The following is a 115,343-nucleotide window of genomic DNA, read 5'->3' as shown; positions in this document are numbered from 1 at the left end:
CCACCTCCACCGCGACCACCGGCGCGGACGGCAGGTTCCGCAACGTCAGGTCGTCGTGCCGCGCCACCAGGATGTCCGGTCGCAGCTCGGTGAACGGGTCCGGTCGCACCGCGAACGGCGCGGCGAGCACCCGGTACGGCGACGTGCACGCGATGTGCAGCTGCGAGGCCAGTTCGACCACCGCGCCCTGGTGCGGCCATCCCGGCACCGCGCTCGCCAGCAGCTCACCGTCGATCAGCTCGTAGCGCCTGCCGTCCTCGGGCAGTCCCTCCAGGTCGTGCACGCTGAACGGACGCCCCACTCCTGCCTCGATCCGCATCGTCGAATTCCCTTCGCTCTCGGTGCCGCAAAGATGGTTCTGCGATGAAGAGGCGCGAAGCGTTCGATCTGATACAGCCGTCACCGGAACGTGTGAGCATGAAAAAGTGGGCGGGAACCCCGGAGGGTCCCCGCCCACTCGCACCATTGCGATCTCGCACACCCCGCCACAGGGCCTCTGGTGCGTTCCGGATGAGCGCTCCCGCGACGAGCGCTCAACTCTGGTGCCGGGCCGAGGAGTCCGGATCAGACGCCTCGGCCCGGCCACCCGGGTCCGACACCGGGCGAGCTTTCGATCAGAACTGGGCGGTCTCGGTCGAGCCGGCCAGCGCGGTGGTGGACGAGTCCGGGTTCACCGCGGTGCTGATCAGGTCGAAGTAGCCGGTGCCCGCCTCGCGCTGGTGGCGCGTGGCGGTGTAGCCCTGCGCCTCCGCGGCGAACTCCCGCTCCTGCAGGTCCACGTACGAGGTCATGCCGTCGGCGGCGTAGCCCTTGGCCAGGTCGAACATGCTGTGGTTCAGCGCGTGGAACCCGGCCAGCGTGATGAACTGGAACTTGTAGCCCATGTGGCCGAGTTCGCGCTGGAACTTGGCGATGGTGCTGTCGTCCAGGTTCTTGCGCCAGTTGAACGACGGCGAGCAGTTGTAGGCCAGCATCTGGTCCGGGTACTTGGCCTTGATCGCCTCGGCGAACTGCTTGGCGACCTCCAGGTCCGGCTTCGAGGTCTCCATCCAGATCAGGTCCGCGTGCGGCGCGTAGGCCAGGCCGCGGCTGATGCAGGGCTCGATGCCGTTGCGGACCTTGAAGAAGCCCTCCGAGGTGCGCTCACCGGTCAGGAACGGCTCGTCGCGCTCGTCCACGTCGCTGGTCAGCAGCGTCGCGGCCTGCGCGTCGGTGCGGGCGATGACCAGCGAGGGGGTGCCGGCCACGTCCGCGGCCAGGCGCGCCGCGTTCAGCGTCTTGACGTGCTGGCTGGTGGGGATGAGCACCTTGCCGCCCAGGTGGCCGCACTTCTTCTCGGAGGCCAGCTGGTCCTCCCAGTGCACACCCGCGGCACCCGCGGAGATCATGCCCTTCATCAGCTCGTAGGCGTTGAGCACGCCGCCGAAACCGGCCTCGGCGTCGGCGACGATCGGCGCCAGCCAGTTCGTCGGCTCCGACTCGGTCTCCTCGGCCTCCGGGTCCAGCGCCTCGGACCAGCTGATCTGGTCGGCGCGCTTGAGGGCGTTGTTGATCCGGCGGACCACCTGCGGGACCGAGTTCGCCGGGTAGAGGCTCTGGTCCGGGTAGGTCTCACCGGCCAGGTTGGCGTCCGCGGCGACCTGCCAGCCGGACAGGTAGATGGCCTTGAGCCCGGCGCGGACCTGCTGGACCGCCTGGTTGCCGGTCAGCGCGCCCAGCGAGTTGATGTAGTCGTTGTCGTTGAGCAGGTTCCACAGCCGCTCGGAGCCGAGCCGGGCCAGGGTGTGCTCCTCCTGCACGGAACCGCGCAGGCGGACGACGTCCGCGGCGGTATGAGTGCGCTCGATGCCCTTCCAGCGGGGGTCGTTGTCCCACTCCCGCTGGAGTTCCTCGGCGGCCTTGATCGCCTGCTGGCGGGTTCCAGGCTGGAGGCTCATGGTCTTCCCCTTCCGGGACGGTTCGTGCCGTTGCTGCCCCTAGTGTTGGCCGACGACCCCGGTCCGATCGAGAAGAAAATCGTAGAAATTTCGGCTGTTTTTCTGCTAGCATCAAGCCATGCCCGACTTCGCCGCCGAAGAAGACCGTAATTTTTCTACCGACCAAGACCTCCTGGTCTTCGGTCAGCGGCTGCGGCACCTGCGCCGCGCTGCCGGTCTCACCCTCGTTGAGCTGGGCGAACGCGTGGGGCGCGCGCCCTCGCAGCTCTCCCTGCTGGAGAACGGACACCGCGAGCCGAAGCTGTCGCTGCTGCGCTCGCTGGCCGACGCGCTGGGCAGCTCGGTGGACGAGCTGCTGTCGAAAAAAGCGCCGAACCGGCGGGCGGAGCTGGAGATCGCCGTCGAGCAGGCGCAGCTCGACCCGACCTACCAGCGGCTGGACGTGCCGCCGCTGAAGGTGGGCAAGCGGGTGCCCACCGAGGCCCTCGAACACGTGCTGGCGCTCTACGACGAGCTGAAGCGGCGGGAGACCAAGCAGGTCGCCACTCCCGAGGAGGCCCGCAAGGCGAACGCCTCGCTGCGGCAGATGATGCGCGAGCACGGCAACTACTTCCCGGAGATCGAGAAGGCCGCGTCCGGAGTCCTGGACCGGGTCGGCTACCACGGCGGCGCGCTGTCCGAAGGGGTCATCCAGTCCATCGCCACGCACATGGGCTATGGCCTGCGGTTCGTCGCCGACCTGCCGCGCTCGGTCCGCTCCATCACGGACCTGCGGCACAACCGGATCTTCCTGCGGCGGGAATCACTGGGGATGCACAGTCCGCGCACGATCCTGCTGCAGACGCTCGGCCACCTCACCCTCGGGCACGAGCAGCCGCGGGACTTCGCCGACTTCCTGCGCCAGCGGGTGGAAGCGAACTACTTCGCGGCCGCGGTGCTGGTGCCGGAACGGGCCGCGGTCAGCTTCCTCCAGCAGGCCAAGGCGGACCGCGACCTGGCGGTGGAGGACCTGCGGGACGTGTTCTCGGTGTCCTACGAGATGGCCGCGCACCGGTTCACCAACCTTGCCACGCAGTACCTGGACCTGGTGTGCCACTTCGTGCGCAACGACGAGACGGGCATCATCTACAAGGCGTACGAGAACGACGGGCTGGTCTTCCCCACCGACCCGGCGGGCGCCATCGAAGGGCAGCGGATGTGCCGGCACTGGGCGGGCCGGATGGTGTTCGCCTCGCCGGACCGCTATTCGACCTACTACCAGTACACGGACAAACCAGGTGCCACGCACTGGTGCGTCGCGCACGTCGACCCGAACCGCGGGCGGGATTTCGCGATCACGCTGGGCGTGCCGTACACCGAGTCGCGCTGGTTCCGGGGGCGGGAGACGACGAACCACTCGAAGTCCGGCTGCCCGAACGGCGAATGCTGCCAGCGGCCACCGACCGAACTCGCCAACCGGTGGCAGGGCATGGTGTGGCCGTCCGCGCGGGCGCACTCGCACGTGCTCTCCGCGCTGCCGTCGGACACCTTCCCCGGCGTGGACGAAGCCGACGTGTACGCGTTCCTGGAATCGCACTAGCACTGCTACGGCGGTCAGCGGTCAGCAGTAGCCGCGGCGGGATCACGACCACGAGTTGCGGATCGAGACCGGTTGGCGCTACTGCATGGCACGGGTAGCGCTGCCTTACCGGGTTGGAGCGCGAGAACGGTTGGACGCTGAGTTCGCCGAGCCGATGGGCAGGCGATCAGAAGCACCATGCAGAACAGCGGTCGGACAGATCAGCCGGTCCCGGCTCGCCGGCGGTGACGAGCCGGGGCCGGTGGTCATTCATCGCCCCGCCGCTTGCTCAGCTCGGCGGGCACCACGCGGACGGGGAACGGCCGCTCCGCTTCGAATGCGTCCGAGCCCTTGACCTCGGCGATCTGCTGATAGTGGCCTTCATCGTCCAGCTCGTGCACTTCCACGCTGGGGATGGCCGGGTCGATGACCCAGTAGCACTCGACGCCCAGTTCCTCGTACAGCGCCTTCTTCGAGTTCCGGTCGTGCAGCGCGGTGCTGCGGGAAAGGACCTCGACCACCAGCGTCGGCGGCACCGGCAGGTGCGTCTCGGTGAAGTCCTCGTCAGGGGCGACCAGCACGTCCGGTTGCAGCTCACTGGTACTGGACGTCCGCAGCGCGAACGGTGCCGGGAGAACTGAGAATCCCTCCGGGCACTTTTCTTCGAGCAGCATCCCGAGCAGCAGAACGACCCTTTGGTGCCGGTACCCCGGCGCCGGGGTCACGAGCAAGCTCCCGTCGAGCAATTCGTACCGGCGACCGTCATCGGGCATCGTCTCCAAGTCGTCCACGGTGAGGGGGCGCTCTTCGACCTGCTCGAACACGTGCGGACCGGTCATGTCAGCCATAAGAGCCATCTTGCCCTCCTTTCTTGATCGACGACAGTGAAGCACACGGCATCGACAGTTCGTAATCACTCGACTACTCAGTGCGACTTCTTCGAGCGAGTCCGGAGGCGAGTTCGACGAAGCGGGCAGCAGCCGGCGCCAGCGGGCCGGGCCGCCAGAACAACCGGCCGCCGCGGACGACCTTCGGGCGCAGCGGCAGCACGGTCGCGCCCTCGCGGGCCGCCCCCGCGGCCATCGATTCGGGCAACAGCGTGGCGCCCGCTCCGGCCAGTACCAGCGGCACGATCATCGCCTGGTGCGCGGTCTCCACCGCCACCCGCGGACGCGCATCACGAGCGGCGACGACGTCTTCGATGACCGCGCGGGTCGCAGTGCCCGGCGGAGTCGCGACGAAATCCAACGCCGCAAGCTCCGAAAGCCCGATCCGCTTGCGATCGTGCCCACCGGGCGGCAGCACCGCGTAGACCTCCCGGCCCGGCAGCCGCAAGCCTTCCAGATCATCCGGGTCCGAAGTCGTGTCGACCATCCCCAGTTCGCACTCGCCCGCGCGGACGCTGCTGGTCACGGCCGCACCCAACTCAGGGTCGAGCACCCGGACATCGACCTTCGGGTGGTGGTGCAAGAACTCGCCGAGCAAACCGGCCAGCGGATCCACCGCCAGCGTCGTCTGCGCGACGATGTCCAGGCGTCCGGCGGTGAGGCCGAGCACCTGGCGCACCGAATCGCGCGCGGTGCTCAGATCGCGCACCACCTGACGTGCCGGTTCCAGCAGCGCCTCACCGGCTTGGGTCAGCCGAACGCCGTGCGGGAGGCGGTGGAACAGCTTGCCGCCCAACCGGTTCTCCAACTGCCCGATCGCGGCCGACAGCGACGGCTGGGCGATCCGCAACGCTCTGGCCGCGGCCGTGAAGCTGCCGTTCTCGGCCACGGCCAGGAAGTACTCCACCTCGCGGCGTTCCACACCGACCTCCCAGCACCGGCGACACGAGTCACCGTAACGACGACCGGTGCTCGCCCCGGGTCAGTCGTGCGCCGCCCGGAACCGTTCCCGGGCTTGCTCGTCGGCGACATCGCTGATCTGGTCGTCGGCCAGGTCGAAGCGGACCGACCGCAGCCGACCGGTGAAGGCGTTGTCCACCGGCGGGTAGTCGTCGACCACCGGGGAAGCCCGGTCCACCCCGACGTCGAAGGTCTCGTCGAAGGCGAAGTAGTACGGGATCGTCGCTCCCACCCGTCCTTCGGCGACGTTCACGTCGTCGACGCTGAGCACCGCCTTGCCGCCGTTGCCGACTCCGCCGCCGTCGTAGGTGAACTCGAGCCGCACGACGTGCTCGCCCGGCGCCAGCGGCTCGCCGGCGAGCTTGTAGAGATCGGTGCCGAAGTAGTTGTAGGCGTAGTGCGGCCGCCCTCCGTGCAGGTACAGGGACCAGCCGCCGAACCGGCCGCCCTGCGCCACCACGACGCCGTCCGCTCCCGCTTCGGGAATCTCCAGGTCGGCGGTGATGACGTGCGAGCGGTTCTTGACGTTCGGCGCGGTCTCCTCGGTGAGCCGCTTCGCCCCGGCGTGGAAGGTGATCGTGCGCCGGTCGCCGAGAAGGTCGAGCCGACCGGCCTCCTTCGGGTTCTCCCGTTCGGTCATCCGGTCGTCGAGCGGGAAGACGTTGTGCTTGGCCGCTTCCACGAGGAACAGCTGCTGCAGCTCGCGCAGCTTCTCGGGATGTTCGGCGGAGATGTCGTGCGCCTGGCTCCAGTCCACATTTGTGTCGTAGAGCTCCCAGCGGTCGTCGTCGAAGGACCGGCGAGTGCCGTCCTGCACCATCTCCCACGGGGTTCCGTGCCTGGTCACTGCCATCCAGCCGTCGCGGTAGATGCCGCGGTTGCCGACCATCTCGAAGTACTGCACGCGGTGCTGATCCGGCGCCTCGGCGTCGTTGAAGCTGTAGCACATGCTGGTGCCTTCGATCGGCTGCTGCGGCACGCCCTGCACCGAAGCCGGGTGCGGGATGCCCGCCGCTTCCAGCACCGTCGGCATGATGTCGATGACGTGGTGCCACTGGTTGCGGATACCGCCGCGCTCCTCGATGCCGCGCGGCCAGTGCACGATCATGCCATCCCGGGTGCCACCGAGGTGCGAGGCGACCTGCTTGGTCCACTGGTAGGGCGTGTTCATCGCCAACGCCCAGCCCACCGGGTAGTGCGCGTGCGTCGTCGCGTCACCCAGCGCGTCCCGGTTCGCGTTGATGAACTCGGCGCTGTCCGGGATGCCGGTGGCGAACCGGTGCTCGTTCAACGTGCCGCCGAGCCCGCCTTCCGCGGAAGCGCCGTTGTCGCCGAGGATGTAGACGAACATCGTGTTGTCCAGCTCGCCGATCTCGTCCAGCGCGTCGACGAGGCGGCCGACCTGATCGTCGGTGTGCTCGGCGAAGCCCGCGTACAGCTCCATCAGCGAAGCCGCGGCAGCGCGTTCCTCTTCGGACAGTTCATCCCAGTGCGGCACACCTTCGGCCCAAGGCGCGAGTTCCGTGTCCGGTGGGACGACGCCGAGTTCTTTCTGGCGCTGCAACGTGATTTCCCGCTGCCGGTCCCAGCCGTGGTCGAACGCGCCCCGGTACTTGTCCCGGTACTCCTGGGGCACGTGGTAAGGCGCGTGCGTCGCGCCGAACGGCAGGTACGCGAAGAACGGACTGTCCGGCTTGAGCGTGTTCTGCGTGCGCACCCAGTCGATCGCCTGGTCCACCAGATCCTCGGACAGGTGGTAGCCGTCCTCCGGGCGCTGCGTCGGTTCCACGGGGTTCGTGCCGTCGAACAGCACCGGGTACCAGTGGTTCATCTCAGCGCACAGGAAGCCGTAGAACTTCTCGAATCCCTCACCGGTGGGCCACCGGTCGAACGGCCCGGCGGCGCTGACGTCGCGTGCGGGCGTCTGGTGCCACTTGCCGAACGCGGCGGTGTTGTAGCCGTTTCCGTTGAGGACTTGGCCGATCGTAGCCGCGCTGCGCGGCCGGATGCCGGTGTAGCCCGGCGCCGCACTGGCCATCTCCGTGGTCACACCCATCCCCACGGAGTGGTGGTTGCGCCCGGTGAGCAGGGCCTGCCGGGTCGGCGAGCAGATCGCGGTGACGTGGAACTGCGAATACCGCAGCCCACCATCGGCCAACCGTTCCGCGGCGGGCATCCGGCAAGGACCGCCGAACGAACTGGACGCGCCGAAGCCCATGTCGTCGAGCAGCACCAGCACCACATTCGGTGCCCCCGCCGGAGCGTTCAGCGGCTGCACCGGGTTGAACGCCGGCTCCTGGTCGCGGGCATCGAGCGAAGTGGCGGAAGGTCTCGGCGCATCCGCTATCGGCAGGTGTTCCCGCGACGGTTCGGATGCGCTCATGCTCTACCTCCGGTCTGTTTCTCGACATGCCCCGACGAAGACGAAAACCCAAGCGGGGCAAGGATTTTCGCGCTCGACGCCGCGGCGAATGCTAGTCGCCGCAGCGCGCCGGGCAAGCGCTTCCACGCTCCGGGCGCGGCCGGACGGGAGGTCCGGCGCACAACCCGGCGGCGTCCGCGCTGGCGAGGCGGCGGCACCCGGACGGCCAGACCACTTCGCCATGCGCGCCATAGGCGACGGCTATGGAGTCACTTCTTCGACTTGGTCTTGTCGTCCTTGCCCGCGGACTCGTCAGTGGACAGCGCGGCGACGAACGCCTCCTGCGGGACTTCGACCCGGCCGATGGTCTTCATCCGCTTCTTGCCTTCCTTCTGCTTCTCCAGCAGCTTGCGCTTGCGGCTGATGTCGCCGCCGTAGCACTTGGCCAGCACGTCCTTGCGGATCGCGCGGATCGTCTCGCGGGCGATGATCCGCGAGCCGACCGCAGCCTGGATCGGCACCTCGAACTGCTGGCGCGGGATGAGCTCGCGCAGCTTCGTCGCCATCTTCGTGCCGTAGGAGTAGGCGAAGTCCTTGTGCACGATCGCGCTGAACGCGTCCACGGCCTCGCCCTGCAGCAGGATGTCCACCTTGACCAGGTCCGAGCTCTGCATCCCCGCCTCCTCGTAGTCCATCGAGGCGTAGCCGCGGGTGCGGGATTTGAGGTGGTCGAAGAAGTCGAAGACGATCTCGGCCAGCGGCAGCGTGTAGCGCAGCTCGACCCGGCTCTCGGACAGGTAGTCCATGCCGTCCATCCGGCCGCGCCTGCTCTGGCACAGGTCCATCACCGTGCCCACGAACTCGGACGGGGTGATCACGGTGCACTTGGCGATCGGCTCCTGCACCTGCCCGATCTTGGCCTCGGGCCAGTCGGAGGGGTTGGTGACCTCCTGCTGGGTGCCGTCCTCGAGCTGCACCTCGTAGACGACGTTCGGCGCGGTCGAGATCAGGTTCAGGCCGAACTCGCGCTCCAGCCGCAGCCGGGTGATCTCCAGGTGCAGCAGCCCGAGGAAACCGCAGCGGAAACCGAATCCGAGCGCACCGGAGGTTTCCGGCTCGTAGGTGAGCGCTGCGTCGTTGAGCTGGAGCTTGTCCAGCGCGTCCCGCAGCAGCGGGTAGTCCGAACCGTCGATCGGGTACAGGCCGGAGTACACCATCGGCAGCGGCTCCCGGTATCCGCTGAGCGGCTCCGGCGCGCCCTTGCGCTCGGTGGTGATCGTGTCGCCGACCTTGGACTGCCGGACGTCCTTCACCCCGGTGATCAGGTAGCCGACCTCGCCGACGCCCAGCCCTTCGGACGGCTTCGGCTCGGGCGAGATGACGCCGACCTCCAGCAGCTCGTGCGTGGCGCCGGTGGACATCATCCGGATCCGCTGCCGCGGGGTGATCTTGCCGTCGACCACCCGGATGTAGGTGACCACGCCGCGGTAGGTGTCGTAGATCGAGTCGAAGATCATCGCGCGCGGCGGCGAATCGTGCACGCCCACCGGGCCGGGAACCTGGCGCACCACCTCGTCGAGCACCGCACCGACGCCGTCCCCGGTCTTGGCCGAAACCCGCAGTACGTCGTCGGCTTCGCAGCCGATGATGTGCGCGAGCTCGGCGGCGTACTTGTCCGGTTCGGCCGCGGGCAGGTCGATCTTGTTCAGCACCGGGATGATCTGCAGGTCGTGCTCCATCGCCAGGTAGAGGTTCGCCAGCGTCTGCGCCTCGATGCCCTGCGCGGCGTCGACCAGCAGGATCGCGCCCTCGCAAGCCGCCAGCGAACGGCTCACCTCGTAGGTGAAGTCGACGTGCCCAGGTGTGTCGATCATGTGCAGCACGTGGTCAAGGCCGTCGACGTTCCACGGCATCCGCACGTTCTGCGCCTTGATCGTGATGCCGCGCTCGCGCTCGATCTCCATCCGGTCGAGGTACTGCGCCCGGTACGCGCGCTCGCCGAGCACCCCGGTCAGCTGCAGCATCCGGTCCGCCAGCGTCGACTTGCCGTGGTCGATGTGCGCGATGATGCAGAAATTCCGGATGCGCTCCGGGTCCGTGAAGGTGGTATCGGCGAAGCTGCTCACTCGGTGTTCCTCGGGATCTCGGGGGCGCGCGGTTTCACCGCACATCGTCCCACGCCACGACCGGTGGCCGATGCCCAACTCCGCGGAGGATGCCCGGGGGTTCAGGTGTCCCGCTGGTCGGCGCGGATCGGGTGGTCCTCGGGAACTTCGATCAGCGCGATCCGCATCCCGTCGGGGTCGGTGATCCACGCTTCCACCAAGCCCCAGGGCTGCCGGGCGGGTTCGGACACCACCGGCACCTCGAAGCGCGTGAGCCGCTCGTACTCGGCGCGCACGTCCCGCACCTGCAACCACAGGACTTGGTCCGGGCTCGGACCGCGCTCGCCCTGGCCGGACAGTTCCATGAAACCTTGGCCGAGGAAGAAGACGGTGCCACCGGGGAACTCCCGGGAGATCGCCAACCCGAGCACGTCCCGGTAGAAGCGCAGCGAACGCTCCGGGTCCAGCGGGCGCAGGATCATGCGGCTGTTCAGGATCTCCATGCGCACCGTTGTACCCCGTAGCGGCCGTCCGGGCCCTGAACGACATCGAGCCCCGCACCGGACGGTGCGGGGCTCGATGCGTTGATCAGCGGTCTCAGACGGCGCGCACGCCGCTGGCCTGCGGACCCTTCTGACCCTGGGTGATCTCGAAGGTCACGGTCTGGTTCTCCTCGAGGGTCCGGAAACCGGTGCCGTCGATCGCGGAGTAGTGCACGAACACGTCCGGGCCGCCACCGTCGGGGGAGATGAAGCCGTAGCCCTTCTCCGAGTTGAACCACTTCACGGTGCCCTGTGCCATCTCTGTCTCCTCACAGCGGATGAGTACCGGCGCCGCACTCTGCGACCACCGGGGCCTAGTCCAGACGGCGAACTCTCCAGCTTGCGCAGGGACTAGAGTCGCGCCCGCAACTTTCGCGAGCGTGTCGAACACGAACACAAAAATCGGCCGACTCATACAACCACACCGCCGCCCCGATCATTCCCGCGACCCGCCGGTGGTGTGGGTCTCATTTCACCGGCCGCCAGCAGGGCCGACCGCCCCGGGGAGCCACGGGCGGACTCGATGCGCCGAAGACCTAGCCGCAGCCGGGCGTGCGACACGGCGTTGCTAGCATGGACAGCCGTGCCGTGCGGCGTTCCGCCAGGGAGGAAGGCTGCGTTCGTCGGGTGCTCGAGCACCGGAGGAAGCAGCGCCGTACAAGTGCGGCACGACGAGTCCGAGCGAGGAAAGAGGCGCCAGCAGTGGCCAACATCAAGTCCGCGATGAAGCGGATCAGGACCAACGAGCAGAACCGGCTGCGGAACAAGTCGGTCAAGTCCGAGGTCAAGACCGCCATCCGCAAGTTCCGCGAGGCCGCTGCCGCCGGCGACAAGGACAAGGCCGTCGAGTTGCAGCGCGTCGCCGCGCGCACCCTGGACAAGGCCGCCAGCAAGGGGGTCATCCACGCCAACCAGGCGGCCAACAAGAAGTCCGCGATGGCCAAGCGCGCCAACGTGCTCTGAGCGGCCCAGCTCGCGCAGGCCGATCCGAGAACGGGGTCCGTTCCCAACGGGAGCGGACCCCGTTTTTCGTGTCTCAAGCCCGGGTGGAATGCAGGTCGACGAGCCTGCGCACTGCGCGCTCCAACGCGTAGTCGGCGTCCGCAGCCATCCCCTTGACCTCGCCGTTGAGCGCGGCGACGACTTGCAACGCATCGGCCACCGTCGTACTGCTCCAGCCCCGCGACTGCGCCTGCGCTTTCTTCACCTTCCATGCGGGCATACCGAGCTCACCGGCCAGCCGGAACGGATCCCCGCGACCGTAAGCGGCGACGCGTCCGATGGTGCGCACCGAATCGGCCAGCGCGTCCGCGATCAGCACGTGCGCCACACCGAGTTGCAGCGCCCAGCGCAGCGCCTCCAACGCACCCGCACGGTCGCCGGTGACCGACTTCTCCGCCACGACGAACCCGGTGACCTCGGCGCGGCCGCGGTGGTAGCGGCGCACGGCGTTCTCGTCGACCTTGCCGCCGGTGTCGGCCACCAACTGGGAAGCCGAGGACGACAGCTCGCGGAGGTCGAAGCCGACGGTCTCGATCAGCGCGCTGACTCCGGCGGCGTCGATGCGGCCGCCGGCGCGGCGCACCTCGTCCTTCACGAACGCCTCCCGCTGCGCGGGTTTGGTGATCTTCTGGCATTCGGTCACCCGGGCGTCGAGCTTGCGCAGCGCGCCGGGCAGTTCCTTGGCGTTCTTGCCGCGCCCGCCCCCGTTGTGCACGACGACGAGCACGACCCCTTCGGCGGGTTGCCGAGCGTGCGAAAGAACCGCTTCGGCGATCTCCTTGCCGGCGTCCTGCGCCGCCTCCAAGGCCACTACCCGGCTCTCCGCGAAAAGCGATGGGCTGAGCAGTTCATCCAGTTCTGGGGGGGTGAGTTCACTCACCTTGATCCGGCGCAGCTCGGTTTCCGGGTCGGCCGCCCGCGCCGCGCCCACCGTCTCGTGCAAAGCCCGCTCCACCAGCAGTTCTTCGTCACCGAGGATCAAGTGCAGCGGGTCGCGGACCACCGACGGAGAACTCATAGGGGCATCGTCGCATGACCGTCCGGCACTGCCGGGCGTTCCCGCTGCGCGGGCGCCCCTGGCCATGGTGCGGCGCCGTCCCGTAACGTTGCCGGTACAACCGAATAGCTCATCCAGAGGGGCAGAGGGAACGGCCCGTAGAAGCCCCGGCAACCATCTCGACCATTCGCGGCTCGCGCGAGGCAGTCGAAGAATTCGGTGCCAATTCCGACCCGCCCGCGGGATAGATGAGGAAAGGACCTCGCGATGACCGCTGCCGCCCAACACACGAACTCCACCGCCAAGACGGCCTACGACCTCGGTCCGGCCGTCGAATTGGTGTCCAAGGAAGAGGGACATCGCCAGCCGCTGGCCCCGGAATTCGTGTCGCTGGAGGACTTCTCGCCGCTGGAGGTCGCCTACGACTTCGGCCGCGTGCGCCGCGAGGACATCGAGGCAGGCCCCCGCTCCATCTGGCGCTACAAGCACCTGCTGCCGGTGCCGAGCAACGTCGAGGAGCACCCGAACACCGAACCCGGCTGTACCAGGCTGGTGCGTGCCGACAACCTCGCCAAGGCGCTCGGCGTCAAGCGGATCTGGGTCAAGGACGACACCGGCAACCCCACCCATTCTTTCAAGGACCGCGTGGTCGCGGTCGCGTTGGCCGCCGCCCGCGAGTTCGGCTTCCGGGTGCTGGCCTGCCCCTCCACCGGCAACCTCGCGAACGCGGTCGCCTCCGCGGCGGCCCGCGCGGGCTGGGACTCGGTGGTGTTGGTCCCGTCCACGCTGGAGCGCGCGAAGATCCTGATGAGCGCGGTCTACGACGGCTCGCTGCTCGCGGTCGACGGGAACTACGACGATGTGAACCGGCTGGCCACCGAGCTGGCCGGGGAGCACGAGGACTGGGCGTTCGTCAACGTCAACGTCCGCCCGTACTACTCCGAGGGTTCCAAGACGCTGGGCTTCGAGGTCGCCGAGCAGCTCGGCTGGCGGCTGCCGGAGCAGATCGTGGTGCCCATCGCCTCCGGCTCGCAGCTGACCAAGGTGGACAAGGGCTTCCGCGAGCTGCAGCACACCGGCCTTGTCGAGGAGAGCCCGTACAAGATCTTCGGCGCGCAGGCCGCCGGGTGCTCCCCGGTTTCCACCGCGTTCAAGAGCCAGCAGGACGTGGTGCAGCCGGTGCGCCCGGACACCATCGCCCGCTCGCTGGCGATCGGCGCCCCGGCCGACGGGCCGTACGTGCTCGACACGGTGCGCCGCACCGGCGGAGCCATCGAGGACGTCACCGACCAGGAGGTCGTCGACGGCATCCGGCTGCTGGCCCGGACCGAGGGCATCTTCGCCGAGACCGCGGGCGGGGTCACCGTCGCGACCGCGAAGAAGCTCATCGAGGCGGGCAAGATCGATCCGGACGAGGAGACGGTGCTGCTGATCACCGGCGACGGCCTCAAGACGCTCGACGCCGTGCAGGACCAGGTCGGCCCGAAGGCGACCGTCGCCCCGAACACCGACTCGGTGAACCAGGCGCTGGGTCTGTGACCGTCCGCCGCGGGCCGCGCGCGTGCGCGGCTCGCGGAGCGCAAGCCGCGGTGGTCCAGATGCTCGGCTCAGTTCTCCGGGCGGACCGGATCGCCGCGCTCGACCGCTCGCCTGCCCTGCTCGTCCTGCACGATCGCGACGTCGCCGGACTGGTCGGTGCGCAACACTCGGGTGCCCATTCGGGTCAGTTCGCCGAGCACCAGCGGGCTCGGATGTCCGTAGCTGTTGCCCGCGCCGACGCTGACCACAGCCAGCCGCGGTCTTACGGCCGCGAGGAAACGAGGCGTGGTGTAGCGCGAGCCGTGGTGCGGGACCTTGAGCACTTCGGCACGCAGGTTCGCCCTCGAATCCAGCAGTTCCCCCTGGCCGGGTAGTTCCACGTCGCCGGTGAGCAGGATCCGCCCGTGCGGCGTGGTCGCCTTGACCACGAGCGAAGCGTCGTTGGCGTCCTCGCTCGAGCGGGTTCGCGCCAGCTCGCCGCGAGGTCCGAGCACGTCGAGCACCAGGCCCGGCCACCGCACTCGTTGACCGGCGCTCAGCCGCATCACCGGTACGCGGTTGGCGCGGGCCGCCGCGGTCACCTCCCGGAAAGCCCAAGCGGGTTCTCGCAGCGATCCGACGGCGAGTGCGCCGACCGCTCGGCCGGACAGCACCGCGGGCGCTCCGCTGACGTGGTCCGCGTGCAGATGCGTCAGCAACAACAGTGGTATGCGGCGGATCTCCAGGCGTTGCAGGCAATCGCTCATCAGCACGGGGTCCGGCCCGGTGTCGATCACCACGGCCTCGTGCGGACGCCCGGTGGCCAGCACCAGGCCGTCGCCTTGCCCGACATCGCAGGCGACCACGGTCCAGCCGGGAACCGGCCACGGAGCGACCCGATGCCGTACCGGGATCACCACGACGACGAACAGCAGGACCACGGCTGCGAGCACCATCCGCGAAATCCGGCCGCGCAGAACCACCAGCAACATCAACGCCAGCACGGCCAGCAGCAGGCCGCCTCCAGCGCCGGAAGGCCAGTCGAACGACGCGCCCGGAACCGCGGCCGAATGGCGGGCGACGGCCAGCACCCACTCCAGCTCCGGCCCCGCCAGCCACACCAGAGCGCTCGCCAGCGTTCCGGAAACGGGCGCGAGCAGCGTCGCGCACACTCCCAGCACGGTGGCCGGCCCCACCACCGGACCGGCCAGCAGGTTCGCCAGCACTGCGACCACGCTGACCTCGCCGGAAACGGCTGCCACCAGTGGCGCCGTGAGCAGATGCGCCGCCGCCGGAATCGCCAGGGCCTCGGCGACACCCACCGGCAACCCACGTGAGTGCAGCGCGTCCGCCCACACCGGCGCGAGCACGATCAGCCCGGCCGTCGCGGCCACCGATAGCGCGAACCCCGCGGCCGTGGCCAGGCCCGGCGCCAGCAGCAACAGGCCGACGACGCTCGCCGAGAGGATCGGCAGCGCCGACCGTTCGCGGCCGAGGACGAGGGCGAGCAGCCCGATCGAGCCCATCACCGCTGCCCGGAGCACGCTCGGTTCCGGTCCAGCGAGCACCACGAAGCCGATCATCGCCAACGCCGCCCCCACGGCCGACACGGCAGGGCCTGCGCCGATCAGGCGCAGCACGAGCAACACCGCCCCGCAGACGATCGCGAGGTTCGAGCCGGAAACCGCGGTTAGGTGGGTGAGTCCGGCCGTGTTGAACTGCTCGACGACTTCCGGCGGGAGCTTGCCGGTGTCCCCGACCACGAGGCCCGGCAGCAGTCCGGCTGCGGCTGGGCCGAGCATCGTGCGTGAAGTCTCGCGCAGTCCCTCGCGCAGATCCTCCGCTGCACGCTGCCAGCTCGGCGCGGGCGATACGCCTTCGGGCGCTTCGTAGGTCGCAACGGCCGCGACGAGCAATTCCCCATTCCGCGGCGGCAGGACCTTGCCGTGCACGGTGACCTGCTGGCCGGCCGTCAGCGCGCCCCACTGCTCGGTAGGGGCCAGCAGCAGAACTTGCCCGCCCACCAGCGTCCGGCGGTCGTCGACCTCGACGGAGTCCAATCGCAGCCTGGCCACCGAGCGATCCTGCGCCCGGCGAGCACCGTAGGAGGCACCCTGCAACGGCCGCGGCGATTCCACCAATGTGCCACGCAGCTCCGCCTGCTCGGCCTGCCGTGCGGCCGAGCGCAACGGATGCGCGGCCACCGCGTGGGTCCGAACGGCGATCCCGGTGGCCGCGGCGCTGGAGATGATCAGCACGGCCAGCACGCCGTTGCGCCAAGCGCGTCCGCGCCCGAACCTCCAAGCCATCGGCAGCAGGAGCAGCGTCGCGCACGAGAGCACCGCCGCGGTCGGCCACCCGCCGTGCAAACCGGCCAAGGTGATCGACCACGTGACCAGCGCAGCGGGCAGCAACCGCAAGTCCAATGTGGACCCTAGCGCGAAGGACTTGGCCCTCACGCCCGGACCAGCTCCCGCAGCCGCTCCATCCGGGTGTCCCCGATCCCTTCGACGTCTCCGAGCTGGTCGACCGAGCCGAACCGACCGTGCTGCTCCCGCCATTGCACGATCCGTTCGGCCGTGACTTGACCGATTCCTGGTAGCGCATCGAGCTGTTCCTCCGTGGCGGTGTTGAGATCGACTTTGCTGCCCGCTCCGCCTGGCTCGGGCGTCGAGGCCTGCCGGCCTCCCGGTTGGGCGCCGGGAGGTACCGGCACTGCGACGTAGAGCTGTTCCCCGTCGACGAGCCTGCGGGCCAGGTTCAACGTGGTGATGTCGGTTCCGGGCAACGCGCCGCCCGCCGCATCGAGCGCGTCGGCTACCCGCTCGCCGGGGCGCAGCGTGACCAGGCCGGGGCGCGAGACCTCACCGACCACGCTCACCACCAAGTCCGCGGGCGGCGGCGCGGCGGCCTGCTGGACCGGTGGTGCGGCGACCTGTTCCGGCACGGGAGCGGCCGGCGCCGGTTCGGGAACCGGCCGGTCCAGCCACGTGACGACTCCGACCACGGCCAGCGCGACGACCGCGGCGAGCGCGATCCCGAGCCGCCCGTACCTGCCAGGATCGACCCGGGCACGCGACCACGATTCGGGCAGCCATCTGCGCACAGCTCGCCGCACTGGCGTCGACGTCGTGGGCGGGTCCGCATTCGAGGGACCGGCGCGGGGCCCACCCTCGGGTTCCGGTGGCAATTCTTCCGTTCCGGGATCCCGGCCGGTCGGCGTCGGCCCGTCCTCGCGTTCCTGCTGCGTGCGCTCGCGCTCGGCCTGGCGCATCAGTGCGCGCAGGCGGGTACGCGGACTCGACGCGGTGTCCGGAGAATCGTCGAGCGAACCGTGGAATCGGGTTACAGCAGCCATGCCATCGACGTTAAGGAATCCGCGAACCGCCGCCCAGACTCAATTCTGCAATCTGTGGACAACTTGTCGGGCTGTGGATGAACCAGCACGAACAATCCGTAGGAATTCACTCGAAAGCAGATGTATTCGGGCGCTGAGCACCCGCTCCGGCTCACCGAGGTTCGCCGCCGCAGGGAGCGCAGATCATCTCCGCCAACCCCCGGGCAACATGACCGCACCGAGAGCTCCGGGGCCTATATGCGCACCCACCACCGGCCCGACCTCAGCGACCAAGCACTCGATCTGCCCGGAAGTCATCTCCTCCAGCCGCTGCGCGAGCCGATCCGCCCATTCGGGAGCGGCGAGGTGGTGGATCGCCACCGCCGCCGGCTCCGAGGCCACCGCGCGCCCCACGATCTCCAGCAACCTGGTGTGGGCGCGGGCGGTCGTGCGCACCTTCTCCAACGCTTCGACGCGTCCCTCGTGGACATGCAGCAACGGCTTGATCGCCAGCGCGGTACCGAGCACCGCGGCAGCGGTTCCGATCCGGCCGCCCCGGCGCAGATGCTCCAACGTCTGCACCGAGAACAAGGTCGTGGTCCGCTGCGCGATCAGCGCAGCACGGCTCTCCACAGCGGACAGTCCCGCCCCGGCGCAGGCCAGGTCCGCGGCGCCTAATGCGGCGAATCCCAAGCCCATCGCGGCCGAACGGGAATCGACCACCCGCACCAGCTCCGGGCCCACTTCTTGCGCGGCCAGCCGGGCGGCGTCCCAAGTCGCCGACAAGCGCCGGGACAAATGCACCGAGACGACGCCGTCGGCCCCGTCCGCCAGGGCGTCCCGGTACACCCGTGCGAGTTCCGCCGCGGTCGCGCCCGACGTCGTCACCCGCTGCTTGTGCTCGAACGCGGAGACCAATCGATCCGAGCCGAACTCGAACTCCGGTACGGGCGTCCCCCCTTGCACGCTGACGTGCAGCGGCACCACGCGCACCGAGAATCGATCCGCGAATCCGTCCGGCAGGTACGCGGTGGAATCGGTGACGACGGCTACGGACACGCGAGAAACCCCAAAACCACCGCCGGGCGCCGCGGACGGCCGATCAGCCCGGAACTCCGCCGTTGTAGGTGATCAAACGCCACTGCCGGGAACCGCCGCGGCGGCTCAGCACCACCCAGTGGCAGTTGGCGACACCGCCGAGACCGGGCCAGAGCTCGTGCGGCCACCCCAGCAGCCGCGCGGTCAGCCCGGTGATCAGGCCGCCGTGCGCGCACACCAACGCGGTGGCCGAGTAAGTGGCGTCGAGTTCGGACACGACCTCGAACCCGCGCTCGGCGACCTCGACGCGCGACTCGCCACCCGGCGGAGCCCACGTCGGATCCGCTCGCCACGTACCCATCGCACCCGGCCAGCCGTGCTCCACCTCGGCGCCGCTGAGGCCCTGCCACTCGCCGAGATGCGTCTCGCGCAAGCGCTTGTCCTGCGGCACGGCCATGCCGGACAGCTCGGTGAACGCCATTGCGGTCGCAGCGGCCCGGCGCAGATCCGATCCGACCGCTACCTGCGGCTCGAACGAAGCGATCACCGGTGCGGCACGCTCCGCCTGTTCGCGACCGGTTTCGGTGAGCGCGGTGTCGAGATGTCCCTGGATGCGGCCCGCGGCGTTGAAGTCGGTATCACCGTGCCGCCACAGCACCAGGCGATCGAGTGTCACTCGGCGCCGCCCTGCTGCTCGGCGGGAACCGCGCGGTCCTCGAACTCGATCCGCGGGCAGTCCTTCCACAGCCGCTCGAGCTCGTAGACCGCACGCTCCTCGGTGTGCTGCACGTGCACCACGACGTCGACGTAGTCCAGCAGGACCCAGCGGCCTTCGCGGGTGCCTTCGCGCCGCACCGGTTTCGTGCCGATCTTGCGCATCTTCTCTTCGACGGCTTCCACGATCGCTTCGACCTGCCGCTCGTTCGGCGCGGAGGCGATCACGAAGCAGTCGGTGATCACGAGCTGCTCGGAGACGTCGAGCAGCACGAGGTCGTTCGCCTTCTTGTCCGCCGCTGCCTGCGCCGCGACCAGCGCCAGCTTGCGGGCCTCCTCGGTGGCTGCCACGTCACTCCTCCCGGGCGGGCACGGTGCCGCCCACCCCGCACAAGGATAGCCAGGCCGGTTGCACCGGCGAGAACGCCGGGTTGCCCGATTCGGCACCGGTAGTCCGCGCCCGGTCCGGGCGCCGAGCCGAACCAATGGCCGGCCCGCGATCAACTGCCGAGTTCGTACCGGATGCTCATGGACCCCACTCCGGTGCAGGTGAGACGCCGTCCGACCGGTACAGCCCGCGTTTGGTGATGTACTGCACGATGCCGTCCGGGACCAGGTACCAGACGGGCAACCCGGCGCGGACGCGTTCCCGGCAACCGGTCGAGGAGATCGCCATCGCCGGGATCTCCACCAGCGAGACCGATCCCTTCGGCAGGTGCGCGCCGTTGAGCGAATAGCCGGGGCGCGTGACGCCGATGAAGTGCGCGAGGTCGAACAGCTCGTTGACCCGGTGCCAGGAAAGGATCTGCTCCAGCGCGTCCGCGCCGGTGATGAAGTACAGCTCCGCGTCCGGGTAGTGGGCGCGCAGGTCGTTGAGCGTGTCGGCGGTGTAGGTCGGGCCGCTGCGGTCCACGTCCACCCGGCTGACCAGGAACCGCGGGTTGGACGCGGTGGCGACCACCGTCATCAGGTAGCGGTCTTCGGCCGGGCTGACCACCTCGTGGCCCTTCTGCCACGGCTGGCCGGTCGGCACGAAGATCACCTGCTCCAGACCGAACTGGGCCTGGACCTCACTGGCCGCGACGAGGTGGCCGTGGTGGATGGGGTCGAAGGTGCCCCCCATGACCCCGATGCGCCGACGAGACATGAATGCAGAGCCTAAACGAGTACCCGCGGGCGCGGTTCCGCCCGCGCCCGCGTGGTGAGCGATCACACGGTGCGGCCGCGATCAGTTCGCCGGGCGGACCTGCCCGTCGCCGAACACGAGCCACTTCGTCGAGGTCAGCTCGGGCAGTGCCATCGGGCCGCGGGCGTGCAGCTTCTGGGTGGAGATGCCGATTTCGGCACCCATGCCGAATTCGCCGCCGTCGGTGAACGCGGTCGAAGCGTTGACCATCACGGCCGCAGCGTCCACCCGGGCGGTGAACTGGCGGGCGGACCGGACGTTGTCGGTCACGATCGCCTCGGTGTGCCCGGAGCCGTGCTCGCGGATGTGCTCGACGGCCGCGGGCAGCGACTCGACGACGGCCGCTGCGATGTCCAGCGAGCCGTACTCGGTGTCCCAGTCCTGCTCGGTGGCTTCCAGCACGCCGGTCCCGCCGAGCCGCACGACCTGTTCGTCGCCGTGCACGGCGATCCCGCCCGCGCGCAGTTCGGCGACCGCGCGCGGCACGAAGTCCTCGGCGATGTCCTGGTGGACCAGCAGGGTTTCCGCCGCGTTGCACACGCTCGGGCGGCGGGCCTTGGAGTTCAGCAGGATGCGCAGCGCGGTGTCGGCGTCGGCGTGCTCGTCGACGTAGACGTGGCAGTTGCCGACACCGGTTTCGATGGTGGGCACGGTGGCGTTCTCGACGACCGCGGAGATCAGGCCCGCGCCACCGCGGGGGATGACGATGTCGACCAGCCCGCGTGCGGTGATCAAGTGCTGCACCGAAGCACGGTCGCTGCTGGGCAGCAGCTGCACCGCCGCGGCAGGAAGATCGTGCTTGACCAGCACCTCGGACAGGATCGCGACGAGCGCGGCGTTGGATTCGGCGGCCGACGACGAGCCGCGCAGCAGCACCGCGTTGCCCGACTTCAAGGTGAGCCCGGCGGCATCGACGGTGACGTTGGGCCTGCCCTCGTAGACGATGCCGACCACGCCGAGCGGAACCCGGACCTGCTGCAGCTGCAAGCCGTTCGGCAGCACGTTGCCGCGCACCACCTCACCGACCGGGTCCGGCAGACCGGCCACGGTGCGCAGCCCGTCGGCGATGCCGTCGATGCGCTCCCGGCTCAGCTTCAGCCGGTCGACCAGTCCGTCGGGGGTGCCGTTCTCCCGCGCGCGAGCGACGTCTCGCAGGTTGGCCTCCAGCACCTCCGGCGCGCGTTCGACCAGCGCCGCGGCCATCGCGTGCAGGAGTTCGTCCTTGACCGCCCGCGAGGCCAGCGCCAGCTCGCCCGCCGCGGCCTGCGCCCGCCGCGCCGCCGCGCGCACCTGTTCGCGCAGGTCCTCGCCGGTTTCCGCGGAATGGGAAGGTTCGATGCTCGTCGTCACGACACCAGCCTAATCGGCTCCTGCAACCGGGTTTGCGGGGTGCGGCGACGCCGTGTCCTGGCGATCCGGTAGGAATCGGGTCGTGGACGAACACGCCCTGCGGGAACTCGCCGACGAGCGGCTGCGCGCACTGGCCGGTCCGGACGCCGAACTGCGCGACGACCAATGGCACGCGATCCACGCGCTGGTGCTGGAACGGCGCCGCGCGCTCGTCGTGCAGCGCACCGGCTGGGGCAAGTCGGCGGTCTACTTCCTGGCGACCGCGCTGCTGCGGGAGCTCGGCGAAGGTCCGACCGTGATCGTCTCGCCGCTGCTGGCGCTGATGCGCAACCAGGTGGAAGCCGCCGAAGCCGCCGGAGTCCGCGCGGCCTCGATCAACTCCGCGAATCAGCAGCAGTGGGCCGACATCGAGGAGCAGGTCGCCGTGGGCGACGTCGACGTGCTGCTGGTGAGCCCGGAGCGGTTGAACAACCCGGACTTCCGGGACAACGTGCTGCCCGAACTAACCCACAGCGCGGGCCTGCTGGTGGTGGACGAAGCGCACTGCATCTCCGACTGGGGCCACGACTTCCGCCCGGACTACCGCAGGCTGCGCACGCTGTTGCGCGAACTGCCCGAAGGCGTCCCGGTGCTGGCGACCACGGCCACCGCCAACGACCGCGTCGTGCAGGACGTCGCCGACCAGCTCGGCGTGGGCGGCGAATTCAGCGACCCGCAGCAGACGCTGGTGCTGCGCGGCACGCTCGACCGGGAAAGCCTGCGGCTGGGCGTGGCCCGGTTGCCGACCGCGCAGGCGCGGCTGGGCTGGCTGGCGGGCAACCTCGGTGAGCTGCCGGGGTCCGGGATCATCTACACGCTCACCGTCGCCGCGACCGACGAGGTGTCGGCGTTCCTGCGCGACCAGGGCTTCGAGGTGGCGTCCTATTCCGGGCGCACCGATCCGGAGGAGCGGCAACGCGCCGAGGACGATCTGCTGGCGAACCGGGTCAAGGCGCTGGTGGCGACGTCCGCGCTGGGCATGGGCTTCGACAAGCCCGATCTCGGGTTCGTCGTGCACATGGGGGCACCGTCCTCGCCGATCGCCTACTACCAGCAGATCGGCCGCGCCGGTCGCGGCGTGCGGCGGGCCGAGGCGCTGCTGCTGCCCGGCCCGGAAGACCGGGACATCTGGAAGTACTTCGCTTCGCTGGCCTTCCCGCCGGAGTCGACGGTGCGCAGGATCCTCGACGCGCTCTCGGAAGCGGGCACCTTGTCCACTGCCGCGCTGGAGCCGCGCGTGGAGCTCGGCCGCTCGCGGCTGGAAATGGTGCTCAAGGTCCTGGACGTGGACGGCGCGGTGCGCCGGGTGAAGAGCGGCTGGGAAGCCACCGGCGAGCCGTGGGACTACGACGCGGAACGCTACGAGCGCATCGCCGCGGAACGCGCCACGGAGCAGCAGGCGATGCTGGATTATCTGGACACGACCGGCTGCCGGATGGAGTTCCTGCGCAAGCAGCTCGACGACCCGCACGCCGAACCGTGCGGGCGCTGCGACAACTGCACCGGGTCGGGCCGTTCCGCCGAGGTCGACGAGTGGTCGGTGCAGCGCGCGCAGGAACGCCTGAACCGGCCGGGCGTGGAGCTGAACCCGCGCAAGATGTGGCCGACCGGGATGGACGTGCTCGGCATCCCCGTCTCCGGCAGGTTCCCGGCTGGTGAACGCGCCGAGCAGGGCCGCGCGGTGGGGCGGCTGACCGACATCGGCTGGGGCAACCGGCTCCGCGAGCTGCTCGGCGCGAACAGCCCGGACCAGGACTTGCCGGACGACCTGTTCCAGGCGTGCGTGCAGGTGCTGGCCGCCTGGGAGTGGGAGCGGCGACCGGCGGGGGTGCTCGCGCTGGGCTCGCGGACCCGGCCGCGACTGGTGCGCAGCCTGGCCGAGCGGCTCTCCACCGTGGGGCGGTTGCCGCTGCTCGGCGAGGTAGCCACGAACCCGGAGACGACGCCGGTGCACGGCACCAACAGCGCGCAGCGGGTCGCGGCGCTGCGGGGGCAGTTCAAGGTTCCGGAGGACGTCTCGGCGAAGCTGGCCGGGCTCGACGGGCCGGTGCTGCTGGTGGACGACTACGCCGACACGGGCTGGACGATCACGATCGTGGCGCGCACCCTGCGGCTCGCGGGCGCTCCGGCGGTGCTGCCGTTCACCCTGGCCACCACGGCCTGAGCCGTTCGGGAGCAGTGGATGTCGTCAGCGCAGCGGGACCAGGTCGTCGGCGTGGATGACTTCCCGGCGTTGCTCCGGCGGTAGTTCGTGCGTGGAGCGGCCGATGAGGTCCGGCAGCTCACCGGCGTCGTAAGCGACCACTCCGCGAGCGACCACGGCACCTGCCGGATCGGCCAGGTCCACCACGTCCCCACCGTGGAAATCGCCTTCCACGCCGGTGATCCCGGCCGCCAGCAAGGACCGGCGTCGCCGCGCGACGGCGGCGACGGCTCCGTCGTCGATCCACAACCGGCCGCTCGACCCGGCGGCGTGCGCGAGCCAGAAGCGCCGCGCCGTCAGCCGCGAACCCGTGGTGGCGAACGCCGTTCCCACGTCGGCGGTGGCCAGGGCCCCCTGGGCCTCGGATGCCGAAGCCAGCAGCACCGGAATCCCCGCGCGCGCCGCCACCCGCGCGGCCTGCACTTTCGAGGCCATGCCGCCGGTTCCCACACCGGACCCGGTATCGCCGGCTTCCACACCTTCCAGGTCGGCGGGCCCGTGCACGTCCCGGATCACCGACGCCCGGCCGCTGCGCGGATCACCGTCGTACAACGCGTCCACATCGGACAGCAGCAGCAGCGCGTCCGCGCCGACCAGGTGCGCCACCAGCGCCGCCAGCCGGTCGTTGTCGCCGAAGCGGATCTCGGTGGTGGCGACCGTGTCGTTCTCGTTGACCACCGGCACCGCGCCCAGGGTGAGCAACCGCTTGAGCGTGCGCTGCGCGTTGCGGTACTGCGCGCGCCGGACGACGTCGTCGGCGGTCAGCAGCACCTGCCCCACCGTGCGCTGATACCGGGCGAACGATTCCGCGTAGGCGTGCGCGAGGGCTTGCTGCCCGACGCTGGCCGACGCCTGCTTGGTCGCCAGGTCGCGCGGACGGCGGCGCAACCCCAGCGGAGCCATCCCGGCGGCGATGGCGCCGGACGACACCAGAACCACCTGTCCCCCGTTGTCCACCCGGTTCGCCACGGCGTCCACCAAAGCCGCCAGCCGCGCGTGGTCCAGCGCGCCCTTGGACGTGGTGAGCGAGGACGAGCCGACCTTCACCACCAACCGGTGCGCTGCCCCGATCGCCTTGCGGGTCGGCGACAGCTGCACCTGGTCGGTCACCGATCCTCCTCGTCGTCCTCGCCGACGTAACTTCCCTGCGCGTCCAGGTTGGACCGGCGGGCGTTCTTCGCAGCCTTCCGGTCGGCGGCCGAGATGCGATCTTGGTCTTCCAGGCGCATGTCGGTGCCGCGACCGCTGAGCATGGTCGCCACGCCCGCGGGCGTGGACGGTTCCCAGTCGAAGGTGACCGAGCCGATGGTGACCTGGCTGCCCGGCTCCGCGCCCTGCTTGGCCAGCGCTTCCTCTACGCCGAGCTTGGCGAGCCGGTCACCGAGGAAGCCCACCGCCTCGTCGTTGTCGAACTGCGTCTGGCGCACCCACCGCTGCGGCTTCTCGCCGCGGACGATGAAGGCGTCCGGCTCCTCGGGATCCCGTTCGACGGTGAATTCGCCTTCGCCGACCCCGGCCGGGCGAACCACGACCCGCGCGGGCTCCGGCTCGGGCTGCGCGGCGCGGTAGTTCTCGACTTCACCGGCCAGCGCGAACGACAGCTCCCGCAGCCCCTCGTGGCTGGCCGTGGACACCTCGAACACCCGCCAGCCGCGCTCTTCGAGGTCCGGCCGGACCAGTTCGGCGAGCTCCCGCGCCTCCGGCACGTCCAGCTTGTTCAGCACCAGCAGCCGCGGCCGGTCGGCGAGATCGCCGTGCTCGGCGGCCAACGCCGGTGCGTAGCGCGCCAGCTCCGCCTCCAAGGCGTCCACATCGGACATCGGGTCGCGGCCCGGTTCCAAGGTGGCGCAGTCCACGACGTGCACCAGCACCGCGCAGCGCTCGATGTGGCGCAGGAACTCCAGCCCGAGGCCGCGGCCTTCGCTGGCACCCGGGATGAGCCCGGGCACGTCGGCCATGGTGAACACGGTGTCCCCTGCGGTGATCACGCCCAGGTTCGGCGCCAGCGTGGTGAACGGGTAGTCCGCGATCTTCGGTTTCGCCGCCGAGAGCACCGAGATCAGCGAGGACTTGCCCGCCGACGGGTACCCGACCAGCCCCACGTCGGCGACCGATTTCAGCTCGAGCACCAGGTCCAGCTGCTCACCGGGCTCGCCGAGCAGCGCGAAACCCGGCGCCTTGCGGGCCTTCGTCGCCAGCGCCGCGTTGCCCAGCCCGCCGCGGCCGCCCTGCCCGGCGACGAACGTGGTTCCCGGTCCGACCAGGTCGGCGATCACCTCGCCGTCCGAATCCAGCACCACCGTGCCGTCCGGCACCGGCAGCACGATGTCCTCGCCGATCGCACCGTTGCGCAGGCTGCCGCGGCCCTGCTTGCCGTTGGATCCGCGGGCGTGCGGGCGGTGGTGGAAGTCCAGCAGCGTGTGCACCCCGGGGTCGACGACGAGCCGGACGTCTCCGCCGCGCCCGCCGTTGCCCCCGTCCGGGCCGCCGAGCGGCTTGAACTTCTCCCGGTGCACCGAGGCGCAGCCATTCCCACCGTCGCCGGCGGCGACGTGGATGGTCACGCGGTCAACGAACCGCGACACGAGTCCCTCCAGGTGCGAAGAATGCCGCCAACCGCGCGGAGCGGGCGGCGAACGCGAAAGAGGGGCGGGGCCGGTGTGCGAACCGGACCCGCCCCTCGTTCGGGAGTTTGTGCCGAGAGCCGGGTCAGTCCTCGGCCGGCACGATGTTGACGGTCTTGCGACCGCGCTTACTGCCGAACTCGACCTCGCCGGTGGAGAGCGCGAACAGCGTGTCGTCCTTGCCGCGGCCCACGTTGAAGCCGGGGTGGAACTTGGTGCCGCGCTGCCGGATCAGGATCTCACCGGCGCTGACGAGCTGGCCGCCGAACCGCTTCACCCCGAGGTACTTCGGGTTCGAATCGCGGCCGTTGCGGGAGTTGGATGCGCCCTTCTTGGTGGACATGATCAGGTCCTCACTTGGAGATGCCAGTGACCTCGACGCGGGTCAGCTTCTGCCGGTGACCCTGGCGCTTCTGGTAGCCGGTCTTGTTCTTGAACTTGTGGATGCGGATCTTGGGACCCTTGGTCTGCTCGACCAGCTTGCCGGTCACCGAGACCTTCGCCAGCGCGTCGGCGTCGGCGGTGACGTCGGAGCCGTCGACGACCAGTACAGCCGGGAAGGTGACCTCGGTACCGGATTCGCCTTCGAGCTTCTCGACCTCGACGACGTCCCCGACCGCCACCTTGTACTGCTTGCCGCCGGTCTTGACGATCGCGTACATGAGTCGGAAGTCTCCTGCTGCTCGGTTCGCTTGGTTCACCCGTTGACGCCCACTCCGGCGGGGCCGGAGATCCACCCGGCAGTGCCGGGTTTCGGTGGGTTCCTGTGTCACGACCCTCGACCCGCGAGGGGCGCACCGGGTTCCACAGGCGTTTAAGCTCTCCGCCCGTCCGGCGGCGAGAAGTGCCCTCACAGCATACAGACCGCTCGCGGCGGCCTTACTCCGGGCTTGACTCCCGGGGAAGGAACCGGGTTTTCCGCGCGATCTCCCTGCGGTTCGATCTTACCTTGCTACTGTGAGTCGCCGTTCGACCTTCACATGGGGATTCAGCGTGACCGAGACCGCATCCGGACCACGGCGGACCGAGCACGAAGAGCCTGCGCCCGCCGACCACCTGCGGCGGTTGCGCGAAAGCGCGGCAGGGCCTCGGTCACTGCTGCTGATGGCCGCGCTGCCACCGCTGATGATGCTGCGCGAGGTGCTGCGGTACCCGCAGATGCACTTCTACGACTACTGGTGGGTGCTGCTGGACATCACGAACCCGGACGGTTCGCTGCGTCCGGAGGCGCTGCTCGGTTTTCGCAACGAGCACCCGTTCGTCCTGCCGAGCCTGTTGTTCTGGTTGAGCGCCCGGTTCGGCGGCGGCTCGAACCACCCGCTGGGCCTGCTGGTGCTGGCGTTCGGCGTCGGATGCGTGCTGCTGGTGTGGGCGATGCTGCCCGCGGACCTGGGGCGCTGGCAGCGCGCGGGGCTCGTGGTGGCGACCTCGGCGCTGGTGTTCAACCCGCACGGCATCCACAACTTCGTGCGTTCCATGAGCGGTGCTTCGTGGGTGCTGGCGATGCTGCTGGTGCTGAGCGCGCTGCTGGCGATGCAGCGCGGACGTCCCGTCCCGGCGGTGCTGCTCGGCTTGTTGGCTTCGATCAGCTACGGCACGTCGTTCGCGGTGTGGCCGGCGCTGTCGGTGCTGGCCTGGATGCGCGGGGAGCGCAGGCGGCGAGTCGTCGCCCCGATGGTCATCGGAGTGGTCGTGGTGGCCGCCTGGCTGGTGTTGCGCGGTCCCCAAGGCGGGGGCGGCGCCTCGCCCACCGATGATCCGGCGCAGGCCATGCTGGCGGGGCTGAGCATGATCGGCATGGTGTGGACCGGCACGGAACCGGCGTTGGCCCTGGTCGCGGGCGTTGCCGGGCTGGCGGTGCTGGCGCTGCACCTGCCGGGGTGCCTGCGCCCGCAGGCCCGCGCGGCCAATGCCGCCTGGTGGGGCCTGGCGGTGTACGCGATCGGCTGCGCGGTGATGATCTCGGGTTCGCGGGCGGCATTCGGCGAGTCCGCAGGTTTGCAGAGCCGCTACAACAGCATGTCGGCCGCGCTGTGGATCGCCGTGCTCGTCATCGCCGTCACCTGGCCGCGGTGGCCGGGTGCGCGGGCGGTCGCGGTGTTCACCACCGCGCTGGCGACGGTCGCGCTCGGCGCTCCGATGGCGCAGGCCGTGCGGGACGACGCGCCGAACCAGCGAATGCTGGCGGTGGCCGCGCGCGTCGGCGCGACCGATGCGTTCGCCGACCGATTCCCCGCACCCGAGCAGCTGCTGCCCCGGATGCGCGCGCTCGGGCACTACCCCTTCTCCGCGGAATTCACGCTGGGTTGCGGGGACGGCACGGAAATCGGTTCCCGGCAGAACACCTCGCGATGGCGCACGCCCAGCGTCGGCAGCTATCGCGAACCCCGGCCCGCAGGCTGGGACGTGCTGCTCAACGTCGAGACCGACCAGATCCGGGGCGGCGCGCGGATGCTGAAGGGCTGGGCGATCTCCGGCATCGAACGTGCGCGCTGCGTCGCCGTGCTGGACCGGACCGGCGAGGTCGTCGGCGGCGGCGTGGTCGACATCCCGCGCGCCGATGCCGAGGGCCAGACGGTCGGCACCGAGATCGGCCTCGGCTACCGCGCGGTCGCTCCCGCGGGCACCGGGCCGCTGCGCATCGCGTTCGCCTTCCCGGACGGCTGGTGGGTGCGCCCGCTGACCGAACACCCGCAGGCGGTGTCATGACCTCCGCAGGCGTGCTGCCCGAGGTGTCCCTGCTGACCCCGGCCAAGAACGAAGCCGCCAACCTCCCCGAGTTGTTCGCCCAGGTCAGCGCTGCGATGAACGCCCAGCCGCTGAGCTGGGAGCTGCTCGTGGTCGACGACGGCAGCACCGACGAGAGCTGGCGGATCATCGGCGAGCACGCCGCGGCCGACCCGCACTTGCGCGGCTTGCGGCTGCGCCGGAACTTCGGCAAGGCCGCCGCGCTGGCCGCCGGTGTGGCCGAGGTGCGCGGGCGGCTGCTGGTCACCCTGGACGCCGACTTGCAGGACGACCCGGCGGAGGTGCCGCGGCTGCTGGCCGCGCTGGACGCGGGCGCGGACCTGGTCAGCGGGCACAAGGCGCAGCGCAAGGACCCGCTGGGCAAGCGCCTGCCGTCGAGGTTGTTCAACTGGATGACCGGAGTGATCACCGGGCTGCGGCTGTCCGATCACAACTGCGGGCTCAAAGCCGCGCGCACCGAGGTATACCGGCGAGTCCCGCTCTACGGGGAACTGCACCGCTACATCCCGGCGCTCGCGCACCAGCTCGGATACCGGGTCTGCGAGCTTCCGGTGCACCACCGGCCGCGTGCGCACGGCAAGTCGAACTACGGGCTGGAGCGGTACGTGCGCGGTGCGCTGGACCTGCTGACCGTCGTGGCGCTGACCCGCTACGGGCGCCGACCGGCGCACTTGTTCGGCGGTCTCGGCGTGGTCGCGGGCACGCTGGGAACGCTGATCCTGCTGTACCTCACCGGGATTTGGATGTTCACCGAGCAGTCGATCGGGACTCGGCCACTGCTGACCCTGGGAATCCTGCTGGAGATCTTCTCGGTGCAGATGATCTCCACGGGACTGCTGGCCGAACTGGTGCTGCACCGGACCGGGCGGGACGCGGACGTGAGCGTGCTCGTCGCCGACGACACCGCGAGCTCGCGCGTGGAGTGAAGGAGCAGCATGGGGTGGTGCGCCGATACCGCGAACGTCCTGCACCGCCCGCGCTCGCAAGCCGGGTGGCGTGCGCATGGACGCAGCAAGTGCCGGAAGACGGGTACTTGCAACGCATCATGCCGGACGGCTGCCTGGATCTGATCTGGCGGGACGGCGTGCTGGAGATGGTCGGCCCGGACACCGGACCGCGCGTGCTCCCGCTCGCCGCTGGCAGCGTGGCGGGCGTGCGGCTCCGGCCCGGAGCGGCGGGATTGCTGCTCGGCGACGTGCCCGCTGCTGCGTTGCGGGACCTCCAGGTGCCGCTCAGCGAGCTGTGGGGGTCGCGAGCGCAGCAGGTGGCGGACCGGCTCTCCGCGGCCGACGGCGCGGACGAAGCCGCGCGGCTGCTGGAAGAACTCGCCGTGGCACGGCTGCCCGAGCATCACCAGGACCCTGCTGTCGCGGAAGCGATCCGCCTGCTCAGCGGCCCCCGAGCGCCGGGCGTACCGGAAATCGCCCAGCACCTCGGATGGTCCGCAAGGCACTTCCGGAGGCGGTTCACCGCGGCCGTCGGCTACAGCCCGAAAACCCTGCACAGCATCCTGCGGTTCCGGCGTTCGATCGAGCTGGAAGGCCCGCTCGCCGACCGCGCGCTCGCAGCCGGGTACGCCGACCAGGCCCACTTGAGCCGGGAAGTGCGGCGGCTGTCCGGACTCACCGCCGCCGAACTGCTCACCGGCCGTACGCCTGAAGCGTGCGCAAGGCATCGATCGTCACCCGCGGACGGGACTCCAGCGCCGTCCCCGGTGCCCACTGCCGCCACCTGATCGGCCAGCCGCCGTCTTCGCACTGGTCTTGGGCGAGGGCGTCCAATCCGGCGGTGATCTCCGCTTCGGAGAACCATTCGCGGGCCAAGCTGCCCGGGTCGCGGACGTAGTCCGGAACGAAGTGCCACTCCCCCGGCGCGTAGCCCGGCACGAGGTGCGAATCCTCCGGGCGCTGCGGATCGAGCACCACGATGCCCTGCGCACGCACCATGCGGCCGAGTCGTGCCGCCGCCGCGGCGGCGCGTTCCCAGTCCGGCACGTGATCGAGGAATGCCACGGCCGCGTGCACCTCGTACGGATGGGACTCGGTCAACGCGTCGATCCGCTGCCAGCAGAACTCGGTCGCTGGGGCCAGCCACGGGTGCGTCGATGAGTTCTTGTGCAGCACGCCTGCCACCAGCGCCGTCGTCAACAGCGCGCCGGGCGGGTCCTCGTCGATCGGCATGAACGGCGGGTGCGGATAGTCCCGCCCGGCCGGATCCACCGCCGGGATCCCGCCGTCCGGGAGGGTGATCGTGGCGAGCTGATCGACGATGCCGTCCGCGGCCGCGCCGGAACAGCGTCCGATCTCGTCCAACGTGGTCAACGCCGCGTGCGCGCCGAGCGGCTGGCTCACCGGGCCGCGCACGTCCGGGTCCAGCGCGTAGGCGTAGCCACCGTCGGCGCTGCGGTAGGCGTCCAGAGCAGTGGCCACCGCGTCCGGAGAACCCGCGCAGAACAGGTGCTCGAACCGGCGTTGCTCCAGCACGCGGGCCGTCAGCCAGATGAACCCTTCCGCCGCAGCGAGCCGATCCGGCGCGGTGCGCTCCTTGGCATCTGCAGTCATGCCCGGACGTTAAGCCCGCGCGGCGCGCGGCTTCTTGAACGAATCGGACCTGCGCTCGGCGCGGTCGAAGAAAAAGGCGGGGCCGAGAATCCCGGCCCCACCTTTTTCAGCACTACGGTCAGTTCTCGGAAGTCGCCCCTGCGGAGACGTCCGCCTCGGCCGCCTCCGGGGAGTCCGGCGGCGGACCGGCCGCGCGAGAAGCGGTGCGGCGGCGGGGCCGCCGGGTGACCGTCTCCGTCGCCGGCGCGGGCACCTCCGGCGCCCCATCGGTCTCCGGCTGCGCGGACTTCTCCGGCACCGCCATCACCACCGGCTCGGCCGGTTCTCCGGCGCTACCGGCCGGGCGGCTGACCTTCCGCCTGCGCGAGCGGCCGTTCGACCCGGAGTCGCCGGTCTTGGCCGGTTCGGCCGGCTTCGGCTCCGCGGGCTTGTCCGCGGTGGCGGGCTCGGCAGGCTTCGCCGCCTGCTGCGCGCCTTCGGACTTGGCGCCGTCCTGCTTGGCAGGCTCCGCCGAATCCGATTTCGCAGGTTCCGGCTTGGCGGCGTCCGGCTTGCCGCTCTCGCGCCGCTCGGCATCCGGCTTCCCGCCGTCCTGCTTCGGCCCGCCCGCCTTGGCCTTCTTCGGTTCCGGCGAGTCCGTTTTCGCCTTCTCCTGCTTGGCCTCCGCGGACTGCTCCTGCTTCGCCGCCTGCTCCTGCTTCGCCGCCTGGGCGACGCCGTTGCGTTCGCCCTGCTGCTCCGAGTCGTTCGAGTCCTGCTTGCCGCGGTTGCGGTTGCGCCGCGACCCGCCGCCGTTGCCGCCGTTGCCACCGGAGTTCCCGTGGTCCTTGCCGTGCTGGTGCGCCACCGGATCCGCCGAGACCAGCAGTCCGCGCCCGCGGCAGTGCTCGCAGGTGCTGCTGTACGCCTCCAGCAAGCCGGTACCGACCCGCTTGCGGGTCATCTGCACCAGCCCGAGCGAAGTCACCTCGGCAACCTGGTGCCGGGTGCGGTCCCGGCCCAGGCACTCGGTCAACCGGCGCAGCACCAGGTCCCGGTTCGACTCCAGCACCATGTCGATGAAGTCGATCACGATGATGCCGCCGATGTCGCGCAGCCGCAGCTGGCGCACGATCTCCTCGGCCGCCTCCAGGTTGTTCCGGGTGACCGTCTCCTCCAGGTTCCCGCCGGAACCGGTGAACTTGCCGGTGTTGACGTCGATGACGGTCATCGCCTCGGTGCGGTCGATCACCAGGTAGCCGCCGGAGGGCAGCCACACCTTGCGGTCCAGCGCCTTCGCGATCTGCTCGCTGATCCGCTGCTCGGTGAACACGTCGTTCTTGCCGACGTGCTTGCTGAGCCTGCCCATCAGGTCCGGTGCCACGTGCTGCACGTACGCCTCGATGGTGTCCCAGGCCCCGGAACCCTGGACGGTCAGCGACGAGAAGTCCTCGGTGAACAGGTCCCGCACGACCTTGATCAGCAGATCCGGCTCCTCGTAGAGCAGCTGCGGGGCCTGCGCCTTCGGCGTCTCCGACTTCTCCTTGATGACCTCCCACTGCGCCTGCAGCCTGCGCACGTCCCGGTCCAGGGCTTCCTCGCTGGTGCCCTCGGAGGCGGTGCGGATGATCACCCCGGAGTTGTCCGGCACGATCCGCTTGAGGATCTCCTTGAGCCGCTTGCGCTCGTTGTCCGGCAGCTTCCGGCTGATCCCGGTCGCTCCGCCGCCCGGCACGTAGACCAGGAACCGGCCGGGCAGGCTGATCTGGGTGGTCAGCCGCGCGCCCTTGTGCCCGACGGGGTCCTTGGTGACCTGCACGAGCACGCTGTCGCCGGTGGACAGGGCCTGCTCGATGCGGCGCGCCTTGCCGGCCAGCCCGGCGGCGTCCCAGTCGACCTCCCCGGCGTAGAGCACCGCGTTGCGGCCCCGGCCGATGTCGACGAACGCGGCCTCCATGCTGGGCAGCACGTTCTGCACGCGGCCCAGGTAGACGTTGCCGACCAGCGATCCCGAGCCCGCGGAGGTGACGAAGTTCTCCACCAGCACGTTGTCCTCGAGGACCGCGATCTGGGTCTGCTCGTTGTGCTCGCGCACCACCATCCGGCGGTCCACCGACTCGCGGCGGGCCAGGAACTCCGACTCGGACAGCACCGGTGCGCGGCGCTTGCCCGCCTCGCGGCCGTCCCTGCGGCGCTGCCGCTTGGCTTCCAGCCGGGTCGAGCCCTTGATCGCGCGGACCTCGTCGTCGCTGCTGCTGTCCTTGCCGCCGTCCTGGCGTTCCTCGCGGACGTGCACGACGGTGTTCGGCGGATCGTCATCCCTGTTCGGGCCGTCGTCATCGCCGGAGCCCTTGCGACGGCGCCGCCGCCTGCGACGACGGCTCCCCTCACCGTCGGAGTCGCCGTCGGCGGAATCGGTCTCGGCGGACTTGCCCTTGGCCCCGTCCTGCGCGGCCTCTTCCTTGCGGGCGTCCTTGCTCCCGGCGTCCTTGCTCCCGGTGTCCTTGCCGCCGGTGTCCTTGCCACCGGCGTCCTTGCGGGACTGCTTGTCCCCGTTGCCGCGCTCCGCGCTCGAGCCCTGCTCGTCACCGGAGTCGGCCTGGTCGCCGTCACCGCCCTTGCCGCGGCCGCGGCCACGGCGACCGCGGCGGCGACGGCGCCTGCCGCCCTGCTCGTCGTCGCCGTCGGTGCCGTCCTCGGTGTCGGCGGAGTCGTCGCCGTATTCCTCGGACGGTTCTTCGACCGGAGGCTGCTCGGCGGTCTTGGCAGGCTCTGCGGTCTTGGCGGTCTTGGCGGGCTTGGCGGTCTCCGCGGGCTCGGCGGGCTCGGCGGACTTCGGCGCCTGGCGGGCCGGGGCTGCCTCCGGCGCCAGGAACATGGCCTGCGGCGCCGCGAACACCGGGTTCAGGCCGGCGGACCCGGACTGCGCCGAACCGGACTGGGCCGACTCGGACTGCGCGGATTCCGACTGCGCGGACTCGGGGCGGGCCTGCCCGGAGCCCTCCGACGCGGACTCCTCCTGGTGCGTCTCCTGCTCGGCCGACGACCGGGCCGTTTCGGTTCGAGCGGGCTGCGCCGGAGCCGATCCCGTCCCCGCGGACTCGGCCGCTGAAGGCTGAGCCGCAGACTGGGTCGCCCCGGATTGGGCAGCGGACGCTCGGGCCGACCCCGTGTCCGCCGGACCCTCCGCGGCGGACTCCTGAGCCTCCGGTTCGATGCTCTCCGGCCGCAACTGGCGCACTACCCGCAGGGCGACTTCGCGCGTGATGTTGGACTGCGCGCTGCGCACGGGCTCACCCAGCGACTCCAGGGTGGTGATGATCTCCCTGCTGCTGCCGCCGAGCAGCTTCGCCAGCGCGTGCACCCGCAGCTTGGCGGGAAGTTCGAAAGTCCCCGACGATGCGCTGGTCCGATTGGATGTGGTCGATGACCCGCTGGTGTTCCCAGCGGGTGCTGCACTGTTCGACATTCAACTCCTCCGCCCCCGGGCGCGTCCGTGGACGCGGCCGCACAGGAGCATGTGCGTTCTGCGGTCTTCCGCCGCCCGCGAGCGACAGCAATTCTGTTGGTCCCCTCCGTCCCCGCTCTCGGTGAGCGGGGAAGTCCCACGGCGGGTGCGACGACGTCCACCCCGCCGAGCGTCACCCGGTCGGGAGTTCCCCCCGCTGGGTGGCTGCCGCCGCCCTGTCCAGGGCAAACGGGTCGGCGATCCCTCCCTCGTCGTCGAGCCGCCCTTGCTCCCAGCGAGTCGCTCGCGCGGCCGCCGGGGCCAGGTCGGCGACGACGCGCAGGGCGTTCAGCACGTCGTCGGGCCGCACGGCGGGTGTTGTCTGCCGCACGACCGTTACGAGTATCCCATATGGTTCCCGGCCCTTCGGCCAATCGTCCACTTGGGCGATGAAAGCGGGAAAACGGTCACTCAGCGCAGCCAAATCGGTACTGTCCAGCACTTCCGCGCTGAGCACCGCGGCCCGCGCATCCATGGTCCGCGTGCCGTCCTTGGTCGTGCGCTGCACCTCGACCCGCTCGGCGACCAGCAGTTCCGCCACCGCCGAGCGCAGCGCCGCGGGCGACACGCCCGGCAGCTCGGTCAGCCACCGACCGGCCTCCAGCCGTTCCGGCAACGAGCCCGGCCCCGCTTCCACGGCTTCGACCAGGTCCATTCCCGCTGGCAGCGCCCGGTTCAGCTCGGTGCACAGCACCGCTGGATCGACCTGCTCCGCGAGTTGCAGCTCCACGTACTCGGCTTCGCTGGCCACCCCGGTCGGTACCGCGTTGGCCCACGAGATCTTCGGCCGCGGGTTGAAGCCCTGGGACTGCGCCATCGGCACCCCGGCCCGGCGCAGCGCCCGCTCGAACGCGCGGGCCAAGTCGCGGTGCGAGGTGAATCGCAGGCGGCCGCGCTTGGTGTAGCGCAGCCGCAGCTTCTGCACCGGCGGGGCCGACGGATTGGGGTGGTCTCGGCGACGCACCGTGCTCCTCCCGAGCGTGGCCGCGTACCGGCCGGTCCTGCACTTGCATCGGGCGACGGCACCGGCCGCCCACCCCCGACGGTACCGCGCCGCCTCAGCACCCCGGCTTTGCGGCGGCCGACGGCTTGTCCCACGCCGCGCGGGATGGCTACGGTCGCTCGTGTCGGCGCCCGGCCGTCCTGGAGGTTCGCCGTGCCCCTGGTCCGGCTGTTGCGCGCCACAGTCACGAGCCTGCTGGCCATGACCCTGCTGGCCGGTGTGGCGCCGATGGCCAACGCGGAACCGGACTGCCGCGATGCGGGCCCGAACCAGCGCTTCGTCGTGCTGTTCAACCCGGGAACGCCGCATTCCGAGGCGGCCGCGGAATCCGAGTCGCACTGCGGCGACATCGCCGCCTACTACCGCCAGATCGGGGTGGGCATCGTCGACTCACCGGACCCGGCTTTCGCCGAACGACTCGGACCGGACCGCGCCTACAGCGCCGAACGCCGAGCCCGGGCCGACCGGCTCGGGCCGCAGCGGGCTCCCGCCGAAGTCCGCGGCTCGAACCCGTGGAACCTGCAGCGAGTCCGCGCCGACCAGGCGCACGCGATCACCAGGGGCAGCCGGGACGTGCACGTCGGCGTCCTCGACTCCGGTGTCGACGCCGCGCACCCGGAACTGGCCGCTGCCGTGGACACCCAGCGATCGGCGAACTGCCTCACCCCCGAACACCCGCAGCTGGCCGAACGGCCGGTTGGTGAAGGGCACGGCACCCACGTCGCAGGCATCGTCGGCGCCGCCGACGACGGCCGAGGAGTCACCGGAGTCGCCCCGGAAACCGGCCTCGCCTCGATCCGCGTGGTCGACCCGGAGGGCTACGCGCATCCGGAGTACGCGGTGTGCGGATTCATGTGGGCCGCCGAGCACGACATCGACGTCGCCAACACCAGCTTCCTGGTCGAATCCGCTCAGCTCGGCTGCGGCTCCACTGGTTCGCCGGTTCCGCGGGAAGCGGTTCGGCGCGCGGTCCGGTACGCGACCGCGCACGACGTGCTCACCGTGGCGGCCGCGGGCAACGAGCGGATCGACCTCACGGCCGTTCCGCGACGCGAGAAACCGGTGTGCGAGGCGGTGCCTGCCGGCTTGGACGGAGTCGTTTCCGTCTCCGCGATCGGGCGGAACTCGGTGAAGTCCGGTTACAGCTCCTACGGCTTGGGCGCGGTGGACATCGCTGCGCCCGGTGGTGAGCCCGGCGCCGACGAATGCGTGCGCTCGACCGTGCCCGGCGGTTACGGCTCGTCGTGCGGCACTTCCATGGCCGCGCCGCACGTCTCCGGGGTGGCGGCGCTGATCAAGACCCAGCACCCGGAGGCGGGGCCCGCCGAGCTGCGCCGCAGGCTGTTAGGGGGAGCGGATCCGATCGGCTGCCCCGGTACCTACGACCTCAACCGCGACGGCGCGCAGGATGCGCGGTGTCGCGGCGACCCCGCCGACAACGGCTTCTACGGGCACGGCCTCGTCGATGCCCGCAAGGCAGTCGCCGCCCCGCCCGGTGCCGACTGAGAGCTGTTCAGGAGGCGCTAGGACTCGCTGAACGCCGGGTTCCGCACCGGCGAACCCTGTCCGACCGGGCTGATCGGCAGCAACGGCCGACCGGACGGCCCGACCTCGATGTCGGTGCCCATCGTCGGGCACACCCCGCAGTCGAAGCACGGCGTCCAACGGCAGTCGTCCTGTTCGCGGGCGTCCAGCGAGTCCTGCCAGTCCGCCCACAGCCATTCCTTGTCCAGCCCGGAATCCAGGTGGTCCCAGGGCAGCACTTCGTCCTCGGCGCGCTCCCGGGTGGTGTACCAATCCAGGTCGATGCCGAAAGCGGCGAGTTCCTCGGCCGCGCAGTCCACCCACCGCTGGTACGAGAAGTGCTCGTTCCACCCGTCGAACCGGCCGCCCTCACGCCAGACGCGTTCGACGACCCGGCCCAGCCTGCGGTCGCCGCGGGAGAGCAGTCCTTCGATCAGCGACGGCTTCCCGTCGTGGTAGCGCATTCCGATGTTGCGGCCGACGCTGCGGTCGGAGTTGATCACCTTGCGCAGTTTCCGCAACCGTTCGTCCACGGTGTCCGGATCGCACTGGGCCGCCCATTGGAACGGGGTGTGCGGTTTCGGCACGAACCCGCCGATCGAGATCGTGCAGCGGATGTCCTTGCGCCCGGCGGCCTTGCGGCCCTGCCGGATGACCTCCTTGGCCATCTCGGCGATCTGCAGCACGTCCTCGTCGGTCTCGGTCGGCAGGCCGCACATGAAGTACAGCTTCACCTGCCGCCAGCCGTTGGCGTAAGCGGTCGACACCGTCCGGATGAGGTCCTGCTCGGAGACCATCTTGTTGATGACCCGGCGAATCCGTTCGCTGCCGCCTTCCGGGGCGAAGGTGAGCCCGGAGCGGCGGCCGTTGCGGGACAGCTCGTTGGCCAGGTCCACGTTGAACGCGTCGACCCGCGTGGACGGCAGCGACAGGCTCGTGTTGGAACCTTCGTAGCGGTCCGCGAGGCCCTTGGTGACCTCGCCGATCTCGGAGTGGTCGGCCGAGCTCAGCGACAGCAGCCCGACCTCCTCGAAACCGGTGTTCTCCAGCCCCTGCTGCACCATGTCGCCGATGCCTTCGGGCGAGCGCTCCCGCACCGGCCGGGTGATCATGCCCGCCTGGCAGAACCGGCAGCCGCGGGTGCAGCCGCGGAAGATCTCCACGCTCATCCGCTCGTGCACGCTCTCGGCCAGCGGCACCAGCGGCTGCTTCGGGTACGGCCACTCGTCGAGTTCCATGGTGGTGCGCTTGAAGACGCGATACGGAGCCCGCTCGCGGTTCGGCACCACCTCGGTGATCGCGCCGTCCGCGCCGTAGCCGACGTCGTAGAAGCGGGGGATGTAGACACCGCCGCTTTCGGCCAGCCGCAGCAGGATCTCTTCGCGGCCGCCCGGCTCGCCCTCGGCCTTCCAGCGCCGGATCGCCTCGGTGATCTCCAGCACCGATTCCTCGCCGTCGCCCAGCACCACCGCGTCCAAGAAGTCCGCGATCGGTTCCGGGTTGAACGCCGCGTGCCCACCGGCCAGCACGATCGGATGCTCGTCGGTGCGGTCGGCGGCATGCAGCGGGATGCCCGCGAGGTCCAGCGCGCCGAGCAGGTTCGTGTAGCCGAGTTCGGTGGCGAAGCTGACCCCGAGCACGTCGAACGCGCCGACCGGCCGGTGCGCGTCCACGGTGAACTGCGGGATGCCGTGCTCGCGCATCAGCTCTTCGAGATCCGGCCACACCGAATAGGTGCGTTCGGCGAGCACGTCGGGCTGCTCGTTGAGGATCTCGTAGAGGATCATCACGCCCTGGTTGGGCAGCCCGACCTCGTAGGCATCCGGGTACATCAACGCCCAGCGCACCGAGGTGGCGTCCCACTCCTTGACGGTGGCGTTGAGCTCGCCGCCGACGTACTGCACGGGCTTGGAGACCTGCGTCAGCAATGGTTCCAAGCGGTCGAACACGGACTCCGCACTCACCCGGCCAAGGGTAGTGGGCGTCCGCCGGGGCGGGACGGCCCCGGTCCGCGGTGGACCGGGGCCGCCGGCTCACACGTCGCGGGTGAACCAGAGCTGGTCGCGGAGGTCGTCCTCGGCGACGCGCAGCGAGGCAGGCCAGCGGCCGGATTCGGTCCAGCCGCGCCGCCGGTAGAAGTCCTCCAGCCCCTGGCCGGACCTGGTCGTCAGCTGCAGCTTCGCGATGCCGAGGGCTTGCGCGTGCGAAACCGCGGCGTCCAGCAGTCGGGAGCCGAGGCCCTGCGACTGCAGCTCGGGGTCGACCAGCAACCACTCGATCTCGCCGCGGTGCGCGTGGATCGGCAACGTCGCGGGTCGCAGCACCGCGACGCCTGCCAACGCGCGTTCCTGACCCATGATCAACAGGTGCCTGCGCTTGGGCCGCGCCGCCACGTCTTCGACGATCCGCCCGCCTAGCGCGCTGATCGTGTCCAGCTCGGTGGTCGCGGTGAAACCGGTGGCGCCGCCTGCGACGGTGACCCGCCCGAACAGGTCGGTCAGGGCCTGCGGCAGTTCCGGGTGCGGTTGGTCGACGCGCAGCGGTCCGCTGATGAACTCCTCAGTCACTTCACAGCTCCGGGAACCACAGCTTGATCTCGCGCTCGGCCGACTCCGGCGAGTCGGACCCGTGCACCAGGTTGTACTGGACTTCGAGGCCGTAGTCGCCGCGGATGCTGCCCGGCGCGGCCTTGTCGACCGGGTCGGTGCCCCCGGCGAGCTGGCGGAACGCCGAGATCGCCCGCGGGCCTTCCACGACCGCGGCCAGCACCGGACCGGACTTGATGAACTCCAGCAGTGAGCCGAAGAACGGCTTGCCGTCGTGCTCGGCGTAGTGCTGCTGGGCGAGCTCGTCGCCGACCTGGCGCAGCTCCAGCGCGACCAGCTTGAGCCCCTTGCGTTCGATCCGGCCGATGACCTCGCCGACCAGGCCGCGCTCGACCCCGTCGGGCTTGACCAGGACCAGGGTGCGCTCGCTCACGTTGCTTCTCCTTCACATCAGGGCGCGCGGCCCGGCTGCGCTTCGTTGCGCTCAGCGTATCGGCGCAGGTGAACCGATCGGGTCCGGGGCGTTGCTCCGCGAATCCGTTGCGCTGCCGGGGCCGGGAACGCTCCTGCAGTCTGCGCGGTGACCGCGGAACCGAATGCAGCAGGCACGTCCAGTGATCACCCGGCGACCCCTTGGTACCCAGGCATCCCGCGGGCTAGGTTCGGGACGGCCATACCGACCGGCCGGTCCGAACGAGGAGGTCCGGATGCGCGCAGCCGTGCACACCGCCGTGAACGAGCCGATGAGCATCGAGGAGATCGCCGACCCGCACCCCAACGCCGGTGAAGTCGCGATCGACGTGCTGTCCTGCGGCGCGTGCCATTCGGACCTGCACGTGCTGAAGGGCGAGCTGCCGTTCCCGACCCCGTCCGTGCTCGGGCACGAGGTCGCCGGCGTGATCTCCGAAGTTGGCCCGGACGTGACAGGTGTGCGCGTCGGCGACCGGGTGGTCACCAGCTTCATCATGCCGTGCGGGCGATGCGTGCAGTGCGCACGCGGGAATTCGGAGATCTGCCTGGACTTCTTCGGCTACAACCGGGCGAAGGGCCAGCTCTACGACGGCAACACGCGGCTGTTCCGGCCCGGCGGTGAGCCGGTGTGGATGTATTCGATGGGTGGGCTGGCCGAACGCTCGGTGACCCCTGCGACCTCGGTGTACAAGGTTCCCGACGAGGTGGAGTTGAGCGATGTGGCTTCGGTCGGCTGCTCGACGATGACCGCCTACGGCGCGCTGCGGCACGCCGCGGACGTTCGGGTCGGGGACTCCGTCGCCGTGGTCGCCTCCGGCGGCGTGGGTAGCTCGCTGATCCAGCTGGCCGCGCTGTTCGGGGCCTCGACGATCGTCGCGGTGGACATCAGCGACGACAAGCTCGCCGCCGCGCGCAAGCTGGGCGCCACGCACACCGTGAACTCCGCCGAGGTCGATGCGCCCGCCGCGATCCGGGACCTGACCGGCGGCAGCGGTGTGGACGTGGCCTTCGAAGCGCTGGGCAACGTCGCCACGTTCGGCGTGGCGCGGGACTCGGTCGTCGAAGGCGGGCAGGTCGTGGTCGTCGGCATCGCCCCGAAGGGCAACGTCGGCGAGTTCGACCTGGCCACCATCGCCCGGCGGAAATTGCAGATCAAGGGTTCCTACGGGGCGAAACCGCAGCGGGACATGCCGGTGCTGCTGGACCTGGTCGCGCGCGGGCAGTTGCGGCCGCAGGACACGGTGAGCCGCCGCTACTCGTTCGACGACGTGCAAGGCGCCTACGACGCGCTGAACCGCCGCGAGATCCAGGGGCGCGCGGTCATCGACATCGGCTAGTTCCAGCTTTCGCCGTCCAGGCATTCCAGCAGTGCGCTGTCGTCGTAGACGTCGACGCCCGGGCGGGCGTCGGCTTCGACCGCGGGCAGCGAGAACGTGCGGGTCACCAGCTGCGGCAGGTCGGGCGCGATGTCGTTGTTGATCTCCACATGCCAGGAATACCGATGATCAACACCGTCGCCAAGAACACGATCAGGTGCTCCTCGATCAACGGTCAGTCGAGCGGGTGCCGCCAGCGCAGTCCGGGGTAGCGCGCGAACCCGCGGTCGGCCGTGATCCACTCACAACCGTGCTCGATGGCGATAGCGGCCAAATATGCATTGGGAACGTGGTTGCCGATCGCGTCGGCCTTACGGCACAGTTCCGTGAATATTTCCCAGTGCCGTGGACCCGGCTCGACAGCGACGAACGCCGGGGCTGCCCGAATCGCAGCGATCTCCTCCAGCGCCTGCTCCGGACGAAACGGCCGGGGAAAGATCCGCGGGTGGGTGATGACACGCAAGTATCCACTGAAAACCAGCGACGGGATACCCACCGGAACCGTCCCGTTCAGCGCTTCCTCGAGCCATGCCGAATAGGCGTCGTACTCCGGCATGGCAACATTGTGCGCATTCACCAGGACATTCACGTCGCAGGCGATCATTCGTTGTCCATGAGATCGAGAAGCGCCGCGTTGTTGTTGAGGTCCACGCCCGGGTTGGGGCGACCAAGATCGAATGCGCGGAGCCGGAAACGTCCGCGACCCGGGTCGCTCTGCTGGGCCCGTCGCAGCTCACCGAGTCGCACATCTTCTTCGATCAGCGCGCTGACGGTCGTGTTCTCCCGGGCAGCACGCACCTTGAGTTGATCGAGCAACGCATCGTCGATGGCAATCGTTGTTCTCATGCATCTAAGAATGCCGCCAAAGCATCTTGATGCACCACTACACGATCAGGCCAGGTTCACTGCTCCGGCGGATATCCCTCGGGGTGGCCGAGCTGGTCGTAGAGGCGGCCTTCGCGCATCCGCTTCGCCACGTCCCGGCGCAGGTAGAGGATGTAGGCCCAGACCGCCACGAAAAGCAGCCCCATGATCCCGACCGAGGGGTGCACCAGGTAGCACACCGACATCGCCACTTGCAGCGCCAGCGCGAACGGCAGCCCCCACGCGCGCCGCTGCACGAACCCGCCGACCAGCATCAACACCGTCAGCAGGCCCACGATGGCGAACCCGGCGCCGGAGACCCCGCCACCGAACCGCCACACGATCGGCAACGCCAGGCCGAAGGTGATGAACTCCATCACCAGCGTGCCCGCCATGACGCCGCGCAGGCCCTTCCACGGGTCGCGCACGCCTTCCGGCGCGGTGGGCAGCGACCAGAAACCACTGCTGTCGGTCACGCGGGCTCCTTGCCGAACAGTGCCCGCCCCTCGCCGGCCGTGACCACCGAGCCGGTGATCACGACGCCGCCGCCGGAGACGGTGTCGGAGTCGTCGGTGGTCTCCTCGGCCATCCGGATCGCGGTCTCCACGGCGTCGTCCAGGCGGGGTTCGACGACGATCCGGTCCGGTCCGAAGATGTCCTTGGCGGTGGCGGCCAGCTCGTCCGGGTCCAACGCGCGCGGTGAGGCGTTCTTGGTCAGCACGACCTCCTCCACGACGGGTTCGATCTCGCGCAGCACGCCGCGCACGTCCTTGTCGCCGAGCACGCTGATCACCGCGACCAGGCGGCGGAAGGAGAATTCGGAGCTCAGCGCGTCGGCGAGCGCGCGAGCGCCGTGCGGGTTGTGCGCCGCGTCGACGAGCACCGCCGGGGCGGCCCGCACCCGCTCCAGCCTGCCGGGGGTGATGACGCTGGCGAACGCGTCGCGGACCGCTTCGAGGTCGAGCTGCTGCTGCGCGCCCGCACCGAAGAACGCCTCGACGGTGGCCAGCGCGATAGCTGCGTTGCGGGCCTGGTGTTCGCCGTGCAGCGGCAGGAAGACCTCGTCGTAGACGCCGCCGAGCCCTTGCAGGCGCAGCATCTGACCGCCGACGGCGACGGTGCGGGACAGCACACCGAACTCGTTGCCCTCGCGGGCGACCGTGGCGTCGACCTCGGCGACCCGCTCCATGATCGCGGTCTGCGCTTCGGCGGTCTGCGCGGCCAGCACCACGACCGAGCCGGGTTTGATGATCCCGGCCTTCTCCCTGGCGATGCCCGCGATGTCGGTGCCGAGGTATTCGGCGTGGTCGAGCGCCACCGGGCAGATCACCGCCACGTGCGCGTCGGCGACGTTGGTGGCGTCCCAGCCGCCGCCGAGCCCGACCTCCAGCACCGCGGCCTCCACCGGGGCGTCCGCGAACGCGGCGAACGCCATGCCGGTCAGCACCTCGAACTTGGACATCTTCACGTCGCTGTTCGCGTCCACGATGGACACGTAGGGAGCTACGTCGCGGTACGCCTCGACGTAGCCTTCCGGGCTGATCGGGTGCCCGTCGATGCTGATCCGCTCGGTGGCCAGCTGCAGGTGCGGGCTGGTGTAGCGGCCGATGCGCAGCCCGATGCGGGACAGCAGCGCATCGACCATCCGCGAGGTGGACGACTTGCCGTTCGTCCCCGCGATGTGCACCACCTGGTAGCTGCGCTGCGGTTCGGCGAGCAGGTCGGTGAGCTTCCTGATGCGGTCCAGGGACGGCTCGATCTTCGTCTCCGGCCAGCGCTCGTTGAGCTCGGCCTCCACCACGCGCAGCTCGTGCAGCGCACCGGATTCGGTGCCGGACACTGGCACTCCCCTAACCTCGATGGCCTATCCGCGACTACAACAGTCCCGACGCAAACGTCCAGCTCAAGTCTACTTCGGTGGAGGCAGGTACCTCCGCGACGGCCCTGGGACCACCGATTCGCCTCGTCATCATCGGTCGGGCGCGGCGCTGATCCCGCGCAGCAGGCGAGGTTGTCCACAGGCGCCGCATCCATCCACAGATTCGTGGATCGGGACTGCCCGGCGGGCCGCGTACCGGCCACGGTGGATGCATGAGGAATTCGGCGAGCAACCGCGCGAACAGCAGCGCCACGGCGGCGGACGGGGCGGTTCACGGGCCGTCCGCCTTGCCGAAGCACGCGAACGGCCCGTCGCCCGCAGCGTTAGGCCGAAGGCAGCGCCGCCAGGCGGGATTCGATGCGCTCGATGTCGCTCTGCGCGGTGTCCCGGCGAACCTTGATCTTGTCCACGACCTCTGCCGGCGCCTTGTCCGTGAACGACGGGTTGGCGAGCTTCTTCTCCGTGCCGTCGAGTTCCTTGCGCGCCGCGGCGAGGTCCTTCTCCAAGCGCTTGCGCTCGGCGGCGACGTCGACCGCGCCGGACAGGTCCAGCTCCACCGGCACGGTCCCGCCGGTGAGACCGACCTCCAGCGAGGCCGAGGAGGTGAACTCCTCCCCCGGCTCGTTCAGCTTCGCCAGCGAACGCACCGCCGCCGAATGCTCGGCCAATCCGAGCGCGTCGAGTCCACCGAGCCGCGCCGCCACCCGCTGGCCCGGCTTGAGCCCCTGGTCGGAGCGGAACCGCCGGATCTCGGTGATCAGCTTCTGCACCGCGAGCACCCGCTGCGCCGCGCCCTCGTCGGCGTGCTCGCCGGTCGCTGCGGGCCAGTCCGCGACGACCGCGGATTCCCGGCCGGTCAGCGTGGTCCACAGCAGCTCGGTGACGAACGGGATCGTCGGGTGCAGCAGCCGCAGCAGCACGTCCAGCACGTGCCCGAGCACGTCGCGGGTCCGTTCCGCGCGGTCGCCGCCCGCGTCGATCTGCACCTTGGACAGCTCCACGTACCAGTCGCAGAACTCGTCCCAGGTGAAGTGGTAGAGCGCCTCGGTGGACTTGGCGAACTGGAAGTCCTCCAGCAATTCGTCCACTTCGGACACGAGCTGGTCGGTGCGGTCCAGGATCCAGCGGTCCGCATCGGTGAGCTCAGCCCGCGCGGGCAGCGCCGCGGGCACCCGCGCGCCGTTCATCAGCGCGAACTTGGTGGCGTTGAACAGCTTCGTGCAGAAGCTGCGCGCCCCGGCGACCCATTCCTCGCTGATCGGCGCGTCCGTACCGGGGTTCGCCCCGCGCGCCAAGGTGAACCGCAGCGCGTCGGCGCCGTAGTTGTCCATCCACTCCAGCGGATCGACGGTGTTGCCCGCCGACTTGGACATCTTCTTGCCGTGCGGATCGCGGACCATGCCGTGCAGCGCGATCACCTTGAACGGCTCGACGCCGTCCATCGCGTAGAGCCCGAGCATCATCATCCGGGCCACCCAGAAGAACAGGATGTCGTAGCCGGTGACGAGCACGCTGGTCGGGTAGAACTTCCGCAGATCCGCGGTGTCGTCCGGCCAGCCCATCGTGGAGAACGGCCACAGGCCCGAGGAGAACCAGGTGTCGAGCACGTCCTCGTCCTGGCGCCAGCCCTCGCCGGTGGGCGGTTCTTCGTCCGGTCCGACGCAGACGACCTCGCCGTTCGGGCCGTACCAGATCGGGATGCGGTGGCCCCACCACATCTGCCGCGAGATGGCCCAGTCGTGCAGGTTGTCGACCCAGTCGAAATAGCGCTTCGCCATCTCCGGCGGATGCACCGCGACCCGGCCGTCGCGCACCGCGTCGCCCGCTTCCTTGGCCAGCGGGCCGACCTTGACGAACCACTGCAGCGACAGCCGCGGCTCGATCGGCTCCTTGGAGCGGGAGCTGTGCCCGACGCTGTGCACGTACGGCCGCTTCTCCGCGACGATGCGGTCCTGCGCGCGCAGCGCCTCGCGCACCGCGACGCGGGCCTCGAACCGGTCCATGCCGTCGAATTCGGTGCCGGTGTTCGCGATCCGGCCCTGCTCGTCCATGATCGTCGGCATCGGCAGGTCGTGGCGCTGCCCGATCTCGAAGTCGTTCGGGTCGTGCGCCGGGGTGACCTTCACCGCGCCGCTGCCGAACTCGGGGTCCACGTGCTCGTCGGCGACGATCGCGATCTTGCGGCCGGTCAGCGGCAGCTCGATCTCGGTACCGACCAGGTGCCGGTAGCGCTCGTCGTCCGGGTGCACCGCGACGGCGGTGTCGCCGAGCATCGTCTCCACGCGGGTGGTGGCCACGACGATTTCGGAGTCGCCGGAGCCGTAGCGCATCGACACCAGCTCGCCGTCGACCTCGCGGTGCTCCACCTCGATGTCCGAGATCGCCGAGCGCATCGCGGGCGACCAGTTCACCAGCCGCTCCGCCCGGTAGATCAGGCCGTCGTCGTAGAGCCGCTTGAAGATCGTCTGCACCGCGCGGGAGAGACCGGCGTCCATGGTGAACCGCTCCCGGCTCCAGTCCACGCTGTCGCCGAGCCGCGACATCTGCGACAGGATCGCCCCGCCGTGCTGCTCCTTCCACTGCCACACCCGCTCCAGGAAGCGCTCCCGGCCGAGTTCGCGGTGGTCGATGCCCTCTTCCCGCAGCTGGTTCTCGACCAGTGCCTGCACCGCGATGCTGGCGTGGTCCATGCCCGGCAACCACAGCGCCTCGTAGCCCTGCATCCTGCGGCGGCGGGTGAGCAGATCCATCAGGGTGTGCTCGAAGGCGTGGCCGATGTGCAGGCTGCCGGTGACGTTCGGCGGCGGGATGACGATCGAGAACGGCGGCTTGTCGCTGTGCGGGTCCGCGGTGAAGTACTCGGCGGCTACCCAGCGCTGGTACAGCTCGGCCTCTACGTCGGCCGGGTTCCAGCTCGACGGAAGTTCACGGGGCTGTGCGGGTGCGCTGGTCTGTGTCACACACCGATTCTACGAACCGCCCGCGACGGCTTTCCCGGCCCTCACCTCCACCGTTCGCGGCAGTTCCCGGAAGGACGGCCGCACACCGGGCCGATCTGCCCGCGGCCTGCGACGCTCCCCGGTTCCGCTGGCAACGCCGCAGGTCATCGCAGCCGTCAGGAGAAGCGGTCGGTCTTGATCGCGGACAGGAACGACCGCCACTGCCGCCGATCCACCGTCAGGTAACCCGCAGCCCGATCCTTCGTATCCCGCACCGCCGCACCGCGAGCCGACCGGCCCACCTCGACACAAGTGATCGTGTTTTGACTCCGGCTCGACTTCCGCCAGTTGACCGGGTGCTCGACCGCTGTCATCGCGCGCCCTCCATTTCGTTGATGAGCCTGTGCACGAACGCTGAAGAGTCATCGGGACTCAAGGCGACTGCCCGGACTCGAGCGACCGCCTGCTGGTAAGTTTGCACGTCTGCGGGCTCATGCAGGAACAAGCCGGAGCGCCGATTCTCCAGATGCACGACCGGCCCTTGCTCCGTCTCATAAAGCGCGAACAGGCCTTCCAGCGCCGGATGCCAGCCGGTCGAGAACGGGACCACCTGAATCTCCACATTGCTGCGTTCGCCGCTCTCCAGCAGGTGCTTCAACTGGTCGAGCATCACTTTCGGCCCGCCGATGACCTGACGCAAAGCTGCTTCACCGATGACACCGGTGAACGTCGCGGGCTCCTGGCCGAAGATCGTCTCGCGGCGACCGAGCCGGATCGCCGAACGTGTCGCGACTTCGTCAGCGTCCACGCCACCAGCCGACATGATCGCGTGCACGTACTCGCGCGTTTGCAGGAGTCCGGGGACCAGTAGCGGGGACACCTCGGTGATTCCCGTCGCCCCTCGCTCGACTTCGAGAGTCGCGGCGAGCTGCTGTCGTTGCTCGGGCAGGGTCACCGCGAGCCAGCGCGGTTCGTGAGTGCCGCCGGAAACCTCGACTATCTCGTCGTACTCGGAGCCGGTCACCCCGAGATGAGCCAGGATCTGCGCGACATCGGTGGGCCTGGGCGCACGTTCCCCGGTTTCCCAACGGGAAAGCTGACTCGGGTCTTTGCCCAGTTGTGTCGCCAACCCGCGCAGGCTGATCCCGTTGTCTAGTCGCGCCTTGCGCAGTGCGCTTCCGACAGCACGAGCTTTCGGGGTCCGTGTGTTGACAGTCATGCAACAGATCCTATTGCTACACAAGGGTTTTTCGGTGATCACTCGGTCGGGTAATTGCTCAACGTAGTCAACCGATGACACTGTAGACACATCGTTGACAACGATCGTCAACACGGTCTGACGCAGGAGGTCGTGGATGCCCCATCCCGTCGCGTGGGTGCCTGCTGAGCAGGTGCGCCACGCCAGCACTGCCGCGAAGTCGAAAGGCAGCGATTACCCCACCGGCACCGAGGTCAAGACGCTGTGCGGCTTGAACGTCATAGCCGTCAACAGCGATGTGGCGTGGCTCTGGCCGACGTGCGCGAATTGCTGTACGGCCGCGCGGGAAAAAACGAACTCGGCCCGATGAGCGCGAAGTTCGCGATCGGCCACTGCTGAAGGCCCCTGCCAGCCGTTACCTGGCAGGGACCGTTCTCGAGGTTACGTCACCGCTCGTTTCTCCCGACGCGGCGAGTGGCGTATCGGCCCCGGCCCGGACACTTCCGCCTCCCCCGGTTCCGGGCCGGGGTGCCGGCCGGCCGTTGCGTGCCCCCGAGCGCACCGGCCGGCCTCCCGCTGCAACGCGCTTCCACCAACACCGGCAGAACTGGGCCACTCGTGTGAACCAAGACACCCCACCCGTGCTCTCGCGCGCGTGGGAGAGCACTCTGGGCGGTATGTCGCGCAGAGCACCTGAACAGGACATCGACGAGTCGGCGCTGTCGACCCACGAGCCGAAGGACGCCGCCGCCGGTGTCAAGGCGGTCATGGTGTCGCTGCGACGCAGCTGGGAGCAGATGGGCGCAGGGCGCACCATCAAGACGTTGCCGCTGCTCAACCAGCGTTCCGGCTTCGACTGCCCCGGCTGCGCGTGGCCGGACCCGCGTGGCGAGGACAAGCACCGCAGCCCCGCCGAGTTCTGCGAGAACGGCGCGAAGGCGGTCGCCGAGGAGGCCACGACGCGCAAGGTCGACGCCGAGTTCTTCGCCGCGCACTCGGTGGCCGAGCTCGCGGACAAGACCGACTACTGGCTCGGCCAGCAGGGGCGGCTGACGCAGCCGATGATCCTGCGCGACGGCGACACGCACTACCGGCCGATCGACTGGGACGCGGCGCTGGACGTGGTCGCCGACGGCCTGCGCGAGCTGCCCAGCGCGGACCAGGCCGCGTTCTACACCTCGGGCCGCACCAGCAACGAGGCCGCGTTCCTCTACCAGCTGATGGTGCGCAGCTTCGGCACGAACAACCTGCCGGACTGCTCGAACATGTGCCACGAGTCCTCCGGGTCGGCGCTGAGCGAGACCATCGGCATCGGCAAGGGCTCGGTTTCGCTGGAAGACGTGGAAAACGCCGACCTGATCCTGGTGGTGGGCCAGAACCCGGGCACCAACCACCCGCGGATGCTGTCCTCGCTGGAGAAGGTCAAGCGCAACGGCGGCAAGATCGTCGCGGTCAACCCGCTGCCCGAGGCCGGGCTGATGCGGTTCAAGAACCCGCAGAACGCCCGCGGCGTCGCCGGTGGTGGCACCGCGCTGACCGACGAGTTCGCCCAGATCCGCCTCGGCGGCGACCTGGCGCTGTTCAAGGCGCTCACCGGTCTGCTGCTGCAGGCCGAAGAGGCCGCGCCCGGAACCGTGCTGGATCGCGAGTTCATCGAGCAGCACGGGCACGGTTTCGAGGAATTCGCCGCGCAGGCAAGGGAAATCGACTGGGACGCCACGCTCGAGGCGACCGCGATGTCCCGCGAGCAGATCGAGAAGATCGCGCAGCTGCTGATCTCCTCGGAGCGCACCATCGCTTGCTGGGCGATGGGCCTGACCCAGCACAAGCAGGCCGTGCCCACGATCCGCGAGGTCACGAACCTGCTGCTGATGCGCGGCATGATCGGCAAGCCGGGCGCGGGCGTGTGCCCGGTGCGCGGGCACTCCAACGTGCAAGGCGACCGGACGATGGGCATCTGGGAGAAGATGCCGGAGAAGTTCCTCGCCGCCATGGAATCCGAGTTCGGCATCCCGATGCCGCGCCGCCACGGCTACGACACCGTGGACACCTTGCAGGCCATGAAGAGCGGGAAGGTGCAGGCTTTCCTCGCGGTGGGCGGCAACTTCGTCGCGGCAACGCCGGACACCGCGGGCACCGAACGGGCGTTGCGCGGGTGCGACCTGACGGTGCAGGTCTCGACGAAGCTGAACCGCTCGCACGTGGTTCCCGGCCGCACCGCGCTGATCCTGCCGACGCTCGGCCGCACCGAACGCGACGAGCAGGAATCCGGCGCGCAGTTCGTGACCGTCGAGGACTCGATGTCGGTCGTGCACGCCTCGCGCGGGCGGCTCGCACCGACTTCGCAGAACCTGCTGTCCGAAGTCGCGATCCTGTGCCGGCTGGCGCGGAAGCTGCTCGGGGACGAGCACCCGGCGCAGTGGGAGGAGTTCGAGCGCGACTACGACAGCATCCGCAGGCACATCGCGAACGTGGTACCGGGATGCGACGACTACAACGCGCGTGTTCGTGAGCCCGACGGGTTCGTGCTGCCGCACCCGCCGCGGGACAGCCGTTCCTTCCCCACCGCGACGGGGAAGGCGAACTTCACCATCAACACGCCGGAACCGCTGCGGGTGCCGGAGGGTCGGCTGCTGCTGCAGACCCTGCGCAGCCACGACCAGTACAACACCACGATCTACGGCCTTTCCGACCGCTACCGCGGGATCGAGGACGCCCGGCGCGTGGTGATGCTCAACGAGAAGGACATCGCCGCGCTCGGGTTCTCCGACGGCGAGGCGGTGGATCTGGTCTCCGAATGGCCGGACGCCGATGGCAACGTGGAGGAGCGCCGCGCGGAGCGGTTCCGCATCGTCGCTTACCCGACCGCGCAGGGCTGCGCGGCCGCCTACTATCCGGAGGCGAATCCGCTGGTGCCGCTCGGTTCGGTCGCGGAGAAGTCGAACACCCCGGTCTCCAAGGCCATCGTGGTCCGCCTGGAGCGGCTTTCCGAGCAGTGACGTCCCGCATGCCCCGTTTCACCAGGAGTGAACGGACCGTTCGTCCGAATAGATTGGACGAACAGGCCGTTCACTCGGTGACGCTGTGGGCGGCGGAGCGGTGCATGGTGGCCCACGGGTCGGTTTTGCGGGCCAAGCGGCGAGTCATGTTCGCCAGCCCGTGGCCTTGCGGCGTGGCTTTGGAAAGTTCGCCCGAGTCCAGCGGTGTAGCGGCCGGGGCTCCGTCGCGGGCGCGCGGCGAGTACGGGCAGATCATCGTCTGGCCGTAGGCGTTTCGGTTGGTGTCCAAGAAGATCCGGTCGCCGCGGCGGTCCTTGCGGTGTTCGGTGGTGAACCTGTCGGGATGGTCGCGCACCGCGTTGTCGGCGAGTTCGCGGGAGGCGGCGCGGACCTCGTCGAAACCCTGCTCGCCGGTCAGCGGGGCCACGACGTGGAAGCCTTTGCCGCCGGTGGCTTGCACGTGCGGGCTCAGCCCCGCTGCGTCGAACCGGCGGCAGATCTCGCGCACCGCCTTGCGCAGTTCGCCGAGTTCGCAGTCCGGTGGCGGGTCCAGATCCAGCACCACCAGCACCGGCTTGTCCAAATCCTCCACTTTGGATAGTCCGATGTGGAATTCCAGAGTGGCCTGAGTCGCCAGGTAGACCAACGTCGCCGCGTCATCGCAAACCACGTGGTGCACCGAGCCGGGTTCGCCGCGCTGCGGCACCGACGCCACCCGCACCCAATCCGGGAAGTGCCCGGACGCCTCCTTCTGGAAGAAGCCGCCGGCCTGCACGCCGTCCGGAAAACGCCGCAGCGTCAACGGTTTCCCGCGCATGTGCGGGACCATCGCCGCGGCGACCGAGCAGAGGTAGTCGGCCACGTCCCGCTTGGTGCAGCCGTCCGCCGGATACAGCACCTTGTCCGGGTGGGTGAGCTCGAACCGGCGGCCATCGACCTCGAGCCGTTCGGCGTCCTCGGTCCGGGCCATCAGCGCTCCAGATCTTCGTTCGTGCGGCCGGAAAGCACCGATTCGGGCTGCGTCTTGGCCGGGTTGCGGCGCCGGTCGGCACCTTCATCGTCCACTTTGACCAGCAGCCACTGCTGCCTGCCGCCCATGCGCGTGAGCGCGAAGGCACCGCTGAGCTTCGCGCCCTGCAGCCAGACCTTCACGTGCCCGTTCTCCAGCCCCTCGGGCATTCCGACGGACTCACCCTTGCGCTCGGTGAGGTTGCGGTACGGCCCGGTGTCCCAGACGACGACGGTGCCCGCGCCGTAGCCCTCCGGGATGTCGCCTTCGAAATCCGCGTAATCCAGCGGGTGGTCCTCGGTCGGCGTTGCCAGCCGCTTCTGCCGCGGGTCGGTGGACGGCCCCTTCGGCACCGCCCACGACTTCAGCACGCCGCAGACCTCCAGCCGGAAGTCGAAGTGCAGGCTGGAGGCGTCGTGCCGCTGCACCACGAAGCGCGGCTGGTCGCCCGGACGACCACCAGCGGGCTCACCGGAGCGTTCCAGATCCCGCTTCTGCCGGTAGGTGCTGAGCTCTTGCTCCGCCATGCCGCAGCGATACCCGGCGAACGCGCCGCCGACACCGAAAAATGCCGTTGCGCGCGTTGCTACTGTGCGAAGGGAATGCCCCGGACAAGGGAGATGCGGACATGCTCGGGAACGACGACATCGCGGAGTGAGGGCGAAAGCCCGATCCAGCGCAGGTGTGTGGCCTGATTCTTCCTGCGCCGCTGTGTGAAGTCCGGATTGGCGCGATGAGCGCTGCCCGGACGAACCGCCGCCTGCCCTCCGCGCCGTCGCGCCGCCGTCTCCGAACTCGTTCCCGGGCCGCCTCGGTGCGCGCCCGCTGCACACGTGAGGGCTTCCGCATGTCCGATGCGTTCATCACCTGCTCCGGCCTGTCGTTCTCCTGGCCGGACGACACCCCCGTTTTCCGAGACCTCTCCTGCACCATCGGCGGCGGCCGCACCGGCCTCGTCGCGGCGAACGGAGCAGGCAAGAGCACCCTGCTCAAGCTGATCGCGGGAGAGCTGCGCCCCAGCAGCGGCGCAGTGTCGGTCCGCGGAGCGCTCGGCCACCTGCCGCAACACCTGTCGTTCCCCGGGGCTCGCACCGTGGCGGAAGTGCTGGGTATAGCCGAGGTGCTCCGCGCGCTCGCCGCCGTCGAGTCCGGGGACGCCGACGAGGAGCACTTCGCCACCATCGGCACCGACTGGGACATCGAGGAACGCACTCGCGCCCAGCTCGATCGCCTCGGCCTCGGGGACATCCCGTTCGACCGGCGCCTGCACACCCTCAGCGGCGGTCAGATCATCTCCCTCGGACTGGCCGCCGAGCTGCTGCGGCGACCCGAAGTGCTGCTGCTCGACGAACCGACCAACAACCTCGACATCGACGCGCGGCACCGGCTGCACGCCGTGCTCGACGACTTCACCGGCTGCTTGCTGGTGGTCAGCCACGACCGGGCGTTGCTGGACCGGATGGACCGCACCGCCGAGCTCGAAAGCGGCGAGATGCGCACCCACGGCGGCAACTTCACCGACTACGAGCAGGCGCTGCACGTCGAACAGCAGGCCGCCGAAAAGCACGTCCGCAGCGCCGAGCAGCAGGTCAAACGGGAGAAGCGGGAGATGCAGCAGGCCCGCGAACGCGCCGCGCGACGCGCCGGGAGCGCTGCCCGCAACGTCGCCGACGCGGGCCTGCCCAAGATCGTCGCGGGCGCCATGAAGCGGCGCGCCCAGGAGTCGGCGGGCAAAGCCGACGACGTGCACGCCGCCCGCCTCGACGCTGCGCGGGCCAAGCTCGACGAGGCCGAGCGCGGCTTGCGCGAAGAGCAGCAGATCGCGGTCGACCTGCCGGACACAAACGTCCCCGCCGGTCGCACCGTGTTCCTCGGAGAACGCCTGCGGGTTCGGCGGGACGGGCGCGAGCTGTTCGCGGGCGAGGGCCTGGACCTGGCGATCCGCGGACCCGAACGGATCGCCCTCACCGGCCCGAACGGTGCGGGCAAGTCCACGTTGCTGCACGTGATCAGCGGCGAGGTGGAACCGGACGCCGGCGCCACCAAACGGGTGGACGGACGCATCGCTCACCTGTCGCAGAAGCTGGAGCTGCTGGACGTCGACCGCACCGTGGCGCAGAACCTGGCCGCCTTCGCGCCAGCGATGCTCGAGCAGCAGCGCATCCACCTGCTGGCCCGGTTCCTGTTCCAGGGCTCCCGGATTCACCTGCCGGTGCGGGCTCTGTCCGGTGGTGAGCGGCTGCGCGCGACATTGGCGTGCGTGCTCAGCGCCGAACCGGCGCCGCAGCTGCTCTTGCTGGACGAGCCGACCAACAACCTCGACCTGGCCGGTGTGCGCCGGATGGAAAGCGCGCTGAACGCCTACCGAGGGGCGTTCGTGGTGGTCAGCCACGACGAACGGTTCCTCGCCGAGATCGGCGCCGATCGGTGGCTGCGGCTGGCCGAAGGGCGGCTGCTCGAGCAGTGACCTTCATGCGGCCTGCGTCGAGCACTGCCGGACCTCCTCAGCCCGCCCCACCTCAGCCCGCCCCTCCTCAGCCGCACTGCCAGAGGAACCGCCCCTGCCCACTGCCCTCGTCGAGGAACCCGTACCCCACGCCCGCATCGCCGAAGTTCACCTCGAACGGCAGGTCGTCGGCGCTGTCGAGCTGCAGCAGGAAGCGGAACGGCCCGTCGGGCGCTTCCTCGTCCTGCAACCACCGCGGCTCGCCGAACAGCCGGCTCGCGAAGTCGTCCACCGAGGTCTCGCCGTCGAACGGGGTCAGTTCCACCGCGTGGTCCGGCCCGAACGTCGGCCCCTTCGCGATGCCCGCCACCTGGTAGAAGTCCGCGGGTTCGCCGGGCTGGGCGAACAACGCGTTCTCCCCGCCCTCCGGCTCGAAGGTGTTGTCGACGAAGTCGTCCGGATCGTCGCTGAAGTCCTCGGTCAGGAACAGGTAGGCCAGCCGCACCTGCTCGCCCGGCAACCGGATCTGCCCGAGGAAGCGCATCGGGCGCCCCTGGCTGGCCGAAAGCGGCCAGGCAGGCGCGTCCAGCCACACGGGCTGGCCGCCGAACTTGGTGACGGGCTCGCGGATCGGCGCCTCCGACTCGACGAATCGGAGGTTCTGCCGGGCGGTTGCGGTGCTCTCGGGCATGTCGGGTCCTTGCTCGCTGGGGCCTTACGAGCGAACACTAGCGATCAACCACGACGGAACAGCACGGCTTCGACCACATTTCTCCGCCCGCACGCCCGAACGGACCAGCGCGCGAGACCGCGACCCGAGCAGCGCGATCACACCCGCGGGCCTGCGACCATAGGAGACGGTCGAATCGCCGGGAACGGCGTCGCACGAGCAGGAGGTCGTCAATGGGACGTGTCACGGTACGGCGGCCCGTGCTGCGGATCACCGAGCAGGGCGCCCGCACCCGGCCCGACACCCTCGCAGCCGAAGAACCCCTGGAGATCCGGATCGACGGCCGAGCGCTCACGGTCACCATGCGCACCCCCGGCAACGACGTCGAGCTGGCGCACGGCTTCCTGCTCACCGAAAGCGTCATCGGCGGCATGGACGACGTGCACAGCGCCCGCTACTGCGACAGTCCCGGTCCGGACGGGCGCAACACCTACAACGTGCTCGACGTCCGCCTCTCGCCCGGCGTGAGCCCGCCGGACACCTCGGTGGAGCGGAACTTCTACACCACCTCGTCCTGCGGCGTGTGCGGCAAGGCCGCGCTGGACTCGGTCCGGCTGAGCACCCGGTACTCACCCGCCGAGGATCCGCTGCGGATCAGTCCGGAAACCCTCGCGGAACTGCCGGAGCGGCTGCGCGCGGCGCAGCAGGTCTTCGACAGCACCGGCGGATTGCACGGCGCCGCCCTTTTCGACGCGCACGGCGAACTCCTGGTGTGCCGGGAGGACGTGGGCAGGCACAACGCCGTCGACAAAGTGCTCGGCTGGGCGCTGCTGCAACGGCGCGTGCCGTTGGGCGCCAGCGTGCTCATGGTTTCCGGGCGGGCGTCGTTCGAGCTGGTCCAGAAAGCCGCGATGGCGGGTGTGCCGATGCTCACCGCGGTCTCCGCGCCGTCCTCGCTCGCCGTCGAGCTGGCCGCCGAGCAGGGCATGACGCTGGTCGGCTTCCTGCGCGGCAGCTCCATGAACGTCTACACCGGAGCCGAGCGGGTCACCGCACCGGAACCGGCCGCGGTCCGCTGAGGACACCGCCGGGGCCGCATCGGTAGCGATCCGCGCCATTGGCACGATGGACACTCAGAGCGAGGCGAAGCCGGAGGTGTCATGCGCGGGAATCCGCGGTCGGTCAGGATGCCGAGCCGTCGCACCATGCTCACATCCGGCCTGCTCGGGATCGGCGCGGCCGGACTGGGACTCAGCGCCGACTCCGGCGGAACCGAGGTGCAACCGGCGGCGGTCCCGCTGGCCAAGCAGGACAACGTGCTGGTCGAGACCGTGCACTCGCAGGCTCGCAACCGCGAGGTCGACCTGGTGACGATGTTCCCGGACGGCGTGCACCGCGAGGGGCTGCCGGTGTGCCTGCTGCTGCACGGGCGGTACGGCGACGCCCGCAGATCCGCCGGTGGCGTGCCCAGCTGGCTCACCTCCGCGGTTGCCAGCGGCGCCGTGCCGCCGTTCGCGTTCCTGGCCGTCGACGGCGGCGGGAACAGCTACTGGCACCAGCGCTTCGGCGACGACCCGATGTGGATGTTGCTGGAGGAAGTGCCCCGCTGGCTCGGTGAGCGCGGCCTCGGCGGAGCCGACGGCCAGCCGTTCGCGGTGGCGGGCATCTCGATGGGCGGGTTCGGCGCGCTGCTCTACACCCGCCGCCGCAACGAGCTGCGCAGCCAGGTGCGCGCGACGGCGATCGTGTCCCCGGCGCTGATCACCAACTGGCCGGAGATGGCGCGGCGACGGGCCTTCGCCGACGAGCAGGACTGGGCCTCCATCGACCCCATGCGCCACCTCGACGCGCTCGAGGACGTTCCGCTGGGCGTGTGGTGCGGCACCCGCGACCGGTTCATCAAAGGCACCCGCCGGTTCATCGCCCGCGCCGACCCGGAGGTGGCCTCGACCTCGCCCGGCGGGCACAACAGCCGCTACTACCGCAAAGCGCTGCCGGAGGTCGTCGACTTCATCGGCGGCTACGTGCCGCGGCGCCGCAAGAGCTGACGATGCGCACCGCGCGCGGCGGTGCGCATCGGGCGGCGCGAAACCGAGGTTCGAAGAGGTTCTTCGGCAGGACCGGGCAGCCGATCAGGCCGACTTCTCGCGGCGCTCGCGGCGGGTGTTCTGCCGGGCGACGATCGTCGGATTGACGTTCTCCCGCACCGTCTGCTCGGTGATCACGACCTTGGCCACGTCGGAACGGCTCGGGATGTCGTACATCACCGGCAGCAGCACCTCTTCCAGGATCGCCCGCAGGCCGCGGGCACCGGTGCCGCGCAGGATCGCCTGATCCGCGATGGCCTCCAACCCCGACCTGGTGAACTCCAGCTCGACGTTGTCCATCTCGAACAGCCGCTTGTACTGCTTGATCAGCGCGTTGCGGGGTTCGGTGAGGATCTGCACCAGCGACGGCTTGTCCAGGTTCGTCACGCTGGCCACGGTGGGCAGCCTGCCGATGAACTCCGGGATCAGGCCGAACTTGATGAGGTCTTCGGGCAGCACATCGGCGAAGTGGTCGGTCGCGTCGATCTCGGTCTTCGACCGCAGCTGCGCACCGAAGCCGACGCTGGCCTTGCCGACCCGCTCCTCGACGATCTGGTCCAGGCCCGCGAACGCGCCGGCCACGATGAACAGCACGTTCGTGGTGTCGATCTGGATGAACTCCTGGTGCGGGTGCTTGCGGCCGCCCTGCGGCGGCACGCTCGCGGTGGTGCCCTCCAGGATCTTCAGCAGCGCCTGCTGCACGCCCTCACCGGAGACGTCGCGGGTGATCGACGGGTTCTCGCTCTTGCGCGCGATCTTGTCTACCTCGTCGATGTAGATGATGCCGGTCTCGGCGCGCTTGACGTCGTAATCGGCGGCTTGGATCAGCTTCAGCAGGATGTTCTCGACGTCTTCGCCGACGTAGCCCGCCTCGGTCAGCGCGGTCGCGTCGGCGATGGCGAACGGCACGTTGAGCATCTTCGCCAGCGTCTGCGCCAGGTAGGTCTTGCCGCAGCCGGTCGGGCCGAGCATCAGGATGTTCGACTTCGCGAGTTCGACGTTCTCCTCGCGGCTGTCCCGGGTGCGCTCCCCAGCCTGGATGCGCTTGTAGTGGTTGTAGACCGCGACCGAGAGGTTCCGCTTCGCCGCGTCCTGCCCGATGACGTACTGGTCCAGGAACTCGTGGATCTCCGTCGGCTTCGGCAGCTCGTCGAGCTTGACCTCGCCGGCCTCGGCCAGCTCCTCTTCGATGATCTCGTTGCAGAGATCGATGCACTCATCGCAGATGTACACGCCGGGGCCGGCGATGAGTTTCTTCACCTGCTTCTGGCTCTTCCCGCAGAAGGAGCACTTCAGCAGGTCGCCGCCGTCACCGATACGTGCCATGACCGCTGACCCCGTCCCCTCCGGCACGCCGTCCGGTGACGTGCCTGACCGTATGTGCTCGTTTCGACGGTACCTGCCGCTCCCCGCCTTCGGGGAGACTCACAGTGTCCGCCACCCGCCGGGCGAGGCGGGTGGGACCGCACGTGCCGGGCGTGTCGCGAACGGCCCGGCGAAGCATCCCACCCCGCGGAACGTCCCCGCGACCACCGTTCGCGCGGCGTCGCAACTCCGCCGCGCACCGCCGCCCGGAAGATCGCGGCCCGCCCCGGAAGAACCCGGACGGGCCGCGGTCCACGCGGCGATTCAGGACTGGCCGGCCAGCTTGCGGTACGGCATGATCTCGTCGATCAACCCGTACTGCTGGGCCTGGTCCGCGGTCAGGATCTTGTCCCGCTCCACGTCCTGGCGGATCTGCTCCTTGGAGTTGCCGGTGTGCGTGGCCAGCGTCGACTCCATCAGGTCCCGCATCCGCTGCACCTCGTTGGCCTGGATCTCCAAGTCCGAGACCTGGCCGTAGATGCCCTCGGTGGAAGGCTGGTGGATCAGCATGCGGGCGTTCGGCAGCGCCAGGCGCTGGCCCTTGGTGCCCGCCGCCAGCAGCACCGCCGCCGCCGAAGCGGCCTGCCCCAGGCACACCGTGCGGATGTTGGGGCGGACGTACTGCATCGTGTCGTAGATCGCCATCAACGCGGTGAACGAACCGCCCGGCGAGTTGATGTAGATGTCGATCTGCCGGTCCGGGTCGTCCGACTCCAGGTACAGCAGCTGCGCCATCACGTCGTTGGCCGAAGCGTCGTCGACCTGGACGCCGAGGAACACGATCCGTTCCTCGAACAGCTTGTTGTACGGATTCGACTCCTTCACCCCGTACGCGGTGCGCTCCACGAACGAAGGCAGCACGTACCGGGACTGCGGAAGCTGGAATGAGCTCACGACGGGTGACTCCTCGTTGCTGTGGGTTCGCGGGTCAGCTCGGCAGGTTGGCGGCGGTGGCGATGTGGTCCACGAACCCGTAGTCGCGCGCCTCGTCGGCGGTGAACCAACGGTCCCGGTCGGAATCGGCGATGATCCGCTCCACGTCCTGACCGGTGTGGTGCGCGATCAGCTCCGCCATCTCCCGCTTGTGCTTGGTGAACACGTCGGCCTGGATCGCGATGTCCGAAGCCGTGCCACCGAGGCCCGCCGAAGGCTGGTGCATCATGATCCGCGAGTGCGGCAGCGCGAAGCGCTTGCCGGTGGCGCCCGCGGAGAGCAGGAACTGGCCCATCGACGCGGCGAAGCCCATCGCCACCGTCGCCACATCGGGCTTGATCAACTGCATCGTGTCGTAGATCGCCATCCCGGCGGTGACCGAGCCACCCGGCGAGTTGATGTAGAGCGAGATGTCCCGCTCCGCGTCCTCGGCCGCCAGCAGGACGAGCTGCGAGCAGATCTGGTTGGCGATGGAATCCTCGACCTGGGAGCCCAGGACGATGATCCGCTCCCGCAGCAACCGCTCGTAAACCGAGTCGTTGAGCGAGAGCCCGTTCGTCGACCGCATGTGCGGCGTCGAGTCCGACGACGCCGGAACAGTCAGGTGCTGCGTCACGTCTCCCTGCCTTCTTCCACGATGAGGGGCTTCCACAATGGACCGGGCGGGCTTTCGGCCGCCGAATCCCAGGGACGCCGTACTTTTCGGTTACCGGTGATCCGCTTACGACCGACCCTAACGAACGTGGGCGGCACCAGCTTCCCGGTACCGCCCACGTTCGCTCAGAGCTTGTGTTCCGCCATGACGAAGCGCGGATTCCTTTCGCGCACAGCGAAATCGCCGTGCCGGAAAAGGCTCACTCGGACTTCGCGCCCGCAGTGGACTCCGCGTTCTCGCCGTCGCCCTCCGCGTCGGCCGACTTCTGCTCGGCCTCACCCGGCACGACCTCGGGCTGGCCCGACTCGTCGGTCTCCGATCCGAACAACTCGTCCAGATCCAGCGACCCGCCGGACTCGTCGCGCACGGTCGCCTGCCGGACCACCGAGAACAGCGCCTTGCTGCGCCGCACGTCGGCGTAGATCGCGCCGAGCTGGCCGGACTGCTGGGCCTGCTGCACGTACTGGTCCGGGCTCACGCCGAACCGCTGCGCCTGATAGATGATCCGCTCGGTCAGCTCGTTGTCCGAAACCGACACGTCCTCGGCATCGGCGATCGTGTCCAGCACCAGCTGAGTGCGGACCGCCTTCTCGGCTTCCTGCCGGGTCTCGGCGTCGAACTGCTCGCGGGTCTGGCCCTGCTGCGCCAGCCACTCGCCGAACTTCTCCTCGTCGTGGTCGAACGGGTGCACCGCGTCGTGCTCGCGGGCCTCGACCTCGGAGTTGACGAGGTTCTCCGGCAGCGGCACCTCCACGGTCTCCAGCAGCGCGTCCAGGACCTTGTCCCTGGCCTGCATCCCCTGCTGCATCCGCTTCATCCGGGCCGCCCGCTCGCGCAGGTCGGCCATCAGCTCGTCCGCGGTGTCGAACTCGCTGGCCATCTGCGCGAACTCGTCGTCGGCCTCCGGCAGGTGCCGCTCCTTGACGGAGTTCAGCGTGACCGTCACCTCGGCGTCCTTGCCCGCGTACTCGCCCGCCAGCAGATGGCTGGTGAAAGTGTTCGTGTCGCCATCGGACGCGCCGATCAGCGCGTCGTCGATGCCGTCGATGAGCTGGCCGGAACCGATCTCGTAGGACAGCCCGCTGGTGCGCGCGTCCTCGACCTCTTCGCCGTCGACGGTGGCCGAGAGGTCGATGCTGACGAAGTCGCCCTGCTGCGCCGGACGCTCCACGCCGGTCAACGTGCCGAAGCGGGCGCGCAGCTCATCGAGCTGCTGCTGCACCTCGTCCTCGGACGCCTCGACGTCGTCCACGGTCACCGACAGCTCGCCGAAAGCGGGCACGGTGATCTCCGGGCGCACGTCGACCTCGGCGGTGAACGCGACCTGCTCGCCGTCCTCGATCTTGGTGACCTCGATCTCCGGACGGCCGAGGGTGCGCACCTCGCTGCCGTTCACGGCCTCCAGGTACTTCTCCGGGACCGCCTCGTTGACGACCTCGTCGAGCACGGGCGCGCGGCCCACCCTGCTCTCCAGCACCCGGGCCGGTGCCTTGCCCGGACGGAAGCCCGGAATCCGGACCTGGTTCGCCAACTGCTTGTACGCGCGGTCGAAGTTCGGCTTGAGCTCGTCGAACGGCACCTCGACGTTGATCCGTACGCGCGTCGGGCTCAGGTGCTCGACGGTGCTCTTCACGTGGTCTCCTAGTGCGAACGTGCTTCGGACCCCGGCGGAACGCCTCGAGCGACGCCCAGGACAGCAGCACCGCCCGGGACTGGGCACGCTCCGGCCACGCCGGGCTGACCTCCGAGTCTATTGCCCGCGGCGACCGAGCACGGGCCGGGGGTTGCCGAACCGCCCGAAAACCGGCGCACGCCGGGTCACCGGCCGCCCAACGCCGGAACCATCGCCGGACCCAGGTTCGTCGGAGTGGCCGCCGTGCCGATCCCCACCGTCGGCGGAACCGGCCGCGCTCCCGGGACATCGACGAACAACGACACCCCCACCAGCAGCACGACCGCCAGCACCAGCAGCGCGCCGACCAGCACGGCGGGCAGCCGGACGCGACGCAGAACCCTCGACGCAGCAACGTGAAAGCGCACGCCAACGGAATCGAGAGCCCGGCGGGCATCGTTACCAGCTGTCGAACAGGTCACCCGGAAAGATCACGCAACGTGATCTCGACGGCAAAGAGGCGTGGCCGGACCGACCACGCCTCCCTCGAACGTCGGGGTGGCGGGATTTGAACCCACGACCCCTCGCACCCAAAGCGAGTGCGCTACCAAACTGCGCCACACCCCGTTCGACCTGCGACGCACCCCGGAACCCCCGGGTGCGTTGCAAAGACCCTATCGCGACCGGTTAAAGTGGGGCACGCAAGGTCGCGAACACCCCGGACTCACGCACCAACCGGGTTCACGCACCGGAATCCGGGCGAAGCTCCGGAAAACGGAAGTTCCGACCGAGCATGCGGGCGTAGCTCAATGGTAGAGCCCCAGTCTTCCAAACTGGCTACGCGGGTTCGATTCCCGTCGCCCGCTCCGGAGGTGGGAGGACTGTGCCGCTGCCCCGACTCGTCGGGGCTTGGGCCGGTCCTCCTTCGCATATTCATACGGGGGCCGAGCCCCCGTAAGCCCCCACGGTGCGGTGGTTGCGTGGGGATTCTTGCGGTGGCTTGGCGTTGCTGGGGGCTTGGGAGACAAAGACCCGCCGGGGCCGGTGAGTAGGGCGGTTCGGCTGACGGGGACGTCTGCGCGGGGTTTTGACGGCGGCTCTCGTCGGTGAGGACTTGGGGAACGAAGACCCGCCGGGGCCGGTGAGTAGGGCGGTTCGGCTGGCGGAGGCGTCTGCGCGGGATGCGGACGGCGGCACCTATGCCGGTGGTGTGGTTGTTGCGCGAAAGGCTTGGTGAGCCGGGCGCTTCGGAGCGGTCCTGGGGCTGGGAAATAAACGCGTTGGGGCTGTCGTTGGGGTGGCGCATGCTGGAGGGGTGAGGTCGGAGCTCCGCGCGAGGGGCCGGCCTGGGGGAACCGCCGGAGCGAACACGGAGCGCAGCTTGCGACGTCTCGAGTACAAGTGGCTGGTCGGCATCACCTTCGTGCTCGGCCTGATCATGCAGATCCTGGACATGACCGTGCTCAACGTCGCGCTGGCGACGTTGGGCCGCGAATTCCACGTCGGCGAAGCCACCCTGCAGTGGGTGCTCACCGGCTACCTGATCAGCCTCGCCGTGTTCGTGCCCGCATCCGGCTGGATCGCCGACCGCTACGGCGGCAAGCGCACCTTCCAGCTCGCCGTCGTCGTGTTCACCGCCGCCTCCGTGCTTTGCGGACTCGCCACCGAGATCTGGATGCTGATCGGCGCGCGGATCCTGCAAGGCGTCGGCGGCGGGATGCTCGTGCCCGTCGGCCAAGCCATGCTCTTCCGCGCCTTCCCGGCGCACGAACGCGCCAAAGCCTCCGCCGTGCTTTCCGTGCCGATCACCATCGCGCCGATGCTCGGACCGCTGATCGGCGGCGCGCTGGTGGAATTCGCGAGCTGGCGATGGATCTTCTTCATCAACGTCCCGGTGGGCGGGCTCGCGCTGCTCGCGGCGGTGCTGTTCCTGAAGGAGGAACAGCAGTCCCGGCCCGGCAGATTCGACCTGCCCGGGTTCGTGCTGGCCGGCAGCGGCCTGGCCACCCTCCTCGTCGGACTGGATCAAGGCGCCCAGACCGGCTGGGGAAAGCCTTCGGTGTGGGGAACGCTCATCGTCGCCGCGGTACTGCTGAGCGGGCTGGTCGCGCGCGAACTGCGCACCCCGGAACCGATGCTGGACCTGCGCCTGCTCGGCGATCGGCTGTTCGGCACCGGCAACGGGCTGCTGCTGTGCTCCACCGGGGCGATCTTCGGCGCGCTGTTCCTGCTCCCGCTGTACCTGCAGAACCTGCGCGGCTTCGGCCCGCTCGGATCCGGCCTCGTGCTGATGCCGCAGGCGCTGAGCATGCTCGCCACCACCCAGCTCGTCAGCCGCCTCTACACAAGAGTCGGGCCGCGGCCACTGCTGCTCATCGGATTCACCGTGTTGATCAGTGTCGGGCTGCTGCTGCAACTGCTCGACACCGCGACCCCGTACTGGCTGCTGACGGTGCTGCTGGTGTGGCTGGGGATCGGCATGGGACTGCTGATGACGCCGTTGCAGACCGCCGCGTTCGCGCGGATCTCCGCCGCGTCGATGGGCCGGGCCAGCTCGCTGTTCAACGCCAGCAGGCAGGTGGCGACCGCACTCGGAACCGCGGTGGGTGCGACGATTCTGGTGGCATTGACCGAAAGCTACACGTCCACTGTGGATGTCTCGGTGCCGTCGGCGGTGGTGCAGGCGCAGATGTCGGCCTACCGCGGGGCGTTCCTCGCCTCGATCGCCTTCGGTGCGCTGGGATTGCTGCTGTCGTTGCGGGTGCGCAACGCGGACGCGGCGGACACGCTGCGCGATCGGTCGGCGCCGTCCGGTGATCATTCCCACCCGGGCACCACGACCGTGAGATAGCTCAAGGTCGCCCCACAACCGCCCGCGCCAGTGCACTATTTGAAGGGTGACCGACTTGCCGCACGCCGACCAGGTCCGCAACCACGCCCGCTGGCGGCCGGGATGGCACTCCGGCCGCACCAGCTACGCGTGGCTGCTGCCGTTCGCCGACCAGCCCGGGCTGCGCCACCTGGTGAACCAGTACCAGTACGCCATGCGGGACCTGCCGGGTTTCGACCTCGTCCCGCTGGAATGGATGCACATCCTGGTGCAGGAGGTCGGCTTCACCGACGAGGTGCCGCAGGAACGGCTGGACGGGCTGGTGGACACCGCGCGCAGGCGGCTCACCGGTTTCGCGCCGCTGTCGCTGGCGTTCCACCGCGCCGTGGTGCTGCCCGAGTCGCTGTCGCTGCCCGCCGAGCCGCAGACCACGCTGCTGGAACTGCGCGCGGCGCTGCGCGAGGCGACCGCGGAAGTGGTCGGCGCCGAGCAGCTCCCGGGCGAACCGGAAGAGGTAGACCGGCACATCAGCCTCGCGTACTCCACCACGGACGGTCCCGCGATCTTCGCCGTGGCCACGCTCAGCGGCACCGACGTCGACCCGACCACGGCCAAAGCCGGCGCCGTCTCGCTGGTGCGGCTGAACCGGGATCACTCCTGCTCCGAGTGGGAGACCGTGGCCGAGGTACCGCTCGGCGCCTGACCCGCCCGAGCACTCCCCCGCCGCGAGTAGCCTCGGGATTGTCCGACCGGACCAGCTCGGAGGCACCGTGGACACCGCAGTCATCCTGATCATCGCCGCCGCCGTCGTCCTCGTGGTCGCGGTGTGGTGGTCGCGCAGGCAGAACGTCGAGTACCAGCGCAACCAGCTCGACGACGCCAAGGCCGACGCCCGGCGCTGGACCGAGCGGCTGGGCGGGCAGGTGCTCAACCTCGTCGGCACGAACGAGGCCGCCAAGCAGGCGCTTGCCGACGCCGCCGAACGGCACCAGGCCGCGGTGTCCCAGCTCGACCAGGCGAGCACCGCCGAGCAGTGCAGGCTCACCACCCGGACGGCGATGGAAGGCCTGTACTACGTGCGCGCGGCGCGCACCGCGATGGACATGGACCCCGGCCCGGAACTTCCGGACCTCGCGGACCGGCACGGTGCGGGCAAGGTGACCGAGCACCGCGACGTCGAGGTCGAAGGGCAGCGGCAGGTGGCCTCGCCGGAGCCGAGCGAGCAGACGCCGCACTACTACCCGGGCGGCCGAGTCGCGGGCCGTCCGGTGCCGGAGGGCTGGTACAGCCAGCCGTGGTGGAAGCCCGCGCTGGTCGCCGGAGCCTGGGGCGCGGGGTCGTTCATGCTGGCCAGCGCACTGTTCGGCGGCATGTCCGGCGTTCCCGAGGCCGCCTACGCCGACGGTTTCCAAGGAGCCGACGGGTTCGAGGGCGCGGACCCGGGCGGCTTCGGCGACGGCGGCGACTTCGGAGATTTCGACGGCTTCGACGGGTTCGACGGCTTCGACTTCTGAGGCGCCGGTCAGGCCTGGCAGGTGGGGCACCAGTAGAGGTTGCGGCCGGAGAGGTCCGCGGTGACCACCGGTGTCGCACAGATCAGGCAAGGCGCACCGGCTCGCCGGTAGACGTAGACCTCGCCACCGTGCCGGTCCTGCCGCGGCGGGCGCCCCATCGCCTCCGGCTCGTGCTCCGGCCGGACCGTGTCGATCCGCCCGGTCCGCACGCCGCCGGCCATCAGCTCGACCAGGTCGTGCCAGACGAGCTTCCACCGCCGCGCGCCCAATTCCCGGCCGGGCGTGTAGGGCGCGATGCCGTGCCGGAACAGGACTTCGGCGCGGTAGACGTTGCCCGCGCCCGCGATGACCTTCTGATCCAGCAGCAACGCGGCGATCGGCGTGCGGGAGCGCTCGATCCGCTGCCACGCGCGGTCCGGTTCGGCGTCCGCGCGCAACGGGTCCGGGCCGAGGCGGGCGCGCAGCGCCGCGACTTCCTCCGGCGTGATCAGTTCGCAGGCCGTGGGGCCGCGCAGATCCGTCGCGCAATCCGGGCCGACGATCCGCATCCGAACTTGGCCGCGCGGCTGTTCCGGCGGCAGCGGGATTTCGGTGAACTTCCCGTACAACCCGAGGTGCACGTGCACGATTCCGGGGCCGTAGCAGTGGAAGAGGTGCTTGCCGTGCGCCTCGGCGCGCTCCAGCACCGAACCGTCCACTTCGGACGCACTGGCGGCGAATCGGCCCTGCGGGCTGAGCACTCGCACCCGGTGCCCGCCGAACCGCGCATCGTGCAGCCGCGCGAGCCGGTGCAACGTGTGACCTTCGGGCATCGCGTCAGTGCCTGTCCTTCAGCGGTGGTTACGTTGTGCACGTGGCGGAAGCGGCTGACACCGCTCGAAAAAGCCGACACCCGAGCCGAGCGCAGGCCCGAGACAGGCGCTCAGAACAACACCCACAGCACGACGGACTCGGCCAGGTAGGCGGCGACGCAGCAAGCGGCCACGATCAGGCCGCGGCGGACCACGCCGGTCGTACCGCGGCGCCAGAAGGCCACCACCATTCCCGCGAGGAATGCCAGGCACAGCGCCAGAAAACCGCCGACGATCAGCCACAGCCCGACGCCGAGCACGCAATCCGGGGCGGTGCAGGTAGCGCCCGGACCGCCCAGCAGCACGGGCGAGAGCGCGGTTTGGGCGAAGAAGAGGACGAGCACCCCGGCCGCGGTGGCGCCGAAGGCGACCAGCGGTGTCCACAACGCGACCGGGCGTGCTTCGGGCATGGTCACTCCGCGGGAAGCGCCGGCGGGTTCCCGGTCCGCTCGTAGTCGGCGAGCAGGTCGATGCGGCGCTGGTGGCGGCCGCTTTCGAACTCGGTGCCCAGGAACGCCTCGACGATCTCCTCGATCTCCTCGACCGAGTGCATCCGCGCACCGATGCCCGCCAGCAGTGCGTTGTTGTGCTGGCGAGCCAGTTTCGCGGTCTCGACGTTCCAGGTCAGCGCCGCGCGGGCGCCGGGAACCTTGTTGGCCGAGATCTGCTCGCCGTTGCCGGAACCGCCGATGACCAGCCCGAGGCTGCCCTCGTCGGCCACGACGCGGCGGGCGGCTTCGACGCAGAACGGCGGGTAGTCGTCCTGGGCGTCGTAGACCGCCGGGCCGACGTCGGTCACTTCGTGACCGCGCTCGCCCAGCCACTTGGCCAGGTGGTTCTTGAGTTCAAATCCTGCGTGGTCAGATCCAAGGTAGACGCGCACGCAGGCAGTGTGCCAAACACCGCGCGGCGGCTTCGCACCCCTGCCGCGACGCCGGTCGGCGACGGCATCCTGGGGACGTGGAACAGTGGCGAGAGGTGGCCGACCGGGTGTTCGTGCGCAGGCACTCCGAGCTCGACCTGAGCACGGGACTGGTGTTCGGTTCGGCTCGGGCGCTGGTCGTGGACACCCGGGGCGATCGCGAGCAAGGCGCGGAACTGGCCGCGGCGGTTCGCGAGGTGACGTCGCAGCCGTGGGAGGTGGTGCTGACGCACGGTCACTTCGACCATTACTTCGGTACCGCGGCGTTCCTGCCCGCGCCCGTGCGGGCGCACGCGAATTGCCCGCGCTACCTGGACGAGCACGCCGAACGGCAGCGCGCGGAATGGGTCGAGCACTACCGCGCCGAGGGGCGCCACGAACTGGCCACCGCACTGTCGCGCACCAACGTGGCGCAACCGGATCGGCTGGTGCACGACCGCGCGGAGATCGACCTCGGCGACCGGATCGTGCAGCTTCACCACCTCGGCGCCGGGCACACCGACCACGACCTGGTCGCGCAGGTGCCGGACGCCGGCGTGGTCTTCGCAGGCGACCTGGTCGAACAGGGTGCGCCACCGGACTTCGAGGACGCTTTCCCGGAAAGCTGGCCTGCCGCGCTAGCTGCGCTGCTGCAGCTACGACCGGAGATCGTCGTGCCCGGGCACGGAAACCCGGTCGATGCGGAGTTCGTCCGCGGCCAGCGCGCCGAGCTCGCAGCCCTGGCGGGGCTGTGCGCTTCCTTCCGCACCGCCGCGATCAGCGAGACCGAGGCACTACGGGCCTCCCCTTACCCGGCGGAGACCACCGGCCGGGCATTGCGCAGAGCGCTCGCGGCCTGAGCAACGGTGTCCACTTCGGACCATTTCCGGGCTGCACGCGGCTCGAAGTCCACTTCGGACGAAGTCGACGGCGCGGGCGACGACGTCGCTGCGCTGCCGCCGCTACCGCGGGCCGAATGCGGATGACCCGGCCTTCACCGCTGGATCGACTTGACCTCCAGGAACTCCTCCAGCCCGAACTTGCCGAACTCGCGCCCGTTGCCGGACTGCTTGTAGCCGCCGAACGGCGCGTTCGGGTTGAACGCCCCGCCGTTGACCGCGACCTGGCCGGTGCGGATCCGGCGGGCCACCGCCAGCGCGCGCTCGTCGGAGCCGAAAACCGCGCCGGAGAGCCCGTACTCGGAGTCGTTGGCGATCGCGACCGCCTCGTCATCGTCCCGGTACGGCAGGATCGACAGCACCGGGCCGAAGATCTCCTCGCGCGCGATGGTCATGTCCGGGCGCACCCCGGTGAACACCGTCGGGCGCACGTAGTAGCCCCGATCGAGCCCGTCCGGAGCTTCCGGGCCACCGGTGACCACCGAAGCCCCCTCGGCCACACCGCTGCGGATGTAGTCGACGACGCGGTCGCGCTGCACGTCCGAAGCCATCGGACCGATGCGGGTCCGCTCGTCGGTCGGATCGCCGACGGAGTACTTCGCGACCGCGGCCACCGCGAGTTCCACCGCTTCGTCGTGCCGGGATTCCGGCACCAGCATCCGGGACAGCGCGTTGCAGCTCTGCCCGCCGTTCGGGAAGCAACCGGCGACGCCGAGCTTCACCGCCTTGGCCAGGTCCGCGTCGTCGAGCACCACGTTCGCCGACTTGCCGCCGAGTTCCAGCGCGACCCGCTTGACGGTGCCCGCTGCCACCTCGGAAACCCGGCGTCCGGCGCGGGTCGAGCCGGTGAACGAGACCATGTCGACGTCCGGGTGGCCCGCGATGGCCTCGCCCACCACCGGGCCGGTGCCGTGCACCAGGTTGAACACGCCCGCCGGGACGCCCGCCTCCGCGGCGATCTCGGCGAAGATCGAAGCGGTCAGCGGGGCGAGCTCGCTGGGTTTGAGCACCACCGTGCAGCCCGCGGCCAGCGCCGCCGCGACCTTCGCCACGATCTGGTGCAGCGGGTAGTTCCACGGCGTGATCGCGCCGACGACGCCGACCGGCTCGCGCACGATCAGCGAGTTGCCGTGCTCCTCGGTCCAGTCGAAGCCCTGGTCCAGCACGTCGGCGATGCCCGCGGACGTCGCGACCGGCACGCTCGCGTGCACCTGGGTGGCGAAACCGATCGGGGAGCCCATCTCGGCGGTCACCGTCGCGGCGATCTCGTCGCGGCGCCGGGCGATGCCTTCGGAAATCGCACGCACCAGCGCCGAGCGCTCCGCCACCGGGCGCGCTGCCCAGCCGTCGAACGCCGCCCGCGCCGCCGCGACCGCAGCGTCCACGTCCGCGGCGGTTCCTGCCGGGACGGAGCCGACCACCTGCTCGGTCGCCGGGTCGACCACGTCGATGCGCTCGCCGGAACCGGCGACGTACGCGCCGTCGATCACGTGCTCGGTCCGGACTGCCGTAGGGGTCGCCATGCGTTCCTCCCGATATGTGACACCGGCAACAGCACACCGAGACTGGCACAACCGCGAACGGGTGCACAGACCTCGACCGCCATCAGTCGAGGTTCGCCAGGAACCGGCGGACCTGCGCCGCGAACGACTCCGGGCACTCCGCGGCAGGCGTGTGCCCGCACTCCAGCACCACCGGGGCGGGCGCGCCGAGCAGCTCGGCGAGTTCGGTCGCGTGCCGGAGCTCGCGGGCGCGGTCGTAGCGCCCGTGCACGACCAGGGCAGGCAGGTCCAACTCGCCGAGCAACGGCGCCAGGTCGGTGTCGCGCTGACTGGTCAACGCATCGATCACGGCGGAGCGGCGCAAGGTCGCCGGGTAGGTTTCCAGCGCATCCGCGATGCGCTCCGGCACCGGGAGGTGCACCCCGCGCTGCGCGACGGCGCGCCACAACTCCGGGCCCCAGGCGGCGCGGACGTGCTCGATGATGGCGTCCACGTCGCCGTGCCCGCGCATGTTCGCCCCGGTGTCGCTGAGCACCAAACCGGCCAAGCCACGCATCCGGTGCAGGGCGGCGCGCAATGCGATCACGCCACCGGTGGAGTGCCCGACGAGCACCACCGGCGCGTGCTCGACCACCAGCTCGGCGACCCGGGCACCGAGCGTTGCGATGTCGTGCGGTCCCGGCCACGCCAGCCACGGGGCGATCACGACGTCCGCGCCGGTCCGGTCGGCCAGTCCGTCGAAGATGGCCGGGGCGGACATCGTGCCGGGCAGGCACAGCAGCGTCCCGGCCGCACGCCCGCTCGGCCGCGTGATCAGGACCTCCTCGGCGGGCACCTCAGTCGAACTGCGGCGACTCCGTGCGGGTGCGCTTGAGCTCGAAGAAGTAGGGGTAGGACGCGAGCTTGTACGCGCCGTCGAACAGCTCGCCCGCCTGTTCACCGCGCGGGATCCGCGTGGTGATCGGGCCGAAGAACGCCACCCCGTCCACGTGCAGGGTGGGCGTGCCCACGTCGTCGCCCACCGGGTCCATGCCCTCGTGGTGGCTGGCGCGGACCGCTTCGTCGTAGTCGGTGCCGTTCGCGGCCTCGGCCAGCGAGCCGGGCAGCCCGACCTCGTCCAAGGACTCCTTGATGACCTGGTCGTAGTCCTTGATCTCCCGTTCGTGGATCCGGGTGCCCATGGCGGTGTAGAGCGGGCCGAGCACCTCGTCGCCGTGCTGCTGGGCGGCGGCGATGGCGACGCGCACCGGCTTCCACGCCTTGGCCATCAAATCCTGGTATTCCTCGGGCAGGTCGCGGCCCTCGTTGAGCACGGCCAGGCTCATCACCCGGAAGTGCAGGTCGATGTCGCGGACCTCGTCCACCTCGAGGATCCAGCGCGACGAGACCCACGCGAACGGGCAGGCCGGGTCGAAGTAGAAGTCGACCTTGGGGCGTTCGGCGACGCTCATGGATTCACCCTCCACTGTGCTCCGTGCCATCACGGGCGCTTGTCGGTAGGCGCGGGCGGATTTCACGGCCCGCTGCTCCTAGCAACTCCCCGCCGCCCCCCGATCTTCCCGCAGCGCGCCGATCGGGTGGGAATCTCCCGGTTTTCCCGGATTCCGCGCGCATGCCCAGCGAAAGTCCAGCGGTGGAGGCGGTTCGCCGACACGCCGGGACGAGTCGTCCAGGCGTCCGGCGGCCGGACGGCATTCCGACGTGATTGGATTCCCGGCATCCCCTGTGAACCGGCGCGGCCACGGCGCGCCGGAGACCGACCGACCCTACGAGCGACGAGGTGATCCGTTGGCCCCGCCGAACCTCACCCAGGACCAGGCCCGGCAGCGCGCCGCACTGCTGGACGTCGAGTCCTACGTGATCGAACTGGACCTCTCCGATGGTGCGGGCGGGCCGGACGTGCGGACCTTCGGCTCCACCACCACGGTCCGGTTCCGCAGCGCGCAGGCCGGCGCGGAAACCTGGATCGACCTGATCGCGGGCCGGGTGCGCGGCGCGCGGTTGAACGGCGTCGAGCTGGACGTGTCCGGCTACTCGGAGCAGGAGGGGCTGCGGCTGCCGGATCTGGCCGCGGACAACGAGCTCGTCGTGCACGCCGACTGCGAGTACACCAACACCGGCGAGGGCCTGCACCGCTTCATCGACCCGGTGGACGGCGCGGTCTACCTCTACAGCCAGTTCGAGACCGCCGACGCGAAGCGGATGTTCACCTGCTTCGACCAGCCGGACCTGAAGGCGACCTACCAGATCACGGTGCACGCGCCCGCGTCGTGGAAGGTCATCTCGAACGCCGCGGCCGAGGTCGCCGATTCCGAGCTGGGCCGCACGCACGTTTTCGCGACCACCCGGCCGATGTCGACCTACCTGGTCGCACTGGTCGCCGGGCCGTACGCCGAGTGGCGCGACGAGTTCCCCGGCGAACCCGGCCAGGACCCGATCCCGCTCGGGCTGTACTGCCGCGCCTCGCTGGCCGAGCACCTCGACGCCGAGCGGCTGTTCCGCGAGACCAAGCAGGGTTTCGCCTTCTACCACAAGGCGTTCGGGGTTCCCTACCCGTTCGGCAAGTACGACCAGTGCTTCGTGCCGGAGTTCAACGCCGGGGCGATGGAGAACGCCGGGTGCGTGACCTTCCTGGAGGACTTCGTGTTCCGGTCGAAGGTCACCAGCTACCTCTACGAGCGCCGCGCCGAGACGGTGCTGCACGAGATGGCGCACATGTGGTTCGGCGACCTGGTGACCATGCGCTGGTGGGACGACCTGTGGCTCAACGAGTCCTTCGCGACCTGGGCCAGCGTGCTCTCGCAGGTCGGCGGCACCGAGTACGCGCACGCCTGGACGACCTTCGCCAGCGTGGAGAAGTCCTGGGCCTACCGGCAGGACCAGATGCCGTCCACGCACCCGGTGGCCGCCGACATCCCGGACCTGCAGGCCGTGGAGGTCAACTTCGACGGCATCACCTACGCCAAGGGCGCCTCGGTGCTCAAGCAGCTGGTCGCCTACGTCGGGCTGGACAACTTCCTGGCCGGGCTGCGGGTGTACTTCGAGCGGCACGCCTGGGGCAACGCCACGCTGAGCGACCTGCTGCAGGCGCTGGAGGAAGCCTCCGGCAGGGACCTGTCCTGGTGGAGCGCGGAGTGGCTGGAGACCACCGGGCTGAACATGCTGCGCCCCCGGTTCACCACCGACGACGAGGGCCGGTTCACCGAGTTCACGGTGGTGCAGGGCGGGGCCCGGCCCGGCGCCGGTGAGCTGCGCACGCACCGGCTGGCGATCGGCGTCTACGACGACGACCCGGCCACCGGCAAGCTGGTGCGCACGCACCGCGTGGAACTCGACGTGACCGGCGAGCGCACCGCGGTGCCGGACCTGACCGGGGTGCACCGGGGCAAGCTGGTGCTGGTCAACGACGACGACCTGACCTACTGCACGATGCGGCTGGACCCGGATTCGCTGGCCACCCTGATCGACCGCATCGGCGATCTCGACGAGTCGCTGCCGCGTGCGCTGTGCTGGTCCACGGCATGGGAGATGACCCGCGAGGCCGAGCTGAAGGCCCGCGACTTCGTCAGCCTGGTGCTGGGCCGCTCCGCCGATTCCGGGATCGGCGCGGAAAGCGAGATCGGCGTCGTGCAGCGGGTGCTGCTGCAGGCGCAGACCGCGCTGGCCTCCTACACCGACCCGGAATGGCAGCGCGAGGGCTGGCGGCGCTACGCCACCCGGCTGCTGGAGCTGGCCCGCGCCGCCGAACCCGGCTCGGACCACCAGCTCGCGTTCGTGAATTCGCTGGCCGGTTCGGTGCTGGACCCGGAGCAGGTCACGGTGCTGCGGGGCTGGCTGGACGACTCCGCGCCGCTGCCGGGGCTGACCGTGGACACCGACCTGCGCTGGAACCTGCTGCAGGCCCTGGTGGCGCACGGCGCGGCCGCGGAGACCGAGATCGACGCGGAACTGGCCAAGGACCAGACCGCGACCGGCAGGCGCCGCGCCGAACGCGCCCGTTCGCTGATCCCCACCGAGGACTCGAAAGAACGCGCGTGGCAACGGGCGGTGCACGACGACGAGCTGCCGAACGCGGTCAGCGACGCGATCATCGCCGGTTTCCAGCACCCCGGTCAGCGCGAGCTGCTCGCCCCGTACGTGCAGCGCTACTTCGCCGAGATCGACGAGGTGTGGCAGCGCCGCTCCAGTGAGCGCGCGCAGCCCACGGTGATCGGGTTGTTCCCGTCCTGGGCGGTAACGCAGGCCACCGTGGACGCGGCCGATGCCTGGCTCGCCGGGGAGCATCCGGCGGCGCTGCGGCGGCTGGTCTCGGAAGGGCGCGCGGGCATCGTGCGGGCGCTGGCCGCGCGGGAGTTCGACCGGTCCTGACCGGTCTCCGGATGCCAGAAGGGCGGGCCTGATCAGGCCCGCCCTTCTCGTGCTCCATTGGTGCTCGTCTACGCCGCGATCCCCGGTCGTCCCCGGCGGCCGACCGGGTACGCAACCGCCACGATCCCGACGGGATTCGCCGGGAAGCGATCAGTGCGCCGCGGAGTGCTGCGTTCCTGCGGCGTCGGACAGCATCCGCAACGCGCTGATGAGTCCTTCGAGCAGTTCGCCTTCCTTGAACGACGCGACCATGCTCATCAGGGCGAGCTGGCAGCTGCGGTCCGGCACCCGGCGCTTGGACTCCTCGCCGGTGACGATCTCCACGCGCCGCTGCTGCGGCGACACCGCGACCAGCACCCCTTCCGCGGCCCGCGCACCGAGGTTGGCGTGCAGCCCGCCCGCGAACTCCCGGGTGTCCTCGCCCAGGTCGCCGAGGTAGATCGCGAACTCCAGCCCGGTGCTGCGGCTGGACAGCGTCAGGGCCTCGTCGATCCGGGCGAGCTGCGCCGGGCTGAACGGCAGCTTCGGCCGCTGCGGTTCGACCCGGCGGGCGATCGACAGTCGTCCGGTGGCGGTCAGCACCTCGCCGGTGGCGAGTTCGGATTCCGACGGTTGCCCGTCCGGGCCGTGCCCGGGCGTAGCGATCTCACCAGTTCCCATGTGCGCCTCCCCGATCGGTGCTGGCAGCCCGCGCGGAAGCGGCGCCTTCCGGCGCAGTGCTCGTGCTCGCCGGGTCGGCGACCCAGAAGACCGGGTCGAAGTTCCAGTCCTGGCCGGCGCGGTAGCGGTTGCGGGTCAGCTTCGGCCACAGCGCGATCAGCGTGGCGAGGCCGTACACGGCCGCTGGGATCGCCACCAGGACGAGCAAGGTCTCCACGACAGTCACGAGCCGTACGGTAGCCGATCACCTCGTCCGATGGGACGGGTCCATGCGGGCTTGTCGCGGCGGCCGCGCCGTTGTTCGCCGCTGACCGCTCCGGCCGCGATCGGCACCGCCTCCAGCCGTTATCACTTTATGTATTCAGTGGCCAAAAGTTCAGCTACAGCGAGTGTTCACAACGGGCGTGAGCAGGAGTTGAACTACTGAACGTCACTAGTCAACCGTGTTATGTCTCACGTAAGGTAACTCTTTCAGACTAATGATCGCGGCCGAATGGAGCCCATCCAGAAGGTTGCAGTGGACGGCGAGTTGGCGGCTTGTTCGAGCCCTTGCGCGCTTCTAGTTTTTCACCTGTATGGGCCTTGCATATTTGATCACTTGCCCATAACTCGGCTATTCAAGCGCAGGAGGCACACCATGTCGATCATCAAAACCGCCGCTCAGCGTAATACTCTCACTCTTTCGACAAGCTCGCAGCCGCTTGCCGAACACGGTGTGCACACGGCGTCGGGTGTTCGGATCAGCGGCGACGACCGCGGTGTCCGCATCAGCGCCGAGCGGGGCGTGCGGATCAGCGCGCGGGCCGGTGTCCGCATCAGCGCGATCGAGCGCGGAGTCCGCATCAGCGGCGCCGAGCGGGGCGTGCGCATCAGCAGCCGGGCCGGGGTCCGAATCAGCGCCGCGGCAGGCGTGCGCATCAGCGGTGAGCAGCGCGGTGTCCGAATCAGCGGTCGCAGCGGTGTCCGCATCAGCGCGATCGAGCGCGGGGTGCGCATCAGCAGCGCGGAGCGCGGGGTGCGCATCAGCGGCCAGCACGGCGTCCGGATCAGCGGTGCGCAGCGCGGGGTGCGCATCAGCGGTCAGGCAGGCGTCGGCATCCTGGGGCAGGCGGGCGTGCGCATCAGCGGTCAGGAGCACCGGGCGAGCGTCGTTGACCAGCGAACCGGGGTGCGCATCAGCGGCACCGACGGGAACCGGGTCGACGCGCGCAGTGGCGTCCGCATCAGCGGGCAGCGCGGCGTCCGGATCAGCGGTCGCAGCGGAGTTCGGATCAGCTCCGCGGGCGTGCGCATCAGCGGCCAGAAGCGCAGGCGCCGGATCGAGGCGCTGCACGGCGTGCGGATCAGCGGCCGCGAAGGCGTGCGGATCAGCGGGCACGGAGTGCGGATCAGCGGCCGGAACGGTGTCCTGGATGAGCGCGCCGGCGTGAACCCGGCCGAGGCGCGCAGCGGCGTGCGCATCAGCAGCGGCGTCCGGATCAGCGGTGCGGCCGGTGTGCGGATCAGCGGCGAGCAGCGCGGTGTCCGGATCAGCGGGCACAGCGGCGTGCGGACCAGCGCGGCCCACGGTGTGCGGATCAGCGGCGCAGACCGCGGGGTGCGCATCAGCGGGCAAGCCGGCGTGCGGATCAGCGGTGCGCAGCATGGCGTGCGGATCAGCGGCCAGCATGGCGTCCGGATCAGCGCTGCGGCCGGCGTGCGGATCAGCGGCGAGCAACGCGGTGTCCGGATCAGCGGAACCGAGCGCGGAGTGCGCATCAGCGGGCAGTCGGGCTTGCGGGCCGGCGAAGCGCAACGCGGCGTCCGCATCAGCGGCGAAAACCGCGGGGTCCGGATCAGCGGCGCGGACCGCGGGGTCCGGATCAGCGGCGGTGCGGAGCTCGCCGGTGCGGCGGCCTGAGTGCGGCGGCTACGCCGCGGCCTCACCCAAGTACGGCAGCCACTGCGGATCGGTCTCCGTCAGGCCCGCGATCAACCGCCAGTTCCGCCCGCGCGGCGCACGCGGCGCCACCGGCAACGACCAGCCCAGCTCGCTCAGCGTCTTGTCCGCTTTGCGGTGGTTGCACTTGGTGCAGCAGGCGACGCAGTTCTCCCAGGCGTGCGGGCCACCCCGGCTGCGCGGTACCACGTGGTCGATCGTCTCGGCGCGAACTCCGCAGTACACGCAGCGGTGCCCGTCGCGGTGCATCAGCGCGGAGCGGGTGAGCGGCACCCGGCCGCGGTAGGGCACCCGCACGAAGTTGCTCAACCGGATCACGGACGGCACCTGGTGGCTGGCGGTGGCCGAATGCAGCATCAGCCCCGCGGAGTCGCCGTGCACCACCTCGGCCTTGCCGCAGACCAGCAGCACGATGGCCCGGCGCAGCGGAAGCGCGGTCAGCGGCTCGAAGGTCGTGTTCAGCAGCAGCACCCGCCGCTTGCGCCACGACGCGGGAGGATCACCCGACGGTCCGGCAGTCCGGGACGGAACCGAGCACAGCCCGGTCCGGGGCGCCAGCCCGTGGGCTGCGCCCGTCGGAGTCGGTTTTCGGTCGGGCACGCGACCACCTCCACCGTTCGGCAGGACCAGTCGACCACAGACGCTGCCCCGAACGCACGTGTGATTCGCCACGTGCTAGCGGCGCGGTGTCGATGCGGAGATCGCTACGACTGCCGGGGAACACCGGGCCCGCCCGTGGACGCCGGGCACGACCGCCGGTACCCACGCCGATCGTATTGCTTCAGATGTTGATCGTTCAGGGTGAATTCGCCCGACACCGCGGCGAGGCCGCCGCGGCGACGCTTCGCACCCGTATCGTCGGCGGACGTGAGCAAGGTTGCGCCGCCCATGTCGTATCCCCCCGCCGAACGCGCTGACACCGTCGACGAGCTGCACGGCAGGCGGGTCGCCGACCCGTACCGGTGGCTCGAGGACCCCGCGGACCCGCGGACCGAGTCCTGGTCCAAATCGCAGGACGAGCTGGCTCGCGCCTGGCTGGAGGAGCTTCCCGGCCGCGCCGAAACCGGCGAGCGGCTGCGTTCGCTGCTCTCGGCCGGTTCGGTCTCCGTCCCGGTTTGGCGGGCGGGCCGGGCGTTCTTCACCCGCCGCGACCCCGGGCAGGAATTCCCGGTGCTGTACCTGCGGGAAAGCGACGGCTCGGAACGCCCGTTGCTGGACGTGACGACCATCGACCCGAGCGGGCTGACGACGCTGGACAGCTGGTCGCCGAGCTTGGAGGGCGAGCGGCTGGCGTACCAGATCTCGGTCGGCGGCGACGAAGAATCGCTGCTGTACGTGCTGGACGTGACCACCGGTGAGCAGCTCGAAGGCCCCATCGACCGGTGCCGCTACTCGTCGATCTCCTGGCTGCCCGGCGGCGCGGAGTTCTTCTACGTGCGCAGGCTGCCGCCGGAAGCGGTTCCGGACGGCGAGGAGCAGTTTCACCGCAGGGTGTGGCGGCACCTCATCGGCAGGCACCCGGACGACGACGAGCTGATCCACGGCGACGGCCTGGACCACACCTTCTACTACGGCACCGGCGTATCGCGGGACGGCCGCTGGCTGCTGGTCGGAGGGAGTCCGGGCACCGCCCCGCGCGACTCGGTGTGGATCGCCGATCTGACCACCGGGGGCGAGCTTCGGCAGATCGTGGACATCTCCGCGGACGTCGAGGTCTCGGCCTGGGTGGAGCGGGACGGGCGGCTGTACGTGCTGACGACGCTGGGCGCGGACCGCTGGCGGCTGTGCGTGGCCGACCCGGAAGAACCGGAGCCGCAGAACTGGACGGAACTGATCCCGGAGGAACCGGACTCGGTGCTGGAGGCGGTGCGCTGGTTCGACGACGGCACCGACGACCCGAAGCTGGTGGTGCTGCGCACCAGGCACGCGGTCTCCGAGCTGACGCTGCACGACCCGGTCACCGGTGAGCGCACCGCGGACGTGCCGCTACCGGGCACCGGCCAGATCACCGCGCTCACCACGCTCGACGAGGACACCGACGGCGACGCGGACCGGTTGTGGATCGGCTGGACGGACTTCGCGACCCCGCCGTGCGTGCACGTGTACTCGCGGGCCGAGGGCCGCACGCGGATCGCCGAACGCGCTCCGGGCGCGGTGGACCTGCCGGAGGTGCACACCTCGCAGGTCACCTACACCTCCAAGGACGGCACCGCGGTGCGGATGTTCGTGCTGGCGCCCGCCCGCGAACCGGACCACCCGCGCCCGGCGATGCTCACCGGCTACGGCGGCTTCTCGCTGTCGATGGAGCCCGGCTACTCCACCATCGCCCTGTCCTGGGTCGCCGCGGGCGGCGTGTGGGCGGAGCCGTCGCTGCGCGGCGGCGGCGAAGAAGGCCAGCAGTGGCACCGGGCCGGGATGCGGGAGAGCAAGCAGAACGTCTTCGACGACTTCCACGCCGCGGCAGAGCACCTGATCGAGACCGGCTGGACCACGCCGGGTCAACTGGCGGTCACCGGCGGCTCCAACGGCGGTCTGCTGGTGGGCGCCGCGCTGACCCAGCGCCCGGAGCTGTACCGCGCGGTGGTGTGCTCCGCGCCGCTGCTGGACATGGTGCGCTACGAGAAGTTCCTGCTGGGCCGCACCTGGAACGACGAGTACGGCACGGCCGAGGATCCGGAAGAGCTGGACTGGCTGCTGTCCTACTCGCCGTACCACGCGGTCACCGAAGGCACCGCTTACCCGGCCGTGCTGCTGACCGTCTACGAATCGGACACCCGGGTGGATCCGAACCACGCGCGCAAGATGTGCGCGGCGCTGCAGCACGCGACGAGTTCGGATCCGGCGCAGCGGCCGGTTTTGCTGCGCAGGGAGACCGAGGTGGGACATTCCGCGCGATCGGTGTCGCGTACCGTGGGGCTCGCGACCGACCAGATCGCCTTCCTAGCGGAGGCCACCGGGCTCCCCCTCGCCTGAGCGGTCGCTTCCCGGAACAACGTCGCAGAAGGCACGGGCGACACCGCGCGGCGGCGAACAGCGACGGGTTTGTGGACGGCGGGGCGTCCGCAAACCCCGAAACGCTTCCGCCGGCACTCGCGCAGGTGTTCCGCCCGGTCTTCGGCGAGCCATAAGGTCGATCGAAGCCCCCGAGCATGGAGACCCCCGACCCATGACACCCCCGCTGTTGACCCAACCCAGCTGCGTCCAGGACGACGGCAGCTGGTGTCAGACGGTGTTCGACCTGACGAACAACCAGTGGCTGGCGATGTACTCGGACCTGCTGATCGCCAAGCCGCTGAGCATCCTGCTGATCGTGCTCGTCGCGCTCGTGCTGCGCTACTTCGTGCACCGGACGATCTCCCGGTTGACCCGCGGCAACGGCGGCAAGACACCGAAGCTGCTGCAGCCGCTCAAGGAACGCCGCAGCGAATCCGCCGGTGCGGCGCTGCTTTCCGAGCGGCGGGCGCAGCGCGCCCGCACGATCGGCTCGGTGCTGAAGTCGCTGACCTCGTTCCTGATCTTCGGCCTCGCGCTGGTCTACATCCTGAAGTCGCTGGGCATCGAGCTCGGACCGATCCTGGCCTCGGCCGGGGTGGTCGGTGTCGCGGTCGCGTTCGGCGCGCAGAACCTGGTGCGGGACTTCCTGTCCGGGATGTTCATGATGGTCGAGGACCAGTACGGCGTCGGTGACGTCGTCGACCTCGGCGAGGCCCTCGGCACGGTCGAGGCCGTGGGCCTGCGGGTCACCACGCTGCGCGACCTCAACGGCACGGTCTGGTACGTGCGCAACGGCGAGATCCTGCGCGTCGGCAACTCCAGCCAGGGCTTCGCGGTGGCTGTGGTGGACTTCCCGGTCTCGCACTCCAGCGACGTGGAGAAGGCGATCGAGGTCGCCACGAACGTCGCGACCGAGGCGGCCGCGCGCGAACCGCTGTCCACGAACGTGCTCGAGCCGCCGGAGATGCTCGGCGTGGACCAGATCACCTCGGACACGATCACGCTGCGGCTGACGGTCAAGGTCCGGCCGAGCACCCAGTGGTCGGTGCAGCGCAGGCTGCGCGCCGAGATCAAGCGCGCCTACGACGACGAGGACATCCACCCGCCCTACCCGAACGGCCGACCGCAGTACGACTCAACGGCCCAGGTATGACATCGACCAGGTGGAGGGGAGGATGGGAGTCGTGAGCGCACCGGAGACCTTCTACGAGCAAGTCGGCGGCGAACCCACCTTCCGCTTCATCGTGCGGCGGTTCTACGAGGAAGTGGCCAAGGACGAACTGCTCCGCCCGATCTACCCGGAGGAGGACCTCGGTCCGGCCGAGGAGCGGCTGCGGCTGTTCCTGATCCAGTACTGGGGTGGCCCGACCACCTACTCCGAGCAGCGCGGGCACCCGAGGCTGCGGATGCGGCACGCCCCGTTCAAGGTCGGACCGACCGAGCGCGACGCCTGGTTGCGCTGCATGCGCATCGCGGTGGACGAAGCCGGCCTGGCGCAGGAGCACCGCGAGCGGCTGTGGCAATACCTGGAAATGGCAGCGCACAGCATGATGAACTCCTGGTTCTGAATGAGAGCTTGTCCCGGAGATGAATGCGTTCGCACCGCTGCAGGGGGTCTTGACCCCGTGGTGGCACGATGCGGTCTTCTACCGGGTCGATCTGCGTTCGTTCGCCGATTCCAGCGAGGACGGCGTCGGTGATCTCGACGGTGCGCGCGGGCGGCTCGGGTACCTGGAGCTGCTCGGCGTGGACGCGCTGTGGCTGACCGCGCTGCTGGCGGCGCCGCTCACCGATGAACGCGGGCGCAGCGTGGACCCGGTGCTGGGCGACGTGCGGTCGTTCGAGCTGCTTGTCGAGGAGGCGCACGACGCCGGGCTGCGAGTGGCCGTGGACGTGGCGGTGCAGCGCTCACTGGCCGGTGCGCTGAGCGGACGTCCGGAGTTCGCGGACGCGGTGCGGTTCTGGCTGGACCGGGGCATCGACGGCCTGCGCATCAGCGCGGTCCCCGGTAACGCCGAGCCCGCAGGCGAAGCGGTGCGGGAGGCGCTGCGGGCACTGCGGCCGGTGTTGTCGGACTACCCCGACCGCGGGGTGGGGGTGCTGATCGACGAAACCTGGTTCGACCGCTACGACGAACCGCCGGACTGGGACATCGGCATCGACCTGCGCCTCGGGCGCACCGCGTTCAACGCGGGCGCGCTGCAGGAGATGATCACGCGGATGCTCGCGTCGGCGGCGGGCCTCGGGGTCCGGCCGGTGTGGGTGGCCACCAGCGACGACCGGACGCACCCGGTGGCCCGGTTCGGCGGCGGTGCCACCGCGCAAGCTCAAGCGCGCGCGTTGGCGTTGGTCACGTTGGCGCTGCCGGGGGTCGTCGGGTTGGACAACGGTGAGGAACTCGTGCTGCCACCCGGCGCCTCCGGTCGGCTTTCGGGCGCGCCGGTGCGCAGCCCGATGCCGTGGGAAGGCTCCGAGCCGCCGTTCGGTTTCTCCGCCGCGCCCGCCGGCTGGTGGCCGATGGACGAGAAGTGGGTGGAGTACACCGTCGAGGCCCAGCTGGAGAACCCGGCATCGGCGCTGTCGCTGTACCGGCGGGCTTTGGAACTGCGCAAGGAGCACTCGGCGCTGCGGGGAGACCGCGTGGACTGGTTCGGCGCGCCGTCGGGCTGCTTCGCGTTCCGCAGGCAGCCGGGCAACCTGACCTGCGCGTTGAACGCCTCACCGGACCCGGTGGCGTTGCCTCCGGGAGAGGTGTTGCTCTCCAGCGGAGAACTGGACGGCGACCGGTTGCCGGGCAACACCGCGGTCTGGCTCGTTTGATCGCGACACGCCGCCGGCCAGGCCGGATGTGATCGCGGCCTCCACGTTGCTGACCATGGGCCGGGGCGGAAGTACCCGCCCGGTAAGTTGTCGTACGCCCGAGTTCCGCCTCCCGTCTCCAGCAGGACGTCATGACCGCAGCGAGCCCGGCACCGCACAACGATGCCAAGCCGAGCGTTCAGCGCCCCCGAACCGGCCGCGCCCCGCGGCTGCTGGGCGTGGATCTCGCCCGGTTCGTCGCCGTCTTCGGCATGTTCGTGATCCACTTCGGTGCGCCGTTCAGCGGTGGCGCCGTGGAGCTCGCGCTGGCCGGCGCGTGCAGCGGCCGCGCGACGGCGTTGTTCACGTTCCTCGCCGGGGTGTCGCTGGCGATGCTGACGGGTCGCCGCACCCCGTTGACCGGGCAGCAGTTGCGGGACGCGCGAAAGCGCATCGCGGTGCGCGCGGTGCTGCTGGTGCTGATCGGGCTGCTGCTGGCCACCTGCACCGACGCGACCGGGTTCCTGCTCACCGTGATCATCCCCTTCTACGGGGCGTACTTCCTGCTCGCGCTGCCGTTCGTCGGCATGCGGGCGCGCGGGCTGGCGATCTCGGCGGTGCTGATGGTCGCGCTCGGACCGCAGGTTTCGTACCTGCTGCGGGCCGCGGTCACCGAGGGCAGCCCGGTGGCGATGATGGTCGAAGCGGTGAACTCGATCGATCCCGGCCACCTGATCGGTGATCTCGGGGTGCTGGACCTGCTGCTGCTGGACTTCTACCCGGCGACGTCCTACCTGGCGCTGGTGCTGGCCGGGCTGGCGGTCGGCAGGCTGGACCTGCGCTCCGGCGCGGTGCGGCTGCGGCTGGCGCTGGGCGGTGCGGGCCTGGCGGCGCTGACCTACACCGTTTCGGCGCTGCTGGCCGGACGCCTGCCGGACGTGCTGATGGAGGGCACCGTCCCGGTCGGGCATCCCGAATTCCTGCTGGCCGCCCGCGCGCACAGCGGCTCGTCGTTCGAGCTGCTGGGTTCGCTGGGCGTCGCGGTCGCCGTGCTGGCCGGCTGCCTGGAACTCGCCGACCGCGCGGGCCGCGCGGTGTCCCCGCTGGTCAAGGCGGGCTCCATGGCGTTGACGCTGTACGCGCTGCACGCGCTGGTGATGGCCTGGCAGGTCGTCGTCGGCGGCTGGCCGCTGAGCGGGGTGCCGGAGACGCTGGCGAATCTCGCGAGCATGGGCCAGGACGTGTCCGGCATCCCGGACTTCCCCGCGTTCCCCCCGGACGGGCACCGGCCGGTGGGCTTCGTGGCGTTCCTGAACATGTACATGCCGGAACTGTTCCTGCTGTTCTCCATCGGGTTCGCGGTGCTGTGGAAGCAGTTCTTCCGGCGCGGCCCGCTGGAGGGCGCGGTGAGCTCGGCGGTCGACGCGTTCATGGCCCGCACCACCCGCTCGGCCTGACGCGGCCCGTTCTGACACGGGCGCGGCCGCTGCGGTTCCGCTACCCGGACACCTGCCGAGCGCAAGATCAAAAACAGCTTCTCACATCAGCAGCGGCAGCAAGGCGTGCCTGCGGCGGACCACGGCGCCGAAGCGGCAGTCCAGGCGCAGCCAGGAATCGGTGGCGCTGACCCGCACGATCTCCGACTCCGGCGGCGCGGACGGCAGGAAACCCATCCCGGAGACCACGAACAGGCAGCGCAACGGCACCTTCACGTCCAAGCCGCCGCCGCTGACGGTGAACACCTCCTGGTCCATCAGCGAAGCGGGCGGCGTGCCCTTCGGGCCCACGTTCTCCTTCGCCACCCCGACGCCCTGGTCGGCGACCTCGCCGACCAGTTTCGCGGGCAGGTCGTCGACCTTGCGCCAGCCCTCAGCCGGCGGCAGCTCGGACCGCCACAGCAGGTCCCGCGGCGGGCCGGGATCCATCTTCGGGCCACCGGCGACCGTCAACGCGGCCAGCAGCTCGTTGCCGGAAACGCTCAGATCGGCCGGATCGGCCTCGCCCTCGACCGAGCGCGTGCACAACGCGTCGAACGGGGTCGCCGACCACACGTCGATGCGGCCGGTCCCGCCGCGGTTGCGCAGCCGGATCACCGCCTGCGAGTCCAGCCGCACGGACCGGGCCACGAAGGCGCCGAGGTCGTCGCGCTCCACCTGGTCCGGCATCCGCAGTTCAGGCACGGTGCAGTCCCGCTTCCTCCGCGGCCGGGGTGAGCTGCCACTCGGTGAGGAACGCCGTCTCGTCGGCGGTGAGCCTGCGCGGGCGGCCCGCCTTGAGGTCGTACGGCACCAGCACCGTCTCCGCGGTGGCCACCGCCTCCGAGCCGCGCGCGAACGCGGAGTAGTCCAGCACGAACGACGCGGCCTTCAGCTCCCGCACCGAGATGCGCACCTGCAACGTGCCCGCCGAGTAGGACACCGGGGTGTGGTAATCCACGACCACCCGCGCCACGACCATGCCCTCGGCCATGCCGAGCATGCCCTGCCTGCCCGCCTCGCCGAACAGCAGCTCGGCGCGGGCCTCTTCCAGCAGGGTCACCGTCCTGGCGTGGTTGAGGTGCCCGAACGCATCCATGTCGGACCAGCGCAGGGGGACTTCGGAGACGAATGCGCCCACTACTCGGCGTCCTTCCGTTGTCGGCGAATGGGGGCTGCCCCAGATCGTAGTCGGCCGTGTGCGGCGCCCTCGCCGGTCAGCCCCACCCCGTGCGCCCGTCGCCGACACCCGGCCCGGCAACACCCCACCAAGGGAGTCCGGGCCGGGCTGCTCAGCGGACCATGCTGCGCAGCTGTCGAGTCGCTACCGACAGCGTTGCCAGGTCCAAGCCGCCGGAACGCTTGATCTCCTCCAGCGAGGTCCGCGCCCGCCCGATGCGCGAGGCGTTGGTGGCCTCCCACTGCGCGATCTTGTCCGCGGCCGGTTCCTCGGGGTCGCTGGTGCGCAGCACGTCGATCGTCAGCGCCCGTAGCGAGGCGTAGAGGTCGTCGCGCAGCGCCAGCCGGGCCAGCGAGTGCCAGCGGTTGCCGCGTTCGAGCTCGTTGACCGCCAGCAGCAGCCGCTCGATGTCCAGGTGCTCGGAGAGCTGGTAGTACAGCTCGGCGCTTTCCCGCGGACTGCGTTCCGCGCTGATCCCGGCGTCCCGCTCGGCCAGCTCGGCCACCTCGGTGATGTCCAGCAGCGCGTAGGTGTCCAGCAGCACGCCGATGCGTTCGGCCAGGTCGGCCGGAACGCCCTCGTCGATGAGCCGCCGCGTCTTCTCGTCCGCGCCGGTCGCCGCACGCCCGCACAGCAGGCCGCGCACGCTGCCGGACAGGTCGGCGACCACCGGCCGGAACCGGCTGATCTCGGCGCCGATCGCCAGCGGCTGCGGACGGTTCTGCAGCAGCCAGCGCGACGTGCGGTCCAGCAGCCTGCGGACCTCCAGCACCATGTCGTCGGCGACCCGGGTGGGCACCACGTTGTCCAGCGCTTCGATCCGCCGCCACAGCTGCGGCAGGTCGTAGACGTCGGTGGCCACGGCGAACGCGCGCACCGCGTCGGTGGAGCTGGCCGCGATCTCCTCGTTGAGCCGGAACGCGTACGACACGCCACCGCCGTCGACGACCTCGTTGACCAGCAGCGTCGAGGTGATCTCGCGGCGCAGCGGGTGCGCGGGCACCGCGTCGCCGTAGCGCTCGCGCAGCGGCTGCGGGAAGTAGTCCGGCAGCCTGCTGCTGAACGCGTCCGCGTCCGGCAGGTCGCTGGCCAGCACCTGGTCCTTAAGCGAGAGCTTGACGTGCGCGAGCAACGTGGCCAGCTCGGGCGAGCTGAGCCCGGCGCCGCCGCGTTCCCGCTCCCGGCACTCCTTCTTGGTCGGCAGCGCCTCCAGCTCGCGGTCCAGCTTGCCGCTCTCCTCCAGCGCGCTGATCTGCCGCGCGTGCACCGACATCATCTGCGCGGCGTGCTGGCGGGAAACGCCCAGCACCGCGTTCTGCCGGTAGTTGTCGGCCAGCACCAGATCGGAGACCTCGTCGGTCATCTCGGCCAGCAGCTCGTTGCGCTGCGCACCGTCCAGGCGCCCTTCCGCGACCAGGTGGTCCAGCAGCACCTTGATGTTGACCTCGTGGTCGGAGCAGTCCACCCCGGCGGAGTTGTCCAGCGCATCGGTGTTGACCATGCCGCCCGCGCGGGCGAACTCGATGCGGCCGAGCTGGGTGAGCCCGAGGTTGCCGCCCTCCCCCACGACCCGGACGCGCAGCTGGTCGCCGTCCACCCGGACCGCGTCGTTGGCCTTGTCGCCGACGTCGGCGTGGGTCTCGGCGCCGGACTTGACGTAGGTGCCGATGCCGCCGTTCCACAGCAGATCGGCCGGTGCCTGCAGGATCCGCTTGATCAGCTCGGCGGGCGGCAGCTCGCGCACCGCGTCGTCGATGCCGAGCGCGGTGCGCACCCGGTCGTTCAGCGGGATCGACTTCAGCGAGCGCGACCAGACCCCGCCGCCTTCGCTGATCTTGCCGCGGTCGTAGTCGTCCCAGCTGGAGCGCGGCAGCTCGAACAACCGCCGCCGCTCGGCGAACGAACTCGCCGGGTCCGGATCCGGGTCGATGAACACGTGCATGTGGTTGAACGCCGCGACGAGCTTGAGGTGCTCGGACAGCAGCATCCCGTTGCCGAACACGTCACCGGCCATGTCGCCGATGCCCACGACGCTGAACTCGTCCCGCTGGGTGTCCACGTCGAGTTCGCGGAAGTGCCGCTTGACGCTCTCCCACGCGCCCTTCGCGGTGATGCCCATCGCCTTGTGGTCGTAGCCGACCGAGCCGCCGGAGGCGAACGCGTCGCCCAGCCAGAAGCCGTAGGAACCGGCGACCTCGTTGGCGATGTCGGAGAACGTCGCCGTCCCCTTGTCCGCGGCCACCACCAGGTAGGTGTCATCGCCGTCGTGGCGCACCACGTCCTGCGGCGGGTCGACCTCGCCGCCGACGAGGTTGTCGGTCAGGTCCAGCAGGCCGGAGATGAACATGCGGTAGCAGGCGATGCCTTCGTTGCGGCCCGCCTCCCGGTCCGCGCCCGGATCGCCGGTGGGCAGCGGTGGCCGCTTGACCACGAACCCGCCCTTCGCGCCGACCGGCACGATCACGGCGTTCTTCACCGCCTGCGCCTTGACCAGGCCCAGCACCTCGGTGCGGAAGTCCTCCTGGCGGTCCGACCAGCGCAGCCCGCCGCGCGCGACGGAGCCGAACCGCAGGTGCACGCCCTCCACCCGCGGCGAGTACACGAAGATCTCGTACTGCGGGCGCGGCTCCGGCAGGCCAGGGATCTCCTTCGGCTCCAGCTTCATTGCCAGGTAAGGCCGGGTGCCTTCGCCCGCGAAGTAGTTGGTGCGCAGCGTCGCGCGGACCAGGCTGAGGTAGCTGCGCAGGATCTTGTCGGCGTTGAGGCTGGTGACGTCGTCGATCAGGGAGGTCACCGCGCCCGCCAGCTCCTCCTGGCGGCTCGCCCGCTCGTCGGTGGCCAGCTTCGGATCGAAGCGCACCTCGAACAGCTCGGTCAGCGCCACCGTGATCTCGCGGTGGGTGAGGATGACGTCGGCGATGAACTCCTGGCCGTAGGCCACACCGGTCTGGCGCAGGTACTTGCCGTAGGCGCGCAGCACCGCGGCCTGCCGCCAGCTCAGCCCGGCGCGCAGCACCAGCGAGTTGAACCGGTCCACCTCGGCGTCGCCCAGCCACGCCGCCCGGAACGCGTCCTCGAAGCGTTCCCGCAGCGTGTCGAGGCGTTCCGCGCCGCCGCTTTCCAGCAGGCCCGGCTCGACGCGCAGGCCGAAGTCGTAGATCCAGTAGCGGTGGCCGGTTTCCGGCACGACCTCGTACGGGCGCTCGTCGACCACCTCGACGCCCATGCTCTGCAGCACCGGCAGCACCCGCGACAACGTCACCCGCTCACCGGCGACGTAGATCTTGAACCGGCGCTCGCCCGGGGTGGCATCGCGCGGCGTGTAGAAGGACATGCGCAGGTCGCGCTCGTCGGACAGCGACTCCAGGCGGCGCAGGTCCAGCAGGCCCTCGCCCGCGCCGAAGTCCTCCTTGTACGCCTCCGGGAACGACGCGGCGTAGCGCTGCGCGGCCTCGCTGGCGGCCTCCGAACGGCGCACCCGGCGCGGTCGTCCCGCGACCTCCGGGGTCACGTCGAGCTCCTCCACCATCTGGTCTTCCCAGGTGTGGATCGCGTCGGAGAGCCGCTCCTGGATCCGTGCCAGGTCCGGCTCGGCCTGCGGGCCGGACCTGGTGTGCACCACGAAGTGCACCCGCGCCAGCGTCGACTCACCGACCCGCGTGCTGTATTCGAGGCTTTCGCCGCCGAGTTCGTCGAGCAGCACCTCCTGCATCGCCAGCCTGGAGCGCGTCGTGTAGCGGTCCCGCGGCAGGTAGACCAGGCAGGAGAAGAACCGGCCGTAGGGATCGCGGCGCACGAAGGGCTTGAGCTTGCGGCGCTCGGCCAGCGCCAGCACGCCGATCACCGTGTCGCGCAGCGTTTCCAGGTCCGTGGAGAACAGCTCGGTGCGCGGGTAGTTCTGGATCTCCTCCAGCATCCGCTGGCCGGAGTAGGACTCCATCGGGAATCCCGCGCTGTGGATGGCTTTGCGCACCCGCCGCTCGATGAACGGGATGTCGAGCACGTTCTCGTGCAGCGCCGTGGTGGTGAACAGGCCGAGGAAGCGGTGCTCCCCGGTGACTTCGCCGTCGGCGCCGAAAGTCTTCACACCGACGTAGAACGGGTGCACCGAACGGTGCACTGTGGACGGTGCGCTGGCCTGGGTGAGCACCAGCAGCTCGCCCGCGCGGGCGCCCGCCAGCACGTCCGGGCCGCTGGTCAGGTCGCGGGCGGCGACGTCGTCGCTGCGCAGCACCCCGAGGCCGGAGGCGAGCACCGGCTGCAGGTGCTGCGCGCCGTCCTGCTCGACGAGTTCGTTGTGCCGGTACCCGAGGAAGGTGAAGTGCCCCTCCGAGAGCCAGCGCAGCAGCTCCGCGCCGTCGTGCACCTGCTCGGCGGGCAACGGCGGCGGTTGCTCGTTCAGCGCGTCGGCCAGCGAACGGGCCTTCTGCAGCATCCGCTCGGTGTCCTCGACGACCTCCCGGACATCGCTGAGCACCGTGAGCAGGCCCTGCTCCAGCTCGCCCAACCGGCTCGGATCGGTGATCCGGTCGACTTCGACGAACATCCACGACTCGGCCAGCGCGTCCTGCGGCGGCGCGCCCGGATCGGCTTGCGGGCGCACGTCCAGCAGCGCGCCGGCGGCGTCGCGGTGCACCACGATGATCGGATGGATGATCCGCTGCGTTTGCGCGCCGTTGCGGGTCAGCTCGGCGATCACGCTGTCCACCAGGTACGGCATGTCGTCGGTGACCAGCTGCAGCACTGTGGCCGGGTTCGCCCAGCCGTCCTCGTCGGTGCTGGGGTTGGTCACCTTCACCAGCGGGCGGCCCGCGGGACGCTCCGCGGCCAAGGCGTAGTGCGAGCGCAGCGCGGCGATCAGCTCGTCCGGCTCGACGCCGACGAGCTCCTCGGCGGGCACGTGCCGGTAGTAGGTTCTGAGCAGCTCACCGAGATCGGCCGCGGTTTCCGCGGCGCGGTCGAGCAACCACGCCTTGGCGGCTTCCGGGTTCTCCGGCGCGCCCGGGTAGCCCGGGGCGGGACCTGTGGTCGAGGAACGGGATTTCGAGGTCATCTTCAGGCTGCTCCACGCTTGACGGCACCGCGTTGTGCCAGGACGTTTCCACCCTAAGCCCGCTGGACCGCTCACCGGCGGGGAGGGAGCACCGTTGCTCCCGGCTCGTTCGGCACAACGTCTCAGTAGCCGCGCGACGTCCAAGAATCGTGCGGCGAAGGGGAATCCGCGGGTCTGCGGTGCCGTGCACCGGGCGCAGCGGAGTCCGAAGTGGACTCTTGGGGTGATCGCGCGTCCGCGTCCGAGTGCCTGCTCGCGCGTTGCCCGTCGTCGTGCTCGTCGCCGCGCCTGCCGTTCTCGTAGGCCAGCAGGGCCTCGGCGAGCAGGTCCGCGAGGCCGACTTCTCCTTGCGGTGAGTCCTGCGCCTGTTGTTCCGCACCGCGGTGCCTGGCGAGCAGTTCCGCCGCGGACCGCGCGTGCTCGGAGGAGGGGTCGGCGTGCCTGCTCGCCGGTTCCGCAGCGTTCGCGCCGGTGGATTCACCCAGACCGCGGACTCCCGGGCCGGGCAGCAGGTTGTCGGCAGGAGCCTGCGACCCGTCGCCCGCATCGCCGGTTCCGCGCTCCCACGGCGCCGAATCCCACGGCGAGGCACCCGGGTCGGAGGCCGCGGGCGCAGCCGCTTCGTCCGGGTCGGCGTGCCTGGCCGCCCGGCGACCGGTTGCGCGGTGGTCCTCGCCCGCGTACGCGCTCAGATAGCGATCCGCCCACGAACCACCGGAGCGCGGTGGATCGTCGAGCTGTTCGGCATCGGTACGCAAGTAGTCGTCAGCTGCGGGAGCGTGCCGGGCCCCGCCGCGGGACTCGTTCTCGCGGTCCTGCGTCATGGCGAGGCTCTCGCGGATCTCGGCCAGCGAACGCCCGTGCGAACGGCGGCCGCCGTCCGAGGGCTCGGCGAACTCGTCCAGCGCACCGAGCCGATCAGCCGCCGAGTCCGAGTACGGCGGGGCGGAGTCCTCGGCCTGCGGTGCAGCGGGGCGCTCGGTACCGCCTGCCGGTTCCACCGCACCCACCTGCACGGCATCGCCGTGCGGCTCCGCGTCGTCCTCCGGCACCGCGATCACCGGCATGATCGCGGTGACGTCCGGTGCGGGCGGCTGCTCGTCCCACCGGTCCGCGGCGCGCGCGGTTTCCCACGGCGGTTGCTGCGCGGCCGGGTCGCCGGTTTCCTCCCGGTACCGGCGCGGAGCCGGAAATCCGCTCAACGGGGCGGAATCCGGCGCCGAGTCGGACTGGGCTCGCAGCGGATCGTCCGCTCGCGAACCGAAGTCGCGGACCGGGAAGTCCTCGCTGAACGGAGCCGAGGTGACGTTGCCGACCGGAACGTCCACCCCGCCGTGACCGGCCGGGGCCTCGTCGTCCGGTTCCGGAGCGCGGCGGCGGCCTCCGCCGGTCGCCGGTTGCTGCGGGGCCCGCGGAGCCGGCATGTCCGCGCCTCGCCCGGTGGAGGGTTCGTCCGCGGCGTTGCGCCGCAGCGGGTCCTGGGCCGGTTTGCGATCCTCGTCGACCCTGCTGGTCAGCGTCTCCATCAACCGGCGAGCGGCGTCACGGACGCTGCCCTCGCCCGGCTGCCGGTACGCGTCCAGCGGATCTTCGGGCTCGGCGGGTGCCTCGGGTTGCGGCGGTTCCGGCTGCGGGAACTCGTGTCCGGCCGCGAACGTCGTGGCCGACTCCGCGGAGGCGGCGCTCTCGCGCCCGAATGCCGGTTCGTCCCACCGCGAGACGAAACTTTCCGGCGCGGGCGTCGAATGCTGCGAACCGTACTCAGCGGCGTCCCGTCTGCGCGATGACGGCGACTCGGTTTCGGCCGGCGGCTCCGCAGCGCGGTGCGCGCGGCTCCTGCCGGTGCCGTCGGCGCGTCGGCGTCCCGCCGTCTCCTCCGGTTCGGCGGGCTCGTGCGGATGTGCAGCCGTCTCGGGTCGGCCGGTCCGCTCCGGAGCGGACGCGCCCGCGCCACCGGAAGAAGCCGTCTCGTCCGGCACTACTGCGCCGGGGAACACCGCGGCGAAGTGCTCGGCATGCGCGGAGTCCGCGGCGGTGCGCGCGGGATCCTCCGCGGCGTGCGTCCGCGACCGCGGCGCCGCAGCGGCAAGGCCATCGGACTGTTCACGCGCATCCGCCGCGCGCCGAGGGGCCGGTGCTTCGGCGGCCCGGTGCGCGGTCCTGGCACCGCGTCCTTGCGCGGCACCCGCCTCGGCCAGCGCGGGAAACTCCGTCAGCAACCGCACCCGTGCGGAGTGCATCGCGGCACGCCACCTGCGGTCGGCCGCGTAGGCACGGCGCAGGCAGGTGAGCGCCTCGGCGAACTCCTCGGATCGTTCGTGCACCTGCGCGGACATGCTCAGCGACTCGCTGAGCAAGCAATCCAGCTTGTGCCGTTCGGCGTTCGCCGCCGCGTCGTTGAGCAGCTGCACCGCCGCGGCGAGCTCTCCCGACGGCAAGTGCACGCGAGTGGCCAGCGCAAGCCGCAGCCAGCCGGAAGGTCCGGCCGCGGCCGCTCGTACGGGAGCCCGGACCACCGGCGCGGCCGCCTCCACGGCCGCACCACGACGCCCCAGGTCCAGCAACGAGTGCACGCGCTCCAGCACCAGGCGTGCGTGCAGCTCCCCGCTTTCCGCGGCCGGGTCGCCGAGCCGCTCCAGGTCCGACAACCCGGCCTCGGCGACCCGCGCCGCCTCCTCGAAGTCACCGTTGCGCCGCAGGTTCCCGGCCCGCGCGGTGTGCACCCGGGACAGCAGCACCCGGCTGGTGTCCCGGTTGAGCTCGGAGGTGGCGGAGTAGAGGCGTTCGGCTTCGTCGAGCGCGTCCGCGCGCTCGCCGTCCTGCTGCTTGCCGGGCAGCGCCGCGGCGAGTTCGATCAAGGCGTGCGCGCGCAGCGTCGGCTCGATCCGTTCGCGTTCGACGACCGGTTGCAGGATCCGCAGCGCGACCTCGTGCCCGCCCGCGCTGCGCGCGCAGCACGCGAGCTCGATCCGCAGCTCCGTGGCGAGCTCGTGGTCGTCGGCCGCCTCGGCGTCGCGGACGGCCGCGATCGCGCGACCGGTCACCTCCACGCCGTGCCCGAGGCGGTTCGACGCGAACAGCGCCACCGCCTCGGCACGTAGCCGCAACGAACGGTCACCGAGGCGTCTGGCCTGCGCGACGGCCTGATCACCGAGCATCAGAGCAAGCTCGGGTACCCGCCACCGCATCTGCCAGGCGGGTTCGTACAGCTCGTGCGCCACACCGCTCGGCTGAGCCTCGTGCACGCTGGCCAACACGCCTCCCCGTTCAGCCCCGGGTCAACTTCCGGTGGGTGACACGGTGCGGGCGAGCAGCTTCCTGGCCCAGTCTGTCGATCTTGTTCTTCTCGTAGCCCTCGAAGTTGCCCTCGAACCAGAACCACTTGGCCGGGTTCTCGTCGTCGCCTTCCCACGCGAGGATGTGCGTGGCGACCCGGTCCAGGAACCACCTGTCGTGCGAGATCACCACGGCGCAGCCCGGGAAGTTCTCCAGCGCGTTCTCCAACGAGCCGAGCGTTTCGACGTCGAGGTCGTTGGTCGGCTCGTCCAGCAGGATCAGGTTGCCGCCCTCTTTGAGGGTCAACGCGAGGTTCAGCCGGTTGCGCTCACCGCCGGAGAGCACCCCCGCGGGCTTCTGCTGGTCGGCGCCTTTGAAGCCGAACGCGCTCACGTACGCGCGGGAGGGCATCTCGACCTGCCCGACCTGGATGTGGTCGAGACCTTCGGAAACCACCTCCCACACGTTCTTCTGCGGATCGATGCTGGCCCGGTTCTGGTCGACGTAGGACAACTTGACGGTGTCGCCGACCCGGACCTTGCCCGCGTCCGGCTCCTCGAGCCCGACGATGGTCTTGAACAGGGTCGTCTTGCCGACGCCGTTGGGGCCGATGACCCCGACGATGCCGTTGGGCGGCAGGTTGAACGACAGATCGTCGATCAGCAGGTTGTCGCCGAAGCCCTTCTTGAGGTGCTCGGTCTCCACGACCAGGTTGCCCAGCCGCGGCCCCGGCGGGATCTGGATCTCCTCGAAGTCGAGCTTGCGGGTCTTCTCCGCCTCGGCGGCCATCTCTTCGTAGCGCTCCAGCCGGGAACGCGACTTGCTCTGGCGCGCCTTGGTGTTGGAGCGGACCCACTCCAGCTCGTCCTTGAGGCGCTTCTGCAGCTTCTGGTCGCGCTTGCCCTGCACGGCCAGCCGCTCCTGCTTCTTCTCCAGGTAAGTGGAGTAGTTGCCCTCGTACGGGTAAGTCCGGCCGCGGTCCAGCTCCAGGATCCAGCCGGCCACGTTGTCCAGGAAGTACCTGTCGTGCGTCACGGCCAGCACGGCGCCCTCGTAGTTCTGCAGGAACTGCTCCAGCCACAGCACGCTCTCGGCGTCGAGGTGGTTGGTGGGCTCGTCCAGCAGCAACAGGTCCGGCTTGCTCAGCAGCAGCTTGCACAACGCGACCCGGCGGCGCTCACCACCGGAGAGCTGGGTGACCGGGGCGTCCGGCGGCGGGCAGCGCAGCGCGTCCATCGCCTGCTCGAGGTGGGAGTCGATCTCCCAGGCGTCGGCGTGGTCCAGCTCTTCCTGGAGCCGGCCCATCTCCTCCATCAGCTCGTCGGTGTAGTCGGTGGCGAGCTGCTCGGCGATCGTGTTGAAGCGGTGCAGCTTCTGGATGATCTCGCCGACGCCTTCCTCGACGTTGCCGAGGACGGTCTTCTCCTCGTTCAGCGGCGGCTCCTGCTGCATGATGCCGACCGTGAAACCGGGCGAGAGGAACGCCTCACCGTTGTCCGGCTGCTCGAGTCCAGCCATGATCTTGAGCACGGTCGACTTGCCGGCGCCGTTGGGACCGACGACGCCGATCTTCGCACCGGGGTAGAACTGGAGGGTCGCTTCCTCGAGGATGACCTTGTCCCCGTGCGCCTTCCGCACCTTCTTCATGGTGTAAACGAACTCGGCCATACCCCAAATCGTAGATGCGGCCCGTGTCGTCTCGTGCACCGCCGTCGGTTGCCGCCCCGACAGCGGTGCACCGACTGCTCACGAACACCCCTGGCAACATCATCACCGCTGGTCAACCGGCTGCAAGATCAGCCGGGACGGGCCGCGGTGACCTTTCCCGCGTCGAATCCGCGCGAACCGCCGGTGCCGCCGACCGCCGCGGGCGCCGCCTCCGGCTCCGGAAAACGGTTGCTGCGCGCCAGATCCAGCCCCACCGCGTTCGCCTCGATCTCGACCGAGGTTCGCCATTGCCCGTGCAGCTCGTACTCCCGCGTGCGCAACCGGCCGGAGACGACCACCGGCGCGCTCTTCGCGACCACGCCGTCCACTCCGTCCGCCACCCGCCGCCAGCAGTTCACGGTGGCGACCAGCCGATCACCGTCCACCCACTGCTCGGTGGTCTTGTCGAAGCGCCGGGCACTGCTGCCCACCCGGAAGCTGACGACCTTGCTGCCGGACACCTCGCGGGTCCGCGGCTCGGTCAGCACCGTTCCCACGACCGCCACACCGGTTTCGAACATCACTACCGCCTCGCTGTCCCGTGCGGCGCCCGCCCCTCGGACGAAAGCGCCGGGCCGGATCTCGGCCTGAATCCAGCTTGCGGTGCGCCGATCACGCGCCGCCACCTCGATTTCACGATCTGTGGACGGACGCGGCTGTTGTGGACAACTCAGCGGCTGCCGGACGTGTCGCCCTCCGACAGGCGGCGCAGCATTTCGTTGTACGCCTTGAGGTCCGCGTCCCCGTCCGCATCGGCCTTGCGGTCGATCCGCCGTGCGGCCCGATCGTCCGCGCGCGACCACTGGATCAGCAGCGCCAGCATCACCACGACCAACGGCACTTCTCCGGACGCCCACGCGAGGCCCCCGCCGAGGTTCTGATCCGCCAGCAGGTCCGGCACCCAAGGCAGCGCCAGCCCGCGGTAGAAGTCCGAGCCGATCACCGTCTTGGACATCATCAGCGTGATGCCGAAGAACGCGTGGAACGGCATCGAAGCGAACACCAGCCCGACCTTCACCAGCGGCGGCAGCTGCCGCGGCGCCGGATCGATGCCGATCACCGGCCAGTAGAAGACGTAGCCCACCAGCAGGAAGTGCGCGTTCATCGCCAGGTGCGCCCAATGCTCGTACAGCGCCGCGTCGAACAACCCGGAGAAGTACAGCGCCCAGAACGACCCCACGAACAGCGCCAACGCCACCAGCGGGTTGGTCAGCAGCCGCGTGAGCGGCGAATGCAGGAAGGCCAGCAACCACTCCCGCGGCCCCGGCGGCTGGTCCTTCGAGGCCGGCTTGAGCACCCGCAGCGCCAACGACGTCGGCCCGGCCAGCACCAGCAGCACCGGCGAGAGCATCGACAGCACCATGTGCTGTCCCATGTGGACGCTGAACATGGCGGGTGCGTACCGGCCGATGCCCGCCGAGGTGGCGATCAGGATCGACGCGCACCCGAGCAGCCACGCCGCGGTGCGCCCCACCGGCCACCGGTCGCCGCGCCGCCGCAGCTTGACCACGCCCCACACGTACAGCGCGGCCAACGCGATCGAGAACGTCCCGAAGACCAGGTCGAAGCGGAAGTCGAACAGCAGCCGCAGCACGGTCGGCGGTTCGATCGGGTACCCGACCAGCAGCTCCACCCGCGAGGGCAGCGGGCCGAGCTCCGCGGGCGGCGGCGTACGTCCGAGCGCGACGGCGACACCGATGGTCGCGAACATCGCGAGGACCTCGACCGCGCCCAGCCGCAGCAGCGCGTTGCGCCCGGCACCTTCCTCGATCCGCTTGACCGCGCGTTCCCGCTGGAAGTACGCGATGACACCGAGCAGCGCCAGGCACAGCACCTTGACCACGACCAACGCCCCGTAGGTGGTCGTGAACAACTGCTCCGGCGGCACCCGCACGTAGGAGTTGAGCACGCCGGAGACCGCCATGACGATCCAGCACACCAGCGCGATCTTGGAGAACCGCCGCGCCACCAGTCCCGCGTGCGCGCCCTTGCGCGCCAGGTGCGCGAGCACGGCGATCAGCCCGCCGACCCAGATCGTCGCGGAGTACAGGTGGAACAGCAGGCTGTTCGTGGCGATGTCGTGCGCACCGCCGCTGGCGGAGTGCCCGGTGGCGATCAGCGGCAGCATCCCGGCCAGCGACAGCGCGAAAAGCGCGACCGTCCAGCCCCACGACAGCACGATCCGGCAGGCGACGGCGAGCACGAGCGCGATCACCGCGGTGATCAGCCATGACTTGGCCTCTTCCAACGCGTCCACGAGGCCGAACAGCACGGTGCTGTCGAGCACCTCGCTCACCGGACGTCCGGTGGCGTCCGCGGCGGTGAACGGCACCAGCAACACAGCGCCGACGCACCACAGCGCGGCCGCCCAGCCTGCTGCCCGCACCGCCGCGTAGCCGTCGGCCGTCAACGGCCCGGATCGCCGCGCCGGGATGCCGAACGAGGCCAGCAGCAGCGAACCGATGCACACCACCGCGCCGGATTCGGCCAGCACCCGCGCCACAGGCAGCCCGAACCTGGTGACCGCGCCGGGGTCCGGCAGGCCGTAGGCGGCGTAGGCGTCGCTCGCGGACAACGCGGTCAGCGCGATCGCCACCACCGCGGCCAGGAGTCCCGCCGTGCCGACCAGCACTCCCACCGCACTCGATCTGCGCCGTCCGGCCGGAACCGTCTCAGAAGCCACGCGCCGAGCCTAACGGACATGTCCTGACCTGCGGTTTTCGGGTGCCGACGCACGCGAACCGCGCAACTGAGCAGGACCGGCCGGATCAAGCGTCGGCAGCCACGATCAATCAGCACGAAACGTGATCAGGTTCGACACCGAAAGTGATCAATTTGTACACGTACGGACGCGGCGGAGTTGCGGAGAGTACGCGCCACGAAGTCGGCCCGAGAGGCGTTCGGCACCTCCGCGGAACGTGGGTTAAGGTACGCTCAATTGATCTTGAGATGCTGTGGTTCGAACTCTCGACCAGGGAAAAGCGCCCCCGGCAGGACTCGAACCTGCGACCTAAGGATTAGAAGTCCTTTGCTCTGTCCGACTGAGCTACGAGGGCCTGTTCACCACATTGCTGAGCTGCACGGAGCAGGGTAACGGGCAGCTCCGCCGACCGTGGGACCGACGCGGGCGGCGTTGCAGAGCCGGTATAGAACGGCAAGCCGATCGACAGATCCGCGATCTTCGACCCCGCCGCGCCCGCTCACCGCACGGTCGGCGACCCCGCTTCGCAGCCGTTCGGACGTGATCCGCGTCTCCGATCCGGTTTCTCCCGCGAATTGCGCGAGATCGGTCGAAATCCCAGGTCACCTATCGCGCTTTCCCATGCAGTGGACGCGATGTCGGAGTTCGCGGGCCTTGTCTTCCGAGCAGAACTGGGTAACCTCCGACGTGCTGGTGGTTCGCCCGCACCGGCCCGAGCAGGCACGCGGCGGGCGAGGCAAGAGGGAACCCGGTGCGAATCCGGGACTGCCCCGCAGCGGTGAGTGGGAACGAACGCCGTCACCGGTTCCGGCCGGTCACAGCACTGAGCACGCGCTCGGGAAGCCGACGGTCAGTAGGAAGACCCGGCACCCGCCGGAGGAACGCCCGCGAGTCCGAAGACCTGCCGCCGGTGCGTGCGCCGCGATGCGCACGCGAGCCCGAGGTCCCGTGGGAGGACCGGTGGAGGAACCGCACGCGGTGGCGTGTGCCGGTCCCGGCGCGACCTCGGCGAACCTGCCGTCGAGCTCGCGAGGAGAGAGCGTTGGCCAGCAAGATCGGCTCCACCGTACTCGGCTACCCCCGGATCGGCCCGAACCGGGAACTCAAGCGTGCGCTGGAGAACTACTGGAAGTCCCGGATCTCCGAGCCGGAACTGCGCGAAGTCGCACGCACCCTGCGCACCGACACCTGGCGATCGCTGCGCGACGCCGGGCTGGATTCGGTGCCCGGCAACACGTTCTCGTACTACGACCAGGTGCTCGACACCGCCGTCACGTTCGGCGCGGTCCCGCGCCGCTTCCGGGAGCTGGGCCTGAGCCCGCTGGACACCTACTTCGCGTTGGCACGCGGCGTGGAATCGACACCGCCGCTGGAGATGACGAAGTGGTTCGACACCAACTACCACTACCTGGTGCCGGAGATCGGCCCGGACACGGCGTTCGCGCTGTCCGACCAGACTCCCGTCGACCAGTACAACGAGGCGGCTGAACTCGGCGTGCAGACCCGTCCGGTGCTGGTCGGACCGCTGACGTTCCTGCTGCTGTCGAAGCCGGAGGAGGGCGCGCCGGAATCGTTCCGCCCGCTGGACCGGCTCGACGACCTGCTCACCGCGTACACCGAGCTGCTCGGTGAGCTGCACCGCGCCGGTGTGGAGTGGGTGCAGCTGGACGAGCCCGCGTTCGTCGCGGATCGCTCGCAGGCCGAGCTGGACGCGTTGCGCGCCGCCTACCGCAAGCTCGGCGAGCTGCGGGAGCGGCCGAAGATCTTCGTGTCCTCCTACTTCGGCGATCTCGGCGACGCGCTGGGCGTGCTCGCCGCCGCCGAGGTGGAGGCGCTGGGCGTCGACCTGATCGCCGGTTCCTCCACTGTGGACAAACTGCCCGCTGTCCAGGGGCTGCGGGACAAGACGCTGGTCGCCGGCCTGGTCGACGGCCGCAACATCTGGCGCACCGACCTGGACAAGGCGCTGACCACGGCGGCGACGCTGCTCGGCGTGGCCGGTTCGGTCGCGGTCAGCACGTCCTGCTCGCTGCTGCACTCGCCCTACGACGTCGAGGCGGAGACCGGCATCGACCCGCAGGTCAAGTCGTGGCTGGCGTTCGCGGCGCAGAAGGTCGACGAGGTCGTGGTGCTCGGCCGGGCACTGCACGAGGGCCGCGACGCGGTCGGCGAGCAGCTGATCGCCGCGCGCCAGGTGATCGCCGACCGGGCCAACGCCGACCGCGTGCGCAACAACCGGGTGCAGGCACGGCTGGACTCGCTCAAACCCGAGCACGCGCGCCGCGGCGCCTACGAGAACCGCCGTGCGGCGCAACAGAAATCGCTGCGGCTGCCACCGCTGCCGACCACCACGATCGGCTCGTTCCCGCAGACCACCGACGTCCGCAAGGCCCGTGCCGCGCTGCAGAAGGGCAACATCGACCAGGCCACCTACAAGCAGCGGATGCGCGACGAGATCGAGCGGGTCATCCGGCTGCAGGAGGAACTGGGCCTGGACGTGCTGGTGCACGGCGAGCCCGAGCGCAACGACATGGTGCAGTACTTCTCCGAGCACATGGAGGGATTCGTCAGCACGCAGAACGGCTGGGTGCAGTCCTACGGCTCCCGCTGCGTGCGCCCGCCGATCCTGTTCGGCGACGTGTCCCGGCCCGCGCCGATCACGGTGGACTGGGCGAAGTACGCCCAGCAGCTCACCGAGAAGCCGGTGAAGGGCATGCTGACCGGCCCGGTCACCATCCTCGCGTGGTCGTTCGTGCGCGACGACCAGCCGCTGGCCAAGACCGCCCGGCAGGTGGGGCTCGCGGTCCGGGACGAGGTCAAGGACTTGGAGAACGCCGGGATCCGGGCCATCCAGGTCGACGAGCCCGCGTTGCGCGAGCTGCTGCCGCTGCGGTCGGCGCAGCACGAGGAGTACCTGGACTGGGCGGTGGAGTCGTTCCGGCTGGCCACCTCCGGCATCTCGGATTCGACCCAGATCCACACGCACCTGTGCTACTCCGAGTTCGGTGACGTGATCAACGCGATCGTGGCCCTGGACGCGGATGTGACCAGCATCGAAGCGGCCCGTTCGCGGATGGAGGTGCTGGACGACCTCAACGAGGTCGGGTTCGGCCGCGGCGTCGGGCCCGGTGTCTACGACATCCACTCACCGCGCGTGCCGGAATCCGGCGAGGTCTCCGACCTGCTGCGGGCGGCGCTGTCGGCGGTGCCCGCCGAGCGGCTGTGGGTGAACCCGGACTGCGGGCTCAAGACCCGCGGCTACGCCGAGGTGGAGACGGCGTTGCAGAACGTGGTCAGCGCAACCGAAGCCGTGCGTCCGGCGTTGAGCTGATCCATCGCCGGTGGCGCGGGCGGTTTCCCTTCCCACCGCCGCCTCGCGTCCCCGGCGTTTCGGCGGGGGCACGCCCAGCGCCCGGGCGTGCCCCCGCTTTTCGCTCCGGGGCGAAGACTCGGATTCGCCTTGCGCGAACGAGTGCGTTCGGCAACACCACGGTCACATTCGGCTCGGTAGCTTGGGCCCGTGGCGGTTGATCAGTGGAACCACAACGTGCACTACTACCCGCTGGTGCTCGACGAAGTGCCCGAAGGCTGCGCGGAAGCGCTGGACGTCGGCTGCGGTGACGGCAGGCTCGCGCGCGAGCTGGCGGGACGCGCGCAGCGGGTCACCGGGATCGACCGCGACCCGGGCATGATCGGCGCGGCGCGGGAGCGCGCCGACTCCCCCGGGCTTTCCTTCGTGGAAGCCGATTTCCTGGAGTTCCACGACGAGTCCAGAGCCGCCGGGTACGACTTCATCAGCAGCGTCGCGGCGATCCACCACATGGAGTTCGCCGCGGCCGTCGGCAGCATGGTGCGGCTGCTCGCCCCCGGCGGTCGGCTCGTGATCGTGGGCCTCGCGCGCAACCGGACCCCGCTGGACTGGGCGGCCGCGCTCGCAGGTCTGCCCGCTCACCAAGTGCGCGCGCGGCGCCACGGCGGCTGCGGCGACGCACCGGGAATGCCGGTGCGGGACCCGGACATGAGCTGGGGCCAGGTGCGGCGGGCGGCCGAACACCTGCTGCCGGGCAGCCGGTTCCGCAGGCACCTGCTGTGGCGCTACTCGCTGACCTGGCAGAAGCCCGGCTGAGCGACCCGCGGGCCGTGCGCCCGGACACATCGCGGAACAAAGCGGTGGTCCGGCTCGCTGCTCGTTGCGGAACCGGCACTGCCGGATGCACGACCGCGCGATGCACCGGACTCAGCACGGGGTATGGCGAAGGTGTCTCCGGCAGCCCCGCCGGACGAGCAGCCACCAGGAAAGCGAGCAGCGATGAACACCGACATGACCGGGCGCACCGCGCTGGTCACCGGCTCGACCAGCGGCATCGGCCAAGCCATCGCCACCACCTTCGCCCGCGCGGGCGCCGAGGTCGTGGTCAACGGGCGTTCCGAGCAACGGGTCGACGACACCGTGGCGACGATCCGCGCGGAGACCGGCGGCACCGTGCGGGGCATCGCCGCCGACATCGGTACCGCGGAAGGCGCCGACTCGCTGATCTCCGAGCTGCCCGACGTGGACGTGCTGGTGAACAACGCCGGGATCTTCGGCGCCGAGCCCGTCTTCGAGATCAGCGATGCGGAGTGGAGCCGGTTCTTCGAGGTCAACGTGCTGTCCGGGGTGCGGCTCGCGCGGCACTACACGCCGCGGATGGTGCAGCGCGGCTGGGGCCGGGTGATCTTCATCAGCAGCGAGTCGTCGATCTTCATCCCGACCGAGATGGTGCACTACGGGATGACCAAGACCGCCCAGCTGTCCGTCGCACGCGGCATGGCGCAAGAGGTCGCGGGCAGCGGCGTCACCGTGAACAGCGTGCTGCCCGGCCCGACGCTGACTCCGGGCGTGGAGGAGTTCATCCGCAGCCGGATCGGCTCGGACGTGCCGTTCGAGGAGGCCGAGCGGCGGTTCATCGCGCAGGAGCGGCCGAGTTCGCTGCTGGGCCGCCTGATCCGGCCGGAAGAGGTCGCGAACCTGGTGCTGTACGCGGGTTCCGAAGCGGGCTCGGCCAGCAGCGGCGCGGCACTGCGCGTCGACGGCGGCGTGGCGCCGTCGCTGGCCTGACCGCTTCGGGCTTGCTGCCGCGGGGCTCGCCGAGCAACGGCGAGCCCCGAAAGCCCCCGTGCGCATTGCGCGCCGCCGGGACCGTGCAGTGGCTCGCCACCGGTTCTCCCACCGAATCGCACCCGGCCGAAGCCGCGGACGTGCTCCAATGACGGCGGGACGGAATGGGGGAACCATGATCCTGGATGCGTTGGGCCAGGCGTGGCGCGGCTGGGCGGAACTGGGCAAGTCGTTGCCGGACGCTCGGTGGGACACGCCGACGAGGCTCGACGGCTGGAACGTGCGGCACGTCTACGCGCACTACGCCGACGCGCCTGCGACGCTCGCAGCGGTGATCCGCAGCGAGACCGCGTCGGCGGCTCCGAGCTTCCCGGACGCGGCATCGCTGCTGCGTCACCTCCAACAACCGGGCGGCATCGCCGAGACCGGAGCCGATTCGATCCGCGACGCCGCGGTGCGCAGCACCGAGGACCGGTCGATGGGCGACTTGGTCGAGCAGTTCGCCACCGTGGCGCCCGAAGTGCTCGCGGACATGCGCGCCCGGGACCTGAGCCGGAACTTCGACTACGGCGGGCACGGAACCGTGCAGATCGGCGAAGCGCTGCGGCTGGCGCTGATGGAGGCGGTCGTGCACTACTTCGACATGGCCGCCGCGCTGGAGCTGGACGTGCCGGGGCCGATGGCCGGTGCCCCGGTTCGGGACACCGTCGCGCTGCTCGCGGGCATCGCGGACCCGGTGAACTTCATCGACGTCGCCACCGGGCGCGCGGGCAGCCCGGTGTTCCCGGTGCTGCGATGAGCACGCTCACCTGCGGAAACGGGCCGCGCCGACGCCGATCGGACGAGGCAGGCAGCCGCTCGCGACGCGACGCAGCGGGCCACGCCGCGCCGCGCTCGAAGGTGGCTGGACCGTCCCGCGGTAACTCACGATCGCCGATGGCTCTAGCTTGGTCGGCATGAGTTCCGTGAACGTGATCCTGCCCTGCCTGGACGAGGCCGCCGCGCTGCCCGGCGTGCTGGCCGCGATTCCCGGCGACTACCGGGCGATCGTGGTGGACAACGGCTCCGCCGACGGATCGCCCGAAGTCGCCGCGGACCACGGCGCGCAAGTCCTGCACGAGACGCGGCGCGGCTACGGCGCCGCGGTGCACACGGGCCTGGAAGCGGCCGATGCGGAGATCGTGTGCTTCCTGGACGCGGACGGCTCGATGGACGCGGCGGTGCTGCCCGAGCTGGTGGAGCGCGTGCGTTCCGGCACCGCCGACCTGTCCGTGGGCCGCCGCGTCCCGACCACCCGCGGAGCCTGGCCGTGGCACGCGCAAGCGGGCAACGCCGTGCTCGCCGGGCTGTTGCGCCGCCGGGGTCTGCCGGTGCACGACATCGGCCCGGTGCGCTGCGCCCGGCGGCAGGAGCTGCTGGACCTGGGCGTGCAGGACCGTGCGTTCGGCTATCCGCTGGAGCTGCTGCTCCGCGCGCAGCAGGCGGGCTGGCGGGTCGCCGAGCTGCCGATCGACTACCGCCCCCGCACCGCCGGAACCCGGTCCAAGGTGACCGGCTCGGTGAAGGGCACCACCCGGGCCGTGCGGGACATGGCGCGCGTCATGCGGTGATCGGCGTCCCGAGCGCGCCGTCCGTCCGATGTGGACACCAGCCGCGAACACGCCGTTCTGTCGCAATCGCCATCCGCGAGGTCTCCGAACAACCAGGAGAGCCCGAAACTGCCGGGCCGATATCGCGGAAGGTGCCATGACGAGAGCGGGACGGGAACCGGTCACCGCGGGCCACCTGGGGATGTGGCTGGCGGTGACCTTCGGCCTGTGCATGATCACCGGCCTGATCAGCCACGGGATCCAGCACCCGCCGGGCTGGTTCCACTGGCCGTCGCGGCCGGTCAACCTATACCGCGTCACCCAGGGCGTGCACGTGATCAGCGGAATCGCGGCGATCCCGCTGCTGGCCGCGAAGCTGTGGAGCGTGGCGCCGAAGTTGTTCGAGCGCCCGGTGGTGCGTTCGCTGCCGCACCTGCTGGAGCGGCTGTCGCTGCTGGTGCTGGTGACTTCGGCTTCGTTCGAGCTGCTGACCGGCCTGTTCAACATCGCGCAGAACTACCCGTGGAACTTCTACTTCCCGCAGGTGCACTTCGCCGTGGGCTGGATCGCCGTGGGGTCGCTGCTGCTGCACGCGGCGGTGAAGATCCCGGTGTTCCGGCGGGCGCTGGGCGAGCCGCGCGAGCCCGCCGCGCAACGCGGCCCGGGCCGGCTCGTGAGCCGGAGGGGCTTTCTGGGGGTGACAGCGCTGTCGGTCGGCACCGCGGTCACGGTCACCGCGGGGATGACGGTGCCCTGGTTACGCGAGGTGGCGGTGCTGGGCACTCGCTCCCGGCTCGGAGCGCAGGGCCTGCCGGTGAACCGGACCGCCGCCGCGGCCGGGGTGCTCGACTCCGCGCAGGACACCGGCTGGCGGCTGGAAGTCCGCGGCCCGCGCGGGGTGCGTACCTTCAGCCTCCCTGAACTGGAGTCATTTACGCAGTTCACGGCAGAGCTGCCGATCGCTTGCGTGGAGGGCTGGAGCCAGCAGGCGGTCTGGAGCGGAGTGCGGCTCGCCGACGTGCTGCGCGCGGTCGGCGCCCCCGCGGACGCGCAGGTGCGCGTGTCGTCGCTGGAAGCCGCCGGGCCGTACTCGTCGAGCGTGGTCGCGCCTACGCACGCCGCCGACCCGCTGACATTGCTGGCGTTGCGGCTCGGCGGCGAACCGCTGCACCCCGATCACGGCTTCCCGTGCCGCTTGATCGCTCCCAACCGGCCGGGCGTGATGCAGACGAAGTGGCTGCGGCGAGTGGAGGTCCTGTGATCGTCGTGTTGCGAGTCGTCCTCGCCCTCGGTGGGCTGACGATGATCGGTTGGGGCGGGTGGTTCCTGTACGACCAGTTGCTCGCCGAGCCGTCGATCACGACCGCTACGGCCGGATGGCTGCTAGCGGGTCCGGTGCTCACCGACCTGTTGCTGATGCCGGTGGCAGCGGCGGCCGGGTGGGCGCTGTCCAGGCTGCTGCCGAGCCCGCTGCGGGCTCCGGTCGCCGCCGGGCTGGTCGTGAGCGCCGTGCTGGTGGCGATCGCCGTGCCGTTCCTGTGGCGCGCGTACGCCACGAACCACAACCCCGGCCTGGTCGACGGCGACTACCTCGCCGGACTGGGCACGGCGCTGATCGTCACATGGGGCGCAGTGCTGCTGGCCGCATTGCTCAATACGGTGCGAAATCGGTGGCAAAGCCAGTAGCGTCACAAGTATGAAGGTGAGTGCGAGCTTGTCGGAGGACGATGTCGCGTTCATCGGCTCCTACGCCGAACAGGCTGGCGTCAACTCCCGATCCGCGGTGCTCCACCAGCTCGTCGAACTACTGCGTAGCGCCGACCTGGAAGACGCTTACGCAGCGGCATGGCAGGAGTGGGACGAGTCCGGCGATACCGGGATCTGGGACTCCACGACCGCCGACGGAATCAGCGAAGCGGCGCGGTGAGATCTTCTGGGGCGAGCTGGAGCCTCGGAAGCGAACAAGACCCTTCCCGCTGTCGTCGTGAGCACGACGCCGCGAACCGCAGCATCCAGCGGCTCGGCCGCGGGGTCGTCACCGTGGTTCCAGTGACCTCGAACATCTCCCGCGTGCTGCCGTTCCAAGTGCTGCTAAGGGCGACCGAGTGCGGTCTGGACAACGACTCCAAATCCCAGGCCGAACAACTGCGCGCGGTCTCCTTCACGCGGATCCGGAGCCGGATAGGCGCGCTGCCCCGCAAATCACTCGAAGCACTCGACGCCGCGCTGCGACGCCATCTCGACCTGTGATCGGGCGCCTCAGCCCAAGCTGGGCAGGCCGACCGCCGCATCCACCGCGATGGCCACCGAAAGCACCGTCAGGTACGAGTTCGACAGGTGGAACAGCGCCATCGGATTGGCGACCCCGTTGCGCCGCACCGCGCCGTGCAGCCGCTGCGCCACGACCAGGAACGCCGTACCCGCCAGCACCGCGAAAGCGACGTAGATCCAGCTCGTCGCGGGCACCAGCAGCAGCGTGCAGGCCACCGTGGCGTAGCTGTAGACCAAGATCCGCGCCGAGACCTGCCGCGGGGTGGCCACCACCGGCAGCATCGGCACCCCGGCGCTGGCGTAGTCGTCGCGGTACTTCATCGCCAGCGACCAGAAGTGCGGCGGTGTCCACAGGAACACCACCCCGAACATCACCAGCGCGGGCCACTCGACCTTGCCCGCCACCGCGGCCCAGCCGATCACCACGGGCATGCAGCCCGCTGCCCCGCCCCACACGATGTTCTGCGAGGTGCGGCGCTTGAGCACCAGCGTGTAGACGAAGACGTAGAACAGGATCGCCGCCAGCGACAGCACCGCGGCCAGCAGGTTCGCGCCCAGCGCGAGGATGCCGAACGACGCAGCGCCCAGCACGATCCCGAAGATCAGCGCGTGCTTGCGCGGCACCTCGTAGCTGACCAGCGGGCGGCTGCGGGTGCGGTGCATGACCGCGTCGATGTCCGAGTCGGCCACGCAGTTCAGCGCGTTCGCGCTGCCCGCGGACATGGCACCGCCCGCCAGCGTGACCAGCACCAGCCACGGCGAGGGAATGCCGCGCTCGGCCAGGAACATCGCCGGGATGGTGGTCACCAGCAGCAGCTCGATGACCCGCGGCTTGGTCAGCGCCAGGTACGCCGCCAGCACGCCGCGCCGCTTCGGCTCCGCGGAGGTGGTGGGTTCGTCGGTGACTCGTTCGGGAACTGAGGTCATGAGTTCGTCGACCCCGATGCAGCCGCCGCGCTGCTCGATCGCTCGAACGGAAGCGGCTCACCGCTGGTGCGCAACCGGTGCCACAGCACCACTTTGCGCTCGGCGAAGAACGCGCCGAACGGGATGGTGCCGGCCAGCAGCACCAGCAGCATCCGCCCGTAGGGAATCCGCAGCTGCACCGTGGTCACCAGCGCGACGAACAAGTAGATGATGTAGAGGTAGCCGTGGCCGATACCGATGGTCGTGGTCCAGGTGTCACCGAAGAGCTGGGTCGCCGACCCCTCCGGCCACAGGTACTTCAGCACCATCGTCGCGCACAGCAAGATCAGCAGCACCGCGGTCACGTACGCCATGACCCGGTACGCGACCAGCACGCCAGGCTTCACCACAGACCCCTCAATCCCGCCGCCGGCTCGCCAGCTTCGTTTCGAGCAGTCCGACCGTACGCCACAGCTTTCCCACGCCTGCGCGTGACCTGGTGGGATAGTGGCGCCGACCACGCTGCGCAGCTCGAGGCGCTGTTCAGGCCACGCCGGGCAGCCCGTATTCGCGGGCGATCAACTCGTAGGAGTGCAGCTTGGACTCCCGGTCGTACATGTTCGCGGTGAGCATGAGCTCGTTCGCCCCGGTGCGTTCGCGCAGCTCCTCCAGTTCGGTGCGCACGCGCTGCGGCGAGCCGTAGACGGCGTCGGCCAGCCAGCTGTCCACGAAGCTTTGCTCCACCTCGGAGTACGGGTATTCGCGCGCTTCCTCGGGACTCGGGATCGGGCCGGGGCTGCCGCGGCGCAGCCGGAGCATGTTCAGCGCGATCGGCCGGGTCAGGTCCAGCGCTTCCTCGTCGGTGTCCGCGGCGATGGTCTGCACGCCGATCAGCGCGTACGGCTCGTCCAGCACCGCCGAGGGCTGGAAGGACTCGCGGTAGAGCTCCATCGCCGGGATCGTGTTGCGGGCGCTGAAGTGGTGCGCGAACGCGAACGGCAAGCCGAGCGCTCCGGCGACCTGCGCGCTGAACCCGCTGGAACCCAGCAGCCACACCGGCGGCGCCTGGCCGTGCGGCACCGACTGCACCTCCACGTAGGGGTGATCGGCGGGGAAACCGTCGCCCATGAACGCCATCAGCTCCCCGAGCTGCTGCGGGAAGTCGTCCGCCGACAGCGGCCCGCTGGTGCGGCGCAGTGCGCGGGCGGTGCCCTGGTCGGTGCCGGGTGCGCGCCCGATGCCCAGGTCGATGCGGCCAGGGTGGAGCGCTTGGAGGGTGCCGAACTGCTCGGCGACGACCAGCGGCGCGTGGTTGGGCAGCATCACGCCGCCGGAACCGAGCCGCAGCGTGCTGGTCGCCGAAGCCAAGTGCGCGATCACGACCGACGGGGAGGAGCTGGCGATGCCGGGCATCCCGTGGTGCTCGGCCACCCACAGCCGGTGGAATCCCCAGCTCTCGGCGGACTTGGCGAGTTCGGTCGTGGTCGCCAGCGCATCGCCCGGCGTGGTCGCCGCGCCGACCGGCGCGAGGTCGAGGATCGAAAGCGGAACGGCCGAACGTCCGTGCGCGCGCCCGCGGATCGGGTCCGGCTCGTCGGGTGCGCCGGAGCCGTTGGCCGGTGCGCGGTCGGAGTTCGCCGAGGTGCTCATCGCCGGTTCCAACCGCTCCTTTTCCCGGATTTGTTCCCGGCACCGGACTGTGCCAGTGATCACACAGGGCTTGTCGGAGATCAGCGCTCCCCTGACTTCAAGGGGTCGTTTCAGTGTGATTTTTGGTCATTGTCTTGTCAGCGGCGGAGCCGCTGAGCGGCCGACCATGCGAGCAACCGGCACCGCCGCGGGTTCGCAGCGGCTTCCTCGCGAGGACAGCGATTTCGCCGCGTAGGGTGCTACGTCAGAAATCGCGGTCACACCGGCAAGGGGCGGCGAGGAAGTCGCTGAGGTTCCGCTACCGGCACCGCTGCGCAAATCATCCCGAAAGTGCCCCTAAGTCCCGGCCTCGAACGGAGCACGGCATGTCCTCGAAGCTGAGACCGGGCGATCGCGGCGGCAGGCTGCGCGGCGCGTTCGGCGCACTCGGTGTCGCCGCCTCGATCGTCGTCGCGGTGCTCGTGCTCGGCGCCCTAATCCCGGCGCTACCGGTGGTCGGCTCGTTCGGGTCGGTCGTCGGGCGGCGGCCGTTCGAGTTCGCGCTGACCGGCCTGCTGGTCGTGCTGCTGAGCTGGATGGCGTGGCGGTCGCAGGCCCGCCGCAGCGCGATCTGCGGCCTGGCCACCGGCTCGATCACGCTGCTCGGGGCGCTGGCGGTGCTCGGCGCGCAACTCGGCTACGCGCATTCGCACGGTGCGGACGTCGGATTCGCGGACGTCGTGCAGGGCGGCAGGCCCATGCCCCCGCCGGATCGGACGGTCACCTTCGGCACCGTGCAGGGTGAGCCGTTGCGCGCCGGAATCTGGTTGCCGCGCAACGATTCCGGCGCTGCACGGCCTGCCGTGGTCTGGATCCACGGCGGCGGGTTCGTCGGCGGCAACCGCGACGAACAACGTGGCATCTTCCGCTACCTGGCCGATCACGGCTACCCGGTGATCTCCATCGACTACCGGCTGGCACCGCCGGTGCGCTGGCGGGACGCCAGCAGCGACGTGGTGTGCGCGATGTCGTGGCTGACCGAGCACGGGCGGGGACTCGGGATCGACCCCGGCAGGCTGGTGCTCTCCGGCGCGTCCGCGGGCGGCAGCCTGTCGCTCAACGCCGCCTACGGCTCGGGCGAGGTGCCCAGCAGCTGCGGCGGTCCGCCACCGGCACCGCCGCTCGCGGTCGCCGGGTTCTACCCGGCCGCCGACCTGGTGGGCAACTGGCAGGACGACGGGCTCTACGGCTACGCCCGGCGCGTCGCGCGCGCCTACCTCGGCGGCGGACCGGCCGAGTACCCGCAGCGCTATGCCTACGCCTCCCCGATCGAGCGGGTGCGGCCAGGGCTGATGCCGACGCTGCTGGTGACCGGCGGCAACGACCACCTCATCCTGCCGGAGCGGGTCAGCGCCGTCGCCGATCGCCTGCGCGGGAATGGGAACGCGGTCACCTATCGGGAGTTCCCGTTCGGCTACCACGCCTTCGACGCCGGGGGGATCGGCGCAGCCTTCAGCCGCTCGACGATGCTCGATTTCCTCCGCGCGCACGCACCGATCCCGGGCAGCTGAGCCAGCGCAACGCGATCAGCCCCGCAAGTGATCAGCTCCGCGAGCGATCAGCAGGGATCGCCGGACAGGGCGTAGTCCCGCCGCGGCGCGGAACGCGGCGCGTTGCGGTGGCGCAGGATCGAATCGCGGATGTCGCCCGCGCGGACCGCGCCGTTGGACAGCAGCGACGAAGTGATCCCGTGCGTGTGCTCGGTCCCGCCTTGCAGGTAGATCCCGCCGCGCACCTCGTCCGAAGTCCGCACCCGGTAGTCGCGGTCCACCTGCACCTGGCCCTCGGCGTCGCGCAGGCACTCGTCCCAAGTACGCCCGAGCGCCCGCCCCGGATCGCCCGGCAGGCAGCCGGTCGCGTACACCAGCACGTCCGAGTCCAGCACCATCCGCTCGCCGGTGGGCATGAACTCCACGGTGACCGCGACGCCGTCCGCGCCTTCCTCGACGTCCACGACGCGCGAGGCGTTCAGCATCCGCAGCCGTTCCTTGCCCTGCACCTTCTCCTGGTAGACGCGGGCGTAGAGCTGCTCGATCAGCTCCAGGTCCACCACCGAGTAGTTCGTGTTCCGGTGGTAGTCCATCAGCAGCTGCTTCACCCCGGTCGGCGAGCTGTAGAAGTGGTCCACCGCCTCCGGGTCGAAGATCCGGTTCGCGAACGGGCTGTCATCGGCAGGTGTGTGCCCGTAGCGGCCGAACACCGAGCAGACCTCGGCGCCGGTGAAAGTGCGGTGCAGGTAATCGGTGACCTCGGCGGCGCTCTGCCCGGCGCCGACGATGGTGAACCGCTTCGGATCGGCGCCCTCCAGTTCGCCGATGCGGTGCAGCAGTTCGAGGTTGTGCCAGACCCGGTCGCCGCGTTCCGCGCCGGGCGGCAGGTTAGCCTCCAGCCCGACCGCGACCACGACGTTGCGCGCCCGCCGCGCGATGACCTGCCCGGAACCGTGCCGCACCAGCACCTCGAACAGCTCGCCCTGCTGCACCGGCCGCACGTCGATGACTTCGGCGTCGTACTGCACCAGGTGCTCGAGCCTGCCCGCGGCCCACTCCAGGTAGTCGTGGTATTCGACGCGGGTGGGGAACATCGTCTTGTGGTTGATGAAGTCGACCAGCCGGTCCTTGCCGTGCAGGTAGGACAGGAACGAGAAGTCGCTGGCCGGCTCCCGCATCGTGACCAGGTCCTTGAGGAACGAGACCTGCATCGTGGTGCCCTCGATGAGCATCCCGCGGTGCCAGCCGAACCGCGGCTGGCGTTCCACGAAGCCTGCGGTCAGCTGCTCCTGCTCGGCGCACCGGCGGTTGTGCTCCTCGACCGCGACGGCCAGCGCCAGGTTGGACGGGCCGAAACCGACGCCCAGCACGTCGTGGACCGGGCCTTGTAAGTGGATCGAAGCCGTTGACACGGTTGTCCCTTCGCCGGTACCCGGCGGGTTTCGCGCGCGGGCACGGAGTGGTCCGCAGACCGTTCAGTCGCGGTCGTGGTTGTACTGGTCGTGGTAATCGGTTTCCACCATTCCGGCTTTCCAGTAGCCGATCGCCAGCACCGATGCGGCGTCGAGCCCGCGGTCCCGGCGCAGGTGCCTGCGGATGCCGCGGACCACCCCGGATTCACCGGAGACCCACGCGGAAACGTCCCGCTGCGGCGGGATGTCCAGCTCGCGGACGGCATCGCCGAGCTTGGTCGAGCGGCCCGCGGGCACGCCGTCGCGGTGCAGCCAGTTCAGGTTGAGGTTCGGCGGGCATTCGATGTGCTGCTGCTCGGCGCTGTCGGAGACCTCCAGGAACGCCTCGCCGCTGGCGGTCAGCGGCAGCCCCTCGATGATCGCCGAAATGGCTGGCAGCGCGGTCTCGTCGCCGATCAGCAGGTACCAGTCGGCCGCGCGCGGCGTCCGGCCGCCGGGGCCCTGCACGCCGAGGTAGTCGCCCGGGGCGGCTCCGCGCGCCCAGGAGGAGGCCACGCCGTGCTCGCCGTGCATCACGAAATCGACGTCGAGCTCGCCGCGCGCCTCGTCGTAGCGGCGGACCGTGTAGGTGCGCATGGTCGGGCGCTCGTGCGCCTCGGGCCAGACGTGCCTACCGGCGTCGTGGTCGAAGACGGGCAGGACCGGCCGCCGCTGACCGCGCTGGGGGACGAACACCTTGATGTTCGGGCCGGTGTGCTCGTCCCGGAACCCGGCGATCTCGTCGCCGCCGAGGGTGATCCGCCGCATCGACGGCGTCAGGTCCGCGGTCCGCAGCACTTCCAGCGTGCGGGTGGGCGGACGCGGGTGGCCGCCGCGTCGGGCTCGGTCCGCTGTCGTCATCTGACCTGGCGTTCCTTCCTCACCGTTCCCAGAAGGATCAATTAGTTAAGGCTAGCCTAACTACAGATTTCGATGATGTCTCCCCCCGGTGGGCCAGATCTCGCCTCGCCGCACATCCGGGTGGCGCCGATCAGTTGCGGCCAGCGGGCACCGGGCCCGCGCCGCTGCCCGAACCGGCTCCGGTCACGGCGTCGGACCGCGGCTCGGACGGGGTCTTGATGCGCAGCGCGATCAGCACTCCGACCAGCGCAAACCCCGCCGACACCAGCATCGCGGCATGGTATGGGCCCAGCGACCCGTGCGCACCTGCGCCGCCGATCGCCAGCACCCCGGCGGTCACCGCCACACCCAGCGCCGAACCGACCTGGCGCTGCACGTTGAACAACGTGGAAGCCCCGCCGGTGGCGGTCGCGCTGATCGTGGCGAACGCGACCACCTGGAGTTCGATCGAACCGGCCCCGACGAAGAAACCCGAGGTGAACTGCACGACCGAGGCCGAGACCGGCCCGGTCACCAGGTTCATCGCCGCGAACGACACCGCGGCACCGAGCATCGCCAGCGCGATCAGCACCCGCGGCCCCAGCTTCGGGTGCGCCCAGGTCACCGCC

At 70.1% G+C, this 115,343-nt stretch carries 99 protein-coding genes, 3 tRNA genes and 2 riboswitches (2 of these 104 only partly in view); of the genes, 36 read left to right on the top strand and 66 right to left on the bottom strand.

Annotated features, from left to right (window positions below; translation table 11 throughout):
- Nucleotides 1-319: the 5' portion of a Uma2 family endonuclease gene (locus V1457_RS14260; protein WP_200070947.1), read on the bottom strand. 245 nt of this gene lie to the left of the window's left edge; 319 of the gene's 564 nt are visible here — the first part of the coding sequence; its start codon is at nucleotides 317-319; its stop codon lies off the left edge, out of view.
- Between the two features lie 295 nt (nucleotides 320-614).
- The gene (gene aceA, locus V1457_RS14255; RefSeq protein WP_200070946.1) at nucleotides 615-1,937 is read right to left on the bottom strand and encodes an isocitrate lyase; all 1,323 of its coding nucleotides are present in this window, start codon (nucleotides 1,935-1,937) and stop codon (nucleotides 615-617) included.
- 118 nt (nucleotides 1,938-2,055) lie between these two features.
- Between aceA and V1457_RS14250 the strand changes: the two genes are divergently transcribed.
- Complete coding sequence (locus tag V1457_RS14250; protein ID WP_200070945.1) at nucleotides 2,056-3,516, top strand: helix-turn-helix domain-containing protein; 1,461 nt, start codon at nucleotides 2,056-2,058, stop codon at nucleotides 3,514-3,516.
- A gap of 245 nt (nucleotides 3,517-3,761) precedes the next feature.
- Here the strand turns inward: V1457_RS14250 and V1457_RS14245 are convergent, their stop codons facing one another.
- From V1457_RS14245 to V1457_RS14220, 6 genes are all read right to left on the bottom strand, one after another.
- A complete protein-coding gene (locus V1457_RS14245) occupies nucleotides 3,762-4,352 on the bottom strand; it encodes a Uma2 family endonuclease (RefSeq protein WP_200070944.1) in 591 nt (196 codons plus the stop codon).
- Nucleotides 4,353-4,416: 64 nt separating this feature from the next.
- The gene (locus V1457_RS14240; RefSeq protein ID WP_200070943.1) at nucleotides 4,417-5,304 is read right to left on the bottom strand and encodes a LysR family transcriptional regulator; all 888 of its coding nucleotides are present in this window, start codon (nucleotides 5,302-5,304) and stop codon (nucleotides 4,417-4,419) included.
- 60 nt (nucleotides 5,305-5,364) lie between these two features.
- Complete coding sequence (locus V1457_RS14235) at nucleotides 5,365-7,725, bottom strand: arylsulfatase (protein ID WP_338604368.1); 2,361 nt, start codon at nucleotides 7,723-7,725, stop codon at nucleotides 5,365-5,367.
- A 248-nt stretch (nucleotides 7,726-7,973) separates the two neighbouring features.
- The gene (lepA, locus tag V1457_RS14230) at nucleotides 7,974-9,830 is read right to left on the bottom strand and encodes a translation elongation factor 4 (protein ID WP_338604365.1); all 1,857 of its coding nucleotides are present in this window, start codon (nucleotides 9,828-9,830) and stop codon (nucleotides 7,974-7,976) included.
- Nucleotides 9,831-9,931: 101 nt separating this feature from the next.
- Nucleotides 9,932-10,312, bottom strand: a complete 381-nt coding sequence (locus V1457_RS14225) for a VOC family protein (protein ID WP_295149803.1) — start codon at nucleotides 10,310-10,312, stop codon at nucleotides 9,932-9,934.
- 94 nt (nucleotides 10,313-10,406) lie between these two features.
- Nucleotides 10,407-10,610, bottom strand: a complete 204-nt coding sequence (locus tag V1457_RS14220; RefSeq protein WP_200070939.1) for a cold-shock protein — start codon at nucleotides 10,608-10,610, stop codon at nucleotides 10,407-10,409.
- A gap of 443 nt (nucleotides 10,611-11,053) precedes the next feature.
- Here V1457_RS14220 and rpsT point away from each other — a divergent pair, with 443 nt between their 5' ends.
- On the top strand, nucleotides 11,054-11,314 hold the full coding sequence (rpsT, locus tag V1457_RS14215) for a 30S ribosomal protein S20 (protein ID WP_200070938.1): 261 nt from the start codon (nucleotides 11,054-11,056) through the stop codon (nucleotides 11,312-11,314).
- A gap of 73 nt (nucleotides 11,315-11,387) precedes the next feature.
- On the opposite strand, the gene holA is transcribed toward rpsT, so the two are convergent.
- Nucleotides 11,388-12,371, bottom strand: coding sequence for a DNA polymerase III subunit delta (holA, locus tag V1457_RS14210; protein WP_338604359.1), 984 nt, complete (start codon nucleotides 12,369-12,371; stop codon nucleotides 11,388-11,390).
- A gap of 106 nt (nucleotides 12,372-12,477) precedes the next feature.
- Nucleotides 12,478-12,605: riboswitch (SAM riboswitch) on the top strand.
- A 12-nt stretch (nucleotides 12,606-12,617) separates the two neighbouring features.
- Between holA and thrC the strand changes: the two genes are divergently transcribed.
- Nucleotides 12,618-13,889, top strand: a complete 1,272-nt coding sequence (gene thrC / locus V1457_RS14205) for a threonine synthase (protein WP_200070936.1) — start codon at nucleotides 12,618-12,620, stop codon at nucleotides 13,887-13,889.
- 68 nt (nucleotides 13,890-13,957) lie between these two features.
- Here the strand turns inward: thrC and V1457_RS14200 are convergent, their stop codons facing one another.
- From V1457_RS14200 to V1457_RS14170, 7 genes are all read right to left on the bottom strand, one after another.
- Nucleotides 13,958-16,327 (bottom strand): DNA internalization-related competence protein ComEC/Rec2, encoded by a 2,370-nt coding sequence (locus tag V1457_RS14200; protein ID WP_338604355.1) that lies wholly within the window; start codon nucleotides 16,325-16,327, stop codon nucleotides 13,958-13,960.
- The gene (locus V1457_RS14195; protein WP_338604352.1) at nucleotides 16,324-17,226 is read right to left on the bottom strand and encodes a ComEA family DNA-binding protein; all 903 of its coding nucleotides are present in this window, start codon (nucleotides 17,224-17,226) and stop codon (nucleotides 16,324-16,326) included. Before V1457_RS14195 ends, V1457_RS14200 begins: the two co-directional genes overlap by 4 nt.
- A 183-nt stretch (nucleotides 17,227-17,409) precedes the next feature.
- Entirely contained in the window at nucleotides 17,410-18,264 is an 855-nt protein-coding gene (locus V1457_RS14190) for a DegV family protein (protein ID WP_200070934.1), read from the bottom strand.
- Nucleotides 18,265-18,307: 43 nt separating this feature from the next.
- Nucleotides 18,308-18,919 (bottom strand): histidine phosphatase family protein, encoded by a 612-nt coding sequence (locus V1457_RS14185; protein WP_338604349.1) that lies wholly within the window; start codon nucleotides 18,917-18,919, stop codon nucleotides 18,308-18,310.
- Complete coding sequence (rsfS, locus tag V1457_RS14180; protein WP_200070932.1) at nucleotides 18,916-19,308, bottom strand: ribosome silencing factor; 393 nt, start codon at nucleotides 19,306-19,308, stop codon at nucleotides 18,916-18,918. The genes V1457_RS14185 and rsfS overlap by 4 nt, the downstream gene beginning before the upstream one ends.
- A gap of 175 nt (nucleotides 19,309-19,483) precedes the next feature.
- Nucleotides 19,484-20,104 carry a nicotinate-nucleotide adenylyltransferase gene (nadD, locus tag V1457_RS14175; RefSeq protein WP_200070931.1) on the bottom strand — a complete coding sequence of 207 codons (621 nt, stop codon included), beginning with the start codon at nucleotides 20,102-20,104 and terminating at the stop codon, nucleotides 19,484-19,486.
- A gap of 81 nt (nucleotides 20,105-20,185) precedes the next feature.
- A complete protein-coding gene (locus tag V1457_RS14170) occupies nucleotides 20,186-21,493 on the bottom strand; it encodes a glutamate-5-semialdehyde dehydrogenase (RefSeq protein WP_200070930.1) in 1,308 nt (435 codons plus the stop codon).
- A gap of 82 nt (nucleotides 21,494-21,575) precedes the next feature.
- Here V1457_RS14170 and V1457_RS14165 point away from each other — a divergent pair, with 82 nt between their 5' ends.
- Nucleotides 21,576-23,696 (top strand): RecQ family ATP-dependent DNA helicase, encoded by a 2,121-nt coding sequence (locus tag V1457_RS14165; protein WP_338604343.1) that lies wholly within the window; start codon nucleotides 21,576-21,578, stop codon nucleotides 23,694-23,696.
- Nucleotides 23,697-23,720: 24 nt separating this feature from the next.
- Here the strand turns inward: V1457_RS14165 and proB are convergent, their stop codons facing one another.
- From proB to rplU, 4 genes are all read right to left on the bottom strand, one after another.
- On the bottom strand, nucleotides 23,721-24,827 hold the full coding sequence (gene proB / locus V1457_RS14160; protein WP_200071148.1) for a glutamate 5-kinase: 1,107 nt from the start codon (nucleotides 24,825-24,827) through the stop codon (nucleotides 23,721-23,723).
- A 14-nt stretch (nucleotides 24,828-24,841) separates the two neighbouring features.
- Nucleotides 24,842-26,332, bottom strand: a complete 1,491-nt coding sequence (gene obgE, locus V1457_RS14155; protein ID WP_338604984.1) for a GTPase ObgE — start codon at nucleotides 26,330-26,332, stop codon at nucleotides 24,842-24,844.
- A gap of 112 nt (nucleotides 26,333-26,444) precedes the next feature.
- Entirely contained in the window at nucleotides 26,445-26,702 is a 258-nt protein-coding gene (rpmA, locus tag V1457_RS14150; protein WP_200070928.1) for a 50S ribosomal protein L27, read from the bottom strand.
- A gap of 10 nt (nucleotides 26,703-26,712) precedes the next feature.
- Nucleotides 26,713-27,021, bottom strand: a complete 309-nt coding sequence (gene rplU, locus V1457_RS14145) for a 50S ribosomal protein L21 (protein WP_200070927.1) — start codon at nucleotides 27,019-27,021, stop codon at nucleotides 26,713-26,715.
- Between the two features lie 331 nt (nucleotides 27,022-27,352).
- Here rplU and V1457_RS14140 point away from each other — a divergent pair, with 331 nt between their 5' ends.
- Genes V1457_RS14140 through V1457_RS14130 form a run of 3 tightly spaced genes read left to right on the top strand, consistent with a single transcriptional unit; the run spans nucleotide 27,353 to nucleotide 30,842 of the window.
- The gene (locus V1457_RS14140) at nucleotides 27,353-29,068 is read left to right on the top strand and encodes a hypothetical protein (RefSeq protein WP_338604337.1); all 1,716 of its coding nucleotides are present in this window, start codon (nucleotides 27,353-27,355) and stop codon (nucleotides 29,066-29,068) included.
- Nucleotides 29,065-30,033 (top strand): glycosyltransferase family 2 protein, encoded by a 969-nt coding sequence (locus tag V1457_RS14135; RefSeq protein WP_338604334.1) that lies wholly within the window; start codon nucleotides 29,065-29,067, stop codon nucleotides 30,031-30,033. Before V1457_RS14140 ends, V1457_RS14135 begins: the two co-directional genes overlap by 4 nt.
- Nucleotides 30,030-30,842, top strand: coding sequence for a DUF6597 domain-containing transcriptional factor (locus tag V1457_RS14130; protein ID WP_338604331.1), 813 nt, complete (start codon nucleotides 30,030-30,032; stop codon nucleotides 30,840-30,842). The genes V1457_RS14135 and V1457_RS14130 overlap by 4 nt, the downstream gene beginning before the upstream one ends.
- Here the strand turns inward: V1457_RS14130 and V1457_RS14125 are convergent.
- The 3 genes from V1457_RS14125 to V1457_RS14115 all read right to left on the bottom strand — a co-directional run bounded on the left by V1457_RS14125 (nucleotide 30,748) and on the right by V1457_RS14115 (nucleotide 36,080).
- Nucleotides 30,748-31,668 carry a hypothetical protein gene (locus tag V1457_RS14125; RefSeq protein WP_338604328.1) on the bottom strand — a complete coding sequence of 307 codons (921 nt, stop codon included), beginning with the start codon at nucleotides 31,666-31,668 and terminating at the stop codon, nucleotides 30,748-30,750. The two genes, V1457_RS14130 and V1457_RS14125, sit on opposite strands and share 95 nt — an antisense overlap.
- 118 nt (nucleotides 31,669-31,786) lie before the next feature.
- Nucleotides 31,787-35,116 carry a translation initiation factor IF-2 N-terminal domain-containing protein gene (locus V1457_RS14120; protein WP_338604325.1) on the bottom strand — a complete coding sequence of 1,110 codons (3,330 nt, stop codon included), beginning with the start codon at nucleotides 35,114-35,116 and terminating at the stop codon, nucleotides 31,787-31,789.
- 172 nt (nucleotides 35,117-35,288) lie between these two features.
- On the bottom strand, nucleotides 35,289-36,080 hold the full coding sequence (locus V1457_RS14115) for a TIGR03936 family radical SAM-associated protein (RefSeq protein ID WP_200071145.1): 792 nt from the start codon (nucleotides 36,078-36,080) through the stop codon (nucleotides 35,289-35,291).
- Nucleotides 36,081-36,311: 231 nt separating this feature from the next.
- Between V1457_RS14115 and V1457_RS14110 the strand changes: the two genes are divergently transcribed.
- Complete coding sequence (locus tag V1457_RS14110) at nucleotides 36,312-37,664, top strand: S8 family serine peptidase (RefSeq protein WP_338604322.1); 1,353 nt, start codon at nucleotides 36,312-36,314, stop codon at nucleotides 37,662-37,664.
- A gap of 17 nt (nucleotides 37,665-37,681) precedes the next feature.
- Here V1457_RS14110 and V1457_RS14105 read toward each other — a convergent pair whose 3' ends face one another.
- From V1457_RS14105 to ndk, 3 genes are all read right to left on the bottom strand, one after another.
- On the bottom strand, nucleotides 37,682-39,646 hold the full coding sequence (locus V1457_RS14105) for a TIGR03960 family B12-binding radical SAM protein (protein ID WP_338604319.1): 1,965 nt from the start codon (nucleotides 39,644-39,646) through the stop codon (nucleotides 37,682-37,684).
- 69 nt (nucleotides 39,647-39,715) lie between these two features.
- Complete coding sequence (locus tag V1457_RS14100) at nucleotides 39,716-40,249, bottom strand: GNAT family N-acetyltransferase (protein ID WP_338604316.1); 534 nt, start codon at nucleotides 40,247-40,249, stop codon at nucleotides 39,716-39,718.
- A gap of 1 nt (nucleotide 40,250) precedes the next feature.
- Nucleotides 40,251-40,661 (bottom strand): nucleoside-diphosphate kinase, encoded by a 411-nt coding sequence (gene ndk / locus V1457_RS14095; protein WP_200070921.1) that lies wholly within the window; start codon nucleotides 40,659-40,661, stop codon nucleotides 40,251-40,253.
- A 274-nt stretch (nucleotides 40,662-40,935) separates the two neighbouring features.
- On the opposite strand from ndk, the gene V1457_RS14090 reads away from it, so the two are divergent.
- Nucleotides 40,936-42,036, top strand: coding sequence for a zinc-binding dehydrogenase (locus tag V1457_RS14090; RefSeq protein ID WP_338604312.1), 1,101 nt, complete (start codon nucleotides 40,936-40,938; stop codon nucleotides 42,034-42,036).
- On the opposite strand, the gene V1457_RS14085 is transcribed toward V1457_RS14090, so the two are convergent.
- The 8 genes from V1457_RS14085 to V1457_RS14050 form a co-directional block, all read right to left on the bottom strand.
- A complete protein-coding gene (locus tag V1457_RS14085) occupies nucleotides 42,033-42,185 on the bottom strand; it encodes a hypothetical protein (protein ID WP_200070919.1) in 153 nt (50 codons plus the stop codon). The two genes, V1457_RS14090 and V1457_RS14085, sit on opposite strands and share 4 nt — an antisense overlap.
- A gap of 65 nt (nucleotides 42,186-42,250) precedes the next feature.
- Nucleotides 42,251-42,679 carry a type II toxin-antitoxin system VapC family toxin gene (locus V1457_RS14080; protein ID WP_200070918.1) on the bottom strand — a complete coding sequence of 143 codons (429 nt, stop codon included), beginning with the start codon at nucleotides 42,677-42,679 and terminating at the stop codon, nucleotides 42,251-42,253.
- Nucleotides 42,676-42,921: a CopG family transcriptional regulator gene (locus V1457_RS14075; RefSeq protein ID WP_295143270.1), complete on the bottom strand. Its 246-nt coding sequence runs from the start codon at nucleotides 42,919-42,921 to the stop codon at nucleotides 42,676-42,678. The genes V1457_RS14080 and V1457_RS14075 overlap by 4 nt, the downstream gene beginning before the upstream one ends.
- A gap of 56 nt (nucleotides 42,922-42,977) precedes the next feature.
- Complete coding sequence (locus tag V1457_RS14070) at nucleotides 42,978-43,415, bottom strand: DUF4233 domain-containing protein (protein WP_307850097.1); 438 nt, start codon at nucleotides 43,413-43,415, stop codon at nucleotides 42,978-42,980.
- A complete protein-coding gene (locus tag V1457_RS14065) occupies nucleotides 43,412-44,779 on the bottom strand; it encodes a folylpolyglutamate synthase/dihydrofolate synthase family protein (protein WP_200070916.1) in 1,368 nt (455 codons plus the stop codon). Before V1457_RS14065 ends, V1457_RS14070 begins: the two co-directional genes overlap by 4 nt.
- A gap of 362 nt (nucleotides 44,780-45,141) precedes the next feature.
- Complete coding sequence (locus tag V1457_RS14060; protein WP_338604304.1) at nucleotides 45,142-47,778, bottom strand: valine--tRNA ligase; 2,637 nt, start codon at nucleotides 47,776-47,778, stop codon at nucleotides 45,142-45,144.
- Nucleotides 47,779-47,933: 155 nt separating this feature from the next.
- Complete coding sequence (locus V1457_RS14055) at nucleotides 47,934-48,131, bottom strand: DUF397 domain-containing protein (protein ID WP_200070914.1); 198 nt, start codon at nucleotides 48,129-48,131, stop codon at nucleotides 47,934-47,936.
- The gene (locus V1457_RS14050) at nucleotides 48,128-48,976 is read right to left on the bottom strand and encodes a helix-turn-helix transcriptional regulator (protein ID WP_338604301.1); all 849 of its coding nucleotides are present in this window, start codon (nucleotides 48,974-48,976) and stop codon (nucleotides 48,128-48,130) included. Before V1457_RS14050 ends, V1457_RS14055 begins: the two co-directional genes overlap by 4 nt.
- Before the next feature lie 136 nt (nucleotides 48,977-49,112).
- On the opposite strand from V1457_RS14050, the gene V1457_RS14045 reads away from it, so the two are divergent.
- Nucleotides 49,113-49,325, top strand: a complete 213-nt coding sequence (locus V1457_RS14045) for a zinc finger protein (RefSeq protein WP_200070912.1) — start codon at nucleotides 49,113-49,115, stop codon at nucleotides 49,323-49,325.
- A 307-nt stretch (nucleotides 49,326-49,632) separates the two neighbouring features.
- A complete protein-coding gene (locus tag V1457_RS14040) occupies nucleotides 49,633-51,954 on the top strand; it encodes an FdhF/YdeP family oxidoreductase (RefSeq protein ID WP_200070911.1) in 2,322 nt (773 codons plus the stop codon).
- 70 nt (nucleotides 51,955-52,024) lie between these two features.
- Here the strand turns inward: V1457_RS14040 and ligD are convergent, their stop codons facing one another.
- A complete protein-coding gene (gene ligD, locus V1457_RS14035) occupies nucleotides 52,025-52,924 on the bottom strand; it encodes a non-homologous end-joining DNA ligase (RefSeq protein WP_338604296.1) in 900 nt (299 codons plus the stop codon).
- Entirely contained in the window at nucleotides 52,924-53,490 is a 567-nt protein-coding gene (locus V1457_RS14030) for a DNA polymerase ligase N-terminal domain-containing protein (RefSeq protein ID WP_200070909.1), read from the bottom strand. Before V1457_RS14030 ends, ligD begins: the two co-directional genes overlap by 1 nt.
- Nucleotides 53,491-53,810: 320 nt before the next feature.
- Here V1457_RS14030 and V1457_RS14025 point away from each other — a divergent pair, with 320 nt between their 5' ends.
- Nucleotides 53,811-55,430 (top strand): ABC-F family ATP-binding cassette domain-containing protein, encoded by a 1,620-nt coding sequence (locus V1457_RS14025; RefSeq protein WP_338604293.1) that lies wholly within the window; start codon nucleotides 53,811-53,813, stop codon nucleotides 55,428-55,430.
- A 67-nt stretch (nucleotides 55,431-55,497) separates the two neighbouring features.
- Here V1457_RS14025 and V1457_RS14020 read toward each other — a convergent pair whose 3' ends face one another.
- Nucleotides 55,498-56,100 (bottom strand): hypothetical protein, encoded by a 603-nt coding sequence (locus V1457_RS14020; RefSeq protein WP_200070907.1) that lies wholly within the window; start codon nucleotides 56,098-56,100, stop codon nucleotides 55,498-55,500.
- A 212-nt stretch (nucleotides 56,101-56,312) separates the two neighbouring features.
- Between V1457_RS14020 and fdhD the strand changes: the two genes are divergently transcribed.
- Nucleotides 56,313-57,158 (top strand): formate dehydrogenase accessory sulfurtransferase FdhD, encoded by an 846-nt coding sequence (fdhD, locus tag V1457_RS14015; RefSeq protein ID WP_200070906.1) that lies wholly within the window; start codon nucleotides 56,313-56,315, stop codon nucleotides 57,156-57,158.
- 126 nt (nucleotides 57,159-57,284) lie between these two features.
- Nucleotides 57,285-58,127: an alpha/beta hydrolase family protein gene (locus V1457_RS14010; protein WP_295139605.1), complete on the top strand. Its 843-nt coding sequence runs from the start codon at nucleotides 57,285-57,287 to the stop codon at nucleotides 58,125-58,127.
- An 84-nt stretch (nucleotides 58,128-58,211) separates the two neighbouring features.
- Here V1457_RS14010 and clpX read toward each other — a convergent pair whose 3' ends face one another.
- The 6 genes from clpX to V1457_RS13980 all read right to left on the bottom strand — a co-directional run bounded on the left by clpX (nucleotide 58,212) and on the right by V1457_RS13980 (nucleotide 63,358).
- Complete coding sequence (clpX, locus tag V1457_RS14005) at nucleotides 58,212-59,492, bottom strand: ATP-dependent Clp protease ATP-binding subunit ClpX (protein WP_200070904.1); 1,281 nt, start codon at nucleotides 59,490-59,492, stop codon at nucleotides 58,212-58,214.
- Nucleotides 59,493-59,795: 303 nt separating this feature from the next.
- Nucleotides 59,796-60,425, bottom strand: a complete 630-nt coding sequence (locus tag V1457_RS14000) for an ATP-dependent Clp protease proteolytic subunit (protein WP_200070903.1) — start codon at nucleotides 60,423-60,425, stop codon at nucleotides 59,796-59,798.
- A 34-nt stretch (nucleotides 60,426-60,459) separates the two neighbouring features.
- Complete coding sequence (locus tag V1457_RS13995) at nucleotides 60,460-61,032, bottom strand: ATP-dependent Clp protease proteolytic subunit (RefSeq protein WP_200071142.1); 573 nt, start codon at nucleotides 61,030-61,032, stop codon at nucleotides 60,460-60,462.
- Nucleotides 61,033-61,318: 286 nt separating this feature from the next.
- The gene (gene tig, locus V1457_RS13990) at nucleotides 61,319-62,752 is read right to left on the bottom strand and encodes a trigger factor (protein ID WP_200070902.1); all 1,434 of its coding nucleotides are present in this window, start codon (nucleotides 62,750-62,752) and stop codon (nucleotides 61,319-61,321) included.
- A 185-nt stretch (nucleotides 62,753-62,937) separates the two neighbouring features.
- Entirely contained in the window at nucleotides 62,938-63,159 is a 222-nt protein-coding gene (locus tag V1457_RS13985; RefSeq protein WP_200070901.1) for a hypothetical protein, read from the bottom strand.
- Nucleotides 63,160-63,284: 125 nt separating this feature from the next.
- A tRNA-Pro gene (locus V1457_RS13980) sits at nucleotides 63,285-63,358 on the bottom strand.
- Between the two features lie 168 nt (nucleotides 63,359-63,526).
- Between V1457_RS13980 and V1457_RS13975 the strand changes: the two genes are divergently transcribed.
- From V1457_RS13975 to V1457_RS13960, 4 genes are all read left to right on the top strand, one after another.
- Nucleotides 63,527-63,597, top strand: a tRNA-Gly gene (locus V1457_RS13975).
- A gap of 515 nt (nucleotides 63,598-64,112) precedes the next feature.
- Nucleotides 64,113-65,582, top strand: a complete 1,470-nt coding sequence (locus V1457_RS13970) for an MDR family MFS transporter (RefSeq protein WP_338604283.1) — start codon at nucleotides 64,113-64,115, stop codon at nucleotides 65,580-65,582.
- Nucleotides 65,583-65,628: 46 nt separating this feature from the next.
- Nucleotides 65,629-66,264, top strand: coding sequence for a 2'-5' RNA ligase family protein (locus tag V1457_RS13965; RefSeq protein WP_295139611.1), 636 nt, complete (start codon nucleotides 65,629-65,631; stop codon nucleotides 66,262-66,264).
- Between the two features lie 67 nt (nucleotides 66,265-66,331).
- The gene (locus V1457_RS13960; RefSeq protein WP_200070899.1) at nucleotides 66,332-67,075 is read left to right on the top strand and encodes a hypothetical protein; all 744 of its coding nucleotides are present in this window, start codon (nucleotides 66,332-66,334) and stop codon (nucleotides 67,073-67,075) included.
- 8 nt (nucleotides 67,076-67,083) lie between these two features.
- On the opposite strand, the gene V1457_RS13955 is transcribed toward V1457_RS13960, so the two are convergent.
- From V1457_RS13955 to V1457_RS13945, 3 genes are all read right to left on the bottom strand, one after another.
- The gene (locus V1457_RS13955; protein ID WP_338604278.1) at nucleotides 67,084-67,887 is read right to left on the bottom strand and encodes a DNA-formamidopyrimidine glycosylase family protein; all 804 of its coding nucleotides are present in this window, start codon (nucleotides 67,885-67,887) and stop codon (nucleotides 67,084-67,086) included.
- Nucleotides 67,888-67,997: 110 nt separating this feature from the next.
- The gene (locus V1457_RS13950) at nucleotides 67,998-68,336 is read right to left on the bottom strand and encodes a hypothetical protein (RefSeq protein WP_200070897.1); all 339 of its coding nucleotides are present in this window, start codon (nucleotides 68,334-68,336) and stop codon (nucleotides 67,998-68,000) included.
- A 2-nt stretch (nucleotides 68,337-68,338) separates the two neighbouring features.
- Nucleotides 68,339-68,809, bottom strand: a complete 471-nt coding sequence (locus V1457_RS13945; RefSeq protein WP_200070896.1) for a ribose-5-phosphate isomerase — start codon at nucleotides 68,807-68,809, stop codon at nucleotides 68,339-68,341.
- A 77-nt stretch (nucleotides 68,810-68,886) separates the two neighbouring features.
- On the opposite strand from V1457_RS13945, the gene V1457_RS13940 reads away from it, so the two are divergent.
- Complete coding sequence (locus tag V1457_RS13940) at nucleotides 68,887-69,687, top strand: MBL fold metallo-hydrolase (RefSeq protein WP_338604275.1); 801 nt, start codon at nucleotides 68,887-68,889, stop codon at nucleotides 69,685-69,687.
- Between the two features lie 134 nt (nucleotides 69,688-69,821).
- Here V1457_RS13940 and V1457_RS13935 read toward each other — a convergent pair whose 3' ends face one another.
- From V1457_RS13935 to V1457_RS13925, 3 genes are all read right to left on the bottom strand, one after another.
- On the bottom strand, nucleotides 69,822-71,249 hold the full coding sequence (locus V1457_RS13935; RefSeq protein ID WP_338604272.1) for an aldehyde dehydrogenase family protein: 1,428 nt from the start codon (nucleotides 71,247-71,249) through the stop codon (nucleotides 69,822-69,824).
- Nucleotides 71,250-71,331: 82 nt separating this feature from the next.
- A complete protein-coding gene (locus tag V1457_RS13930; RefSeq protein ID WP_338604269.1) occupies nucleotides 71,332-72,063 on the bottom strand; it encodes an alpha/beta hydrolase in 732 nt (243 codons plus the stop codon).
- A gap of 1 nt (nucleotide 72,064) precedes the next feature.
- On the bottom strand, nucleotides 72,065-72,679 hold the full coding sequence (locus V1457_RS13925) for a DsbA family protein (RefSeq protein ID WP_338604266.1): 615 nt from the start codon (nucleotides 72,677-72,679) through the stop codon (nucleotides 72,065-72,067).
- A gap of 337 nt (nucleotides 72,680-73,016) precedes the next feature.
- Here V1457_RS13925 and pepN point away from each other — a divergent pair, with 337 nt between their 5' ends.
- Nucleotides 73,017-75,596: an aminopeptidase N gene (pepN, locus tag V1457_RS13920; protein ID WP_338604263.1), complete on the top strand. Its 2,580-nt coding sequence runs from the start codon at nucleotides 73,017-73,019 to the stop codon at nucleotides 75,594-75,596.
- Between the two features lie 150 nt (nucleotides 75,597-75,746).
- On the opposite strand, the gene V1457_RS13915 is transcribed toward pepN, so the two are convergent.
- Together V1457_RS13915 and V1457_RS13910 are read right to left on the bottom strand one after the other, a co-directional pair.
- Entirely contained in the window at nucleotides 75,747-76,256 is a 510-nt protein-coding gene (locus V1457_RS13915; protein ID WP_295142436.1) for a DUF5130 family protein, read from the bottom strand.
- A complete protein-coding gene (locus tag V1457_RS13910; RefSeq protein WP_295142438.1) occupies nucleotides 76,243-76,482 on the bottom strand; it encodes a hypothetical protein in 240 nt (79 codons plus the stop codon). The genes V1457_RS13915 and V1457_RS13910 overlap by 14 nt, the downstream gene beginning before the upstream one ends.
- 411 nt (nucleotides 76,483-76,893) lie before the next feature.
- Here V1457_RS13910 and V1457_RS13905 point away from each other — a divergent pair, with 411 nt between their 5' ends.
- A complete protein-coding gene (locus tag V1457_RS13905; RefSeq protein ID WP_338604258.1) occupies nucleotides 76,894-78,156 on the top strand; it encodes a hypothetical protein in 1,263 nt (420 codons plus the stop codon).
- Between the two features lie 9 nt (nucleotides 78,157-78,165).
- Here the strand turns inward: V1457_RS13905 and V1457_RS13900 are convergent, their stop codons facing one another.
- The gene (locus V1457_RS13900; protein ID WP_200070888.1) at nucleotides 78,166-78,795 is read right to left on the bottom strand and encodes an HNH endonuclease; all 630 of its coding nucleotides are present in this window, start codon (nucleotides 78,793-78,795) and stop codon (nucleotides 78,166-78,168) included.
- A gap of 288 nt (nucleotides 78,796-79,083) precedes the next feature.
- On the opposite strand from V1457_RS13900, the gene V1457_RS13895 reads away from it, so the two are divergent.
- The 5 genes from V1457_RS13895 (at nucleotide 79,084) to V1457_RS13875 (ending at nucleotide 85,445) form a co-directional block, all read left to right on the top strand.
- On the top strand, nucleotides 79,084-81,168 hold the full coding sequence (locus V1457_RS13895; RefSeq protein ID WP_338604253.1) for a prolyl oligopeptidase family serine peptidase: 2,085 nt from the start codon (nucleotides 79,084-79,086) through the stop codon (nucleotides 81,166-81,168).
- Nucleotides 81,169-81,361: 193 nt separating this feature from the next.
- A complete protein-coding gene (locus V1457_RS13890; RefSeq protein WP_200070886.1) occupies nucleotides 81,362-82,342 on the top strand; it encodes a mechanosensitive ion channel family protein in 981 nt (326 codons plus the stop codon).
- Nucleotides 82,343-82,364: 22 nt separating this feature from the next.
- A complete protein-coding gene (locus V1457_RS13885; protein WP_200070885.1) occupies nucleotides 82,365-82,757 on the top strand; it encodes a globin in 393 nt (130 codons plus the stop codon).
- A 19-nt stretch (nucleotides 82,758-82,776) separates the two neighbouring features.
- Nucleotides 82,777-84,009, top strand: a complete 1,233-nt coding sequence (locus V1457_RS13880; RefSeq protein ID WP_200070884.1) for an alpha-amylase family glycosyl hydrolase — start codon at nucleotides 82,777-82,779, stop codon at nucleotides 84,007-84,009.
- Between the two features lie 131 nt (nucleotides 84,010-84,140).
- Complete coding sequence (locus V1457_RS13875) at nucleotides 84,141-85,445, top strand: heparan-alpha-glucosaminide N-acetyltransferase domain-containing protein (protein ID WP_338604248.1); 1,305 nt, start codon at nucleotides 84,141-84,143, stop codon at nucleotides 85,443-85,445.
- An 81-nt stretch (nucleotides 85,446-85,526) separates the two neighbouring features.
- On the opposite strand, the gene V1457_RS13870 is transcribed toward V1457_RS13875, so the two are convergent.
- The 8 genes from V1457_RS13870 to V1457_RS13835 all read right to left on the bottom strand — a co-directional run bounded on the left by V1457_RS13870 (nucleotide 85,527) and on the right by V1457_RS13835 (nucleotide 99,735).
- Nucleotides 85,527-86,168 carry a hypothetical protein gene (locus V1457_RS13870; RefSeq protein ID WP_200070882.1) on the bottom strand — a complete coding sequence of 214 codons (642 nt, stop codon included), beginning with the start codon at nucleotides 86,166-86,168 and terminating at the stop codon, nucleotides 85,527-85,529.
- Nucleotides 86,161-86,604 carry a thioesterase family protein gene (locus V1457_RS13865; protein WP_200070881.1) on the bottom strand — a complete coding sequence of 148 codons (444 nt, stop codon included), beginning with the start codon at nucleotides 86,602-86,604 and terminating at the stop codon, nucleotides 86,161-86,163. The genes V1457_RS13870 and V1457_RS13865 overlap by 8 nt, the downstream gene beginning before the upstream one ends.
- A 151-nt stretch (nucleotides 86,605-86,755) precedes the next feature.
- Complete coding sequence (locus V1457_RS13860) at nucleotides 86,756-91,696, bottom strand: NAD-glutamate dehydrogenase (RefSeq protein WP_338604243.1); 4,941 nt, start codon at nucleotides 91,694-91,696, stop codon at nucleotides 86,756-86,758.
- A gap of 122 nt (nucleotides 91,697-91,818) precedes the next feature.
- A complete protein-coding gene (locus V1457_RS13855) occupies nucleotides 91,819-94,950 on the bottom strand; it encodes a hypothetical protein (RefSeq protein ID WP_338604240.1) in 3,132 nt (1,043 codons plus the stop codon).
- Nucleotides 94,951-94,963: 13 nt separating this feature from the next.
- The gene (gene ettA, locus V1457_RS13850; RefSeq protein WP_200070878.1) at nucleotides 94,964-96,640 is read right to left on the bottom strand and encodes an energy-dependent translational throttle protein EttA; all 1,677 of its coding nucleotides are present in this window, start codon (nucleotides 96,638-96,640) and stop codon (nucleotides 94,964-94,966) included.
- Nucleotides 96,641-96,768: 128 nt separating this feature from the next.
- Nucleotides 96,769-97,200, bottom strand: coding sequence for a single-stranded DNA-binding protein (locus tag V1457_RS13845; protein WP_200070877.1), 432 nt, complete (start codon nucleotides 97,198-97,200; stop codon nucleotides 96,769-96,771).
- Nucleotides 97,201-97,349: 149 nt separating this feature from the next.
- A complete protein-coding gene (locus V1457_RS13840) occupies nucleotides 97,350-99,362 on the bottom strand; it encodes a cytochrome c oxidase assembly protein (RefSeq protein WP_338604235.1) in 2,013 nt (670 codons plus the stop codon).
- Between the two features lie 299 nt (nucleotides 99,363-99,661).
- Nucleotides 99,662-99,735, bottom strand: a tRNA-Arg gene (locus V1457_RS13835).
- Nucleotides 99,736-100,118: 383 nt separating this feature from the next.
- Nucleotides 100,119-100,283, top strand: a riboswitch (cobalamin riboswitch).
- A 139-nt stretch (nucleotides 100,284-100,422) separates the two neighbouring features.
- On the opposite strand from V1457_RS13835, the gene metE reads away from it, so the two are divergent.
- From metE to V1457_RS13790, 9 genes are all read left to right on the top strand, one after another.
- Nucleotides 100,423-102,711, top strand: coding sequence for a 5-methyltetrahydropteroyltriglutamate--homocysteine S-methyltransferase (gene metE / locus V1457_RS13830; RefSeq protein WP_338604232.1), 2,289 nt, complete (start codon nucleotides 100,423-100,425; stop codon nucleotides 102,709-102,711).
- A 189-nt stretch (nucleotides 102,712-102,900) separates the two neighbouring features.
- Nucleotides 102,901-103,506, top strand: coding sequence for a bifunctional 2-polyprenyl-6-hydroxyphenol methylase/3-demethylubiquinol 3-O-methyltransferase UbiG (locus V1457_RS13825; RefSeq protein WP_200070874.1), 606 nt, complete (start codon nucleotides 102,901-102,903; stop codon nucleotides 103,504-103,506).
- Nucleotides 103,507-103,689: 183 nt separating this feature from the next.
- Complete coding sequence (locus V1457_RS13820) at nucleotides 103,690-104,478, top strand: SDR family NAD(P)-dependent oxidoreductase (RefSeq protein ID WP_200070873.1); 789 nt, start codon at nucleotides 103,690-103,692, stop codon at nucleotides 104,476-104,478.
- Nucleotides 104,479-104,653: 175 nt separating this feature from the next.
- On the top strand, nucleotides 104,654-105,277 hold the full coding sequence (locus V1457_RS13815) for a maleylpyruvate isomerase N-terminal domain-containing protein (RefSeq protein ID WP_338604229.1): 624 nt from the start codon (nucleotides 104,654-104,656) through the stop codon (nucleotides 105,275-105,277).
- 157 nt (nucleotides 105,278-105,434) lie between these two features.
- Nucleotides 105,435-106,088, top strand: a complete 654-nt coding sequence (locus V1457_RS13810; RefSeq protein WP_200070871.1) for a glycosyltransferase family 2 protein — start codon at nucleotides 105,435-105,437, stop codon at nucleotides 106,086-106,088.
- 136 nt (nucleotides 106,089-106,224) lie between these two features.
- Nucleotides 106,225-107,328, top strand: a complete 1,104-nt coding sequence (locus V1457_RS13805) for a molybdopterin-dependent oxidoreductase (protein WP_338604225.1) — start codon at nucleotides 106,225-106,227, stop codon at nucleotides 107,326-107,328.
- Complete coding sequence (locus tag V1457_RS13800; RefSeq protein WP_338604222.1) at nucleotides 107,325-107,753, top strand: hypothetical protein; 429 nt, start codon at nucleotides 107,325-107,327, stop codon at nucleotides 107,751-107,753. The genes V1457_RS13805 and V1457_RS13800 overlap by 4 nt, the downstream gene beginning before the upstream one ends.
- Nucleotides 107,754-107,781: 28 nt before the next feature.
- A complete protein-coding gene (locus tag V1457_RS13795; protein WP_338604219.1) occupies nucleotides 107,782-107,994 on the top strand; it encodes an antitoxin in 213 nt (70 codons plus the stop codon).
- A gap of 122 nt (nucleotides 107,995-108,116) precedes the next feature.
- Nucleotides 108,117-108,317 (top strand): type II toxin-antitoxin system PemK/MazF family toxin, encoded by a 201-nt coding sequence (locus V1457_RS13790; protein ID WP_338604216.1) that lies wholly within the window; start codon nucleotides 108,117-108,119, stop codon nucleotides 108,315-108,317.
- A 9-nt stretch (nucleotides 108,318-108,326) separates the two neighbouring features.
- On the opposite strand, the gene V1457_RS13785 is transcribed toward V1457_RS13790, so the two are convergent.
- The 3 genes from V1457_RS13785 to V1457_RS13775 form a co-directional block, all read right to left on the bottom strand.
- Nucleotides 108,327-109,265 (bottom strand): heme o synthase, encoded by a 939-nt coding sequence (locus tag V1457_RS13785; protein ID WP_338604213.1) that lies wholly within the window; start codon nucleotides 109,263-109,265, stop codon nucleotides 108,327-108,329.
- A complete protein-coding gene (locus V1457_RS13780) occupies nucleotides 109,262-109,651 on the bottom strand; it encodes a DUF3817 domain-containing protein (RefSeq protein WP_200070865.1) in 390 nt (129 codons plus the stop codon). The genes V1457_RS13785 and V1457_RS13780 overlap by 4 nt, the downstream gene beginning before the upstream one ends.
- A gap of 136 nt (nucleotides 109,652-109,787) precedes the next feature.
- The gene (locus V1457_RS13775) at nucleotides 109,788-110,894 is read right to left on the bottom strand and encodes an LLM class flavin-dependent oxidoreductase (protein WP_295145166.1); all 1,107 of its coding nucleotides are present in this window, start codon (nucleotides 110,892-110,894) and stop codon (nucleotides 109,788-109,790) included.
- A 365-nt stretch (nucleotides 110,895-111,259) separates the two neighbouring features.
- Between V1457_RS13775 and V1457_RS13770 the strand changes: the two genes are divergently transcribed.
- Nucleotides 111,260-112,444: an alpha/beta hydrolase gene (locus V1457_RS13770; RefSeq protein WP_338604208.1), complete on the top strand. Its 1,185-nt coding sequence runs from the start codon at nucleotides 111,260-111,262 to the stop codon at nucleotides 112,442-112,444.
- A gap of 47 nt (nucleotides 112,445-112,491) precedes the next feature.
- Here V1457_RS13770 and V1457_RS13765 read toward each other — a convergent pair whose 3' ends face one another.
- From V1457_RS13765 to V1457_RS13755, 3 genes are all read right to left on the bottom strand, one after another.
- A complete protein-coding gene (locus V1457_RS13765) occupies nucleotides 112,492-113,835 on the bottom strand; it encodes a lysine N(6)-hydroxylase/L-ornithine N(5)-oxygenase family protein (RefSeq protein WP_338604205.1) in 1,344 nt (447 codons plus the stop codon).
- Between the two features lie 63 nt (nucleotides 113,836-113,898).
- The gene (locus V1457_RS13760; RefSeq protein WP_200070862.1) at nucleotides 113,899-114,735 is read right to left on the bottom strand and encodes a siderophore-interacting protein; all 837 of its coding nucleotides are present in this window, start codon (nucleotides 114,733-114,735) and stop codon (nucleotides 113,899-113,901) included.
- A 130-nt stretch (nucleotides 114,736-114,865) separates the two neighbouring features.
- Nucleotides 114,866-115,343 carry the final stretch of a DHA2 family efflux MFS transporter permease subunit gene (locus V1457_RS13755; RefSeq protein ID WP_338604201.1) on the bottom strand. It continues 944 nt past the right edge of the window, so 478 of the gene's 1,422 nt are visible here — the last part of the coding sequence; the start codon falls outside the window, past its right edge — the gene reads right to left on this strand; the stop codon is at nucleotides 114,866-114,868.

The sequence above is a fragment of the Saccharopolyspora sp. SCSIO 74807 genome (assembly GCF_037023755.1).
GTDB lineage: Bacteria > Actinomycetota > Actinomycetes > Mycobacteriales > Pseudonocardiaceae > Saccharopolyspora_C > Saccharopolyspora_C galaxeae.
Note: the sequence above shows the minus strand (reverse complement) of the source record. Positions and strands in the feature narration are given on the sequence as shown.

What these genes read in the sequence shown, in the direction of transcription:
- aceA (WP_200070946.1), bottom strand. Translation starts at nt 1,937, where the DNA reads ATGAGCCTCCAGCCTGGAACCCGCCAGCAGGCGATCAAGGCCGCCGAG.
- V1457_RS14250 (WP_200070945.1), top strand. Translation starts at nt 2,056, where the DNA reads ATGCCCGACTTCGCCGCCGAAGAAGACCGTAATTTTTCTACCGACCAA.
- V1457_RS14245 (WP_200070944.1), bottom strand. Translation starts at nt 4,352, where the DNA reads ATGGCTCTTATGGCTGACATGACCGGTCCGCACGTGTTCGAGCAGGTC.
- V1457_RS14235 (WP_338604368.1), bottom strand. Translation starts at nt 7,725, where the DNA reads ATGAGCGCATCCGAACCGTCGCGGGAACACCTGCCGATAGCGGATGCG.
- V1457_RS14225 (WP_295149803.1), bottom strand. Translation starts at nt 10,312, where the DNA reads ATGGAGATCCTGAACAGCCGCATGATCCTGCGCCCGCTGGACCCGGAG.
- V1457_RS14220 (WP_200070939.1), bottom strand. Translation starts at nt 10,610, where the DNA reads ATGGCACAGGGCACCGTGAAGTGGTTCAACTCGGAGAAGGGCTACGGC.
- holA (WP_338604359.1), bottom strand. Translation starts at nt 12,371, where the DNA reads ATGAGTTCTCCGTCGGTGGTCCGCGACCCGCTGCACTTGATCCTCGGT.
- thrC (WP_200070936.1), top strand. Translation starts at nt 12,618, where the DNA reads ATGACCGCTGCCGCCCAACACACGAACTCCACCGCCAAGACGGCCTAC.
- V1457_RS14195 (WP_338604352.1), bottom strand. Translation starts at nt 17,226, where the DNA reads ATGGCTGCTGTAACCCGATTCCACGGTTCGCTCGACGATTCTCCGGAC.
- nadD (WP_200070931.1), bottom strand. Translation starts at nt 20,104, where the DNA reads ATGTCTCGTCGGCGCATCGGGGTCATGGGGGGCACCTTCGACCCCATC.
- rpmA (WP_200070928.1), bottom strand. Translation starts at nt 26,702, where the DNA reads ATGTCCACCAAGAAGGGCGCATCCAACTCCCGCAACGGCCGCGATTCG.
- rplU (WP_200070927.1), bottom strand. Translation starts at nt 27,021, where the DNA reads ATGTACGCGATCGTCAAGACCGGCGGCAAGCAGTACAAGGTGGCGGTC.
- V1457_RS14135 (WP_338604334.1), top strand. Translation starts at nt 29,065, where the DNA reads ATGACCTCCGCAGGCGTGCTGCCCGAGGTGTCCCTGCTGACCCCGGCC.
- V1457_RS14125 (WP_338604328.1), bottom strand. Translation starts at nt 31,668, where the DNA reads ATGACTGCAGATGCCAAGGAGCGCACCGCGCCGGATCGGCTCGCTGCG.
- V1457_RS14120 (WP_338604325.1), bottom strand. Translation starts at nt 35,116, where the DNA reads ATGTCGAACAGTGCAGCACCCGCTGGGAACACCAGCGGGTCATCGACC.
- V1457_RS14090 (WP_338604312.1), top strand. Translation starts at nt 40,936, where the DNA reads ATGCGCGCAGCCGTGCACACCGCCGTGAACGAGCCGATGAGCATCGAG.
- V1457_RS14080 (WP_200070918.1), bottom strand. Translation starts at nt 42,679, where the DNA reads ATGATCGCCTGCGACGTGAATGTCCTGGTGAATGCGCACAATGTTGCC.
- V1457_RS14075 (WP_295143270.1), bottom strand. Translation starts at nt 42,921, where the DNA reads ATGAGAACAACGATTGCCATCGACGATGCGTTGCTCGATCAACTCAAG.
- V1457_RS14055 (WP_200070914.1), bottom strand. Translation starts at nt 48,131, where the DNA reads ATGACAGCGGTCGAGCACCCGGTCAACTGGCGGAAGTCGAGCCGGAGT.
- V1457_RS14050 (WP_338604301.1), bottom strand. Translation starts at nt 48,976, where the DNA reads ATGACTGTCAACACACGGACCCCGAAAGCTCGTGCTGTCGGAAGCGCA.
- V1457_RS14045 (WP_200070912.1), top strand. Translation starts at nt 49,113, where the DNA reads ATGCCCCATCCCGTCGCGTGGGTGCCTGCTGAGCAGGTGCGCCACGCC.
- V1457_RS14040 (WP_200070911.1), top strand. Translation starts at nt 49,633, where the DNA reads ATGTCGCGCAGAGCACCTGAACAGGACATCGACGAGTCGGCGCTGTCG.
- ligD (WP_338604296.1), bottom strand. Translation starts at nt 52,924, where the DNA reads ATGGCCCGGACCGAGGACGCCGAACGGCTCGAGGTCGATGGCCGCCGG.
- V1457_RS14030 (WP_200070909.1), bottom strand. Translation starts at nt 53,490, where the DNA reads ATGGCGGAGCAAGAGCTCAGCACCTACCGGCAGAAGCGGGATCTGGAA.
- V1457_RS14025 (WP_338604293.1), top strand. Translation starts at nt 53,811, where the DNA reads ATGTCCGATGCGTTCATCACCTGCTCCGGCCTGTCGTTCTCCTGGCCG.
- V1457_RS14020 (WP_200070907.1), bottom strand. Translation starts at nt 56,100, where the DNA reads ATGCCCGAGAGCACCGCAACCGCCCGGCAGAACCTCCGATTCGTCGAG.
- fdhD (WP_200070906.1), top strand. Translation starts at nt 56,313, where the DNA reads ATGGGACGTGTCACGGTACGGCGGCCCGTGCTGCGGATCACCGAGCAG.
- V1457_RS14010 (WP_295139605.1), top strand. Translation starts at nt 57,285, where the DNA reads ATGCTCACATCCGGCCTGCTCGGGATCGGCGCGGCCGGACTGGGACTC.
- clpX (WP_200070904.1), bottom strand. Translation starts at nt 59,492, where the DNA reads ATGGCACGTATCGGTGACGGCGGCGACCTGCTGAAGTGCTCCTTCTGC.
- V1457_RS13995 (WP_200071142.1), bottom strand. Translation starts at nt 61,032, where the DNA reads ATGCGGTCGACGAACGGGCTCTCGCTCAACGACTCGGTTTACGAGCGG.
- V1457_RS13955 (WP_338604278.1), bottom strand. Translation starts at nt 67,887, where the DNA reads ATGCCCGAAGGTCACACGTTGCACCGGCTCGCGCGGCTGCACGATGCG.
- V1457_RS13950 (WP_200070897.1), bottom strand. Translation starts at nt 68,336, where the DNA reads ATGCCCGAAGCACGCCCGGTCGCGTTGTGGACACCGCTGGTCGCCTTC.
- V1457_RS13935 (WP_338604272.1), bottom strand. Translation starts at nt 71,249, where the DNA reads ATGGCGACCCCTACGGCAGTCCGGACCGAGCACGTGATCGACGGCGCG.
- V1457_RS13925 (WP_338604266.1), bottom strand. Translation starts at nt 72,679, where the DNA reads ATGAGCGTCGCCGAACGCCCCAAGGTCGACTTCTACTTCGACCCGGCC.
- V1457_RS13915 (WP_295142436.1), bottom strand. Translation starts at nt 76,256, where the DNA reads ATGGGAACTGGTGAGATCGCTACGCCCGGGCACGGCCCGGACGGGCAA.
- V1457_RS13905 (WP_338604258.1), top strand. Translation starts at nt 76,894, where the DNA reads ATGTCGATCATCAAAACCGCCGCTCAGCGTAATACTCTCACTCTTTCG.
- V1457_RS13895 (WP_338604253.1), top strand. Translation starts at nt 79,084, where the DNA reads ATGTCGTATCCCCCCGCCGAACGCGCTGACACCGTCGACGAGCTGCAC.
- V1457_RS13890 (WP_200070886.1), top strand. Translation starts at nt 81,362, where the DNA reads ATGACACCCCCGCTGTTGACCCAACCCAGCTGCGTCCAGGACGACGGC.
- V1457_RS13885 (WP_200070885.1), top strand. Translation starts at nt 82,365, where the DNA reads ATGGGAGTCGTGAGCGCACCGGAGACCTTCTACGAGCAAGTCGGCGGC.
- V1457_RS13880 (WP_200070884.1), top strand. Translation starts at nt 82,777, where the DNA reads ATGAATGCGTTCGCACCGCTGCAGGGGGTCTTGACCCCGTGGTGGCAC.
- V1457_RS13875 (WP_338604248.1), top strand. Translation starts at nt 84,141, where the DNA reads ATGACCGCAGCGAGCCCGGCACCGCACAACGATGCCAAGCCGAGCGTT.
- V1457_RS13860 (WP_338604243.1), bottom strand. Translation starts at nt 91,696, where the DNA reads ATGACCTCGAAATCCCGTTCCTCGACCACAGGTCCCGCCCCGGGCTAC.
- ettA (WP_200070878.1), bottom strand. Translation starts at nt 96,640, where the DNA reads ATGGCCGAGTTCGTTTACACCATGAAGAAGGTGCGGAAGGCGCACGGG.
- V1457_RS13845 (WP_200070877.1), bottom strand. Translation starts at nt 97,200, where the DNA reads ATGTTCGAAACCGGTGTGGCGGTCGTGGGAACGGTGCTGACCGAGCCG.
- V1457_RS13820 (WP_200070873.1), top strand. Translation starts at nt 103,690, where the DNA reads ATGAACACCGACATGACCGGGCGCACCGCGCTGGTCACCGGCTCGACC.
- V1457_RS13815 (WP_338604229.1), top strand. Translation starts at nt 104,654, where the DNA reads ATGATCCTGGATGCGTTGGGCCAGGCGTGGCGCGGCTGGGCGGAACTG.
- V1457_RS13810 (WP_200070871.1), top strand. Translation starts at nt 105,435, where the DNA reads ATGAGTTCCGTGAACGTGATCCTGCCCTGCCTGGACGAGGCCGCCGCG.
- V1457_RS13805 (WP_338604225.1), top strand. Translation starts at nt 106,225, where the DNA reads ATGACGAGAGCGGGACGGGAACCGGTCACCGCGGGCCACCTGGGGATG.
- V1457_RS13785 (WP_338604213.1), bottom strand. Translation starts at nt 109,265, where the DNA reads ATGACCTCAGTTCCCGAACGAGTCACCGACGAACCCACCACCTCCGCG.
- V1457_RS13775 (WP_295145166.1), bottom strand. Translation starts at nt 110,894, where the DNA reads ATGAGCACCTCGGCGAACTCCGACCGCGCACCGGCCAACGGCTCCGGC.
- V1457_RS13770 (WP_338604208.1), top strand. Translation starts at nt 111,260, where the DNA reads ATGTCCTCGAAGCTGAGACCGGGCGATCGCGGCGGCAGGCTGCGCGGC.
- V1457_RS13760 (WP_200070862.1), bottom strand. Translation starts at nt 114,735, where the DNA reads ATGACGACAGCGGACCGAGCCCGACGCGGCGGCCACCCGCGTCCGCCC.